Source organism: Rhizobium esperanzae, from assembly GCF_002204185.1.
GTDB classification, from domain to species: Bacteria; Pseudomonadota; Alphaproteobacteria; order Rhizobiales; family Rhizobiaceae; genus Rhizobium; species Rhizobium esperanzae.
Map to the genome: position 1 here is coordinate 57672 of NZ_MXPU01000009.1, position 115343 is coordinate 173014.

General features: G+C 61.7%; 105 protein-coding genes (2 of these 105 cut by a window edge). 47 read left to right on the forward strand and 58 right to left on the reverse strand.

Annotated features, from left to right (window positions below; translation table 11 throughout):
• On the reverse strand, positions 1–1153 hold the 5' portion of the coding sequence (locus B5E41_RS32580) for an amino acid ABC transporter permease/ATP-binding protein (RefSeq protein WP_088395104.1). Its footprint begins 389 nt before the window's first position; only the first 1153 of its 1542 coding nucleotides appear in the window; the start codon lies at positions 1151–1153; its stop codon lies beyond the left edge, outside the window.
• 77 nt (positions 1154–1230) lie between these two features.
• On the reverse strand, positions 1231–2058 hold the full coding sequence (locus tag B5E41_RS15100; RefSeq protein ID WP_088394835.1) for an ABC transporter substrate-binding protein: 828 nt from the start codon (positions 2056–2058) through the stop codon (positions 1231–1233).
• A gap of 180 nt (positions 2059–2238) precedes the next feature.
• Between B5E41_RS15100 and B5E41_RS15105 the strand changes: the two genes are divergently transcribed.
• Positions 2239–3333, forward strand: a complete 1095-nt coding sequence (locus tag B5E41_RS15105; RefSeq protein ID WP_088394837.1) for a LacI family DNA-binding transcriptional regulator — start codon at positions 2239–2241, stop codon at positions 3331–3333.
• Between the two features lie 3 nt (positions 3334–3336).
• Here the strand turns inward: B5E41_RS15105 and B5E41_RS15110 are convergent, their stop codons facing one another.
• From B5E41_RS15110 to B5E41_RS15130, 5 genes are all read right to left on the reverse strand, one after another.
• Positions 3337–3600 carry a hypothetical protein gene (locus B5E41_RS15110; RefSeq protein ID WP_064813197.1) on the reverse strand — a complete coding sequence of 88 codons (264 nt, stop codon included), beginning with the start codon at positions 3598–3600 and terminating at the stop codon, positions 3337–3339.
• Between the two features lie 100 nt (positions 3601–3700).
• Complete coding sequence (locus tag B5E41_RS15115; protein ID WP_064812620.1) at positions 3701–3931, reverse strand: hypothetical protein; 231 nt, start codon at positions 3929–3931, stop codon at positions 3701–3703.
• A 206-nt stretch (positions 3932–4137) separates the two neighbouring features.
• On the reverse strand, positions 4138–4386 hold the full coding sequence (locus B5E41_RS15120; protein WP_088394839.1) for a hypothetical protein: 249 nt from the start codon (positions 4384–4386) through the stop codon (positions 4138–4140).
• 66 nt (positions 4387–4452) lie between these two features.
• Complete coding sequence (locus B5E41_RS15125; RefSeq protein WP_088394841.1) at positions 4453–4860, reverse strand: hypothetical protein; 408 nt, start codon at positions 4858–4860, stop codon at positions 4453–4455.
• 15 nt (positions 4861–4875) lie between these two features.
• Positions 4876–5166, reverse strand: a complete 291-nt coding sequence (locus B5E41_RS15130) for a hypothetical protein (protein ID WP_088394843.1) — start codon at positions 5164–5166, stop codon at positions 4876–4878.
• Positions 5167–5450: 284 nt separating this feature from the next.
• Between B5E41_RS15130 and B5E41_RS31305 the strand changes: the two genes are divergently transcribed.
• Both B5E41_RS31305 and B5E41_RS31710 read left to right on the forward strand, forming a co-directional pair.
• A complete protein-coding gene (locus B5E41_RS31305) occupies positions 5451–5648 on the forward strand; it encodes a hypothetical protein (protein WP_141098769.1) in 198 nt (65 codons plus the stop codon).
• A gap of 99 nt (positions 5649–5747) precedes the next feature.
• Positions 5748–5939 carry a hypothetical protein gene (locus B5E41_RS31710; protein ID WP_176439399.1) on the forward strand — a complete coding sequence of 64 codons (192 nt, stop codon included), beginning with the start codon at positions 5748–5750 and terminating at the stop codon, positions 5937–5939.
• Positions 5940–6061: 122 nt separating this feature from the next.
• On the opposite strand, the gene B5E41_RS31715 is transcribed toward B5E41_RS31710, so the two are convergent.
• The 7 genes from B5E41_RS31715 to treZ all read right to left on the reverse strand — a co-directional run bounded on the left by B5E41_RS31715 (position 6062) and on the right by treZ (position 10925).
• Positions 6062–6223, reverse strand: a complete 162-nt coding sequence (locus B5E41_RS31715) for a hypothetical protein (RefSeq protein WP_164517833.1) — start codon at positions 6221–6223, stop codon at positions 6062–6064.
• A gap of 83 nt (positions 6224–6306) precedes the next feature.
• Complete coding sequence (locus tag B5E41_RS15145) at positions 6307–6495, reverse strand: hypothetical protein (RefSeq protein WP_088394847.1); 189 nt, start codon at positions 6493–6495, stop codon at positions 6307–6309.
• 9 nt (positions 6496–6504) lie between these two features.
• Positions 6505–6687, reverse strand: a complete 183-nt coding sequence (locus B5E41_RS15150) for a hypothetical protein (protein WP_088394849.1) — start codon at positions 6685–6687, stop codon at positions 6505–6507.
• A 10-nt stretch (positions 6688–6697) separates the two neighbouring features.
• Entirely contained in the window at positions 6698–6913 is a 216-nt protein-coding gene (locus B5E41_RS15155; protein WP_088394851.1) for a hypothetical protein, read from the reverse strand.
• Positions 6914–7016: 103 nt separating this feature from the next.
• Complete coding sequence (locus tag B5E41_RS15160; protein WP_088394853.1) at positions 7017–7217, reverse strand: hypothetical protein; 201 nt, start codon at positions 7215–7217, stop codon at positions 7017–7019.
• Positions 7214–9139 carry a 4-alpha-glucanotransferase gene (gene malQ, locus B5E41_RS15165; RefSeq protein WP_088394855.1) on the reverse strand — a complete coding sequence of 642 codons (1926 nt, stop codon included), beginning with the start codon at positions 9137–9139 and terminating at the stop codon, positions 7214–7216. Before malQ ends, B5E41_RS15160 begins: the two co-directional genes overlap by 4 nt.
• A 13-nt stretch (positions 9140–9152) precedes the next feature.
• Positions 9153–10925: a malto-oligosyltrehalose trehalohydrolase gene (gene treZ / locus B5E41_RS15170; RefSeq protein ID WP_088394857.1), complete on the reverse strand. Its 1773-nt coding sequence runs from the start codon at positions 10923–10925 to the stop codon at positions 9153–9155.
• Positions 10926–11180: 255 nt separating this feature from the next.
• On the opposite strand from treZ, the gene B5E41_RS31310 reads away from it, so the two are divergent.
• A complete protein-coding gene (locus B5E41_RS31310) occupies positions 11181–11654 on the forward strand; it encodes a hypothetical protein (protein WP_141098770.1) in 474 nt (157 codons plus the stop codon).
• 68 nt (positions 11655–11722) lie between these two features.
• Here the strand turns inward: B5E41_RS31310 and B5E41_RS15180 are convergent, their stop codons facing one another.
• Together B5E41_RS15180 and B5E41_RS15185 are read right to left on the reverse strand one after the other, a co-directional pair.
• A complete protein-coding gene (locus B5E41_RS15180) occupies positions 11723–13396 on the reverse strand; it encodes a response regulator (protein ID WP_064812638.1) in 1674 nt (557 codons plus the stop codon).
• A 10-nt stretch (positions 13397–13406) separates the two neighbouring features.
• A complete protein-coding gene (locus B5E41_RS15185; RefSeq protein WP_088394859.1) occupies positions 13407–19706 on the reverse strand; it encodes a HAMP domain-containing protein in 6300 nt (2099 codons plus the stop codon).
• Between the two features lie 168 nt (positions 19707–19874).
• Between B5E41_RS15185 and B5E41_RS15190 the strand changes: the two genes are divergently transcribed.
• The 6 genes from B5E41_RS15190 to B5E41_RS15215 all read left to right on the forward strand — a co-directional run bounded on the left by B5E41_RS15190 (position 19875) and on the right by B5E41_RS15215 (position 24467).
• The gene (locus tag B5E41_RS15190) at positions 19875–20327 is read left to right on the forward strand and encodes a hypothetical protein (protein WP_088394861.1); all 453 of its coding nucleotides are present in this window, start codon (positions 19875–19877) and stop codon (positions 20325–20327) included.
• 28 nt (positions 20328–20355) lie between these two features.
• A complete protein-coding gene (locus tag B5E41_RS15195) occupies positions 20356–20637 on the forward strand; it encodes a hypothetical protein (protein WP_011428574.1) in 282 nt (93 codons plus the stop codon).
• Between the two features lie 2 nt (positions 20638–20639).
• The gene (locus B5E41_RS15200; protein WP_088394863.1) at positions 20640–21503 is read left to right on the forward strand and encodes an alpha/beta fold hydrolase; all 864 of its coding nucleotides are present in this window, start codon (positions 20640–20642) and stop codon (positions 21501–21503) included.
• 143 nt (positions 21504–21646) lie between these two features.
• On the forward strand, positions 21647–22672 hold the full coding sequence (locus B5E41_RS15205) for an ABC transporter substrate-binding protein (protein WP_088394865.1): 1026 nt from the start codon (positions 21647–21649) through the stop codon (positions 22670–22672).
• On the forward strand, positions 22669–23709 hold the full coding sequence (locus B5E41_RS15210; RefSeq protein WP_088394867.1) for a FecCD family ABC transporter permease: 1041 nt from the start codon (positions 22669–22671) through the stop codon (positions 23707–23709). Before B5E41_RS15205 ends, B5E41_RS15210 begins: the two co-directional genes overlap by 4 nt.
• A complete protein-coding gene (locus B5E41_RS15215; RefSeq protein WP_088394869.1) occupies positions 23706–24467 on the forward strand; it encodes an ABC transporter ATP-binding protein in 762 nt (253 codons plus the stop codon). The genes B5E41_RS15210 and B5E41_RS15215 overlap by 4 nt, the downstream gene beginning before the upstream one ends.
• An 18-nt stretch (positions 24468–24485) precedes the next feature.
• On the opposite strand, the gene B5E41_RS15220 is transcribed toward B5E41_RS15215, so the two are convergent.
• A complete protein-coding gene (locus B5E41_RS15220) occupies positions 24486–24953 on the reverse strand; it encodes an Lrp/AsnC family transcriptional regulator (RefSeq protein ID WP_020919657.1) in 468 nt (155 codons plus the stop codon).
• Positions 24954–25106: 153 nt separating this feature from the next.
• Here B5E41_RS15220 and B5E41_RS15225 point away from each other — a divergent pair, with 153 nt between their 5' ends.
• Together B5E41_RS15225 and B5E41_RS15230 are read left to right on the forward strand one after the other, a co-directional pair.
• Positions 25107–26285 (forward strand): amino acid aminotransferase, encoded by a 1179-nt coding sequence (locus tag B5E41_RS15225; protein ID WP_088394871.1) that lies wholly within the window; start codon positions 25107–25109, stop codon positions 26283–26285.
• Between the two features lie 25 nt (positions 26286–26310).
• Entirely contained in the window at positions 26311–27936 is a 1626-nt protein-coding gene (locus tag B5E41_RS15230) for a thiamine pyrophosphate-dependent enzyme (RefSeq protein ID WP_088394873.1), read from the forward strand.
• A gap of 21 nt (positions 27937–27957) precedes the next feature.
• On the opposite strand, the gene glgB is transcribed toward B5E41_RS15230, so the two are convergent.
• Genes glgB through B5E41_RS15245 form a run of 3 tightly spaced genes read right to left on the reverse strand, consistent with a single transcriptional unit; the run spans position 27958 to position 36662 of the window.
• Positions 27958–30156: a 1,4-alpha-glucan branching protein GlgB gene (gene glgB, locus B5E41_RS15235; protein WP_088394875.1), complete on the reverse strand. Its 2199-nt coding sequence runs from the start codon at positions 30154–30156 to the stop codon at positions 27958–27960.
• Positions 30153–33434, reverse strand: a complete 3282-nt coding sequence (gene treS / locus B5E41_RS15240) for a maltose alpha-D-glucosyltransferase (protein ID WP_088394877.1) — start codon at positions 33432–33434, stop codon at positions 30153–30155. Before treS ends, glgB begins: the two co-directional genes overlap by 4 nt.
• Positions 33435–36662 carry an alpha-1,4-glucan--maltose-1-phosphate maltosyltransferase gene (locus B5E41_RS15245; RefSeq protein WP_088394879.1) on the reverse strand — a complete coding sequence of 1076 codons (3228 nt, stop codon included), beginning with the start codon at positions 36660–36662 and terminating at the stop codon, positions 33435–33437.
• Between the two features lie 259 nt (positions 36663–36921).
• On the opposite strand from B5E41_RS15245, the gene B5E41_RS15250 reads away from it, so the two are divergent.
• The 3 genes from B5E41_RS15250 (at position 36922) to B5E41_RS15260 (ending at position 39020) form a co-directional block, all read left to right on the forward strand.
• A complete protein-coding gene (locus B5E41_RS15250) occupies positions 36922–37284 on the forward strand; it encodes a hypothetical protein (protein WP_088394881.1) in 363 nt (120 codons plus the stop codon).
• Positions 37285–37354: 70 nt separating this feature from the next.
• A complete protein-coding gene (locus B5E41_RS15255) occupies positions 37355–38236 on the forward strand; it encodes an MBL fold metallo-hydrolase (RefSeq protein WP_088394883.1) in 882 nt (293 codons plus the stop codon).
• 10 nt (positions 38237–38246) lie between these two features.
• A complete protein-coding gene (locus B5E41_RS15260; protein ID WP_088394885.1) occupies positions 38247–39020 on the forward strand; it encodes a phosphotransferase in 774 nt (257 codons plus the stop codon).
• Here B5E41_RS15260 and B5E41_RS15265 read toward each other — a convergent pair whose 3' ends face one another.
• The 6 genes from B5E41_RS15265 to B5E41_RS15290 all read right to left on the reverse strand — a co-directional run bounded on the left by B5E41_RS15265 (position 39021) and on the right by B5E41_RS15290 (position 48578).
• Positions 39021–40064, reverse strand: a complete 1044-nt coding sequence (locus B5E41_RS15265) for a magnesium and cobalt transport protein CorA (protein ID WP_064807578.1) — start codon at positions 40062–40064, stop codon at positions 39021–39023.
• Between the two features lie 289 nt (positions 40065–40353).
• Positions 40354–41805 carry an NCS1 family nucleobase:cation symporter-1 gene (locus B5E41_RS15270; RefSeq protein ID WP_088394887.1) on the reverse strand — a complete coding sequence of 484 codons (1452 nt, stop codon included), beginning with the start codon at positions 41803–41805 and terminating at the stop codon, positions 40354–40356.
• 214 nt (positions 41806–42019) lie between these two features.
• Positions 42020–43171 carry an alpha/beta hydrolase gene (locus tag B5E41_RS15275; RefSeq protein WP_176439400.1) on the reverse strand — a complete coding sequence of 384 codons (1152 nt, stop codon included), beginning with the start codon at positions 43169–43171 and terminating at the stop codon, positions 42020–42022.
• A 183-nt stretch (positions 43172–43354) separates the two neighbouring features.
• Positions 43355–46426 carry an efflux RND transporter permease subunit gene (locus B5E41_RS15280; RefSeq protein ID WP_088394889.1) on the reverse strand — a complete coding sequence of 1024 codons (3072 nt, stop codon included), beginning with the start codon at positions 46424–46426 and terminating at the stop codon, positions 43355–43357.
• Positions 46423–47508 carry an efflux RND transporter periplasmic adaptor subunit gene (locus tag B5E41_RS15285; RefSeq protein ID WP_088394891.1) on the reverse strand — a complete coding sequence of 362 codons (1086 nt, stop codon included), beginning with the start codon at positions 47506–47508 and terminating at the stop codon, positions 46423–46425. Before B5E41_RS15285 ends, B5E41_RS15280 begins: the two co-directional genes overlap by 4 nt.
• Positions 47505–48578, reverse strand: a complete 1074-nt coding sequence (locus B5E41_RS15290) for an efflux RND transporter periplasmic adaptor subunit (protein ID WP_088394893.1) — start codon at positions 48576–48578, stop codon at positions 47505–47507. Before B5E41_RS15290 ends, B5E41_RS15285 begins: the two co-directional genes overlap by 4 nt.
• A 109-nt stretch (positions 48579–48687) precedes the next feature.
• Here B5E41_RS15290 and B5E41_RS15295 point away from each other — a divergent pair, with 109 nt between their 5' ends.
• On the forward strand, positions 48688–49320 hold the full coding sequence (locus tag B5E41_RS15295) for a TetR/AcrR family transcriptional regulator (RefSeq protein ID WP_088394895.1): 633 nt from the start codon (positions 48688–48690) through the stop codon (positions 49318–49320).
• Positions 49321–49432: 112 nt separating this feature from the next.
• The gene (locus tag B5E41_RS15300) at positions 49433–50470 is read left to right on the forward strand and encodes a LacI family DNA-binding transcriptional regulator (RefSeq protein ID WP_088394897.1); all 1038 of its coding nucleotides are present in this window, start codon (positions 49433–49435) and stop codon (positions 50468–50470) included.
• Between the two features lie 32 nt (positions 50471–50502).
• Here the strand turns inward: B5E41_RS15300 and B5E41_RS15305 are convergent, their stop codons facing one another.
• Entirely contained in the window at positions 50503–51534 is a 1032-nt protein-coding gene (locus B5E41_RS15305; protein ID WP_088394899.1) for a helix-turn-helix transcriptional regulator, read from the reverse strand.
• Between the two features lie 169 nt (positions 51535–51703).
• On the opposite strand from B5E41_RS15305, the gene B5E41_RS15310 reads away from it, so the two are divergent.
• Positions 51704–52855: an ROK family transcriptional regulator gene (locus tag B5E41_RS15310; RefSeq protein ID WP_088394901.1), complete on the forward strand. Its 1152-nt coding sequence runs from the start codon at positions 51704–51706 to the stop codon at positions 52853–52855.
• A 270-nt stretch (positions 52856–53125) separates the two neighbouring features.
• Here B5E41_RS15310 and B5E41_RS15315 read toward each other — a convergent pair whose 3' ends face one another.
• Genes B5E41_RS15315 through B5E41_RS15340 form a run of 6 tightly spaced genes read right to left on the reverse strand, consistent with a single transcriptional unit; the run spans position 53126 to position 61272 of the window.
• Positions 53126–54172 carry a carbohydrate ABC transporter permease gene (locus B5E41_RS15315; protein ID WP_176439406.1) on the reverse strand — a complete coding sequence of 349 codons (1047 nt, stop codon included), beginning with the start codon at positions 54170–54172 and terminating at the stop codon, positions 53126–53128.
• Between the two features lie 13 nt (positions 54173–54185).
• Positions 54186–55181, reverse strand: a complete 996-nt coding sequence (locus B5E41_RS15320; RefSeq protein WP_088394905.1) for a carbohydrate ABC transporter permease — start codon at positions 55179–55181, stop codon at positions 54186–54188.
• Between the two features lies 1 nt (position 55182).
• Entirely contained in the window at positions 55183–56289 is a 1107-nt protein-coding gene (locus B5E41_RS15325) for an ABC transporter ATP-binding protein (protein WP_088394907.1), read from the reverse strand.
• Positions 56277–57641 carry a polygalacturonase PglB gene (pglB, locus tag B5E41_RS15330; protein ID WP_088394909.1) on the reverse strand — a complete coding sequence of 455 codons (1365 nt, stop codon included), beginning with the start codon at positions 57639–57641 and terminating at the stop codon, positions 56277–56279. Before pglB ends, B5E41_RS15325 begins: the two co-directional genes overlap by 13 nt.
• A complete protein-coding gene (bglB, locus tag B5E41_RS15335; RefSeq protein WP_088394911.1) occupies positions 57638–58732 on the reverse strand; it encodes a beta-galactosidase BglB in 1095 nt (364 codons plus the stop codon). Before bglB ends, pglB begins: the two co-directional genes overlap by 4 nt.
• A gap of 17 nt (positions 58733–58749) precedes the next feature.
• On the reverse strand, positions 58750–61272 hold the full coding sequence (locus B5E41_RS15340; protein ID WP_088394913.1) for a hypothetical protein: 2523 nt from the start codon (positions 61270–61272) through the stop codon (positions 58750–58752).
• 190 nt (positions 61273–61462) lie between these two features.
• Between B5E41_RS15340 and B5E41_RS15345 the strand changes: the two genes are divergently transcribed.
• Positions 61463–62749 carry an ABC transporter substrate-binding protein gene (locus B5E41_RS15345; protein WP_088394915.1) on the forward strand — a complete coding sequence of 429 codons (1287 nt, stop codon included), beginning with the start codon at positions 61463–61465 and terminating at the stop codon, positions 62747–62749.
• 86 nt (positions 62750–62835) lie between these two features.
• Here B5E41_RS15345 and B5E41_RS31720 read toward each other — a convergent pair whose 3' ends face one another.
• A complete protein-coding gene (locus B5E41_RS31720) occupies positions 62836–63063 on the reverse strand; it encodes a hypothetical protein (RefSeq protein ID WP_176439401.1) in 228 nt (75 codons plus the stop codon).
• Between the two features lie 111 nt (positions 63064–63174).
• On the opposite strand from B5E41_RS31720, the gene B5E41_RS15350 reads away from it, so the two are divergent.
• A complete protein-coding gene (locus tag B5E41_RS15350) occupies positions 63175–64437 on the forward strand; it encodes a DUF3422 domain-containing protein (RefSeq protein WP_085861930.1) in 1263 nt (420 codons plus the stop codon).
• Positions 64438–64492: 55 nt separating this feature from the next.
• Here B5E41_RS15350 and B5E41_RS15355 read toward each other — a convergent pair whose 3' ends face one another.
• From B5E41_RS15355 to B5E41_RS15380, 6 genes are all read right to left on the reverse strand, one after another.
• Positions 64493–66637, reverse strand: a complete 2145-nt coding sequence (locus B5E41_RS15355; RefSeq protein ID WP_088395110.1) for a methyl-accepting chemotaxis protein — start codon at positions 66635–66637, stop codon at positions 64493–64495.
• 16 nt (positions 66638–66653) lie between these two features.
• Positions 66654–67583, reverse strand: a complete 930-nt coding sequence (locus B5E41_RS15360) for a substrate-binding domain-containing protein (protein WP_088394917.1) — start codon at positions 67581–67583, stop codon at positions 66654–66656.
• Positions 67584–67747: 164 nt separating this feature from the next.
• The gene (locus tag B5E41_RS15365; protein WP_088394919.1) at positions 67748–68632 is read right to left on the reverse strand and encodes a carbohydrate ABC transporter permease; all 885 of its coding nucleotides are present in this window, start codon (positions 68630–68632) and stop codon (positions 67748–67750) included.
• Positions 68622–69548, reverse strand: a complete 927-nt coding sequence (locus tag B5E41_RS15370) for a carbohydrate ABC transporter permease (RefSeq protein WP_088394921.1) — start codon at positions 69546–69548, stop codon at positions 68622–68624. Before B5E41_RS15370 ends, B5E41_RS15365 begins: the two co-directional genes overlap by 11 nt.
• A gap of 52 nt (positions 69549–69600) precedes the next feature.
• Positions 69601–70821 carry an ABC transporter substrate-binding protein gene (locus B5E41_RS15375; protein ID WP_088394923.1) on the reverse strand — a complete coding sequence of 407 codons (1221 nt, stop codon included), beginning with the start codon at positions 70819–70821 and terminating at the stop codon, positions 69601–69603.
• A 49-nt stretch (positions 70822–70870) separates the two neighbouring features.
• On the reverse strand, positions 70871–72190 hold the full coding sequence (locus B5E41_RS15380) for an alpha-L-fucosidase (protein WP_088394925.1): 1320 nt from the start codon (positions 72188–72190) through the stop codon (positions 70871–70873).
• A 207-nt stretch (positions 72191–72397) separates the two neighbouring features.
• Here B5E41_RS15380 and B5E41_RS15385 point away from each other — a divergent pair, with 207 nt between their 5' ends.
• Positions 72398–73405 (forward strand): LacI family DNA-binding transcriptional regulator, encoded by a 1008-nt coding sequence (locus B5E41_RS15385; RefSeq protein WP_088394927.1) that lies wholly within the window; start codon positions 72398–72400, stop codon positions 73403–73405.
• A gap of 3 nt (positions 73406–73408) precedes the next feature.
• On the opposite strand, the gene B5E41_RS15390 is transcribed toward B5E41_RS15385, so the two are convergent.
• Both B5E41_RS15390 and B5E41_RS15395 read right to left on the reverse strand, forming a co-directional pair.
• Complete coding sequence (locus B5E41_RS15390; RefSeq protein WP_088394929.1) at positions 73409–73687, reverse strand: type II toxin-antitoxin system RelE/ParE family toxin; 279 nt, start codon at positions 73685–73687, stop codon at positions 73409–73411.
• Positions 73687–73947, reverse strand: coding sequence for a CopG family ribbon-helix-helix protein (locus tag B5E41_RS15395; protein WP_088394931.1), 261 nt, complete (start codon positions 73945–73947; stop codon positions 73687–73689). The genes B5E41_RS15390 and B5E41_RS15395 overlap by 1 nt, the downstream gene beginning before the upstream one ends.
• Before the next feature lie 298 nt (positions 73948–74245).
• Between B5E41_RS15395 and B5E41_RS15400 the strand changes: the two genes are divergently transcribed.
• The 4 genes from B5E41_RS15400 to B5E41_RS15415 all read left to right on the forward strand — a co-directional run bounded on the left by B5E41_RS15400 (position 74246) and on the right by B5E41_RS15415 (position 78046).
• Positions 74246–74974 (forward strand): FadR/GntR family transcriptional regulator, encoded by a 729-nt coding sequence (locus tag B5E41_RS15400; RefSeq protein ID WP_088394933.1) that lies wholly within the window; start codon positions 74246–74248, stop codon positions 74972–74974.
• A 251-nt stretch (positions 74975–75225) separates the two neighbouring features.
• Positions 75226–76239 carry an ABC transporter substrate-binding protein gene (locus B5E41_RS15405; RefSeq protein ID WP_088395112.1) on the forward strand — a complete coding sequence of 338 codons (1014 nt, stop codon included), beginning with the start codon at positions 75226–75228 and terminating at the stop codon, positions 76237–76239.
• Between the two features lie 50 nt (positions 76240–76289).
• Positions 76290–77153, forward strand: coding sequence for an ABC transporter ATP-binding protein (locus B5E41_RS15410; protein ID WP_012490007.1), 864 nt, complete (start codon positions 76290–76292; stop codon positions 77151–77153).
• 11 nt (positions 77154–77164) lie between these two features.
• Positions 77165–78046 carry an ABC transporter permease gene (locus B5E41_RS15415; RefSeq protein ID WP_088394935.1) on the forward strand — a complete coding sequence of 294 codons (882 nt, stop codon included), beginning with the start codon at positions 77165–77167 and terminating at the stop codon, positions 78044–78046.
• Positions 78047–78315: 269 nt separating this feature from the next.
• Here the strand turns inward: B5E41_RS15415 and B5E41_RS15420 are convergent, their stop codons facing one another.
• Both B5E41_RS15420 and B5E41_RS15425 read right to left on the reverse strand, forming a co-directional pair.
• On the reverse strand, positions 78316–79716 hold the full coding sequence (locus B5E41_RS15420; protein ID WP_088394937.1) for a sensor histidine kinase: 1401 nt from the start codon (positions 79714–79716) through the stop codon (positions 78316–78318).
• Positions 79706–80374, reverse strand: a complete 669-nt coding sequence (locus tag B5E41_RS15425; RefSeq protein WP_088394939.1) for a response regulator — start codon at positions 80372–80374, stop codon at positions 79706–79708. Before B5E41_RS15425 ends, B5E41_RS15420 begins: the two co-directional genes overlap by 11 nt.
• A 194-nt stretch (positions 80375–80568) precedes the next feature.
• Between B5E41_RS15425 and B5E41_RS15430 the strand changes: the two genes are divergently transcribed.
• Entirely contained in the window at positions 80569–81135 is a 567-nt protein-coding gene (locus tag B5E41_RS15430) for an isochorismatase family protein (RefSeq protein WP_088394941.1), read from the forward strand.
• Complete coding sequence (locus B5E41_RS15435) at positions 81132–82142, forward strand: GlxA family transcriptional regulator (protein WP_088394943.1); 1011 nt, start codon at positions 81132–81134, stop codon at positions 82140–82142. Before B5E41_RS15430 ends, B5E41_RS15435 begins: the two co-directional genes overlap by 4 nt.
• Here the strand turns inward: B5E41_RS15435 and B5E41_RS15440 are convergent.
• Both B5E41_RS15440 and B5E41_RS15445 read right to left on the reverse strand, forming a co-directional pair.
• A complete protein-coding gene (locus B5E41_RS15440; RefSeq protein ID WP_088394945.1) occupies positions 82137–82985 on the reverse strand; it encodes a carbohydrate-binding protein in 849 nt (282 codons plus the stop codon). The two genes, B5E41_RS15435 and B5E41_RS15440, sit on opposite strands and share 6 nt — an antisense overlap.
• Positions 82986–83037: 52 nt before the next feature.
• On the reverse strand, positions 83038–84831 hold the full coding sequence (locus B5E41_RS15445; protein ID WP_088394947.1) for a heparinase II/III domain-containing protein: 1794 nt from the start codon (positions 84829–84831) through the stop codon (positions 83038–83040).
• 221 nt (positions 84832–85052) lie between these two features.
• Between B5E41_RS15445 and B5E41_RS15450 the strand changes: the two genes are divergently transcribed.
• The 9 genes from B5E41_RS15450 to B5E41_RS15490 all read left to right on the forward strand — a co-directional run bounded on the left by B5E41_RS15450 (position 85053) and on the right by B5E41_RS15490 (position 93962).
• Positions 85053–86009, forward strand: a complete 957-nt coding sequence (locus B5E41_RS15450) for a carbohydrate ABC transporter permease (protein ID WP_020919613.1) — start codon at positions 85053–85055, stop codon at positions 86007–86009.
• Positions 86006–86842, forward strand: coding sequence for a carbohydrate ABC transporter permease (locus B5E41_RS15455; RefSeq protein ID WP_088394949.1), 837 nt, complete (start codon positions 86006–86008; stop codon positions 86840–86842). Before B5E41_RS15450 ends, B5E41_RS15455 begins: the two co-directional genes overlap by 4 nt.
• 4 nt (positions 86843–86846) lie before the next feature.
• Positions 86847–88019 (forward strand): glycoside hydrolase family 88 protein, encoded by a 1173-nt coding sequence (locus B5E41_RS15460; protein WP_088394951.1) that lies wholly within the window; start codon positions 86847–86849, stop codon positions 88017–88019.
• 15 nt (positions 88020–88034) lie between these two features.
• Positions 88035–89144 carry an ABC transporter ATP-binding protein gene (locus B5E41_RS15465; protein ID WP_088394953.1) on the forward strand — a complete coding sequence of 370 codons (1110 nt, stop codon included), beginning with the start codon at positions 88035–88037 and terminating at the stop codon, positions 89142–89144.
• Positions 89145–89164: 20 nt separating this feature from the next.
• A complete protein-coding gene (locus B5E41_RS15470; protein WP_088394955.1) occupies positions 89165–89890 on the forward strand; it encodes a DUF624 domain-containing protein in 726 nt (241 codons plus the stop codon).
• A gap of 40 nt (positions 89891–89930) precedes the next feature.
• Complete coding sequence (locus tag B5E41_RS15475; RefSeq protein ID WP_088394957.1) at positions 89931–91205, forward strand: ABC transporter substrate-binding protein; 1275 nt, start codon at positions 89931–89933, stop codon at positions 91203–91205.
• Positions 91206–91279: 74 nt separating this feature from the next.
• The gene (locus B5E41_RS15480; protein ID WP_088394959.1) at positions 91280–93130 is read left to right on the forward strand and encodes a DUF2264 domain-containing protein; all 1851 of its coding nucleotides are present in this window, start codon (positions 91280–91282) and stop codon (positions 93128–93130) included.
• Between the two features lie 167 nt (positions 93131–93297).
• Positions 93298–93540 carry a type II toxin-antitoxin system Phd/YefM family antitoxin gene (locus B5E41_RS15485; protein ID WP_088394961.1) on the forward strand — a complete coding sequence of 81 codons (243 nt, stop codon included), beginning with the start codon at positions 93298–93300 and terminating at the stop codon, positions 93538–93540.
• A complete protein-coding gene (locus B5E41_RS15490) occupies positions 93540–93962 on the forward strand; it encodes a type II toxin-antitoxin system VapC family toxin (RefSeq protein ID WP_088394963.1) in 423 nt (140 codons plus the stop codon). Before B5E41_RS15485 ends, B5E41_RS15490 begins: the two co-directional genes overlap by 1 nt.
• Here the strand turns inward: B5E41_RS15490 and B5E41_RS15495 are convergent.
• The 6 genes from B5E41_RS15495 to B5E41_RS15525 all read right to left on the reverse strand — a co-directional run bounded on the left by B5E41_RS15495 (position 93959) and on the right by B5E41_RS15525 (position 98840).
• Complete coding sequence (locus B5E41_RS15495; protein WP_088394965.1) at positions 93959–94468, reverse strand: HIT family protein; 510 nt, start codon at positions 94466–94468, stop codon at positions 93959–93961. The genes B5E41_RS15490 and B5E41_RS15495 overlap by 4 nt on opposite strands.
• Positions 94469–94555: 87 nt before the next feature.
• Positions 94556–96892 carry a PAS-domain containing protein gene (locus B5E41_RS15500; RefSeq protein ID WP_245303097.1) on the reverse strand — a complete coding sequence of 779 codons (2337 nt, stop codon included), beginning with the start codon at positions 96890–96892 and terminating at the stop codon, positions 94556–94558.
• Between the two features lie 229 nt (positions 96893–97121).
• Positions 97122–97541, reverse strand: coding sequence for an HD domain-containing protein (locus B5E41_RS15505; RefSeq protein WP_088394969.1), 420 nt, complete (start codon positions 97539–97541; stop codon positions 97122–97124).
• A gap of 5 nt (positions 97542–97546) precedes the next feature.
• Positions 97547–97873, reverse strand: coding sequence for a DUF2934 domain-containing protein (locus B5E41_RS15510; RefSeq protein WP_088394971.1), 327 nt, complete (start codon positions 97871–97873; stop codon positions 97547–97549).
• Positions 97874–98096: 223 nt separating this feature from the next.
• On the reverse strand, positions 98097–98453 hold the full coding sequence (locus B5E41_RS15520) for a hypothetical protein (protein ID WP_088394973.1): 357 nt from the start codon (positions 98451–98453) through the stop codon (positions 98097–98099).
• Between the two features lie 105 nt (positions 98454–98558).
• Complete coding sequence (locus B5E41_RS15525; protein WP_088394975.1) at positions 98559–98840, reverse strand: hypothetical protein; 282 nt, start codon at positions 98838–98840, stop codon at positions 98559–98561.
• Positions 98841–99192: 352 nt separating this feature from the next.
• Here B5E41_RS15525 and groES point away from each other — a divergent pair, with 352 nt between their 5' ends.
• The 3 genes from groES (at position 99193) to B5E41_RS15540 (ending at position 101595) form a co-directional block, all read left to right on the forward strand.
• Positions 99193–99507 (forward strand): co-chaperone GroES, encoded by a 315-nt coding sequence (gene groES, locus B5E41_RS15530; RefSeq protein ID WP_088394977.1) that lies wholly within the window; start codon positions 99193–99195, stop codon positions 99505–99507.
• A 150-nt stretch (positions 99508–99657) separates the two neighbouring features.
• Positions 99658–101286: a chaperonin GroEL gene (gene groL / locus B5E41_RS15535; protein WP_088394979.1), complete on the forward strand. Its 1629-nt coding sequence runs from the start codon at positions 99658–99660 to the stop codon at positions 101284–101286.
• A 57-nt stretch (positions 101287–101343) separates the two neighbouring features.
• On the forward strand, positions 101344–101595 hold the full coding sequence (locus tag B5E41_RS15540) for a hypothetical protein (RefSeq protein WP_088395114.1): 252 nt from the start codon (positions 101344–101346) through the stop codon (positions 101593–101595).
• A gap of 145 nt (positions 101596–101740) precedes the next feature.
• Here the strand turns inward: B5E41_RS15540 and B5E41_RS15545 are convergent, their stop codons facing one another.
• Together B5E41_RS15545 and B5E41_RS15550 are read right to left on the reverse strand one after the other, a co-directional pair.
• The gene (locus B5E41_RS15545; RefSeq protein WP_088394981.1) at positions 101741–102871 is read right to left on the reverse strand and encodes an HPP family protein; all 1131 of its coding nucleotides are present in this window, start codon (positions 102869–102871) and stop codon (positions 101741–101743) included.
• 52 nt (positions 102872–102923) lie between these two features.
• Positions 102924–103829: a LysR substrate-binding domain-containing protein gene (locus B5E41_RS15550; protein WP_088394983.1), complete on the reverse strand. Its 906-nt coding sequence runs from the start codon at positions 103827–103829 to the stop codon at positions 102924–102926.
• 315 nt (positions 103830–104144) lie between these two features.
• Between B5E41_RS15550 and B5E41_RS15555 the strand changes: the two genes are divergently transcribed.
• Positions 104145–104456, forward strand: coding sequence for a hypothetical protein (locus tag B5E41_RS15555; protein ID WP_088395116.1), 312 nt, complete (start codon positions 104145–104147; stop codon positions 104454–104456).
• A gap of 161 nt (positions 104457–104617) precedes the next feature.
• Positions 104618–104818: a hypothetical protein gene (locus B5E41_RS15560; protein WP_088394985.1), complete on the forward strand. Its 201-nt coding sequence runs from the start codon at positions 104618–104620 to the stop codon at positions 104816–104818.
• A gap of 6 nt (positions 104819–104824) precedes the next feature.
• Here the strand turns inward: B5E41_RS15560 and B5E41_RS15565 are convergent, their stop codons facing one another.
• A complete protein-coding gene (locus tag B5E41_RS15565; RefSeq protein WP_088394987.1) occupies positions 104825–105727 on the reverse strand; it encodes a GNAT family N-acetyltransferase in 903 nt (300 codons plus the stop codon).
• A 262-nt stretch (positions 105728–105989) separates the two neighbouring features.
• Between B5E41_RS15565 and argE the strand changes: the two genes are divergently transcribed.
• The 6 genes from argE (at position 105990) to B5E41_RS15595 (ending at position 112645) form a co-directional block, all read left to right on the forward strand.
• Positions 105990–107114 (forward strand): acetylornithine deacetylase, encoded by a 1125-nt coding sequence (argE, locus tag B5E41_RS15570; RefSeq protein WP_088394989.1) that lies wholly within the window; start codon positions 105990–105992, stop codon positions 107112–107114.
• An 18-nt stretch (positions 107115–107132) separates the two neighbouring features.
• Positions 107133–108056, forward strand: coding sequence for a 2-hydroxyacid dehydrogenase (locus tag B5E41_RS15575; RefSeq protein ID WP_088394991.1), 924 nt, complete (start codon positions 107133–107135; stop codon positions 108054–108056).
• A gap of 37 nt (positions 108057–108093) precedes the next feature.
• Positions 108094–108447 carry a cupin domain-containing protein gene (locus B5E41_RS15580; protein ID WP_088394993.1) on the forward strand — a complete coding sequence of 118 codons (354 nt, stop codon included), beginning with the start codon at positions 108094–108096 and terminating at the stop codon, positions 108445–108447.
• A 149-nt stretch (positions 108448–108596) separates the two neighbouring features.
• The gene (locus B5E41_RS15585) at positions 108597–110060 is read left to right on the forward strand and encodes an aldehyde dehydrogenase family protein (protein ID WP_088394995.1); all 1464 of its coding nucleotides are present in this window, start codon (positions 108597–108599) and stop codon (positions 110058–110060) included.
• Between the two features lie 9 nt (positions 110061–110069).
• Complete coding sequence (locus tag B5E41_RS15590) at positions 110070–111113, forward strand: tartrate dehydrogenase (RefSeq protein ID WP_088394997.1); 1044 nt, start codon at positions 110070–110072, stop codon at positions 111111–111113.
• Between the two features lie 74 nt (positions 111114–111187).
• A complete protein-coding gene (locus B5E41_RS15595) occupies positions 111188–112645 on the forward strand; it encodes an NAD-dependent succinate-semialdehyde dehydrogenase (RefSeq protein ID WP_088395118.1) in 1458 nt (485 codons plus the stop codon).
• Positions 112646–112789: 144 nt separating this feature from the next.
• On the opposite strand, the gene B5E41_RS15600 is transcribed toward B5E41_RS15595, so the two are convergent.
• The 3 genes from B5E41_RS15600 to otnC all read right to left on the reverse strand — a co-directional run.
• Positions 112790–114064, reverse strand: coding sequence for an NAD(P)/FAD-dependent oxidoreductase (locus B5E41_RS15600; protein WP_088394999.1), 1275 nt, complete (start codon positions 114062–114064; stop codon positions 112790–112792).
• 13 nt (positions 114065–114077) lie between these two features.
• Positions 114078–114746, reverse strand: coding sequence for a haloacid dehalogenase type II (locus B5E41_RS15605; protein WP_064807688.1), 669 nt, complete (start codon positions 114744–114746; stop codon positions 114078–114080).
• A gap of 145 nt (positions 114747–114891) precedes the next feature.
• On the reverse strand, positions 114892–115343 hold the 3' portion of the coding sequence (gene otnC / locus B5E41_RS15610; protein WP_088395001.1) for a 3-oxo-tetronate 4-phosphate decarboxylase. It continues 217 nt past the right edge of the window; 452 of the gene's 669 nt are visible here — the last part of the coding sequence; the start codon falls outside the window, past its right edge; it ends in the stop codon at positions 114892–114894.

The window sequence follows — 115343 nt, forward strand, 5'->3', positions numbered from 1 at the left end:
CCTGCCTCGGCATCTTCTTGATCTTCGTCAGCGCAAGCATGACGTTTTCGAGAGCGGTGTGGTCGGGAAACAAGTTGAAGTGCTGGAATACCATGCCGACCCGGCGGCGGAGCTTTTCCGGCCTCATCGCCAAAATGCTCTCGCCGTCGAGCCGTATGTCGCCGCCCTTCGGCTCGACGAGCCTGTTCATGCAACGCAGCAGCGTCGATTTTCCCGAACCGGAAGGGCCAATGATGCAAGTGACGGTTCCGGCGGGGATATCGAGATCGACACCCTTGAGTACCTCGAGCTCGCCGTAGGCCATGCTTAAGTCCCGGATTTGCAGGGTTCCGCCCCTGAAATGCCGGTTATCACAGTTCGCGACGCCGGTGGTGGAGTGGGGGCCTGATGGCGCCGCCGCAAGCTCGCTCACCTCGACCAATCCGCTCGCCGGACCGGGTCCGCGCCCCTGCTTTCCCAATCGCAGCCTCGCGTCGATATGATTGACGAAGTGGGTCAGCGGCACGGTGATCACGAGGTAGAAAACACCTGCCAGAAGCAGCGGCGACAAATTGCCGGTCACGACCGCTTGGTCTTGCCCGACGCGGAAAATCTCCCGCTCGGAGGCGAGCAATCCGAGGAAATAAACAAGGCTCGAATCCTTGACGTTGCCGATGAACTGGTTGACCAGCGCCGGCAGCACGCGCCGCACTCCCTGCGGAATGACGATCAGGCGCATGCCTTGCCCGTAGCTCATGCTGAGCGCCCGGCAGGCCTCCATCTGGCCACGCTCGACGCTTTGGATGCCCGAGCGAAAGATTTCGCCGATATAGGCGCCGGCGATCAGGCTGAGCGCCAATATCCCGAGTGGGAATGGCGACGGGCCGAAAATATTCCGTCCGATCCGGGCAAAGCCCTGGCCGATGATCAGGATCGTGACGATCGCCGGCAGCCCGCGAAAGATATCGGTATAGATGCGCGCCGGCAGCCGCAGCCAGCGAGACTGGGAGATACCCATCACGGCAAGAACCATGCCGATGATGACGCCGAGCACGGTCGAGGCCGCGGCCAGGATCAACGTGTTTTTCAGGCCGATGCTGATCATGCTCGGCAGAACGTCCGCCATCGCGCTCCAATCGAAGAAGCTGCGGCGCAGATTGTCTATCCAGTTCATCGGGATCCCCATGAAACCCTTGCCGGGTACGCCAACCGCCGAGACTCGGCCGTCCGCCGTCGGCGGACGGCCTGGCCTCATTTCCTGGGGAGATATTGATCCGGCATCGGTGAGCCGGGGAACCACTTCTCATAGAGCGTCTTCCAGGTGCCGTCCTGCATCGCGTCATGAAGGGCGCCGTTCAGCGCCGTGCGGAAGGCATCGTTTCCCTGCCTAATCACGAAGCCCGCCGGCGCATCGACGGACGGAATGTTGACGGCGACCTTCAGCGCGGGATAGCGCTCGCCATACTGCTTGGCCGCTTCGTAGTCGAGGAAATGCGCGTCGATCGTGCCGTTGTTGAGTGCGGCGACGGCGGAATTGTTGTCGGGAAATTTCACGAGATCGGTCTCGCCAAAATTCTTGGCGGCGTAGACTTCCTGCAAGGTTCCCTGCACGACGCCGAGCCGCTTGCCCTTCAGCCCGGCCGCGTCCTTGATGGCCGCGTCGGGCGCCAGCACGGAGAGATAACCAGCGAGATAGCCGTCGGAGAAGTCGACGGTCTTCTTGCGGGCTTCGGTGGTTCCGATCGCGGCGACGGCAACGTCGAACCGCTCGTTTGCCACCGATGGCAGGAGGGCGGAAAATTCCTGGCCGGTGAACGTCACCTTGTCTTTCGCAAAGCCGAGCCGGGACACGACGTTGAGAAACAGTTCGATGTCGAAACCGGTGAACTGGCCGTCCGAGGTCGCAAATGTATAGGGCTTGGCATCGCCCATCGTGCCGACGCTGATGACGCCGGGCTCGATCAGATTGTAGGGATTGTCGGCCGCCGTCGCCAACCCGATTCCCATTGCCAGAAAGCAAGCCGCGAGGCCGGCTTGCAAAGGCGCAATGACTGCCGGAAGTAACTCAAAAAGCTTCATGTTCGTTCTCCGCTCTGAAAGGGATGCTCTTGTCGGCATTATCTGTTTACCCGCCTTGCCGCCCTTCCGCGACAACACGATCTGCACAGATACCGGTCTCTAACAAAAAGAGACCGGTCTCACGACATATTTGATAACTGTCAATTGACCGGGCGTCAACAACTCTTGTAGTCCTGCGGCATGGAAGATTCCGCTGCTCCCAAACGTTCAGTCACCGTCGCCGACGTCGCGAAGGCGGCACGAGTGTCGAAAGCGACGGCCGCCCGCGTGCTCGGCGGCTACGGCGTCGTCAGCGCCAAAATCAAGGATCAGGTCATGGCGGCGGCGGCCGCGCTCGAATACCGGCCGAACGAACTTGCGCGCAGCATGAGCACCGGCCGGTCCGGCATCATCGGGATCGTCGTCGGCGATATCGAAAATGCTTTCTTCAGTCTGGCGGTGCGTGGCATCAGCGATGCGGCGCGGCTCGCCGGCTTCAACGTGATCATTTCCAATTCGGGCGAGAAGCTCGACGCGGAAAAATCCGCCGTCGACCTCCTGATCGGCAAGCGTGTCGATGGCTTGATCGTGACGCCCGCCCGCTGCGACAGCATCGACCATCTCCGGCACGTCGGCCGCGCCGGCATGCCGCTGGTCCTCTTCGACAGAAGCATCCCGGAGCTCGATGTCGACGCCGTGACCGGCGATGACCGTGAGGCCGCCATCGCCGCCGCCCGGTTTATGGTCGAGGCAGGACATCGACATCTCGCTTATGTTTCGGCCATGGACGCCGAGGACGGCGGATTCACCGATGTCGCCCGAATATCGAATTCCGCCGTGCGTGAACGCGTGGAGGGCTTCGTGAGCGTCCTGACGGAGGCAGGCTTGCCCAACCCCCTTCACTATGTGCGGCTCGGCGCGACGGACCAACCGCAGACGGACGACGTGATCAAACGCCTGCTCTCGGATTCATCGCCGCCGACGGCGATCCTCGCATCAGATAGCCTGGTGGGGCTGCGCGTCTTCAAGTCGCTTCAATCACTCGGCCTCTCAATTCCCGACGATATCTCGATGATTTCCTTCCTGGATGCCGATTGGACAAGCGTCACCGTTCCGCCGATCACCGTCGTCGACCAGCGCGTTTACGAGATGGGCAAGCTCGCCGGCGAGCGGCTCGTCGCCCGCATCGAACAGATCCCCCTTGCCGTCGAGCGGCTGCGGGTCAGCACAAGCCTCGTGATACGCAGTTCGGTCGCAAGGATTGGTGGACTTGGCCCTAAGCGGGATGTGAATTGACGTCTAATCGAAAAGCTCACCGTGGCCAATCTGCTCCCGCTTGCCTGGCACATCGCTAATCGCAGGGTCGTCGGCAGGATCGGGATCCTTTTTATTGGCTTCGGTCAAAAACCGCGCCGCCTCAAGGAATGCAACCGAGATTTCCTCGGTTCCCCAACCGGCTTCATTGGCGGCTGCAATCAGCCGCTCCAAAGCGTCGCGTGCAGCAACGCTCGCTTCTTCGAAGCGCTGAGCGGGAGCCTCGGCTTTTGGCGGTGGAAAGGTCATCGGCGTTCCCTCCATGATCTGGCTATCAGGATGAACGCAGCTCTTCCGAAATGGATGCACGACGAAGACGATTTAGCGGCGGATGTGCCGGCTTTCTCGATCAGATCACCGTCTGCAACAAAAACGGGGAACGCTCCAGCGGGCGCTGAGCAAGGATTCTCAACATCGCCGGACCTTGTATGCCGGTTGTCGTGCGCGAGCGGCCGTCGTGATAAACGACCGTCATAACATGATTGCGAATATCATAGCGTATCTCAGCGATCGTCCGGGTGTGAACCGGAAATACAAATTCGTCGGGCTCAGATATTTGCCCGGATGTTTCCAAAGTCATCGCGATGCCCCAACGATAACAGCGCCCCTGTTCCTCGTCCCCCGTTCCATGCACTCGGCCGGAAATCACAAGCGCTAAGCGGCCCAATCAAGCATATATTGCTTCCATGGTCGCGTGACATCGGCGTGACATGCAGTTGCGCGCCAAAAAAGCAGTTACAAAACAGCTACTTATTGAGGAGACGAGCGTCTGCGAAAGCCACGCATTTAGTGCAACGTCGTCTGTAACGCATGGACACGAGCAGCCTGCGGCCAGCGTTCGCTCCTGCGCGCGAGCGACCGGACAGCCTCCTCGACCGCAAGAACCGCGTCCTTCAGCCGCTCGATCTCATTATGGAGTTCATATCTCTCGACCTCACCGAGATCATGCCTGTCAAGCAGCCCTCTCGCCGCTTCGATCAAGCGCTCCGCGCGCCGGACAATATCGAGAGCGCTTCGTATAAGGACGTCGAGCATGCATTTTCCCTCCTTGCCTGACAGAGAGTCGGGCAGAATCGGGATGCTGGCAATCCTAAAATCTTATCAGATCCGCCCGCGCATCCTGTCGTAGAAATCCCTGAGATCTCGCAAGGCCGACGGCTCACGGTGGCGCGGTGAGGAGAGCTGACGTGAGGCAAACACCAACAAACCCGCGACACCAGCCATGAGGGCAACCGTCGAGAGCGGATAATGTTTCACCAGAGCCTCGGTCTCGCGGACCGCTTTTCCCGCGCCGCTCTTCGCTGAACGCCCGGCACTGATGACCTGTTGCTGCAGCCTGTCAACCTGTTGCCTGAGAGCGCTCAATTCTGTGTGCAAATCGCCCTCGGCCTGGCGGGGGACCCCGACAGAGGCGGTGTTGATATCAACGATCGCTTTCGGAACAGGCTCGCCGATCTTGGCTCCCTCGGTGTCGAGCGTAGTCCCCACAGTGTTCTTGCGGCGCGGCATGATCAGGTTTCCTCTCTAGTCGTCATCGAACGAAAAAACCGGTCGGTAGTGGCGCTCGGCGATCAGCAAGCTCCGGTCGGGCCGGATGATGTAGATCTCCTCGACTTGCCGCCCCCATTGATCCGTAAAGGTGTGCGGGAAGGATGAACCGATCGGCGATCTCGTCAACTTTGTGCGCGGTTGCCCATGATAGGTAATGCTGCCTGGAATTGGGGCCAGCCCCGCCGACGAGTAGCTGCCTGCGCTGGTCGTGCAACCCGTCAGCGCGATGGCCAGAACCAGCCCAAGCCGCATGCTTGACCTCATCGAATCCTCCGGCTGCTTCGGCATTCGCCTGTCGCACAAATAACAAGGCGCGGCGGACATTGTTCCAGAATCCGGTGGCAATAGGCGGGAGTTCCTCTTCGAACAGGAACAACCGTGCCATGGCATCGTTCGACCGGCAAAGGAGATGCCACATAAACGACGAAGCACCGATCCGACCAAGGCTCCCCGCGGGGACCCGCCATGCGTTTGGTCACCCGGGCCGGCGCCGGACGTTCCGAGACCGAGGCAGGGCCGCCGCCCGAAAGACCATTCTGGATCATATCATGGCTGACGTCATCGAGGTCGATTTCCACCTGGTTTGGCAATATCCTGTTTTCATCCGCACCGCAGAGCGCGAGGAGAAACGCATAGAAGGTCCGGACGCGGCACTCGACGTGCTGAACCATCCATTGCTGCCGGTGTCCTTGCCTGAAGCAAGGGAAGCTCGGCACGCCGCTCGAAACAGCTGGTCCGTGCGCTAACGCACCAAGGAAACAGTGCCGCTTGGTCACAAACAGCGCGGGCATTATCTTCATCAAATGAAGGGCGACGATATTAAGCGGCAATCGTGGTGGGCGTTCATGGCGATTTTCTACAGACCGATACTACCGCAGGATTTCAGATGCCTGTCGAAGGCTGTGATGAGCTGGTATCGCCATTTCGGCGTCTCGGTGAGCGAACACGGCAGCCAGATCCTGTGCAGCGCCGCCATCCAGCTCTTCAATGACGGCAAGACCGATGTCGACGACCTCGCCGCACAGTCGATCCACTAACGTCTTTTCGAAAGCTGGAATCTCGCTTGCGCAAACGAGCCGACGGACTCGAGTGACACCGCAGCGGCCGAAGATGTCGGCATCCGAGCGTGAATGATCCTGGCCCGCCGTCAACCGGACAGCTAAAGCTCGTCGCTGCGACGCTTTACCGCGTGTTTTACAGCCAGCAAATGTCGCCGCCGTTCGATCATGTAGTCAGCATAACCGACGCAGATGTAAAGCAATGTCGGGCCGGCGTAGATGACGATGAGAGCCAGTGCAACAAGGATGAATGCGGTCGTCATGGTCTGTTTTCCGTCATGTTGATCATGTGAAGCGGTGGACCTCGTGCCTTGGGCTCATCAGGTTCCACCGCCAGGTCTGTCCCTCACTTCTCTCTTGCATCATTGGTGTGGTGGCGATCATGCTCACCGCCGCCGCCGGAAACCTTGCTTCGCGTACGTCTGTCCGGCTCGGCTGCCGGCTTCGGTATCTCAAGCGGCGCCTTGGCGTTTTCGTGGGATGCGCCTGGGCCGCCCTGGCGGATAGTCGATGGGCTCTTCTTCGAGGTAGACATCGATGCCTCCTACCTGTCCTGCTGGTAACCCTGATGGGTTGTGTTGACTTTGGTATTTCCTTGTTGACCTTTCTTTTCAGGGTTTTCGCTGCCGCCTGCCATCGCAGGATCCTCTGGCTCGGTCCGCGCCGGCTTGCCGGCTCCCTTGTTGCTGACGTTGTCGGCGGGCATGGGGGGTAATCTGCTGCTCATAACCTTGTCCTCATTTAGGATTCCGATTGGAGCTGTGATCCGAGTATTGCTCGGTCTGAACAGTCTTGCCGTCGAGGCCGCGCGCTTTGGAGTGCCGGGTCTTGTCACGGTTCGAAAGAACCGTGTTCTCGGGAAGTTTTTCCTCGTCGAGATTGGTCATCGCGCCGCTTCCGTCGCCCTTCCCCTTCGCGCCCGCGCCAATGTGCTTCCGGTCGGCATGTGCCATGGTTTTCTCCTTCCATTTATGGATTCAAACACGCCAGGCCCATGGAGGTTCCGGGATGTGAAACTCAAATCGCCTGACGCTCGAGCGGACAAGCCGAGACATCCTAAGGCTTGTCCAGGTGCCGCTGCAGTTCGTCCTTGGGAATGAAATTGTCGGTGCTACCCGGCTCATGATCGGGATGCGATACCTTCACGTCGAGATCGTCAGGAAGCGACAATCCCTGCTTGGCGTTCATGATGCCCAGCGGCACCCGTCCTTCCTCGGTTTCTGCGGCAACTTCGACAAGTGGTCTTCTGGCTTTCATCTCGGCGGTCCTCTATTCGAAATCCGCCTGCTCGCCGATCGTTCCCTTGCCGCGTGAATCCGTGGCCTTTCTTCCCGCATCGCCGCCGCAATGCAATGCAGCAGAGGGATCGACGCCAGCTCCTCCAACGACAGCGACAACTTCGGCCTCCAATTAGGGTAGCTGTCGCTCGTGCCAGGAATATTGGTGGGCCTTTTCTCGTCGGTCAGGTCGGCAAGCCGAACCGCGACGAGAAGCGACGGAGTACGGGCGATGAAGCGGTAGGCGCTGACGGTCAATTCTCTCAAGGTCTCCCGGCTTGCCCTTGCACTGAGACGAGCCGGCACGTCGATGCCGGCAGCGCGGAGCGCCGCCTTCAGATTTCGTCGCTCGCGCCGGCGGTGCTGGAGATGTTTTGCCGTGAGATCGGGCGGCACGATGCCGTGGTCGCGGCGATCCTGGATGTCGGCGCCACGCCACCAGCCGGCAAGCGTCTGATGGTCGTGCGTCGAAATGCAGGTCAGGCCGAAAACGGGATAGGCATCCGGCGGCTTGAAGCCTTTCTCGTCCTGTTCATAGGAGAGAATGCGATACGAAAGGATCTGCGCCGCCGCGAGCTCGTCAGGCAAATCCGGCGGGATCATTCCCAACGCTTCACCGATAACGAGGCATCGATGCTCGGTGGACGTCTCGGCCAGGATCTGCAGAAGCCGATGCTGGGGATAGCGGACATAGGCGCCGCCATCCGGCCTGCTGCCGAGCGGCACCAGAAAGAGGCGCCGGAGCGCCGGGGCGTGATCGATACGGATCGCACCGGCATAGCGCATGGCGGCGCTTACCATGCGCCGGTAAGGCGAGCCGTCTCCCGCAGCGATCGCGGAAGGCAAATATCCGGCAAGATGCCAGTCCTGCCCCTCTATGGCGAACGGATCGGGAGGGCTGCCGATGGTCGCTTTCGAAATATAGACATCCGGCTCGCTCCATGTCGCCGATCCGTCGACCGCCTCACCTACGGCGAGATCGAGATAAAGCCCGATCCGCAGGCCGGCTTCGCGCGCTCGGTCCGCTACCTGCAGCAACTGCCGGTGGGCGAGCCACTGCAGCCACATATGGAAGCAGACCTCGTCCGCATGCCCACGCTCGAATTCAGCGACGGCGGCGCTGTCAGAGCGCCGGAAATCTGCGGGCCATGCCTGCCAACCGGCGCCTGCCCCGCGTTCCGCTATAGAAAGCGAAAGACATTCAAAGAGCGCATGGCGCCGCAAGCTGTTACCGCCTCGCGTGACGAAGGCATCGAAATCAACCGGATCGTAGGTTTCATCGGTTGCACCTGCCTGCGGCCAGGCGCGCCAGAGGTCCCGCAGAGTTCCAAGCTTGGCCCTCGCAACTCCGGCATAATCGACGAGGTCGCTCTGACGAAGTCCCTCCAGTTGCCGTTCGAGTTCGACACTACTGACAAAACCTGGCAATCGATCGACCGCGATATAGAGCGGGTTGAGATGCTGACGGCTTGAAGGTTCATAGGGGCTGCAGCGATCGGGATCGGCAAGAAATGGTGCGTGAAGCGGATTGAGGCCGATGAAATCAGCGCCAAGCTTCCCCGCCAGGTCGGCCACATCGGACAGATCCCCGAAATCTCCGATGCCCCAGTTTCGTGCCGAACGCAGTTCGTAAAGCTGCAGGCTAATCCCCCAGATGCGTGTCTTGAAGAGGAAGTCCGGCAGAAACGACTTAGGGATCGTCTTATCCGCCCGCTCCGGCTGCTGCTCCCGTCGCGGTCCCTTCGTCTCGCGATCGGTGGGTGCCGACAGTTCAACTTCCAATGCCGAGAGTATCTTGCGTTTGGTGTCGGCGGAAATCGCCACCTCGCGATCGTCGGGACTGGGCCTGGTCGGGCTGATCCCGTATTGCCGGGCGAGCCTGTCGAGTTCGGCGGATTTCATCGTCCGATCGCCTTCATGTCAGGCCCTCACCTTTCGAGATGCTCCAGATCACCGTCCAGGGCGCCAGTCGGCCTCCGTCGCTGCCACCCAGGCGGAAGATCGTTTCGCCTTCGTCATGCCGCGAGAGAGGCGGCGCCGCCTCGCCGCCGAGATTGGCATGCAGATGAAGGCGCCGGTCGCCGGCCAGGGCCCAATCCACCGCGAGCGTTGCACCTGCCGAGCGATAGACCCCATTTCCGCCGCCGGCGCCTTTCAGCAGGGGTACGATCCGTCGATGCCGGAGGTCGAGAAGCATCCTGTAGAATTCAAGCATTTCCGATGAGGTACGTTTCGACCAGTCGAGCTTGGCGGCCGCAAAGGTCGACGGCGCCGTCGGATCTAGAAGCTCGTCAGAGTCGAAACCCGGCAGGCGCGAAAGCTCCTCGCGCCGGCCCTTCCTGACCTTCTCGTTCAGGCCCTCGTCGAAATCGCAGAAAAACGGAAAAGGCTCTCGCGCACCCCATTCCTCACCCATGAACAGCATCGGTATCTCAGGTGCCAGCAGGTAGATCGATGTGACAGCCTTGACGGCATCCGTCGGGCTCGAAGCCATAATCCGGTCCCCCAGCGCCCGGTTGCCGATCTGGTCATGATTCTGGATAAAGGACACGAAGGCGGTGGGCGGCAGATGGCCGCTCGGCCTGCCTCGGCTCCCACCGCGGTAGGGCATATGCTCGCCCTGAAACACGAAACCTTCCGCCAGCGCGCGGCCGAGCTTATCGGCATCACCGGCGTAGTCGGCATAATAGCCGAAGGTCTCTCCGGTCGCAGCGATATGCAGCACATGGTGCAGGTCGTCGTTCCACTGGGCGGTGAACAGCCGCGCCGCGCCGCTCTCATCGCGCTGCAGCAGGTCGCTGTCGTTCTCCTCGTTCTCAACGATCAGGTGAACTTGCCGGTCACCGGCCGCTGCCCTGACACGACGGGCGAGCGCATGCAGAAGATGCTCCCTGCTGTCGTCCTTGATCGCATGGACGGCATCGAAGCGAAAACCATCGAGTCGGAACTCGGTGATCCAATAGATGGCGTTCTCGATGATGAATTCGCGGATCATCTCGGAGCCGTCGCCGTCATAATTGACGCCGCGGCCCCAGGGCGTCTTGTGATGATCGGTAAAGAGCGGCGCGTAGGACGGGATATAATTTCCCTCCGGTCCGAAGTGATTGTAGACCGCGTCGAGGAAGACCGAGATGCCGCGCTCATGCGCCCCATCTACCAGCTCCATCAAATCTTCCGGCCGGCCGTAGCTGCTGTCGGGTGCATAGGGAAGCACGCCGTCATAGCCCCAGCTATAGCGGCCCGGGAATTCAGCGACCGGCATGATCTGCAGCGCCGTCACGCCCAGTTCCCGCAGATGGTCGAGACGCTCGATCACGGCCCTGAAAGTTCCCTGCGCTGTGAAGCAGCCGATATGCAGTTCGTAAATGATCATCTCCTCCCAGGGCCGGCCCCTCCAGGCAGTGGTCTTCCAGCGGTAGGCAGAAAGATCGACCACCTCGCTCGGGCCATGCACATCCTCAGGCTGGAACCGTGAGGCGGGATCGGGAACCCCGAGACCATCCGGCAGCACGAAACGGTAGCGCGTGCCGACGCCGGCTTCCGCGACCACGCAGCGATGCCAGCCATCGTCGTCCGCCTGCATCGGACGCAGGTCCGCGCCTTCGATCCTCAATAACACGCAGTCATGCAGAGGAGCCCAGATTCGGAACAGAATGCCGTCTTCGCTGAATGCGGGGCCAAACGTCATTTTGGTCAAGGGACAGCCTTTGATAACGAACGGGAACTGGGTAACTTGCACGGCAGCAAAAAGTTTCGTCTGCAAGCCGGATGAGGGAAGCGGCGAGTCACTCCGCCAGCGTGGGACTCGCGTCTGTCGAGCAGGGCCCGACGGTGCTCGCATGGATGATATCAGTTTTGATAACGTGACACAGGAAACTGACGGCGATCGTGACGGTCAATAGTCAAGAGCAGAAACGGGGCACAATGGAGCGAAGGTGATGCCGTGAAATATATTCTGGGCCTTACGTCTATTTTACTTTTCACCGGAATGCAGGCACCGAATTTACCTGAAGGTTTTTCGATACGGTCTCTAGGATCCATTGAAGGTGAATGTCCAGCCTTCGGCAAAAGCTCGCCGGATGCCGCACTGATATTTGAATGCGATGGGAGCAGGCGAACCTTAAGGATTGCAAAGACTCTTAAACTTGACGGCTCTTCATACATGAAAGATCCAGATCCCCATGCAAAGGAAATCTTGCTGGACATTGGCAAGATCATCAATGAAGAGTTGCATATCGAAAATCGCCTTCTAAAATTTTGCGATCCGTCGGTGGACAGTCTCGGCAGATGTAAGACTGTGTACACCTTGAGCGGTTCGACAAATTTCGAAGAGGCGGCTTTGGCGATAAACCCCAAAGATAATAAGATTGATAGCTTCTCGTACTTTCTCATCATCGCTTGGGAGCGAGGCAAATAAAAAGGCGGCCCCACCGCCGCTTCAGTCTCAGCCCAACGTTCGGCCGAGCCTGCCACTCGCTTCGTCCATCACGCTGCCGCGACCTTGTTCCTCAGCGCCTCGTCCATGGCCGCTTGCAGCTGCTCTTGCGTGAACGGCTTCGCCATCCTGAGCATCCGGCCGAGCCCCTGATCCTCGGCAAGCTCGACATAGCCTGAGGCGAGGATCACGGGCAGGTTGGGGAAGGCTGAACGAAGGTGGCGCGCGAGCTCGGCGCCGGTCATGCCCGGCATGGCATGATCGGTGATGACGAGATCACACTTCTGTCCGCCGGCGAGGAATTCCAGGGCCTGGGTAGCGGAAGCCGCCTCCCGCGGCAGGTGTCCGAGATCCTCCAGCATTGCCACGGTCCCAGTCCTGACGAGCGCATCGTCGTCGACGACGAGGATGGCAAGCGATCGCGAGACCGATTTCAGGGGTTCCACGGCCGCAGGCACGACCGCCGGCTGCGCCTTGGCAATGCTCTGCGCGACCGGCAGCCAGAGCGAGACGGTCGTGCCCTTACCTCTCGTGCTCGAAATCTGGATCGAACCGCCCGATTGCGCTGCCAGGCCGTGCACCATCGACAGGCCGAGCCCGGTGCCCTTGCCGATCCCCTTCGTGGTGAAGAATGGCTCGGCGGCGCGCAGAACCGTCGCTTCGTCCATCCCTTCGCCGTCATCCGAGACCGATATCTTGATGTAATTCCCGCCTGCAAGACCAGCCGGCCGGACCTCCTCCGCCGCAGCCGCGACGGTCACTGCACCGCCGCTTTCGAGCGCATCCCGCGCATTGACGAAGAGGTTGAGGAGCGCCAGTTCCAGCTGATTGCTGTCCACCAGCAGTGGCTCCAGATCCGCTGGGATGCGCTTGCGGATCTCGACCCGCGGTCCGACCGCCTTGGCGAGCAGATCCTCGACGTTTTCGAACAGCCGGAGAAAGTCGACCGCCTGCGGCTTCAGCTCCTGTCGGCGCGCGAAGGCAAGGAGGCGCTGGGTGAGCGCCGTACCGCGTTCGGCCGCCTGGATGGCGTTCGTCACCAGGCGTTCGCTTCGCTCATCCGCCGGAAGCCGCTTCTTCAGCAGACTGAGGCTGCCGAGCACCGCCATGAGAAGATTGTTGAAATCGTGCGCCACGCCGCCTGTCAGGTGGCCGATCGTATCGAGCTTCTGCGCCTCGAAGAGCTGCGCCAGCGCCTCCTCACGCTCGCGCGTCCTTTGGTCGATGCGGTGCTCGAGCTCCTCGTTCAGCTGGCGCAACTGCGCCGCCGACGCTTCGAGCTCGGCGGTGCGCTGGTGCACCCTCGCCTCCAGTTCGGCATTTAGACGTTCGAGTTCCCGCGTCTTCCGGTAGAGATCGGCAAAGACCCTGACCTTGGCCCTCAGCACTTCGGGCACGATCGGGACGGAGACGTAGTCGACGGCGCCGACCGCATAGCCGCGCAGCCGGTCAGGCTCGGCCAGCATAACGGCGGAGACGAAGATGATCGGCGTATTCTGATAGCGCGGGTGCTGCCGGATCATGCCGACGAGCTCAAATCCGTCCTGTTCCGGCATGCAGACGTCGACGAGGATCACGGCGATCTCGCTGCGCAGCAGGTGCTCGAAGGCTTCGCGGGCGGATTGAGCCTTGATGAGGTTTTCCTCGAGCTCTTCGAGAATGACTTCGTAGCTCAGGAGCTTCGCGGGCTGGTCGTCGACGAGGAGGATGTTGACGGGGTTCATGGCCGGATCCTCAGCGGTGCAACCACATGCGCAGAGCCGACAGGAGCTGCTCGGTGTTGACGGGCTTCGCCAGGTAATCCGACGCACCCGCCTCCAGGCATTTCTCCCTGTCACCCTTCATCGCCTTGGCCGTCAGTGCCAGGATCGGCAGCCGCCGGAAGCGGGGCTCAGAACGGATGACCTGCATCGTCTCATAGCCGTCCATCCCGGGCATCATGATGTCCATCAGCACGATCGCCACCGAGGGCTCTGTGTTGATGACGTCGATCGCCTCGCTGCCCGTCGTCGCGGTCAGCACCCTCATCCCCCGGCGTTCGAGAACGCTGCTCAGCGCAAAGATGTTGCGGGCATCATCGTCGACGAGCAGCACGGTCTCGCCGACAAGATCCTCGTCCGAGCTGTGCAATTCCTGCAGCGTCGCTTGCTTTGCGGCCGGCAGGTCGGCAACCACCCGATGCAGGAAAAGCGCCGTCTCGTCGAGCAGGCGTTCGGGCGACTCCACGCCCTTCACCACGACGCTGCGAGCCATGCTGTGCAGTGTCGCATCTTCCTCAGGCGAAAGCTCCCGGCCGGTGAAGACGACCACCGGCACTTCGGCGATCTCGGCGTCATCGCGGATCTGCTCCAGCACTTCGAAGCCCGACATGTCAGGGAGCGTGAGGTCGAGCACGACACAATCGGCAGAGCCTTGCCGGAGAACGGCGAGCGCCTCCGATCCGGAGCCGACGCTGGTTATGTCGATGTCGTCGTGGCCAAGAAGAGCGGTGACGCTCATGCGCTCGGCTTCGTTGTCTTCCACCAGCAGCAGCTGCTTGCGGCGCGGCTCAGCATAGGCCTTCAGCCGCGACAGCGCCCTGCCGAGTCCTTCCGGCGTCGTCGGCTTGCTCATGAAGGCAAAGGCGCCGCGGGTCAGCCCATGCTGGCGGTCCTCGTCGAGGCTGATGATCTGCACCGGAATGTGCCGCGTCTGCGGGTTCTGCTTGAGCTGGCTCAGCACCGTCCAGCCGAGCATGTCTGGCAGGAAAATATCGAGCGAAATCGCCGACGGCTTGTATTCCTGCGCCAGCGTCAGGGCATCGCTGCCGCGCATCGCCACCAGTACCTTGAAACCGTTGTCGCGGGCGAGATCGACGAGGACGCGGGCATAATGCGCATCGTCTTCGACGATGAGCAGCACGGAGTCGCCGGGCTCGATCCGGTGACGGTCGTCCGCGACATTTTCGACCGGTTTCTCAGCCCGACGGGCAGCCGCCTCGGCGAACTCGACGACGTTCGCCGCTGCCGGAGTGGACTTCGGCGCCACCGCGCCGGCGCCGACATAGGTGAGCGGCAGGTAAAGCACGAAGGTGCTGCCGACACCCGGCGCGCTGCGCAGCTGGATCTCGCCGCCGAGCAGGTTTGCCAGTTCGCGGCTGATCGCCAGCCCCAGGCCGGTGCCGCCATACTTGCGGCTGGTCGAGGCATCGGCCTGCTGGAACGCCTCGAAGATGATGCGCTGCTTTTCGGGCGGTATGCCGATGCCAGTATCGACCACTTCGAAGGCGATGACGGAGGGCGCGTGCCGCAGCGAAGGATGCTCCGGCGACCAGCCGCTTGTCACTGATGCAACGCGAAGCGTGACGCCGCCCTGCGCGGTGAACTTGAAAGCGTTAGAGAGCAGGTTCTTGAGGATCTGCTGCAGCCGCTTCGAGTCCGTGATGATACTCTTCGTGACGTCGGCGCCGACTTCGACTGCGAAGGAGAGGTTGCGGTTTTCAGCCTCGTGCCGGAACGGCCGCGCCATCACTTCAAGCAGGTTGCTGACGAAGATCTCCTCGGCATCGACCGAGACCGTGCCGGACTCGATCTTCGACAGATCGAGAATGTCGCTGATGAGATTGAGCAGATCAGTGCCGGCGCCGTGGATCGTCTTTGCGAACTCGACCTGCTTGGCCGACAGGTTGCCGTCCGGGTTTTCCCCGAGCTGCTGGCCGAGGATGAGGATCGAGTTCAAAGGCGTGCGCAGCTCGTGCGACATGTTGGCGAGGAACTCGGATTTGTATTTCGAGGTTAGCGCAAGCTCGGTGGCCTTTTCCTCGAGCGCGCGCCGCGCCTGCTCGATTTCCTGGTTCTTCGCCTCGACTTCGACGTTGCGTTCCTCGAGCTGCTGCGCCTTCTGGCCGAGCTGCTCGTTGGTCTGCTGCAGCTCGCGCTGCTGTGTCTGCAGTTCAGCGGCGAGCTGCTGCGATTGCTTGAGAAGGCCTTCGGTCTGCATCGTCGCTTCGATCGAGTTGAGCACGATACCGATCGACGTGGTCAGCTGGTCGAGGAAGGAGAGCTGCAACTCGGTGAATTCGCCGGCAGAGGCAAGCTCGATCACCGCCTTCACCTGGCCCTCGAAATGCACCGGCAGCACGATGGCACTTCTGGGCAGCGTGGTGAACACGCCGGAGCTGATCGGGACGACGTTCTCGGGCAGATCGGTGACCAGGATGCGGCGGGCATCGCTCGCGCACTGGCCGACGAGGCCCTGGCCGAAGTCGAGCCGCGGCGGATGCGCCGCCTGGACCCCTTGCGCATAGACGGAGAGCAGCGACAGGAATGGCTGGCTCTCGTCGGCATCGACCTGGTAGATCACGCCCTGATGTGCGCCGACCAGCGGCGCCAGCTCCGACAGCAGCATCTTGCCGACCAGCGTCAGATCGCGTTGGCCCTGCAGCATGTTGGTAAAGCGCGCCAGATTGGTCTTCAGCCAATCCTGCTCGGTGTTGCGCTCCGTCGTCAGGCGCAGGTTGTCGATCATCGTGTTGATGTTGTCCTTGAGCTCGGCCACTTCGCCGCGCGCATCGACCTTGATCGAGCGCGTCAGGTCGCCCTTGGTGACGGCGGTGGCGACCTCGGCGATGGCGCGCACCTGGGTCGTCAGGTTGGCGGCAAGCAGGTTGACGTTGCCGGTCAGGTCCTTCCACGTTCCCGCGGTACCGGGCACATTCGCCTGGCCGCCGAGGCGGCCCTCGACGCCGACCTCGCGCGCCACTGTGGTCACCTGGTCGGCGAAGGTCGCGAGCGTATTGGTCATGTTGTTGATGGTTTCGGCAAGGGCTGCCACCTCGCCCTTGGAGGCGACGGTGAGGTTCTGCTTGAGGTCGCCGTTCGCCACCGCCGTCACCACCTTGACGATACCGCGCACCTGTTCGGTCAAGTTGGCGGCCATGACGTTGACGGTGTCAGTCAGATCCTTCCAGGTGCCGGCGACACCGGGCACCTGCGCCTGGCCGCCCAGCTTGCCTTCGGTGCCGACTTCGCGAGCCACACGCGTCACCTCGCCGGCAAACGCGTTGAGCTGATCGACCATGGTGTTGATGGTGTTCTTCAGTTCAAGGATTTCGCCCTTCACGTCGACGGTGATCTTGCGCGAGAGGTCGCCACGCGCCACCGCCGTCGTCACTTCGGCGATATTGCGAACCTGGGTCGTGAGGTTGGCGGCGAGCAGGTTGACGTTGTCGGTCAGGTCCTTCCACGTGCCGGCGACACCGGGAACGACGGCCTGGCCGCCGAGCCGGCCGTCGGTACCGACTTCGCGCGCCACACGGGTTACTTCGCCGGCGAAGGAGCGAAGCTGGTCGACCATGGTGTTCAGCGTATCCTTCAGGAGCAGGATCTCGCCGCGCACGTCGACGGTGATCTTGCGCGACAGGTCGCCATTGGCGATCGCGGTCGCCACCTCGGCGATATTGCGCACCTGCGCCGTCAGATTGCCGGCCATGGAGTTGACACTGTCGGTCAGGTCCTTCCAGGTGCCGGCGACACCGGAAACCTGGGCCTGGCCGCCGAGCTTGCCTTCGGTGCCGACTTCGCGGGCAACGCGCGTCACTTCGCCGGCGAAGGCGTTGAGCTGGTCCACCATCGTGTTGATGGTGTTCTTCAGTTCGAGGATTTCGCCCTTCACGTCGACGGTGATCTTGCGCGAGAGGTCACCGCGCGCCACCGCGGTGGTGACTTCGGCGATGTTGCGCACCTGGCCTGTCAGGTTCGAGGCCATCGAGTTGACGTTTTCGGTGAGGTCCTTCCAGGTGCCGGCGACGCCCGGCACCTGCGCCTGACCACCGAGCTTGCCCTCGGTGCCGACTTCGCGGGCAACACGGGTGACTTCCGATGCGAAGCGGTTCAGCTGATCCACCATGGTGTTCAGCGTTTCCTTGAGCTCGAGGATTTCGCCCGAAACCGATACCGTGATCTTCTTCGACAGGTCGCCATTGGCGATCGCGGTCGAGACTTCGGCGATGTTGCGCACCTGCGCAGTCAGGTTGCCGGCCATGGAATTGACGCTGTCGGTCAGGTCCTTCCAGGTGCCGGCCACACCGAGCACGTTGGCCTGGCCGCCGAGCCGGCCTTCCGTGCCGACCTCGCGCGCCACGCGCGTCACTTCGCCGGCGAAGCCGTTCAATTGGTCGACCATCGTATTGATGGTTTCTTTGAGTTCGAGGATTTCGCCCGACACCGGCACGGTGATCTTCTTGGAAAGGTCGCCCTGGGCGACGGCAGTCGCGACTTCGGCGATGTTGCGCACCTGGCCGGTCAGGTTGGACGCCATGGAATTGACGCTGTCGGTCAAATCCTTCCAGGTGCCGGCGACGCCGCGCACGTTGGCCTGACCGCCGAGCCGGCCTTCCGTGCCGACCTCACGCGCCACACGCGTCACTTCCGAAGCGAAGGCGTTCAACTGGTCGACCATCGTATTGATAGTTTCCTTGAGTTCGAGAATTTCCCCCTTCACGTCGACGGTGATCTTCTTCGACAGGTCGCCATTGGCGATCGCAGTCGAAACCTCCGCGATGTTCCGCACCTGCGCCGTCAGGTTGCCGCCCATCGAGTTGACGTTTTCGGTCAGATCCTTCCAGGTGCCGGCGACGCCACGTACGTTCGCCTGACCGCCGAGCCGGCCTTCCGTGCCGACTTCGCGGGCCACACGCGTTACTTCCGAGGCGAAGGCGTTCAGCTGGTCGACCATCGTGTTGATGGTCTCCTTCAGCTCGAGGATTTCGCCCGACACCGTCACCGTGATCTTCTTCGACAGGTCGCCATTGGCGATGGCCGTGGAGACTTCGGCGATGTTGCGTACCTGTGCCGTCAGGTTCGACGCCATCGAATTGACGTTGTCGGTCAGGTCCTTCCAGGTGCCGGCCACACCTGGCACCTGCGCCTGGCCGCCGAGGCGGCCCTCGGTGCCGACTTCGCGCGCCACACGCGTCACTTCGCCGGCAAAGCCGTTCAACTGATCGACCATCGTATTGATGGTTTCCTTGAGTTCGAGGATTTCGCCCGAGACGTCGACAGTGATCTTGCGCGACAGGTCGCCGCGCGCAACCGCCGTCGTCACCTGCGCGATGTTGCGCACCTGCGCCGTGAGATTGCCGCACATGGCGTTGACGCTATCGGTCAGGTCTTTCCAGGTGCCGGCGACGCCGGGCACCAATGCCTGCCCGCCGAGCTTGCCTTCGGTGCCGACTTCGCGGGCGACGCGCGTCACTTCGGAGGCGAAGGAGCGCAACTGGTCGACCATGGTATTGATCGCCTCCTTCAGCTGCAGGATTTCGCCGCGCACGTCGACGGTGATCTTCTTGGAAAGGTCGCCGTTCGCAACCGCGATCGTCACTTCCGCGATATTGCGCACCTGCGCCGTCAGGTTCGACGCCATTGAGTTGACGCTTTCGGTCAGGTCCTTCCAGACGCCCGTCACCTCGGGCACCTGCGCCTGTCCGCCGAGCTTTCCGTCGGTCCCGACTTCGCGGGCGACGCGCGTCACCTCGGAGGTGAAGACGCTGAGCTGCTTGATCATCGTGTTGACGATGTCGGCCGAGCGCAGGAATTCGCCTTTGAGCGCCCGCCCGTCGACATCGAGCGGCACGGTCTGCAGCAGATCACCCTTGGCGACCGCGGTGATCGTGCGCGTCACCGCCGTCGTCGGCCAGAGGAGGTCGTCGATCAGGCCGTTGATCGAGCCTTCCATTTCCGACCATGAACCATCCGACAGGCCGAAGCGCACGCGCGTGCTCGTCCGCCCGTCCCGGCCGACGACCTGGCCGACATGTTCGAGCTGCTGGGCCATACGTTGATTGGCGGCGATGATGTCGTTCAGCGCATCGGCGACCTTGCCGGTAACCCCGGTCAGGTCGGAGCGCATGCGCACGGAAAAGTCGCCGCGTCTGACCGCAACCAGCACCTCTAAAAGGGCGCTGGCATCGTCGAACCCCATGCTTTTGTGGTCGTGCCCGTTGAGGCTCTCGGCCGCAGCGTCGTCGCGCGAAAATTCACCGGTTTGCGTGCTCACGGAATCCCCCCTGTTCGAACGAAAGTAATTAGTGCACGACTGGAAAAAGTGTATGGGTGTGCCGCTGGGTTGCAGCGCCGGTCTCGACCCACGTCGAGCCAGCAAACTTTGCCTGCGCTGGAACAGTTTCCGGCCGGCCGTCGTTTCCGTCCTGACAAGGAGAGCGACATGTCGAACGTCTCAAGAACAGGCAAAGACGAGATCAACAACGCGACCAGCGCCACCACCTTCGGAAGATCGGTCGAGAGCCAGGCGCAGATGCAGGATGCTGCAGCGGAGGCGGCGCCGGAAGCCGGCGGAGCAATGCTCAACATCTATCGGCTGGAGCCGATTGCCAAAATCGACGATCCGAGATGGGGTAATGCCCCGAACCACGGCACCGTCGTGGTTGCCGCCTTGACGCCGGGCGACGCCAGGATCGTCGCCGCCGCACGCGAACTCGATTTCATGGAGGTGGACGCGGCACCGGCCGAAGACGTCACGACGGCAAACGCCAGCGCCTTCCGCGACGATAAGCTCTATACTGTGATCGAGATCGACCGGAATAGGCGCGATCTCAAGCGCGGCATTCTTGACGGAACTGTATCAGTCGACACAATTCGGCCGGTCGAGCCGGACTAGGCATCCTTTCCTACCATTGGGGGTTCTCATGAATACTGCCAATCTGCAGCTCAAAGGCTTGATCATGGCGATGGCCTCGATTTGCGACGCAATCGTCGAGAAGGAATTGCTCACACGCGGGGAAATCGATGCCGCGCTCGCGAAGGCTCAAAAGGCGATCCAGGAAGATGACGACCATGAGTTGTCCGGCGCCAACCTCGCGGCGATCCTGTTTCCGATTCGCGTGCTGCAGCTTGCCGGCGAAGCCGGCAGGAAGGGCGAAGGGGCGACATTTTCGGACTATGCCAAGCTCGTTGGAAAGCTGAGCTAAGCGTGTTTGAAGGCTTTTCTCTCGAGGCGGTCGATGTCGGGCCGGGATCGCTTCGCGTCCGCCGCGGCGGCTCAGGACCCGCCGTTCTTCTGCTTCACGGCCACCCCAGGACACATATGACCTGGGGCAAGGTGGCGGACCTGCTTTCACCCGATCACACGGTCGTCTGCCCCGATCTCCCCGGCTTCGGCCGCTCCTATCAGCCCGGCGATGCTTCCGACAGCAGAAATTCTTCCAAGCGAGCTAAGGCCGAAGCGCTCATCGAGCTGATGCGGCGACTGGGTCACGAGAACTTCGCGGTGGTCGGCCATGACCGCGGGAGCCTCACTGCCTTCCGCATGGCAATGGACCATCCAGATCGCGTAAGGAAACTCGTCATTGTCGACGCCATTCCCGTCATCGAACATCTCGAACGTGCCGACTGGAAATTTGCGCGGGACTGGTACCACTGGTTCTTCTTCGCCCAGAAGGAAAGACCGGAGCGGGCGATCTCCGCCGATCCCCTCGCGTGGTACGACAAACTTTCGCCCGCGCTAATGGGCCCCCAAGCCTATGAAGATCTCATCGACGTCATCCACGATCCTCACGTCATCCACGGGATGATCGAGGATTACCGCGCCAGCCTCAGCATCGACCATCTGCACGACGGTGATGACCGCGCCGCCGGCCGCAAAATAATCTGCCCGATGCTCTGCCTCTGGTCGCTGCGCGACGATATGGAGCAGATCTATGGCGATCCAGTCGCGATCTGGCGCAACTGGGCTAGGGACGTGCGCGGCTTCGGCATAGACAGTGGACACCATGTGGCCGAGGAGAATCCGGCAGCACTCTCGCAGGCCATCCGGGAGTTTCTCGAAAACGGATAGGGTGAAGGCCCAAGCGCTCTCCATCGCGCTGGCAATGTCCCGTTCTGACGATTTCTGCGATAAGTTGATAAATTTGGTCTTGTTTCCGAGCCGATCCTATGGCTATAGGGCGACCGCAGATACTTACGCACCGGGATATTTACGTGACCAGCTTCAAATCACTTCTTGCCGCATGTGGCCTCTCCGCCCTGATCGGTCTTGCCGCACCCCCATGTTACGCGGGGTCGACGGCCTACCCATTGACCCTCGAGAACTGCGGCATACAGGTCACGTTCAAGAAGGCGCCCGAGCGGGCGATCGGGCTTGGCCAGAACAGTGCGGAAATCCTGCTGCTGCTCGGCCTTCAGGACAAGATGGTCGGCACGGCCTTCTGGCCGAGCAAGGTCCTGCCGCAGCTTGCCGAAGCCAATGCCAAGGTCAAGCTCCTGACTGTGGAGATGCCGACCTTTGAATCCATGCTCGCCGAAAATCCCGATTTCGTGGCGGTGGCTCTGCCGAGCCTCGTCGGCCCGAACAGCAAGATCGCCAAGCGCGAAGATTTCGACAAGGTTGGCGTTTCAACTTATCTCTCGCCGAGCACCTGCCTCAGCACCAAGGACGTCAAGGATCAGTATGGCAGCCGCGGCGAGCTGTGGAACATGGATCTCCTCTACAAGGAGATCGACGAACTATCTCAGATTTTCGATGTCGTCGATCGCGGCCAGGCGCTGATTGCCGATTTCAAGGCGCGTGAAGCCAAGCTACGCGGCAGCGTTGTCAAGGACGGCCAGAACCTGTCCTACGTCTTCTGGTTCTCCAGCCCCAGCCCGTCGGCCGACGCCTATGTCGGCGGCAAGAACAGCGCCTCCGGCTTCATCGCCGACCTGCTTGGCGGCCATAATGCGATCACCGCGGATGCGGAATGGCCGACCGTCGGCTGGGAAGGCATCATCGCCGCCAATCCCGACGTCATCGTCGTTGCCAGCCTCGACCGCAACCGCTGGGAGCTCGACAAGCCCGAGGCCAAGATCAACTTCCTGAACACCGATCCGGCCGTCAGCCAGATCCCGGCCGTCAAGAACAAGGCGCTCGTCGTAATGGACGGCCAGGCGATGAACCCGACCATCCGCACGATCTACGGCGCCGAGCAGGTTGCCGAGCAGCTGAAGGCCCTCGGTCTCCTGAAGTGACCGACGAAGGCCGTCTCTTCCGACAGCTGGGAGCGGTCACCGTACTGCTCCTGGTTTCCCTCTGCCTCATCGCTGTCGCCATCGGCGTCAGCGTCGGGATCGGCGACCTGCCGATCCCGCTTGCGACCACCTTCTCGGCCGTCACCAACCGGCTCGGCTGGACTGCGGTCGAGCTGAACCGCATCCATGAGACCGTCATCTGGGATTATCGGCTCAGCCGCGCGCTCGTCGCCGCCTTCTGCGGCGCGGGACTGGCGCTATCAGGCGCCATCATGCAGTCGCTGCTGCGCAATCCGCTCGCCGAACCCTATGTGCTCGGCATCTCGGCCGGCGCCTCCACCGGTGCCGTCACGATCGTCATCTTGGGCGTCGGTGCCGGCGCTGTATCGCTTTCCGCAGGGGCCTTTGCCGGCGCCTTTGCGGCCTTCTTCTTCGTGGCGCTGCTGTCGAACGGCACCCGTGGCGGCGCGGACCGCACCATCCTTGCCGGTGTCGCCGCATCGCAGCTCTTCAACGCCTCGACCTCCTATATCGTCACCACCTCGGCCAATGCGCAGCAGGCCCGCGATGTCATGTTCTGGCTGCTCGGCAGCTTCAGCGGCGTGCGCTGGCCGGAATTCGCGCTGGTCTCGATCGTCGTCGGCTTCGGCCTCGCCGCCTGTCTGCTTTACGCCCGCGTGCTCGACGCCTTCGCTTTCGGCGATGAGGCGGCATCCTCGCTCGGCGTCAATGTCGGCCGCGCCAGAATGGCGCTCTTTGCGCTGACCGCGATGATGACGGCGACGATCGTCAGCATGGTCGGCTCGATCGGCTTCGTCGGCCTGGTCGTGCCGCATGTCGCCCGTTTCGTCGTCGGGCCGCTTCATATCCGCCTGCTGCCGGCCTGCGCCATATCAGGAGCGATCTTCATGGTGCTCGCCGATATCGCCGCGCGCGCCCTCATTCCCAACCAGATCCTGCCGATCGGCGTCGTCACGGCGCTGGTGGGCGTGCCCTTCTTCTCGATCATTCTCTACCGGTTCCAGCGCGCGTCATGAGCATCAAGGCCGACAACCTCACCTGGAAAATTGGCAGGAAGACCATTCTGGACGGCGTTTCCATGGAGGCGCAGCCCGGCCGGATGCTCGGTCTGCTTGGGCCGAACGGCTCCGGCAAGACCTCGCTGCTGCGGCTTCTTGCCGGCCTGAAGCGGCCGCATTCCGGCCGCGTCACGCTCGACCGGAGCGATATCGGCACGATCAGCCGCCGCTCGATCGCCCGGCGCATCGCCTTCGTCGAGCAGCACGCGACGACGAACGCCAATCTCAAGGTCGTCGACGTCGTCAAGCTCGGGAGATTCCCGCACCGGTCTATGTTTTCGGGCTGGACGAGAGCCGACGAAGAGGCTGTCGAGGCCGCGCTCGCGCGCGCCGGCATGGCGGAAAAGCGCGACGAGCGCTGGCAGAGTCTGTCGGGCGGCGAAAAACAGCGCACCCACATCGCCAGGGCGCTTGCTCAGTCGCCGCAGGAATTGATCCTCGACGAACCGACAAATCATCTCGACATCCAGCACCAGATCGGCCTGATGCGGCTCGTCTCCGGCCTGCCGATCACCAGCATCGTCGCCCTGCACGATCTCAACCATGCCGCCATGTTCTGCGATCAACTCATCATTATGCAGCAGGGCAGGATCGTCGCCTCCGGCGCGCCTGAGGAGGTGTTGAGCGAGACGCTGCTGCGCGAGGTCTTTTCGGTCGAGGCCCGCATCGAAGCCTCCCCCTATCATTCGCGCCCGCACATCCACTATATCAAGTGAGAGCGGCTGGAGCTGCCCTCAGGTCACGATCTGCAGCGGCAAAGCGGTCGTCTTTTTGATCGTCTTGAGGACGATGCTCGATTTGACCGATGCCAGATTGTCGGTGACCCGGATCATTCTTTCGAGAAACTGGCTAAGATGGTCGAGGTCGCGCGTCATGACCTTCATCAGAAAGTCGGCGTCACCCGTCTGCGAATAACATTCCAGGATCTCCGGCGCAGTCTCGATGAAACGATGCAGCCTCTCGTTTCCGCCTTCCGTATGCGCTCGCAGGCTGACAAGCGTATGGGCAACGACGGTGAAGCCTAGCTTCACCGGATTGAGGATGGCGACGACGCTCTGAATATATTGCTCGTTGCGCAGCCTTTCCAAACGGCGGGCGCATTGAGTCGCCGAGAGATTGACCTTCTGAGAGAGTTCGCCCTGCGTCAGCTCGCTGTTCTGCTGGAGAGCGGCGAGCAGTTTGATATCAAATGGGTCAAGCATGATCATCGGCCCCGAATGCGGTGAGTTTCTGCGCATTATACCGATACCGGGCAGATTATCTGCACAATTGCGTCTAAACAGGAGAATAATCGCAGAAATTCGTCGCGATAGTTCCGCTAATCTTCGGCAACTGACGTGGAACTGGAGGTGACAGTGTTTGACCAACTGAACAGTCGGCCGGCCGATAGCCTGCTCGCACTCATCAAGGCCTTCCAGGCCGACGATCGTCCCGGAAAGATCGACCTCGGCGTCGGCGTCTATCGCGACGCCATGGGACGCACGCCCGTTATGCGGGCCGTCAAGGCGGCGGAGCAGTTTCTCCTGGAGACGCAGGACAGCAAGAAATATCTCGGCCCCGAGGGTGATCTGCAATTCGTGCGCCTGCTTGAGCCGATCATCTTCGGCAACTCGCCGAAATTCGCCCAACGGCTCGCCGGCATTCAAACGCCGGGCGGCAGCGGCGCGCTCCGTCTCGGCGCGGAACTCATCCAAACGGCAAACCCCTCGGCAAAGGTTCTCTTGGGAACGCCGAGCTGGCCTAATCATACGCCGATCTTCGCTTCGGCACGCTTGGACGTAAAGGAATATGCCTTCGTCGACCTGACGTCACAGCAGGTGACGTTCGAAAGCGTCGTCTCCGCTTTGTCATCCGCCAGGGAAGGCGACGTCGTGCTGCTTCATGGTTGCTGCCATAATCCGACCGGCATCGATTTCACCATGGAGCAGTGGCGAGAGATTACCGATCTCCTCGTTGCGCGCAGGCTCGTGCCCTTCATCGATCTTGCCTATCAGGGGCTGGGCGATGGTCTCGAACAGGATGCCGCGCCGACGCGCATGATCCTCGACGCGGTCGAGGAAGCGCTGATCGCCTATTCCTGCGACAAGAACTTCGGCCTCTATCGCGAACGCGTCGGCGCGCTCTATGTCATGGCCCGCAATGCCGATGACGTCAGAAAGGCGGAAAGCAACATGGCGGCGCTTGCCCGCGTCAACTGGTCCATGCCGCCGGATCATGGCGCCGCCGTTGTCAGAACCATTCTCGAAAGCCCCGAAATGACGGCGATGTGGCACGCTGAACTCGACGGGATGTGCGAACGTATCAACGGCAATCGCGCAGCGCTGGCAGCTGCATCGCCCGACCTTTCCTTCATCAGCCGGCAACGCGGCCTGTTCTCAAATCTCTCCATGCGCAATGAAACGGCGGTCGCGCTTAGGGCAAACCATGGCATCTACATGGCGGATTCCGGGCGCATGAATCTCGCCGGCATGCAGCCCGCCGATGCCGGTGTCATCGTCGCCGCGCTCCGGGCCGAAGGCTGCCTGAAATCATAACCGAACACATCGTTGGAGCCTCCGAATGAGCAGGAAAGAAACGACCGGCCAGGCGATCACCCGTTCGCTGGTCGCCCATGGGATCGACACGATCTTCGGCATCCCCGGCGCCCATATGTATGATTTCAACGACGCGCTTTATGACGCCGGCGATAAGATCCGGTTCATTCACACCCGGCATGAACAGGGCGCGGCCTACATGGCTTACGGCTATGCCAAGTCCACCGGCCGGATCGGCGCCTATACCGTCGTCCCCGGCCCGGGCGTCCTCAATTCGGGCGCGGCCCTCTGCACCGCTTACGGCGCCAACGCGCCAGTGCTCTGCATCACCGGCAACATCATGTCGCATCTGATCGGCCGAGGCAGAGGACAGCTGCACGAACTGCCGGATCAACTCGCGACAATGCGCGGGATTACCAAGATGGCCGAGCGCATTAACCACCAGTCCGAGGCCGGTTCCGTTATGGCCGGGGTCGTCGCCAAGATGCTCTCCGGCCGTCAGGGGCCGGGAGCGGTCGAAGCCCCTTGGGACGTGTTCGGACAGTCCGCCCCTGAAATCGACGTTCCCGTTGGCGCGAGAGCGCCTCATCCGGCAGTCAATCCCGATCAGATCGCTGCCGCGGCGGCGCTGATATCAGGCGCCAGCAATCCGATGATCATGGTCGGCGGCGGCGCGGCGGATGCCGGAGCGGAGATCGCCGGGCTTGCGGAACTGCTGCAGGCGCCGGTGACATCGCATCGCTCAGGCAAGGGCATCGTGCCTGACGACCATCCGAACTATTTGAATTTCGTAGCCGCCTATGAATATTGGAAGAAGGTCGACGTGCTGATCGGGATCGGCAGCCGGCTCGAATTGCAGTTCATGCGCTGGAAGTGGCTGCCCGAGGGGCTCAAGATCATTCGCATCGATATCGATCCAACCGAAATGGTCCGGCTCAAGCCTGATGTCGGCATCGTCTCGGACGCCAGGGATGGAACGCAGGCGCTGATCGATGCGCTGGGCGGTTCCAGCCGTGAGGATCGCGCGCGTGAATTTGCCGAACTCAATGAAGAGGCAAGGTCTCGTTTTTCGGCGGTGCAGCCACAGCTTGGCTATCTCAAAGCCATTCGCGAAGCCCTGCCGAGAGACGGCTTCTTCGTCGAGGAAATCAGTCAGATGGGCTTTACCGCCCGCTTTGCCTTCCCGACCTATGGCCCTCGCCAATACGTGACATGCGGCTACCAGGACAATCTCGGTTTCGGCTTCAATACGGCCTTGGGCGTGAAAGTCGCCCATCCCGATAAAGCTGTGGTCTCCGTTTCGGGCGATGGCGGCTTCATGTTCGGCGTCCAGGAACTTGCCACTGCCGTCCAGCACAAGATCGCCGTCGTCGCCATCGTCTTCAACAATTCCGCCTACGGCAATGTGCTGCGCGACCAGAAGCAGACCTACAAAGGCCGCACTCTCGGTTCGGATCTGACCAATCCCGATTTCGTCGCCCTCGGCGAGAGCTTCGGCATCCGATCTTTCAAGGCGACGAGCCCCGGGGAGTTGAGAGACATACTGGAGAAAGCGCTCTCACTCGATGAGCCCGTTCTGATCGAAGTTCAGGTCGAAAAGGGCTCGGAGGCAAGCCCCTGGCCTTTCATCCATCCGGCTCCGCACGAATGACCGGAACGACGTGAAGCCCTATCAAGGCGACTTGAGAAAAATCGTTGCCAGCGGCGGCAGCGTCAGCGAGAGCGAATGCGGCCTGCCGTGCGCGGGTACGGGTTCGCTCGACACTGCGCCATTGACGAGGCCGGAGCCGCCATATTCGCGCGCATCCGTCGTCATCCGCTCGATCCACACGCCGTCCTGCGGCACGCCGATCCGGTAGCCGTAACGCGGCACCGGCGTGAAATTCGAGACGGCGAGAACCGACGAGGCACGATTCTCCGCGTAACGCAGCATGCCGAGGACGGAATTGACGGCATCGTCCGCCGCCGCCCATTCGAAGCCTTCGGGATGGAAATCGCCGAACTGCAGGGCCGGCTCTTCGGCGTAAAAGCCGTTCAAATCCTTGACCAGCCGCTGAATCCCGGCATGGGCCGGCCGGTCCAGCACGTCCCAGGCGATTGACGCGTCATGGTTCCACTCGCCCGGCTGGGCGATCTCGCCTCCCATGAACATCAGCTTCTTTCCGGGATGGCCCCACATGAAGGCGAGGTAACTGCGCAGATTGGCGAATTTCTGCCACTCGTCGCCCGGCATCTTGCCGAGCAGCGAGCCTTTTCCATAAACGACCTCGTCGTGCGAAATCGGCAGGATGAAGCGCTCGGAATAGGCATAGATCATGCCGAAGGTCATCGTGCCGTGGTGATAGCTCCGGTAGACGGGATCTTTCTCGATATAGCTCAGGCTGTCATGCATCCACCCCATGTTCCACTTGATGTCGAAGCCGAGCCCGCCCTCTTCCGGCGGCTTGGTGACACCTGGCCAAGCCGTCGATTCCTCTGCGATCGTCATGGCATGCGGGCAGCGCTCGTGAACGATACTGTTCAGATGCTTGAAGAATTCCACCGCTTCCAGGTTCTCACGGCCGCCATATTGATTGGGAATCCATTCCCCCTCGTTGCGGCTGTAGTCGCGGTAGAGCATCGAGGCGACGGCATCGACGCGTAATCCATCGATATGGTAGCGTTCGAGCCATTCGAGCGCGCTGGCGATCAGGAAGCCTTTTACCTCGTTGCGGCCGAGATTGTAGATCAGCGTATTCCAGTCACGATGAAAGCCTTCACGCGGGTCCTCGTGTTCGTAGAGCGCGGTGCCGTCGAAGCGGGCGAGCCCCCAGACGTCGGTGGGAAAATGGGCCGGCACCCAATCGAGGATGACGCCGATCCCGGCGCCATGGCAGCGGTCGATGAAATAGGCGAGATCCTCAGGCGTGCCATAACGGCCGGTCGGGGCGAAGAGGCCGAGCGGCTGATAACCCCAGGAGCCGCCGAAGGGGTGCTCCATGATCGGCAGCAGCTCTATATGGGTGAATCCCATCTCGCGAACATAGGGAACGAGCCGCTGGCTGAGTTCGGCCCAGTCGAGCGACCGCCCGCCATTCTCCCGCAGCCAGGAACCGGCATGCACCTCATAGACGGAGATCGGCCCTTCCAGTCTTTGCTCTCGCGACCGGCCCTTCATCCAATTGTCATCCGTCCATCGAAACCGTGTCGAGGATGCGACGATCGAAGCCGTGGACGGGGCGGCTTCGCTGGCTCTCGCCACCGGATCCGCCTTCTGCGGCAAGCAATTTCCATGCGGATCGATGATCTCGAACTTGTATCTTTCGCCGGGCGCCAGCCGGGGCATGAAAAGCTCCCAGACGCCGGCGGACTGCCGCAGCCGCATCGGGTTTCGCCGCCCGTCCCAGGCGTTGAAATCGCCGACAACCGAAACGCGGCGGGCATTCGGAGCCCAGACGGCGAAGCGGACGCCCGCGACGTCGTCGACCGACATTTCAACGGCGCCAAGCGTCCGGCTCAGGCTGTAATGGGTGCCCTCGGAGATCAGGTGGAGATCGAGCTCCCCCAGCAGAAGCCCGAAGCTGTAGGGATCCTCGGTGATCTGCTCGCCATCCGGCCATGTGATCCGCAACCGGTAAGGCATCCTCGAACCCATCGCCGCCGCAAACAGGCCTGAGGGGTGAGCGATGCTGAAGGGTGTCACCACTCTGCCGCTCGCCGCTTCGATGAGATCGACGCCTTCGGCACCCGGCAGATAGACGCGCACTATCGTCATGCCGCCGCTTTCATGCGGACCAAGGATCGAGAACGGATCGCCGTGGCGTCCCTCGATCAGGGCCCAAAGGGCATCATGTCCGATGCCGGCGAGAAGTTCCGAGCGTTCAACATTCATGCCCTGACCCCCACTAAGCGCGATACGATTTCGGTAAGGCCGGCGAGCGGGATCGGCAGCCATTTCGGCCTGATGCGGGCCTCATAGGCGATTTCATAAGCGGCCTTTTCGAGAAGAAAGGCATCGAGAACCCTCCGTCGTTGTTCGGTCGGCATGGCGAGCGCCTTCGATGCGGAGACCGCTTGCCAATAGGCATCGAGAAAAGCCTGTTCGGCATTGCGCCCGAAGCGGGCGATGGCGTTACGGCGCACCTCGTTTTCATGTTCGGTGACCGCGTCATTGTCGAGTTGCGCGGTGGCGACGAGATAGCTCAGCGATCTCAAAAGTCCGGCGACGTCGCGGAGCGGAACGGTCTTGGCGCGGCGTTCGGCGAGGTTCTTCGCGGGTTCGCCCTCGAAATCGATGATGACGGCATCGCCCTCGCTGACCAGGATCTGGCCGAGATGGAAGTCGCCATGCGTGCGCGTCATCAGTGTGCCCCGAGCACTCTCCGCCAGGCGCGCGCCAAGTTCGACGAGTTCGGAGCGGCGTTCCAGAAGAGGGCGGGCGAGCAGATCGATCGCGGGATCGGCATTCTCGTCGCGTTCTGCCAGTTTCGACATGGCATAGGCGACCTCGCCCGCCACCGCCTTCTTGATTGCCTCGACCTCATCGTTACCGGCGACGACGGGACTGAAAGCCTCGTCGGCGTTTTCTCCGGAGAGGACGACATGCAATTCGCCGAGCCTGGTGCCGACCATGGCAACGAAGCTGATCAGCGGCCGGAAGACGTCGTCGCCAGGCTCGACTGCCGGATCGTTCAGCACGAGCTCGTCGGCCGCGCGGCGCAAATTGTTCAGCATCCAGTTCCAGGCGTCGCCCTGGTTACGGATCGCACCCTGGACTATGATCAAGGTCGAGCGGCGGCCGCTGGAATCGGTGTGCGCGATCTCGCCGAGCAACGGCGCGGTGTGATCATAACCCGCGCAGGTCAGAAACCGCGTCATTTCCACCTCCGGATGGACGCCCGGAAAAATGTGCCGGATCAGCTTGATCATGGCGACGTCGCCGACGATCAGCGAACTGTTCGATTGCTCGGCAGAGAGCCAATGAACCGGCATGTCGTCGGTAACCTGCAGGCGATCGAGCCGTTCGGTGCCGAGAAATTCGAGGGTGCCGGTACGTCCGGTAATGCGCGAGCGGTCGGCCAGCCCGCGCAGAATGCCGCGCGCCATCGGCTCGATCGCGAACCCATCCGTCAGGAAGCCGACCCGCCTGCCCTGACGAACCCGCCCAAGCGCGAGCTGCTGCGTCAGAGCGGAGGGTTGCGCATCATCCCAGGCGACAGCCAGCGGCAACTGATAGGATTCGCTGTGATCCGGCAGCTCCACCTCCAACTCGCCGAGAACGATCCCGTCGGCATAGGGGATTGGCGTTGCCGAGATCAGCCGAGCCGCCTGAAGCGGCTGGTCCTTCGCCCCGAACCAGCGCCGCTTGGCGAGATAAGCGGGCAGAATTTCGTTGCTAAGGACGCGCCCCAACCGCGGCTCATCGACGAGATCGAGCAGACCGCGGCGGATCACCATCGTAACGAGGTCGGGAAGCTGTTCCGGCGGCGCGGTGCGCCATGCCGGCGGATCGGCATCCGCTTCCAGCTGAAACCAGAAGAAGCCATAGGGCGGCAGCGTCAGGAGATAGGTCAGTTGCCCGATCGGCGGAAAAGGCGACATGCCCGTCAGTTCGATCGGCACGCGGCCCTCGAAGGCCGAGAGGTCGAGCTCGACCGCCTGGGGCAGTCGCGAGAGGTTTGCGACGCACATCAGCGTCTCGCCCTCATATTCCCTGAGATAGGCCAGGATCTTGCGGTTCTCAGGCGAAAGGAAACGCAGCGAACCGCGTCCGAAGGCCGGATGCCTGCCACGCAGCGCCAGCATCTTGCGCGTCCAATTGAGCAGCGAATGCGCATCGGTGCTCTGGGCTTCGACATTGACCGCTTCGAAACCGTAGAGCGGATCGGCGATCAGCGGCAGGACGAGGCGCGCCGGGTCCGTCCGAGAAAAGCCGCCGTTGCGGTCGGGAGACCATTGCATTGGCGTCCGCACCCCGTCGCGGTCGCCGAGATAGATGTTGTCGCCCATGCCGATCTCATCGCCGTAATAGATCACGGGCGTTCCCGGCATCGACAGAAGAAGCGCGTTCATCAGCTCGATGCGCCGGCGGTCGCGCTCCATCAGCGGCGCCAGGCGTCGCCTGATGCCGAGATTGATGCGGGCGCGCTTGTCGGAAGCATAGGTCTCCCAGAGATAGTCCCGCTCGGCGTCGGTGACCATCTCGAGCGTCAACTCGTCATGATTGCGCAGAAAGATCGCCCATTGGCAATTCTCCGGGATTTCAGGCGTCTGACGCAGGATGTCGGTGATCGGGAAGCGGTCTTCCTTGGCGATCGCCATATACATGCGCGGCATCAGCGGGAAGTGGAAAGCCATGTGGCATTCGTCGCCTTCGCCAAAATATTCGCGCGTGTCCTCGGGCCATTGATTGGCCTCGGCAAGCAACATCACGCCGGGATGAGTAGCGTCGAGAGCGGCACGGATGCGCTTGAGGATCGCATGGGTCTCGGGAAGGTTTTCGTTGATCGTCCCCTCGCGCTCGACGAGGTACGGGATCGCGTCGAGGCGGAAACCATCGATGCCCGTTTCCAGCCAGAAGCGCATCACCTTCAGCAGCTCCTCCATCACAAGCGGGCTATCGAAGTTGAGGTCCGGCTGGTGGGAATAGAAGCGGTGCCAGTAGTAAGCGCCGGCGACCGCATCCCATGTCCAGTTGGATTTCTCCGTGTCGAGGAAGATGATGCGCGTTTCCGGGAATTTCTGATCGCTGTCCGACCAGACATAGAAATCCCGTTCCGGCGATCCCGCCGGCGCCTGGCGTGCGCGTTGAAACCAGGGATGCTGGTCAGAAGTGTGATTGATGACGAGCTCGATGATGACGCGGATGTTGCGCTGATGGGCGGCGTCGACGAAAGCCCGGAAATCCTCCACGGTCCCGTAATCCGGGCTGACATTGCCGTAGTCGGCAATGTCGTAACCGTCGTCACGACGCGGTGAGGGAAAGAAAGGCAAAAGCCAGATGGCGTTGACGCCGAGTGCTGCGACGTGATCGAGCTTCTGGTGCAGGCCGGCAAAATCGCCGACGCCATCGCCATTGGCGTCATAGAATGACTTGATGTGCAACTGGTAGATGATCGCATCCTTGTACCAGAGCAGCGGGTCGACGCTACTGGGATTCATCGTGTCCATTCATGCCTCCGCTGCGCGAACGCGCCAGATCGCAAAGGGCAGGATCTGAGGATTGAAACCCACTCTCTGCCGCTTGCCGTTCCACCTGAACCGTTGCCCCGAGACCAAATCCTCGGCGTCGAGCGCGCCGCCATCATCCAACGACCACTTCCAAAGCGGCAGTTCGACATCGCTTTCCTGAAAATTATGGGGGTCAAGGCTGATCGCGATCAGCAAGACATTGTCGCGGGCGCGGCTCGCCTTCTCGAAGAACAGGATGTTGTCGTTCCAGGCGGTCAGCAGCGTCAGCCCGAGATGCGAATGCAGCGCGGTGTTTTCGTTCCGGATGCGGTTCAGCATCCGAATTTCGGCAATAATGTTGCCTGGCCGGTCGTAATCCCAGGCGCGGATCTCGTATTTTTCGCTATCGGCATATTCCTTGCGCTTGGCGTCGGGACGCCCCTCGCAAAGTTCGAAGCCGTTATAGACGCCCCACAGTCCGGAAAGCGTTGCGGCGAGTGCCGCGCGGATCAGGAAGGCCGGACGCGGCGCGTTCTGGAGAAAATCCGGATTGATGTCATGGGTGTTGACGAAGAAATGCGGGCGGAAGAATTCCTTCGGCGCCGTCTCGGTGAGCTCGCGCATATATTGCTCGAGCTCCCACTTGGTATTGCGCCAGGTGAAATAGGTATAGGACTGGGAGAAGCCGATCTTCGCCAACCGGTACATGACCTTCGGTCTGGTGAAGGCTTCCGACAGGAAGACGACCTCGGGATGGTGCGCCCTGATATCGCCGATCAGCCATTCCCAGAACGGAAAGGGCTTGGTGTGCGGGTTGTCGACCCGAAACAGCTTGACGCCCTGGTCGACCCAGAGCTGGACGATGTCCCGGAGTTCCACCCACAGAGAGGGCAGCGCGTCTTTCGTATAGAAATCGACATTGACGATGTCCTCGTATTTTTTCGGCGGGTTTTCGGCATATTTGATCGTCCCGTCGGGCCTCCAGTCGAACCAGCCAGGATGCTCCGTCAGCCAGGGATGATCCGGCGAAGCCTGGATCGCAAGATCGAGCGCGATCTCCAGCCCATGCCGGCCCGCCTCCTCGACCAGCCGGCCGAAATCCTCGAAATCGCCGAGCTCGGGATGAATGGCATCATGGCCGCCCTCCTCTGAGCCGATGGCATAGGGACTTCCGGGATCGCCGGGTGCTGCCTTCAGGCTGTTGTTGCGCCCCTTCCGGTTGGTCGTTCCAATCGGATGGATGGGCGGGAAGTAGAGCACGTCGAAGCCCATATCTCGGATATCCGCCAACCTCGGGATGACATCGTCGAAGGTGCCGTGCCGGTTCGGATCGCCGCTCTGGGAGCGCGGGAAAATCTGGTACCAGCTGGCAAAGGCTGCCGATTTGCGTTCGGCATCGACGGCGCTCGTCGTGGAGCGAAGACGGAAAGGCCGCCTGTCTGCCTTGTTCATCAACTCGGAGGTCTCGGGGTCGAGCAGGATTGCCGTGCGCCCGGAATCCGACGCGTGTTCAAGACTGTCGATGAGCACCTGCAAGTCGGCGCCGAGTGCCGGCGGCGCTTCGGCCTTCGCGGCGCGAACGAGGTTCAATCCCTCCTGAAGCTCCAGCTTCAGATCCAGCCTGGCATCGTTCTTCTTGGTCAGTTCGTAGCGGAAGATCGCGAACGGGTTCTTCCACGCTTCGACCGCGAACTCGTAGCGCCCGATGCGCTCCAGCAGGAATTCGGCGCGCCAGCGGTCGTTCTCGACCAGCTGCATCTCGGTCTCTTTCCACTCCGCCAAAGGGTCGTGCGGCCGCCAGAGCAGGACGGCCGCGATCGGGTCGTGGCCGTCGGCGAATATATCGGCCTCGACGGTGACGGTCTCGCCGACCACACGCTTGACAGGAAAGCGTCCGTCATCCACCCGCGGCATGATGTTTTCGATGGCAAGCCGCGGCGAAGCGATCGCCTGCTCGACGTCGAGGGCAGGCATGGATGCGATCGGCTCCGGCGCTTTGGCTTCGATGATCCGGGTCTCCCCTGCCCGCAGGCGCAGGACCGCGCCATCGGCCGCGACGGGAAGATAACCGGAGGCCGCCTCGCGAAGCGCCGTCATCGGCGCGGATGCGCTTCTCCGGAGGTCCCGATTAATCAGGACGAACCGTACATTCGATGCGCTGCGAAGATCCTGCTCCTCGGATTGCACAAGCGCCGAAACCGACCCGTTGGCGTTGCGGATCAGGCGGAGCGATGGAGCGCGCGCCTGGCCCGCCCTGCCGATCTCGGCATTGGCGACGCGTATCTCGGAGGAGATGTCGAAGGCGAGATCATGGCGCAGCTTCCGCAGCCCCGAATCATCGCCGTGGGTCGGATCGAGCGGCGTCGCCGCACCATATTCGAAACCGATCGGAACCATGAGGCCGCCGCCGAGCGAGGCGGCAAGCCGCAGCGCTCTGACGGCACGCCGCTCGAGGATTTCACGGCTCTCGGTCCCATGCGCAATCCGTCTGGCAAATGGCGGCTCGGGAAAGGCGACCTGCCAGCCGAGCGCCTCCTGGACGCGATGCTCCTCGACGAACCATCTCTCGTCGAGATCCCACCAGGCCATCGATGAAAAACATCCTGAAAAGCCCGCATCCGCGATCGCTCTTCTTACCGCAAAATCGGTGCCGGGCGTCCAGGCGAGGAATTGCGCGTCAGCCTTCTCGCGCACCGAAGCGATCAGCGATTTGAAAAGCGCCGGTGCGGCGCGATCGATCCCGAGCACCCGGTAGCCGGATAGGCCGAGCCCGGACAGCCGCCGCAGCCGTTCGGTCCACTCCCCCAACAAACGCAGTTGCCGCTCGGACCCGATCGTATTCATCGGCTCCGCCGGATCGAGCGGCGAGCGTCGAGGATCGACCGGACGAAAGCCCGCTTGCGCATCGCCGACTTTCCCGTCGAGCATCAGGTCCATCATCAGGCCGACGCCGCTCTTGTCAGCAGCCTCCGCCAAGCGCGATATCCCATCATCGACCGCGCTTCCGAGCTGCAGTTCAGGATCGAGTCGATCGAAATCCCGGGAGGTAAAGACGCTGCAGTCCCCGCCTCGGTCGAAGAGCGGCGCCGTCAGAACATAATCAAAGCCGGTATCCGCCGCATGGCCGAAAACCTCGCGCCATGCATCGATGCCTTGGAGAAGTAGCGGGTTGACATAATAGATCCGGGGTGGGGTGCTGAGCGCACCCTGCTTCGCAGAGAGTAACATCGGCCGCCGCCTCGTGTTGCTTTTCAGGCAAACTTCTTTTGACGGAGGTTGTTCCACTCAAGTCGTCAATTCACGGGTGCATGGGACATGGGAAGACGGGACGCGCCTGCGCGGCGAGATGGGACATCACATCTTCAGGCAGGTCGATCTCGCGCAACGAGAGAAGGAAGTCCTCACGATTTGCCGGTAGAGATATCGCCGCCACGCGCTAAAAGACCTCTGACTGTTTCCGATCCGGAACGAGCGGTTGAGCCCATCAATGCTTAGATCAATAGTCTTCATCACCGCCCTTACGGCTTGCATACCCTGCCTCGCCTCCTGGAGCCTCGAGACCGATCGCTCGACACCTGATAAGCACGGCCTGTTCGAAATCCGCGAGGAGGCCAGGCGTTTCATCGCACAGGAGAACGCCAAGGGGCACGAGCGCTGTGACGTGCTGGAACCGAACGCGAAGGTGCTGGTGCCTCGATGCGCCGTCCCGCTCCAGGCGCAATGGACGCCGAAGAGCCTCGGCCGCTCGAAGCCCAGTGTGATGGTGATCTGCGCGACCGCCGTGCCGAACGCCGTGATGGAACGGTGGGATGTGCCAGTGCCGGTGGAGCGGAAATCGGCGAGCCCTTAGAGAGCGAGCATCCAGACGAGATTTGATATAGTAGATAATATCACTGCAATTGCAACGAAGGCGGGCAGACTTGAACCCAGCGGTAGAATTGTGCTCCCATCCCGGACTTGACCAGCGCATCGTTATCCTCCGGGCGGGAGACGAGGTCGATGCCGTGTTTGTGCGGACCGATAGGTTCAATGTCCTGATCGATACGCTCGGCACGCCCGAACTGTGCCGGATGGCGCTGGATCTGCTTGGGGAAAGAGGCGAGGATTGCCCGCTGATCGTCGTCAATTCGCATATGGATTGGGATCACTTCTGGGGAAACTCTGCGGTTTCAGGGCGTGCTCCGATCATCGCGCATGCCGCAGCGCTCGACCGCCTGCGTGATGCCTCCACGCACCAGATCCTGAAGGACAAGGCGAGACGGGAATCGCGGTTTGTAGACGTCGAACTCATCGGCCCCGATATCACCTTCTCCGGCTCGATCGTCCTGAACGGCGGCGATCTGACGCTGGAACTCATTCATACGCCGGGACACACGCCTGACCATATCGCCATCTGGATTCCGGAACTCCGCATCTGCCTGGCCGCCGACGCGGTGGAATATCCCATTCCCGAAGTCTGGAGCAGGAGTGCCGATGATCTTCGCCAGATCCGCTCCTCGCTCAGGCGGATCCGTGACCTTGATGCGAAACTGGTCATTCCCGCGCACGGCAGAACATCTTCGCCTTCGGCGGTGGATGAAAATCTTGCTTATTTCGAAGCCCTAGCTGTTCGCGTCGGCGGCCTCAGTGAAAGCCAACTGGCCGATCCTGAACTCGGCAGTACAAGTGGTTTCCGGCTTGAAGACTTCGTCGCCATTCCCGGCGGGATGCCTTCGGACACGGCGGCGTTCTACCGGAACTGCCATGAAACGAACCTTGCCGCTACGGTTCAGGCCCATATCGAAAAACTGAAATCTGCGTAGGAGGCCATGCGTGAAATTATTGGAGGGCGGGCGAACCGGGCAGATATGGCGCGACGGCGATACCGTCATCAGACCATCAGGCGCATGGACGCCCACCACGCACCGGTTCTTGCGCCATCTCAGACGCAATGGCTTCCCGGCGGCTCCGCAGCCCATTCAAATTACCGGCGACGATCAGGAGCTCGTCAGCTACGTCGCCGGGCGCGTCTGCGAAGACCTCCGTGATCCCCTTGTCGGATCAGAGCGCATGCTGATTTCCGCGGCGAGACTTCTGCGCGATTTTCATACAGCATCTCAGGGCTTTCTGGAATCGGATGACGATGCTCAGATATGGATGCTGCCGGCGCAGGAGCCGCGTGAGATCGTCTGTCACGGAGACTTTGCGCCGTACAATGTCGCCACCGTCGATCAGGAGGCTGTCGGGATCATCGATTTCGACACTGCCCATCCCGCCCCGCGCCTCTGGGATCTCGCCTATGCGGTCTATCGCTGGGCACCCCTCTCCGATCCTGCCAATCCCTCCGTGGCATTCGGTCTGGACGACCAGCTGCGGCGGGCGAAAATCTTCTGCAACGCCTATGGCGCGACGATGGAAGAACGGCGCCGGCTTCCCGAGATGATCTGCAGCCGGCTTCAAGCCCTTGCCGATTTCATGTTGGCAAGGGCTGCGGCCGGCGACGAGACCTTCGCGGAAGACGTCGACGCAGGAGACGCCAGGCTCTACCTGAACGACATCGGCTACATCGGTATACATCGAAATCGGCTGTTGAAAGCGCTGTCCTGACTAAAGCCATTTTCGCCGGCGGAAGAAGCCGAAAAGGCTGAGGCACAGAACGGCGATGACGCCCAATACGACGAAATAGCCGTACTGAAATTTCAATTCCGGCATATCGCTGAAATTCATGCCGTAGATGCCGGCGATCGCGGTGGGAACGGCGAGGATCGCCGCCCAGGCGGCGAGCTTGCGGGCGATTGCCGTCTGTTCCGTCTGGCCGATCATCACGCTGGCTTCGAAGGCGAAGGCGAGTACCTCGCGCAATGCATCGATATCCTCCTGAACCCGGCGCACGTGATCGGTCACATCGCGAAACAGCGATTGCAGCGTCGGATCCATGCCCGGAAGATCGATATGCTCGTATCGCCGGCAGACGTCGACGAGCGGCACCACTGCGTTGCGCAGCCGCAGAAGCTTGCGCCGCAGCATGTAAAGCCGCTCGATGTCGGATTTTCCCAGCTGTTCGCGCAGCACGAGATCCTCGAGCATCTCGACCTCTTCCTGCACCACCTCGATGACAGGCATGTAGTTGTCGACGATGAAATCGAGGATGGAATAGAGAATGTAGTTCTCGCCATGGGCAAGGGCGGCGGGCGTGGCCTCGCAGCGCTGCCTGACCGCGAGATAAGAGGAGGATTCGCCGTGGCGAACGGAGACGACGTAACCGCGGCCGACAAAGAGATGCGTTTCGCCGAAGACGATTTCACCGTCCTTCATATGGGCGGTGCGGGCGACGATGAACATCGCCTCCCCGTAAATTTCCAGCTTCGGGCGCTGGTGGGGCTGCGCCGCATCCTCGATCGCCAGCGGATGCAGATTGAACTCGGCCTGGATCTGATGCAGCAGCACTTCATCCGGCTCATGCAGACCGATCCAGACAATGGCATTCTCCCGGTTTCGCCACTCGCCGGCTTCCTCTATTTTGATGTCGCGAATACGCTGCCCATGCTCGTAGACAGCTGCGGCCACGACGCCGCGCCGCTCGTAAGGAGGCGACGCCGACCCGTTGCCGACCCGCGCGGAAACACTGTCCAGATCCTTCAGCCGTTCCAAATCCTGCCGTCCTCCCCGTCCTGCGGATCACGTATCCGCACCAACGCCGGTCAGGCGTTGCGCCGATCATAATGCCATTTCGCAAAACATGCATCCGCTTCGGCACAAGCATAAAAGAGCCGATGCCAAACAGCCTCTGCGTCGCCCATCGCGTTTCCGTGGAGATATCGTCCCAATCCTGATCGATGTAGCGTCAGTCTGTTGAGCGTATAGTCGCCCGCTCCCGGGGCGGCAGCTTATGAAAACGGAACATGAAGGCGCCCGGCGATGGCCAGGCGCCTTTGTTTCGTCATGAGGCGAAGGCCGGATTGCGCCGCGCGCCCATTCTCAGCACGAAATAGATCGCCCCGCCGATGGCGACGCCGAAAAACCAGCCATAGGTGCCCCACCAGTCTGGCAGGATGGAGGTGAAGGTCGGCAGGATCGAGGAGAACAGCGCACCGACCGCAAAGGCGATGAAGGCATTGCCGTGCCAGCCGTTCTGGAACCGGAATTCGCCATTCTCCTGATAGAGCGCCTCTACGTTCAGCTGGCTCTTCCGAATGAGATAGTAGTCGACCATCATGATGCCGAAGATCGGCCCCATCGTCGAACCGATGAAGTTGACGAAGTGCGCCGCACCCGTCTCCCAGGGAGCAAACGGATAGAGCACGAGGGCAATCAGGGCGGCGATATATCCGCCGCGCTTGAAGTTGATCTGGCGTGGGAAGACATTGGCAAAGTCGAAGGCCGGCGAAACGAAATTCGCCACGACGTTGATGCCGAGCGTTGCCACCGCGAATGTCAGCGCCGCCAGCAACGCCAGGAACCAGCTGTCGAATTTCGCCGAGATCATTTCCGGATGCAGCAGGACCTCGCCGTATACGGTGAAGGCGGCCGTGGTCGTGACACCGGCGACGAGGCAGAATGCCAGGAGGTTGATCGGCAAGCCCCAGAGGTTGCCCTTCCGCAGCGCCTTTTCGCTCGTTGCGTAACGCGAGAAGTCGCAGAAGTTCAGGTAGAGCGCGGCGAAATAGGTAATCCAGGTGGCGGCCACAGCGGCAAGTGCGGCAATGGAGCCGGGCTCGCCCGGCACGCCGGCATCCTTGGTCTTTTCGATCAGCACGTCGCGCGGGATTTCGGAACCGAAGGAGAAGGTGCCGGATTTGGTGACGAGATAGACCGCGAGGATCAGCATCATGATCCAGACGGCAGGACCCGCCCAATCCTGGAACTTGCGGACCGTTTCCATGCCGCGCTGAATGATCAGCAGCTGCAGCGCCCAGACGATGATGTAGCAGATAAGCTCGAGGGTCGAATGGCCGAGCATGTGGCTGTTCTGATGGAAGGCGAGCAGGCTCTCGTTGCGGATCAGCAAAGCGACGATCGCGCCGGATGCAGCGGCGGTCTGCGCGCCGTACCAGAAGCAGGCGACGACCGCCCGGACGAGTGCGGGAACGTTGGCGCCGAAGGTGCCGAAGGAGGCGCGCGCCAGAACCGGAAAAGGGACACCGGTGCGCACGCCGGCATTTCCGACTAGGCTCATCAGGAAGAAGATGACGAGAGAGCCGATACCGATGGCGATGACGAAGTTCACGAAACTGCCGCAGAGCAGAAACAGGCTCGCCGCCAGATAATAGCCCCAGAGGCTATGGACGTCGGACGTCCAGACGTTGAAGATGCTGAACGCACCCCACTTACGCTCCTCCGCGGGCGCAAGATCCTCGTTGTACAACGAGGGAGACGGATTTTGAATGCTCATAATGCCCTCCCATATCCCCAGTGGCCGACTCGGCCACGATGGAAGTCTGCGCTTCATTTAGGCATCTGACAATTTAATAGTCAGATTGTACACAATCCTGATGATCAGAATGGACAGGCTCCCGACCTGGAGCAATTCCAGAAAAAGTGCGAGCGGTTTTCCCAGGCAGAGCGCGAAGCGCTTTTGCCGGGAATTGCGTAAATTCAAAACCGCTTTATTGGGAGCGAACGACATGTCCCGCCAGGCGAAACGAGCTTGCGACTGCAGCGCCTGCGGCATCGAAGACGAAGGCGCCGACGTCGCCGGCGGTCGACCGGCCGCCGCTCTCGAAGGAAGCAAGCTGGGCGCCGAACTTTGCGAGCGATGCGTAGCGGTCGTGGCCCAACCCATCGGAGGTCTTGACCGAGGTAATGTCGATGACCCGCAGCCTCGCCTGCAAGGCCGCCTCCTGGATGACAGGATCGTCGATATCGAGGCGGCCGACGCGCGCCCGTTCGCCGGCGATGAAGCTTGAGGCAACAAGCGCCCGGTCGTCCTTGGAAACCAAAAGGGAGATCGGGCTCGGCATTGGACCGATGTCCTTCAGCTGCGACCGGAAGACATCGACGTCGATGTCAGGAGCGGCGAGCACCACCGCCAGCTTGCCGATGACGGCGTCGCGATGCTGCAGCTTGAGTTCTCGCACCGTTTCCACCACCAGGAACCCGCCCATGCTGTGCCCGAACAGGATGATGCGCTTCACCTTGCCCGATGCCGAGAGCAATGTGACGAGGGAATCGAGTTCGCTGCGCGAGGAAAGCGCAGCGTCGCGATCGGCGACATATCCGGCGACGGATGCCGCCGAAGGCCAGGAAAACAGGATCGGAGCGCCCGAGATCTTCGCATCGGCGGCGATCTGGGCGATGCGGTAAAGCGCTTCCTGATAACTGTAGTTGTAGCCATGGACGAAGATGCCGACAGTGCCGTCGGGCTGCACGGCGGCGAGCACCTGCTGCACGAAAGCATCCTTCGGCAGCCGCCTGCGCTCGACGACGGCAAATTGCCGCTCCGGATCCGGCTTTGCCTTGGGATAGGTGATTGCGGTATCCTTCCTGCCGGGAGGAACGGAAAACGCATACTGCTCATAGGTCAGCTTCCCGGCCCATGTGCTGTCGAACCCGCCCCTCACGCGATCGGGCGTTCTGTTGGTCGCGACGAGCACACTCACCCTGTCTGGAGCCGTTTCCGAACGGGCCGGCTCGCTGAGATGAACAGGCGTCAAAACTTCAGGCGATGGCCGCGTGGCACAGCCCGCAAGCATCGCCAGGCCGATGGCGAAGATGATCGCCGGCATTGCCTTTGGCAGGCCTCGGAAACGTCGCTGCATTATCGATCCGTTTCCCTCAAGGCCAGACGCTCTCCGGCGTGTGGCTCTGCCCACGTCATCATTCGCCATGCCGTTCCCGCCCGGTGTGGGACGGCATCGCCCGCGCCATCCCACCCACTTCGTCGCGGCCCGTGTTGCGGCCGCCGCCGCGGCGGCCGTAGGCGGTGGCCGTCGAAGCTCACCTCATGCCTCCGCGGTGGCTTCGGCCCGAACAGCCTCATCCCTCGGGATTCTGAACCATGCGACGTAGAGGGCCGGCAGGAACAGCAGGGTGAGCGCGGTTCCGATAACGATGCCGCCCATCATGGCGTAGGCCATCGGCCCCCAGAAGATCTCGCGCGAGATCGGGATCAGCGCGAGGGTTGCCGCCGCCGCCGTCAGCATGATCGGCCGCATGCGGTGTTCGGTCGCCTCGATGACCGCGTGCCATGGCGCGACCCCTTCGGCGCGCAGATGCTCGATCTGCACGACCAGGATGACCGAGTTGCGGATCAGGATGCCGATCAGCGCCAGCACGCCGAGGATGGCGACGAAGCCCATGGGCGCATTGCTGAGCAAGAGCGCCGTGACCACGCCGATCAGGGCTGTCGGCGCCACCGCAAAGACCAGGAACAGGCGGCTGAAGCTCTGCAGCTGGATCATCAGGATCGTCGCCATCGTAAACAGCATCAGCGGAGCCACGGCCGCGATCGGTCCTTGCGCCTCGGCGCTGGATTCGACGGCGCCGCCGATTTCCACCTTGTATCCGACGGGAAGGTTCTTCTGGAATTCCTCGACCTTCGGCTTCAGCTGATCGACGATCGTGGCCGGCTGTGTCGAACCGATGACGGCTGCCTTGAGCGTGATCGTGGGCTGCCGGTCGCGACGCCAGATCGTCGGCTGCTCGAGCTCGTAACGGAAATTCGCGACGGCCGACAAAGGCACGACTTTGCCGTTGGAGGTGGAGAGCTGCAGATTCTGAAGGGTCTGGATGGAGTCGCGCTCTGATGCCCTGGCACGCCCGACGACGTTGACCAGGTAGATATCATCGCGAATCTGCGTTGCCGTCGAACCTTCGACGATGCCATTGAGCGCGGTTGCGATGTCCTCGGAGGAAACGCCGAGCTGGCGCGCCTTGTCCTGCAAGACGTCGACCTTCACAACGCGGGAGGGCTCGTTCCAGTCCAAGACCATGTTCGACAATAACGGATGGGTGCCGACAACGCCCGCAAATTGCTGGGAGATATCGCGTACCTTCTGAATATCCGGGCCGCTGATCCGGTACTGGACCGGTTTGCCCACCGGCGGGCCGATATCGAGAAGCTTCACGAAGGCGTCGGTGCCCGGGAAGGTCTTCGTCAGATAATCCTGCAGCTCCGCCCGCACCTTGTCGCGCACGTCGAGGCCTTTGGTGACGATGATGGTCTGTCCGAAGGTGACATCGGGCGTCTGCACATCGAAGGACAGGATGAAGCGCGGCGCGCCCTGGCCGACATAGGTCGTCCAGTGATCGATATCCTTATTATCGGCCAGCATCTCCTTTTCGAACTTGGCCATCTGCCTGTTGGTCTCGGCAATCGAGCTGTTGTGGGGCAGGTTCCAGTCGATCACGAGCTCGGTTCTGTCCGAGTTCGGAAAGAACTGCTGCTGCACCAGCCCCATGCCGCCGACCGAAAGAGCGAAGACGCCGACCGTCAGCACGATGGTGACCCAACGCCAGCGCATCGCCAGCCCCAAAAGCCAGGAGAACACGGAGGCGAACCGTCCCTTCTTCTCGTGATGCGACTTCATGGTCTTCGGCAGGATGGTGACGCCGAGAAGCGGCGTGAACAACACGGCGACGATCCAGGAAACAACCAGCGAAACCGCAATGACCACAAAAAGCGTAAAGGTGAATTCGCCGGCGGCGCTGCTGTTGAGGCCAACCGGAATGAAGCCCGCGACGGTGACGAGCGTCCCGGTCAACATCGGGAAAGCCGTCGATGTATAGACGTGGGTAGCGGCTTTTCTCAGGTCATCGCCCGCCTCCAGACGGGCGACCATCATCTCGACGGCGATCATGGCATCGTCGACGAGCAGGCCTAGCGCAATGATAAGCGCGCCGAGCGAGATACGCTGAAGCGAAATGCCGGAATATTCCATCACCACGAAGGTGATGGCGAGCACGAGAGGAATGGAGATCGCCACCACCATGCCGGCGCGGGCGCCGAGGCTGATGAAGCTGATGACCAGGACGATGACGATCGCTTCAAAGAGCGCGCGGGTAAAGCCCGAAACAGCTTCGTCGACGACGGCCGGCTGATCGGAAACGCGGTGGACATCCACGCCGATCGGAAGATCGGCGACGACCTGTTTCATCCGCGCGTCGAGCGCCTCGCCGAACTCCAGCAGGTTGGCGCCCTGCTTCATGCCGATGGCAAGCCCGATCGCGGGCTCGCCGTTGAAGCGGAACAGCGCCGAGGGCGGATCGACGTAACCGCGCTTGATCGTGGCGACATCGGTCAACGGGAAGAAGCGGTCGTTGATGCGAAGGTTGATCGAGCGAAGGCTTTCCTCGGAGGTGAACTGTCCGCTCACCCGCAGGGCGATGCGCTCCGGACCGGCATCGACGAAGCCGGACTGGGTGACTGCATTCTGAGCCTGCAGCGTCTGAATGACCGACTGCTGGTCGATGCCGAGCGCTGCGATCTGGCGCGTAGAGAATTCGAGATAGATTGCCTCGTCCTGGGCGCCGATCACATCGACCTTGCCGACATTCGGCACCGTCAGAACTTCGGAGCGGGCATTTTCAACGAGATCGCGAAGCTGGCGCTGGGTCAGCCCGTCGCTGGTGAAGGCGTAGATGTTGCCGAATACGTCGCCGAAGCGGTCATTGAAGAAGGGACCGACGACCCCGCTTGGGAAATCGCCCTTGATGTCGGCGATCATGTTGCGGATGCGCAGCCAGGTCGGCGCGACATCCTTAGCCTTGGTCGTCGGCAGCAGCTCGACGAAGACGGTGGTCTGGCCGGCGACGGTCTGGCTCTTGGTATAATCGAGCGATTCCAGTTCCTGGAGCTTCTTCTCGATCCTGTCGGTCACCTGCCGCGTCACTTCCTCGGCGGAGGCGCCGGGCCATTGCGCGGTGATCACCATGGTCTTGATGGTGAAGTTCGGATCTTCCTCGCGGCCGAGGTTCAGATAGGAGAAGGCGCCGGCGAGAATGAAGACGATCATGAAGTACCAGACGAGCGAACGGTGTTCGAGCGCCCAGTCGGAAAGATTGAAGGACTTCACTGGCTGATCTCCTGATCGATCCTGATGGCCTGGCCATCTTCAAGTTTATGCACGCCCGCCACGACGACTCGCTCTCCGGGAGCGAGCCCTTCGGTGACGCGGACGTTGCCGCCGTCGGTTAGTTCGCCGTCGATCTTGACGCGGCGAAGCGCCACCTTCTTGGCCGGTACGTCGACGATCCAGACGCTGGCGCCGTCGGTGCCGGCAAGAATCGCTGAGGAAGGCAGCACGATCTCGGGATCGGCAGCGATGGTTGCGGAGGCTGTGATGACCGCGCCGAGCCTGAAGGCTTCAGGCGGATCGGCGAGCGCGATCTTGGTCCTGCTCGTGCGGGTCGCGGTCTCGGCCTCCGGTGCGATCTCGCGCACGATGCCTGTCGTGCGGATCGAAGGTTCGAGCTGCAGCGTCACCTCGAAGGGCGCGCCGATCTTCAGTTTCTGTGCCGCGGCCTGGGGCACGTCGACCACCGCGTCGCGCTTGTCCGGCCGCGCTATCGTGACCACCGTCTGGCCGGCCGAGACGACCTGGCCGACCTCGGCCGAGGTCGCCGTCACGACGCCATCGAATTCCGCCTGAAGCTGCGCGTAACCGAGCTGCTCCCTGGCCTTGTCGAGATTGGCCTGCGCTTTGGCGACGGCGGCTGCGGCCGTCCGTCTCGCCTGTTCGGCCTCTTCGAGCGAGGCTTCCGTTCCGGAGCGCGATTCCACCAGCGCGCGCTGGCGCTGTTCCGTCGTCACCGCGTTTCGAAGCTGGGCGTCGCTGTTCTCGACATCGGACTGGGCGCTGCGCACGGCAAGCTCCAGCGCCAGCGGATCGATGGCGGCAACGACATCACCCTTCTTGACGACATCACCGACATTGACGTTGCGAGCGATCATCCGCCCGAGGATCCGGAAACCGAGATCGGTCTCGATCGTCGGCTGGATCGTGCCGGTCAGGCCGAGGCTGGTCGCGGGTGTCTGCTTGACCGTCATCGACAGCACGGGACGGGGCGCTTCACCAGTGCTTTCCTCCTGCTTCGTGCAGGAGGAGATCAGGGCCGTACCCATCATCAGTGCGATTATCTTGGGACGAATGCTCACTTGGATGCTTCCTTGACATAAGACACGATTTCGCCGGGCCTGAGGAATTTGGTGCCGTCGGTCACCACGACGTCCCCTGCCGACACGCCCGACTTGACGACGAAGCTGCCGGTCTCGTAGCCGGCGACGTCGATCGCCCTTACCGAAACCGCAGAGGATGCGGGATCGACGATCCAGACTGCCGGCTTCCCCCCCTTGGAGGTCATTGCCGACCAGGGCAGCTGGATGACGTCCTGCGGGACGTAACTGAACTTTCCGACGACGGGAGCGCCGAGTGGAATGGGAGCATCGCTCGACAACGCAACCTTGACCCTGATGGTGCCGGTGGAAGAATCGATCGTCGGCGAAATCTCGCGCACCTTCGCCGTGATCTTCTGCGAGGGGTCCGACAGAAGGGCCACTGTGCCGTCGCCGTCGATCGGACGGAGGAACGCGCTTTCGACCACTTCGAAGACGGCATCCCGGTCGCCATCATGGGCAAGGGTGAAGACGACCTGAGCCGCCTGCGCCACCTGCCCGACCTCGGCATTGCGGGCGGTGATCACCCCATCGGCATCGGCCTTCAGCTGGGTATAGGAGAGGGTGTCCTGCGCTGTTTCGAAGAGCGCCTGCGCCGACTTGGTCGATGCCTGCGCCGTCAGAAGCGCCTCCTGCGCCTGGTCGAGCGCGGCGCGCGTCGTCACCTGGGTCCGAAACAGGCTCTGCTGGCGGTCGAAGGCAAGCTGCGCCTGGGTCTGCTGCGCCTCGGCGGATTGGAGATTGGCGGCGGCCACATCCAGGTCGGCCTTCTGCTCTTCCGGATCGATGCGCGCCAGCAGCTGCCCCGCCTTTACGGACTGCCCGACCTCGACCAGCCGTTCGACGATCTTACCACTGACGCGGAAGGACAGATCGGTCTGAACACGGGCGCGGACCTCTCCCGTCAGCGAGCCGCCATCACTCAGCGGCTCAGACCTGGCGACGACGACGCCGACCTGCCGCGCGGCAGGTTCGCTCGGCCCGCCCGGCTCGCTGCAGGAGACGAGACCGATCGTGCATACGATCGCTGTGGCGACCAAAATGGTTCTCATAGTTGACCTCTTGCTCTCAACGGCAACTGCTATATAATTGACTGACGGATTAGTCAATGAAACTTTTGCCATAGGGGCGACGGTACAAAACAAGGGAGGCGAGACACGAATGGCGGCTCAGAAGAAACTCACGCGCGCGGAACAGAAGGCGTTGCGGCCCATCCAGATCCTGGATGCCGCCTTCGAGGAATTCGTCAGAAACGGATTCGCCGGCGCCCGAGTCGACGACATCGCAGACAGGGTCGGCGTCACCAAGGGCACGGTCTACGTCTACTTCGAGACGAAGGAAAAGCTCTTCGAAGCCATGATCAGTCACTTCTCGGTCCCCTTTCAGGAACTGCTTGAAATCACCGCTGGCCTCAGCGGCAGCGCCACCGACAGGCTGATGTCCATTCTCGGTCTACTTTACGACCAAATCGCGGAGGATCGCACAACTCGCGAATTGACGCGGCTGGTCATTTCGGAAGGACAGCGGTTCCCCGACCTGATCGATCGCCACCACGATGAATTCATAGCGCCGATTATCGCCAGGATCGACGCTCTCATCCTGGAAGGCGTTGCATCAGGGGAATTTCGCGAAATTCCCGTCGAATTCTCCGACATCGTGGTCGCGCCGATTCTGACGACGACGGTTCTGCGGTTGATCTTCGACGATCGCCGCGTGCCGACGCCTAGCAAGGACGCCTTCATGCGAGCCTATTTCGACCTGCTGTTCAACGGGCTGCTTGCCGAACGTCGCTGATTGCGGATGACGAAAATATCAACGCAAGCACATAGCTTTTCTAAAGTCTTTATGTGAAAACATCGAGTTAGCTTATGCTTCGAAGGTACGATCTGAATTCCTGGCGGAAAAAGTGGAACGTAAAGTCAATCTCAAAGATGTCGCACGCGATGCCGAAGTGTCGCTGAGCACGGCCTCGCACGCCCTGAACGGCACTGCGCCGCTGACGATCGAAGTGCGGGAACGAGTTCTGGATTCGGCAAAACGTCTCGGTTATCTCGACCGCCGGAGAAAGAAGGCGACGATCGCCGCCTTGCACGTTCTGCTTCTCGCCATTCCTGACGATGCCGCGCCGGAGAGCGATCTCAACCTGGTGAGCTGGACGATTCTCAATGGTCTTCGTAGGGAATGCGAGCGTCGCGGCATCCGCATCGTGCCCTACGTCAGCAGCGGCCGGCGCATCGACGGCGCCGAGGTCAGGCAGATCGCGATATCAGAACGCGCTGATGGCATCGTGGTGCTGAATGATGATCAGCCCGAACTCATCCGCAGCCTCGCCTCGGCGGATATGCCCGTCGTCATCGTCAACGGCGAGGATCCCGCCATGCTGGTCGATACGGTGACACCTGAAAACCGCTTCGGCGCACGGCTGGGAATCGAGCACCTCCTGGCGCTTGGCCACCGCCGGATCCTGCACCTGACGTGGAAGGGCCGCACGACCATCCAGCGCCGGTATGACGGTTTTTCCGATGCCTATTTCGCCGCACAGCTTCCCGTGCCGAAGGATATGATCATCGAGGCGGAGGGATACGAGCCCCGGCATGGCGAAGCGGCCATCAACGCGCTGCTCCATCGCGACCCCACGCTGAACGGCGCAACCGCCGTCTTCTGCGCGGCCGACAATCTGGCGCTCGGCTGCCTGAAGGCATTGGCCGATCGCGATATACGCGTTCCCGACGCAATATCCGTGCTCGGCTTCGACGACATCGTTCCCGGCGAGTTCAGCCGCCCGCCGCTGTCCACCGTGAGCGTGCCGACCGACCGTCTCGGCGCGGCAGCGCTCGCGCTCATCGAACAGCGGCTGATCGCCAATGATCCGCAGCGGCCGGCTCATCGCCTGGAACTCGGCTGTCATCTCGTCCTGCGCGGCAGCATCGCGCCGCCGCGCTGAACGGCCGGAAGAGCAGCTTCTCCAGGCTTACTTCAGCGCAGGCGCTCGGCCCGCAGCCGCGTATCGCGCGGGCTCTCTCCAAAGGTGCTGCGGTAGATGATGGAGAACCTCCCCGCGTGCGCAAAACCCCATATCGCACAGATTTCGCGGACGGATTGCTGGTTGGTCGGATCCCGCAGTTGCTCGCGGGCCGCCTGCAGCCGGATCGTGCGGAGATACCCTGCCGGCGACGTGCCCCTGAAGGCCCTGAAGCCCGTTTGCAATGCACGAAGGGAAACGCCGACACCGTCGGCCACCATCGTCATGGTGAGAGGTTCCGCGATATTGGCATGCATGTAGTCGATGGCCCGCCGGACGTGCCAGGGAGCAATCAGCGATACTTTCTGTTTTTCGAGATGATTGGAAAAACGATGCCGGCCAAATCGGATCACCAAGTGAGCGAGAGTTTCGCTCATCGCGGCTGCGGCAAGAGGCGAAGATAGCAGCGGACCGTCGCCGCGCAGGCCCTGCACGATCGTCTGAAGCAGATTGCCGATAAGCTGGCCTGACTGCGTCGTGCGATCAAGGATCGGGTCGAGGTCGAACGACTCCGAGAGGGGCTTTTCCACCAGCGAGGCGAGCACCCTTTTCACAACCTTCCAGTCCAGGAAGAGGACGTCCGAACGGTGCGGTCCGCCTTGGACCACACGATCGCCGGCTTCGTGGTTGTTGGCCATAAGCAGATGACCGGCGCCGCTTTCGACCGTTCTCTTTCCTATCGACAGTCGAAAAGATCCGGTGTGCGGCATGAAAAATGCGAGATGCTGCGGAGTCTCATCAAGCGTCCGGATTGTCCAGGAACTCTGATACACGGAGTGAAGCACCGTGAGCGCCTCGGTCCTTCTCAAATCCGCGGCCCAGGCGAATTTTCGGCCATTCTTCAATGGCTGTGCGGCGAAAACCCCATAACCGGCCGAAAAGGCCTGAACCATTGATTCGAAGCTGGCGCCTTCATGCGTGGGCTCAAAACCGTAACCCTCATGTTCGGCAATGCAGGCCAATTTCTCCGCTCTTAATGAATCCATGCCGCTCGCTTCTTTTCCCCTGCCGCTTGAGACGTCATCGCAACTGGTCTGGCCAATCTTGATGCGTTAAGCAGGACTGCAAAACCACGGATGACTTCGTTGCCCTGCAGAAGCAAAGCGCCCCATCCACCTGCTTCACACTTACAGTGTAAATCAATATGTTCGGAAAATGAAGTACGATCCGCGGGACCACGTCGCCCCACATTTTTTGCGAGACACGCAGCCCGCGAGGGTGGCCTCTCGCAACGAACGCGACCTCTTGCGATTGATCTGGAAGTCGCCCGGCATCGAGCGATCCGATCTCACGGAACCGCTCGATCTCACCCAGCAATCACTGCACAGGATCGTCCGGCGGCTTCACGATCGGGGGATGGTCGCCTTTTCCCAGTCGGAAAACCGGCGCGCCGGTCCGCCCAGCCCGGAGCTGACGCTTCGGAAGGAGTGGTGTCTGACGCTCGGCATCTCCGTCAATGTCGGCTCGATCGGCCTTTGCCTCATGGGCTTCGGCGAACCGTTGGACAATATGGAAATTCCCCAGGCCGGCGCTTCTTTGCCTCTGGAGATGGACCGGATCGAAGCGGCGGTCGAAGATATCCTCGCCCGCCGCGGAGCCAAGCGAAGCGATATCCTCGGCGTCGGCCTGGCAGTCGCCGGCCATCGGATGCTGGAGACAGCTTTCAATTGCCCCCTGCCGCTGGCCCATTGGTCGCTGATCGACCTGGCGCCCGAGCTGGGACAGCGACTTGGCCTGCCGGTCTGGGCTGACAACGTCGCCAGGACCGCCGCCTTGGCTGAAGCGATTTTCGGCGTCGGCCGTGACGTCGCCGATTTTGCCTATATCGCCCATCTTCATGGCTATGGCGGCGGCCTGATTTCCGGAGGCATGCCCTTTCGCGGCAGTTTCGGAAATGCCGGGGAATTCTCGGTTCTCTTCGGACGGCAGGATTACGACGATCGTCCCGCACTCAACCAATTGCTCGAACATCTTCGCGCCAAGGGGCGCGTGGGGCTGACGCTGAAGGACCTGAAGAACGAAAATCTGGTGGAGTGGGATGGTGTCGAGGAATGGATCGACCGCGTCACTCCGGCCCACAACAGAGCCATCAACGCGATCTGCGCGATCTTCGACCCGGCATTGATCGTGCTTGGCGGCGAGCTTCCACGTTCACTTGCGAGAATGCTGATCGAACGCACCGAATTCAACAATCTGCCTCGGCATGGCGCATTGCGCGACGTTCCGGGCTTGGCCGTGGCGAAGATCATCGACGCCCCCGGCGCGATCGGCGCGGCCTTGATCCCGCTATTCGAAACTGTTTTGTGATGACGGCTCAGGCGGCCAAGCCCTGCGCGACTTCCTATAGAGCGGCTCAGCTATTCATGGAAGCGCTGAACCGTTCTAAGTTTTTGTTTTTACGCAATTCAGGACGGAAAACCGCTTCACGCTTTTCCTGGAATTGCTCTGAAGGGACTGAAGCGCACCGCAGGACCAGATGCGGTGCGCTTCAGCCGGCGCGATGAGATGGGAAGGCATTCTTCAATGCTTGGGAGGTTTCCTCATCTCGACCCCAATCGGGGCTGCGCCAGGATTCGTTCACTTCATTCCCGTACCGGCAATGCCCGTGGTGATGTACTTCTGCAGGAACAGGAAGACGACGGTGACGGGCAACAGGCTGAGGAACGTCATCGCCAGGATATAGTGCCACTGCACCGAGAACTCTCCCTGGAAGGCGTTGAGACCGACCTGCAGGGTGAAATTCTCGCGGCTGTTGAGGACGATGAGCGGCCAGAGGAAATCGTTCCAGCGCCAGAGCACGGAAAAGATCGCCAGCACCGCAAGCGCCGGCGCCGTCAGCGGCAGGATGATCCGCCAGAAGATGCAGAATTCGCTCGCCGCATCGACACGCGCCGCCTCGATCAGCTCGTCGGGTATGGTGAGCATATATTGCCGCAGCAGGAAAACGGCCGTCGGCGAGGCGACGGTTGGCAGGATGACGCCCCAGAGATTATCGGCGAGCCCGACCCCCACAATGACGAGATAGGCCGGAACCATGACGACGGCCAGCGGGATCATCAAGGTCGAGATGATGATGACGAACACAGTCGTGTCGCCCCGAAATTTGTATTTCGACAACGCAAAGGCAGCCATGGCGTTGACAACAAGCGTCAGCAGCGTGGCAACCACGGTGACGAAGACCGAATTCTTCAGGAAGGTCAGGAAATTGAAGCGCGTCAGCGGATCGGTGTAGTTCTCGGTGGCAACGGTCAGATGCTGCACCGGCGTCATCCCCTTCACGTCGACACCGACCGGTTGCTCCGGATTTGCAGGATCGACCATCTGCGCCTTGAGACCGATGCGCCTGATCATGGCCATTTCACGCTGCTGGCCGTCAACCGTTACGTTCCAAAGGCTGAGCGGCTTGTCGAATCCGGGCACGGTCCGCTCCACGGCGGCCCGGGGAAGCAGCGACGGCGGAAAGCGGGTGATCTCGGCGGCCGGCTTCAGCGAGGAGAGGCCTGCCCAGACGACGGGAATGAGCACGGTGAACGTTCCGCCGATCAACCAGACCCATGACAAAATATCGGTGATATCGATGCGTCCGGCCCGACGTGTGCGTGTCATGAAGCGGATTGGGTTCATAGAGCTGTTCATCTCAGGACTCCATTCGCTTGCCGAGGCGCAGCTGTATGAGGGTGAGAACCAGAAGCACCAGACCCATGAGAACCGATGCGGCAGACGCAAGGCCGAAGAGGCGCAGATCGCTACCGAAGGCCATCTGGTAGATATATTGAACGATGAAGCTGTTGGCCGTGCCTGGGCCGCCGCCATTGGTCAGAACCCAGGCTTCGTCAAAGATCTGCACCGACTTGATCATCAGAAGGATGAACACGACAAGCAGGTTCGGGGCAAGAAGCGGAAGCGTGATCCTGAATAGCGTGCGGCGCGGTGAAGCGGCATCGATCGACGCGGCCTCGTAGAGATCTTTCGGGATCGCCTGGAGGCCGGCGAGCAGGATCAGGGTGTAGAAGCCCATATGGAACCAGACCGACACAACGACGACGAAGAAGCGCGACCAGCCGACATCGAGCAGGAAGATCTCCGGCGGCACGCCGAGCATCTGAAAGAAGGCGTTCAGCAGGCCGTTGCGATCGAGGAACCACTTCCAGATCAGGCCGATGACGACGGGCGACAGCAGAACCGGATAGAAGAACATCGCCCGGAAGAAGCCACGCGCGAAGATCGCCCGATTGAGGATCAACGCCGTGATCAGCGCCACCAGCAATGTGGCGACCACATTAAAGGCCACGAACCAAAGTGTGTTCCACACCGCCGTCCAGAACAGCGATTCCTGGCAGGTTCCGGGCTGAAGGTAATTGCCGCAGGACAGCAGGGTGCGGAAGTTGTCGAAACCGACGAATGGCCGGTCGGAGACGAAGAGATTGGTGCCGCCGGTGAAGGCGTAGCCGACGGCGATCGCGATGGGAAGGAAGGTGAAGATTCCAAACAGGATGAGGTTCGGCGCCAGGAACAGCCATGGCATCCGCTTGCGGCCGAACAGACGCTCGATCGCATTCATCGGCGCCTCGACCACCCTCATCGCCGTTTCGCCTGTCTGAGACAGCAATGTACCGGCCGTGAGCTCTGCCATGTCAGCGCCTCCCCTGCCCGGACCGTCTGCCAAAGGCAAGGCCACTTTCGGGATCGAACAGATGAACGCGGGCAGGATCGGCATCGATCAAGATCCGGTCGCCCGAAACCGGCGCGAAATGGCCGGCTTCATGGATGATGATCTGGTCATCTTGCCCGGCGAGATTGCCGTAGACATAGGTCTCGGTTCCGAGCCCCTCGTGATATTGCACGACGAATGGCAGGCCTCGCTCGCTGGAGCGGGTGAAATGCGCAGGCCGGATACCGGCAACAACCGACTGATCGACCGCAATGCCGGCGGAATCGACATTGCTGACGATCGTGCCGCCATTGCCGACATCGACGACGACGCCGTTTTCGCCGACGCCCGAGACCCTGCCCTTGATGATGTTCATGCGCGGCGAACCGAGGAATCCGGCGACGAAGAGATTGCGCGGATGATCGAATAGCTCCAGCGGTGCGCCGACCTGCTCGACCCGACCGGCACGCAAAACGACGATCTTGTCGGCCATGGTCATCGCCTCGACCTGATCGTGGGTAACGTAGATCATCGTCGTCTTGATGTCGCGGTGGAGCTTGGTGATCTCGGCCCGGGTCTGGACACGCAGCGCCGCATCGAGGTTCGACAGCGGCTCGTCGAAGAGGAAGATGTCGGGTTCGCGCACGATCGCCCGACCGATCGCCACGCGCTGGCGCTGGCCGCCCGAAAGCTGCTTCGGACGCCGGTCGAGATAGGGTTCGATCGCCAGCATTCTCGCGGCTTCGGCGATGCGCGCTTCGATTTCGGCGCGCTTGAACTTCAGATTTTCCAGACCGAAGGCTAGATTCTTGCGCACGCTCATATGCGGATAGAGCGCATAGGACTGGAAGACCATCGCGATTTTGCGCTCGGCCGGCGACAGCGCGCTGACGTCGCGTCCGCCGATCGCAATTGCGCCCGAGGTGACCTCCTCAAGGCCCGCAATAACGCGCAGCAGGGTCGACTTGCCGCAGCCAGACGGACCGACAAAGACGACGAACTCGCCGTCCTTGATGTCGAGTTCGACGTCATGCAGGATTTTGACGGCGCCATACGACTTGTTGACGGTGGAAAGTTTCAGTTCTGCCATGCCCCACTCCCATCAGATGCCGTCGTTTCCATGACGACGTCGATTGCGTTCCAGCCTTGCGGCAGCGGTGCAGGCCTCGTGATCCGCACCTCGTTCATCAATATCCCGGCGACATCGGCCACATAGACCGCCGGCATTCCGCCGGGATAGTCCTGCAGGCCGATCACCCGCCCGTCCGAACCCCGAGTCCAGGCATTGGCACGCCCGCCGCCATCGGCCTTCGGCGCGAGGTCGGCATTCGTCGGGCGCAGATCGTAGGTCCGCCCCGTGCCGAGTTCTCCGGGCTGCTGGTCGACGGCGATACGGGCCAACGACACGTTCCGGATGCCTGACGGCGCGGCGGCAATGATGGTGATCGCGCCTTCCATCCGGCCCGTCACATCCTCGACGATGAGATTTTCGATGGCGCCCGCAGGGCGTTCGGCGATACGGTCGACGACATTGACGGTCAGCGCCTCCCCCGAGCCCCAGAAGCCATCCGGCGTTTCACGGCACTCTACCGAAATTCTGGAAAACCTCACATTCGAGATCCGGCCGCCGTCGCGGGAGAATATGCCGAGCGCCCTGCTGGAAGACGAGACGCTGCAATCCTCGAACAGGATATTGGTAACGTCGCCATGCGTTTCCGTGCCGATCTTCAACGCACAGCTCAAGCTCTGAACGAAACAGCGGCGCACGAGAATGTTCTCGCACCGGCCGATGGCGACTCCCTCAGGACCGATGCTCGTCTTCAGGCATATGCCGTCGTCGGCCGTCGATATCGCGCAATCCTCAATGACAGCGCCGCGGCAGGCGTCGAGCACGATGCCGTCCGTATTGGGAAGGCGGCGATCGTTTTCGATGGTGACGCTGCGGACCGCGACATCGGTGCAGTTGACGAAATGCAGCGTCCACATCGGCGAGCGGCTGATGGTGACGGAACTGATCTCGACCTCGTCGCAGCCTTCGAGGACGACGACACGGGGACGGAATTCGGCCGGGATAAAGGTTCCCACTGTCTCGTCGTCTCCTGTGATAAAGCTTTCGCAGCCGGCTTCGATGCGTCCTTTTCCCGTCAGGCTGATGCGCCGCGCATCCCGCGCGACGATCATGCCGCGATCCGACTTCTCGGCGATCACCGAAACCGTCGTATGCGCGTAAGCGGCATAGTCTGGCAGGGGACGTAGCACCGCGCCGGCGGCAAGGTGCAGATCGACACCGGAACGCAGCCGGAGGCCCCGGCAGATGTGGATGCCCGCCAGGAGCTCCAGGCGTCCGCCGCCGGAAGCAGAAAGGCCGTCGATCGCCGCCTGCAGACGGTCGGTATTGTCGCTGTCGAGCGCCTCAATCGCGACAAGGGAGGGAGCGCTCATTGGCGGTGGCCGTTCTCAATCAGAACTTCGGTCAGCAGCAGCATGGTCAGCGCCTGGCCGTAAGGCGTCGGCAGGTTCGGGATGCGCCGGTAGAAATCGAGGTCATGGCCCATCGGCGTGCCGTCCGAAACGCCGTGGACGACGCCCTCCTCGTCGATCTGGGCGAGTACGGCCTTGAGCGCGCGCTCCGCATGGACCTTGTCGCTCTCGCCGAGAATGCCGGCGTCGATGGCGCGCAGAATGCCATAGGCGATGCCTGCGGTGGCCGATGTTTCCAGCGGCGAAGAGGGATCGTCGATCAGAGTCGTGAACATGCCGTCCGACCGCTGATGTGCTTTCAGGGAACGCACCTGGCTGACGAGGACGTTCGACAGGAACCGCCGGTCCTTCTCGCCGAGCGTCGGCACGAGATCGAAGAGCTCGGGAATGGCGACGGTGATCCAGGCGTTGCCGCGGGCCCAAAAGGCATTTGCGAAATTGTGCCGGCCGTTGAAGGTCCAGCCGTGATACCAGAGCCCGGTCACGGGATCGGAGAGATAGCGGGTGTGGATGACGAACTGATAGACGGCCTCATCGATCCAGTCATTGCGCTCGCAGAGCACGCCGGCGCGCGCGAGGAACAGGCAGGCCATGAACAGCGTGTCGTCCCACAATTCGCCGTCGTTGAGGCGTTCCTTGACGACGTGCTGGAAGCCGCCCTCCTCGGTCTTTGGCAATTCCTTGACGAGCCATTCGGCCCAGTCCTGGACGAGGGCGCGAAAGTCAGGACGATCGACATGCTCGACGAGGATCGCCAGCGGCAGCATCGGCGCCGTGCTGTTGATCTGGCGCGGCGGCAGGCCGCGTTCGATCTGGCCGCTGTACCAGGTGACGAGCTCCTGCAGCGCTTTCTGATCATTGGTGGAAATCGCGCGCCGGAGGAATCCGTAGAGGCCGACGCCGACTTCCCAGTCCCACTCATCGAACTGGATCCCGGAGGTGGCGCTTCCACTGACGAGGCCCTCCTTGATGCCTCGAAGCCGGCTGAAAGCCGTTGCCACGCGATCGATCGTCGTCAGGAGAGCGGCGTTGTCGACAGATGCTGTGTTCATGCTGAAATCCTATATTCTCAGGAGTAAAACGGCCCGTCAGCGGCGGCTTGGGACGCGGCGCTGTCGTGGGTGAGGATCGGATGCGGCTGTTCATGCGTGAACGGCCGGGGATTGCCGGCGATCGAAAGACCGTCGGCATAGGAAAGAGAGATCGCCGGGGCACCCGGCGGCGTCAGGGAAAGGCGCCGAAGCGTCGGATCGAAGGACACCGCCGTCTGGCACAGGCGCTCGATGAAGGCTTTGAAAGCATCGTCATTGCCGGATGCTACGATGGCCGCCCAACCGCAGAGCGATCCATGCGAGCGCGCCTCGCGACCGGCGGTCGGGCCGGCCGTGATCAGCTCCAGGCCATTCGAGCCCCAGAGAGCGGCAAATCCCCTGCCCGATCGGGCGATCAGCCATTTGTCTTCGACGATCAGATCGTCGAGCCCGTCTCGGCCGATATAGGCATGCGTCCAGGCATGCCGTGCATCGCCCGTGTCCTCGATCAAAAGGGCGACGTCGCGATGCTGGGCGACACGCGGCAGGATGCCGTTGCCGGCCCAATAGGACGGCCGTTGATTGCCCCACGGATCGTCTTCGCCGGGATGGTTGACCCAGAGCCTCGCCATCGGATGGCCGGCGAGCCGGATATCGAGAACGTGCTGCTGATGCCCCTTCCGGCCGGTCTTGTGATCGACCACCGTCGAAAGCTGGGCGGCCTCGTTCTTGAAGAGCACGAGCTTTCCGCTCTCCAGCCCCTGACTGTAGCGGGCCTCGACGCTTCTTCCCCGCGAAAGCGAAGCAAGCTCGGCGAGGTCGGCCGGCGGCTCATAGTCACCGGCGCAGAACATGGTCAGAGCCGCCACGCCATTGTTGAGCCAGCCGGTGCCAAAGGCGACCTGGGCGAAGGGCGCAAGTTCGGTCAGCGGCCCGGCGCGCAGTTCCTTGTCGTAGGCGCGCCCCTGCGACCCCGCCGGAACGCCAGCAAGCGTATGGAGCGCGATCATTCGGAAGATGAGATCGATCTGGCGCCGGGCACGATCGGCGATCCCGCTCTCCGCCCAGCGCTCCAGCGCCAGCAGGCCGATGAAATCGATCGGGTAATAGGCGGCCGAATTCCACTCCGCCAGGCCATGGGCCTCAACGCTGTCGAACCAGCGCCCGAGCCGCTGGACGGCGAGTTCCGCCTGCTGCCGTCCGGTGCGGCCCGAGGCCGAGAACACCTCGTCGGGCAGGAGAAGCCCGGCCAAAAGTTGGCTGGTATGGAAGCAGAGCACATGGTTCTCGCTCCAGAACCACATCGCGTCATTGCCCGGCTCGTCGACCCAGTAGCGGTAGGAGAGAACGGAATTGCGGATGCGCTCGACCGTGGCCTTCGGCATACGGTCGCCATAGGCGCCGAGCAGCCACAAGAGCGGCACCATGATGAAATCCGAGCAATCCTCGCGCTGATCGATGGAAGCGAGCGTCGCATCGACGATGCGGTCGAAGCTCTCCTGGTCGTCGTAGCCAGTTTCCATCATGGCGATCAGGCGGCCGGCGCGGTTGGCGCCGAAGCGAGCGCTGTATTCCAACGCCTGCCGCTTGCGGGCGCCAAGCGATGCCTCTGCCGGCAATGGCGAGATGCTGCTCATGAAGGCGGCGTCGATGACGCGGGTGACCGAGCCCGGCCCGGAGCCGATCGTCATGTGGATGCCGTGATAACCGTCCGCAATGGCGCAGACATCGTCGGCCGTCAGCCGGTTCTGACCGGCGTGCAGGGTCAGTTTCGCATGGGCAAGAACCGGGCGTTCGTGACCGTGGCCGACCACGTTGAGCTCCACCGGCAGGTCGCGCTCCGGCGCCGTATCGAAGATGATCTCCAGCGGCTCTGTGACGAAGACGTCGCGCGCCGGGCGCACGCCTCGCGAAAGCGCTTCCAGCTCCCGCACCTCATCCTGATCGAGCGATACCGGCAGCAGCACGCAGAGCGGCTCCTCGTCCAGCATTTCGAGTTCGAAGAACCAGGTCGTGTCGCGCTCGGCAAGATCCTCGGTATGGACGAGAATTTCGTTATCGCCTGCTTCGAGCGGCAAACTTATCTCGGTTGCGCTCTCGACGTTGCGCTTGAAGGGCTCGAAGCGAACCGCCTCCTGGCCGTTGACCCATATGCGAACACCGCCGCAAGTCTTGAGCGCGAGGTTGAGCGTGCGCGGGGCTTCCGTTCTGAAGGTGCCCTTCAGCCATCGCCTGACATGCGTCGGCACATGCCAGAAGCTGGTGAACTCGACGCGGCGGTTCGAACCCGGAAGATAGAGGCTTTCGCTCGTCCAGGCTTTATCGGGGATGAGCTCGCGCCCGACCATGGTCGACCAGAAGGCCTTGCGGCAGGGTAGGTCGCCGACGTCGACGAAGCCGTTGATGAACCGATAGTTGACGCGGTCTTCGGCAGGCGCCGGCTCGCCGGGAAAATAGCTGGCAATGAGGCCGGAAACCGCCCATGCGGTGATCGTCTGGCCTCGGGCCACGCTGTAGGCGGGCGCCGTGCCGTCCGGTTGCTTGATGCATTCCGCGTTCACAGACTGCCTCCTCCGCAATCGTATGAAAATATTTTCATCAGGTTCTGATGAGCGCTATTTTCGAAAAATGCTCAAAAACATCTCTATTGCCTCAGGAAATAGCTTGACGAGACGAATGTCAAGTATATGAAATTAGCTTATCGATGGCCAAGGCCGCGATTGATGAAAATATTTTCATGGGAGGATGAAAATGAAAACGTATCTATCAGGGGCTTTCGCACTGGCGTTGGCCACTGTTTCCCTCGCCTGGTCCAGCACAGCCATGGCAGAAACCAAGACGATCACCTTCTTGTTCACCGATGACGATCAGGCTTACGTCGAGCGGATGGAAGCGCTGAGCAAGGAATTCGAAACGGCGCATCCGGACGTCAAGGTCAACTTCGTCTCTTCGGGCTATGATGCGGTCGCCAAGCAGCTGCCGGTACAGCTTGCCGTCGGCGAGGGTCCCGATATTGCCAAGATCACCGATTGGCAGCTTGCGCCCTATTATCTCGACATGCGCCCGTACATGAAGGATCCGGACGGCTTCGCCAAGCTGCACGGCGACAGCCTGAACACGCTTCGCTTCCCCGGCGTCAACGATCCGAACTCGATCAACGGCTATGTCGCCTCGCAGACCTTCAATCTGCCCTTCGTCAACAAGACGCTCTTCGAACAGGCAAACGAACCGCTTCCGAAGCCGACCGCCACGCTGAAGGAGATCGTCGAAGCCTCCGCCCGCGTCGCCAAGGCGACCGGCGCCCAGATCCCCTTCACGATGGACCGCTCGGGCCACCGCTTCTCGGGTGCTGCCTTCTCTTACGGCGCGAACTACGTCAAGGACGGCAAGTTCTTCTTCCCCGACGATGCAGCCAAGCGCTACATCACCGATCTCTACAACTGGACAAAGGACGGCTCTTTTCCGAAGGAAATGTGGGGTGCGGCTGGCGGAACCCAGTACAAGAACATGGGCGACGAGTTCGTCAACGGCAATGTCGTGACCTATCTCGCCGGCAACTGGATGGTCAATCCGTTCCAGAAGAAGATCGCCGACGCATTCGACTGGACCGCCATCAGCGCGCCCTGCGGCGATGCCGGCTGCTATGCGATGCCGGGCGGCACCGCGATCGTCGGCTTCAAGCGCACCAAGTATCCTGAGGCCGTGGCCGCCTTCATCGAGTTCCTCGGCTCTGAAAAAATCCAGCGTGAAATCGCCGAAAACTACGTCATCCTGACCGGCGCCGACATCAAGGACCCGCAATACAAGCTCGAGAGCAAGAACGCCAAGGACGCCATGGCCGTCTTCCTCGCGGCCCGCAACAGCGCGCCGAAGGCAGCCCGCGACCTCGAACGCCTCAGGGGCTCGTCCGCCATCTATCAGCTCATCGTCCAGCGGATGAGCCAGTTGATCGTCGGCGAACTCTCCCTCGAAGACACCTTCAAGGCGATGAGTGCCGACGTCGACAAGGTCAACGTGGCGCTCGCCGCCAACAAGTAACCGGCCGCGCCTGTCTCCCACAGATTGCGCGCTGCATCAGCCACGACCTCGCAACAGGCCGTGGCTGATCGTTTCTTAGCCCCCGTCTACGCCGCCTTAATCCGCAGCGCGATGGTCGGAACGGCCGCCACACCATATGGGATGTACGGCTGGGGATCCTGGACGACGAAACAGCCCTTCTTGTCGCAATGTCGGCCGGCGGCATGGTGCAACTGCTCGGCAACCTCCTCGCCTGGCGCTTGGTCGGACGATCCGGCTAGCCGCCGCGGCAGATCGGCGCGGATGGAACGGATGGTTCTTTGGCGTCGTGACACGGACTTCGCGAGAGGCTATAGGCGTGTGGGCCTGCGCGGCGCGCCGGCGTCAGGCTCAACTTACTGAAGCCGGCAAACCGGCGGCAGTCCAGCCCATTGAGGTGCATCTCCATGCCACTCGGCTCCGAGCATCCGCTGCGAAGGGAACTTCACAACGAGCTCCATGCGCGCCCGTCTCTTTATTTCGATGGCGACACCGATGTCTGGCACGTCGCCATCGTCGGCGAGAATGGCCCTCCTTCGCTGCCCGGTTCCCTGCCGGGATTGGAAGATGTCACCACGACCGGCGAGGGCAACCACGGCATCGGCCGCGTCGGCGACGGCCGGCTGAAATGGGAAGCCCATACCGAGTTCCTCACCCTCACCTTCGTCGTGCCGGCATCGGCCGAACCCGGCAGCAACCCGCCGGAAGCCTTCCGGGCCTGTTGCAGCCAGATTGGCGGAAAGGTCATAGCCGCCGTACGCGTGCTGGTGCGCGACGAAAAGGATGGGCGCATTCTGGAAAAGCCCAAGCTCGATTATGTCGCTTCGCGGGTCGGCGGCGGCGACGCGGAGGTGCATTCGAACTTTCGACTGACCGATAGCGGCTTCCTCGAGTTCCTGTTCTTCAACCGCAACCTCAACGCCTATCGCACCGGCCGCATGGTCCGGCGTTTCCTGGAAATCGAGACATACCGGATGATGGCGCTGCTGGCGTTGCCGATGGCGCGCGAGACGGTGTCGAAGCTTTCGGCTTTTGACCAGCGTCTCGATCTGCTGATCGTCCATATGCAGAGCGCCGTCAAAGTCGACAAGGCGCTGCTGTCGGAGGTGACGAGGCTCTCCTCCGACGTGCTCAACTTCTCGGCACTCGCCCGCCACCGCTTCGGCGCGACCAAAGCCTATGCCGAAATCGTGGCGAGCAGGCTGTCGGAGCTTCGAGAAGAGCGGGTCGAGCAAAGACAAAGGCTCGGCACCTTCATCGACCGCCGCTTCCAACCGGCTGTCCGCTCGGTTTACGCGGCAGAGCGGCGCCTTGACGAATTGGCCGAACGCGTCAGCCTCGCCGGAGACCTGCTCAGAACCACGGTGCAGGTTCAGCTTGAGGATCAGAACGCCTCACTGCTGACCTCAATGGAGGAGCGGGCGCGCATCCAGGTGCATATCCAGCAGGCGGTCGAAGGCTTCTCCGTCATCGCCATCACTTACTACACCATCGGTCTGGCGAAGATCTGCCTCGAAAGCATCTCCGCACTGGGTGTCGATCCGCATATGACGAAGCTCGCCGTTCTCGGTGCCATCCCGTTGGTCCTCTTCGCCGTCTGGACGGCGGTCCGCCACGTTCGCCGAAGCATCGCCGGCGCGCCGCACAGTCCGGCGGCCGGAGGCCATTGACGCGACCGCCGCCCTTTGAAGGCGGCGGCGTTCTCTTGGCTGCGTTAGCAGGACGTTACGACGCCATCGCGTAGTGGCGGTGGTCCGATGCCCGGCCGTTGCCCGTCTTGAAGCGCCGCAGCAGCTCGGCGAGGCTTTCGGTTTCCTGCGTTAGGCTCTGGGCCGCGGCCGTGGTTTCCTCGACCATCGCCGCGTTCTGCTGCGTCACCTTGTCCATCTGGTCGCCGGCGGCCGAGACTTCGCGCAGGCTGGTCGCCTGTTCGCGGGCGGCGACCGCAATCTCGGCGACGGTCGCATTCATCGCCGTGACCTGCTCGACGATCTGTTCGAGGGAGACGCCGGATTCGCCAACCAGCTCAACGCCGGTCTTGACCTGCATCGAGGAGGTGGAGATCAGCTCCTTGATCTCCCTTGCCGCATTGGCCGACCGCTGGGCGAGCTCACGGACTTCCTGGGCGACGACGGCGAAGCCCTTGCCGGCTTCACCGGCGCGCGCAGCCTCGACGCCGGCGTTCAGCGCCAGCAGGTTGGTCTGGAAGGCGATTTCGTCAATGACGCTGATGATGTTGCCGATCTTCGACGAGGAATTCTGGATCTCCGTCATCGCGGCGATGGCGCGGGAGACGATCTCGCCGCCCTTTTCCGCATTGGTGCGGGCCGTAGCCACCACGGCCTGGGCGCGGCTGGCGCCCTCCGCCGTTCCGTTGACGCCGCGGGTGACGTCACCGAGTGCTGCGACGGTTTCCTCAAGCGAAGCTGCCTGCTGCTCTGTGCGGCGGGCGAGATCGTTGGAGGCGGTGGAGATTTCCGCAAGGCCGGAGCGGATCGTCGTGACCGCGCGGATGACGGAGTCGATCGCTTCTTCGAGGCTTGCGACCGAGCTGTTGAAGTGATCGCGGATCCTGACATAGCGATGATCGACTTCGCCGACGCGCACGGAGAGGTCTCCCTTCGAGAGCGCGTCGAGACCAAGCGAAATCTGTCGGAAGGCATGTTCCATCACCTGCGCGTCGGAAAGCCGCTCGGCCTCCTGGCGCAGCCGCTCTTCTTCGGCGGCCAGGCGGGCGCGCTCGGCATTGGCCTCGGCGATCAGCTTGGCGCGACCCGTTTCCTGGAACACCTTCAGCGAACGCGCCATGGCGCCCAATTCATGGTGGTGCTCGACGCCGGTGATGACGATAGCGTCGTCGCCGCGAGCGAGCTGTTCCATGGATTGCGCCATGCCCCGGACAGCCGAGGAAATCAGCCGGCCGACGAAATAGGAGAGCACGAGGCCGATGACGATCAGCAGGCCGCTGATGACGAGTGTCGTGCTGGTCGCCGAGGCAACCGTTGCTTCGACCGAGCCATCAAGGTTCTTCTGCGCGCCGGTCACCGTCGCCTGCAGATCCTTGAATTCGCCTGCGATCTTTGGCGCCAGCACATTGAGCTGCGTCTGGCGGATGTCGCCGGATGCCTGCAGCACCTCCTTCATGTCTCCGAGGCGGGCGGTATAGTTCTGCATGAGCTGGCCGGCGCCCATCAGGCGCTTCTTCTGCAGCTCGATCTTTGCAGCCTTGGCGGCGGCATCGTTGAGCGCGACAGCCTCGGCCAGCGCTGCTTGCGCCGTATCATAGGCGGCAAAATCGTCGGAATGGACGAAACGTTCGGAGAAATAGAGACTCCGGTTCAGTGCCTCCAACGTCGCCCCGGTCATGTGCAGCAGCGCGACATCGTCCTGGCGCCAGGCGCTGCGCATGACGTCGTTGAGCGCGATGCTGGTCCAGGGCCCGAATTCGGTAACCTTTGAGATCAGCATGTCACGTCGGACCTGCAGCGAGACGATCTGCTCGAAGGCCTTGCCGTAAGCGGCGATGTCCTGACGGATCGTCGCAAGGCCGGATTGGAGATCCTTGTTATCGGCGAAACGCGGGTCGTCGGCCTCGAAAGCCTTCACGCCGGCGCGAAAACTGTCGACGACAGCCTGCGTGGGCGTGGAGCGGAAAGCTTCCGCCGACATCTGGATCTGGTGCAGCTGGTCGCTGTAGTCCGATATGGCGAGGCTCTGCCCCGCGGTGGCGCGATAGGAGGCGAAAATGGCGGCAAGGCCGTTCATCCCCGAGATCGCGCTGACGGTCAGCAGGCTCATCAGTAGGATCAGCGGCACGAAACCTGCTGTGATCTGCGCGCGAATGCCGAATTTATTCCAGAAATGCAACATCATAGGCCTCTTATGCTCACTGGCTCTTCGGCAGGTATTTGGAGATGTTCTCAGGCGTGACGAGTTCGAAGGGAACGTTGTTTTCGCGCGGCACCTTCTCCTTGTTGACGAGCTTGACAGCGGCGTCGACCGCCACGGCACCCTGTCCGACAGCGCTCTGGAGAATGGTCACATCGAGATCGCCGGCCACCATCGCGGCTAGCGCATCGTCGGTCGCGTCGACGCCGGCGACGACGACATCCTTCATCGGCATGCCGGCCTTCTTCATGGCGCGGATCGCGCCGAGCGCCATCTCGTCATTGTTGGCGATAACGGCGTCGAACTTGACGCCGGCCGCAAGCCACTCCTGCATCTGCTGGTCGGCATAATCGCGCGACCAGTAGGCGGCCTGCCGCTCGACGATCTCCAGGCCCTTGCAGTCGGGCGTGGCGATGACATCCGAGATATCCTGCGTGCGGGCACGAGCCGCGGCGTGGAAAGGCTCGCCCATCAACACGACGACGCGGCCCTTGCCCTTGAGCAGCGCGCAAACCTGCTTCGTCTCCAGCGTTCCGGATTCCTTTTCGTTGGAGGCGACCACGACCTGATTTTCGGGAAGATCAAGCAGGTTGGAAGGAACGTTGTTGATGTAAACCAGCGGGATGCCGGCATCCGCCGCCATCTTGGTCATCTGCGGCCCGAGATCGCCATCGGAGACCGCCAGGATGATGGCGTCGACCTTATCGGCGATAAGCTTCTGAACTTGCTTCTTCTGAAGCTCGTTGTCGCCCTTGGCGTTCTCGGTAACCAGCTTGAGGCCGGAGACCGTCTGCCCGTGGGCGACGACGCCATTGAGAAGCGCCGTCCTGAATTTGTCGAGATCGGACATCGAAACGCCGATCGTCTGAGCATTGGCGACAGAGACCGACATCGCCAAGGCGATGGATGCAAGCGTGGCCGTTTTCATGAATTCCCCTGCGCAATTCGGATGGAAGCGCGTTATTTCAAATTTTGGTTAAATTTTACTTTTCGCGCCGGAAGCGAGAAGTAAGCGGGGAGGCCGCCAAGCGGCCGCATTTGGATTGGATCAAGTCGATTCGATGCAAAGTCATCAAATCATCCTTTTCAATATTACCGCCCGCCGAAGCCGGAGCCGACGCTGATGCCTTTGTAGATCACCCTCTGCAGCACGATGGCGAGGATGACCCCCGGCACCATGGAAATAGTGGCGCCCGCCATGATGTAGTTCCAGGCGGTGCCCTGCTGCGTCTGAAACAGGGTGAGCCCGAGCGGCAGCGTGGCCTTTTCGAGCCCGCTGGTGGCGATCAGCGGCCACAGGAAGCTTTTCCACTGCGCGATGAAAGTAAAGAGCGACAGCAGGCCGATCGCCGGCATGGCGAGCGGAACGATGACCCTGGCCAGGATGCGCAGGCGCGAGGCCCCGTCCATCATCGCCGCCTCGTCGAGGTCCTTGGGAATGCCGAGGATGAACTGCCGCAGCAGGAAGGTACCGAAGGAGGAGAAGGCGACCGGCAGGATCATGCCGTGATAGGTGTTGATCCAACCGAGCTTGCTGACCAGAAGGAAGAGCGGAATGACGAGCATCACCTGCGGGATCATCAGCGTGCTGAGATAGGTGAGCAGCAGCCCCTCGCGGCCGGGGAACCTCAGACGGGCGAAAGCATAGGCCGACAGGCAGGAGACCACGATGACGATCGCGGTCACGCCGCAGGCGACGACGAAGGAGTTCAGCAGGAAGGTGCCGAAGGGCAGCGACACCAGTGCCTCGACGAAATTGCCCCACTGATATTCCTCGGGCAGGATACGGACCGGCACGGCCAGCACTTCGGTATTGGAGCGCACCGCATTCGACACCATCCAGAAGAAGGGAAAGACGAAGAGCAGCGCGATCAGCGACAGTCCGGCGTAGCTGACGAAGGTGCCGATCAGTCGCAGGATGCGATGCCGGTTCCGGGACTGGGAATGCGGATGCCGTGAGGCCGGGTCAGTCGTCATAATGCACCCATTTGCGCTGCATGTGGAACTGCAGGATGGTGAGCGCCATGATCATGACGAACATTACCCAGGCGAGCGCCGACGCGTAACCCATCTGGAAATTGGTGAAGCCCTTCTGATAGATGGCGAAGCCGAGGGTCGCCGTCGCCGAGCCGGGACCGCCGCGCGTCATGGCGAAGATCTCGTCGAAGACCTGCAGCGAGGTAATGGCCGTCATGACCGTAGCGAAGAAGACCGTCGGTGAGATGAGCGGCAGGCGGATGCGCCAGAAGCGCCGCCAGGGACCGGCGCCGTCGATCATCGCCGCTTCGAGATAGTGCTTCGGCACCAGGTCGAGCGCGGCGTTGAACATCACGACGTTGTAGCCGACATTGGCCCAAAGCGTGACGAGCACGACCGCCTGCATGGCCCAGCTCGAACTCAGCAGGAAATTCGGCAGGCCGAGGCCGAGCGAACGGATGACGCTGTCGGCGAGCCCGTCCGGCGTGAAGATCAGCAGCCACACCACGGAGGCTGCAATCGTCGGGGTAAAGGTCGGCAGGAAGAAGATCACCCGAAAGATCGCCTTGCCGCGCTTCAGGCTCGATATCCACACCGCGAGCGTCAGCGAAACGATGATATTTACAGCCAGATACTCGACGGCGAAGAACAGCGTATTGCGCAATATGGTGTAGAAGGCCGGATCGACGGTGAAGAGCTTGATGTAATTCTGAAAGCCGACGAAGGATGGCGTCGAGATCAGCTGCCAGTTGGTGAAGGAGAGCGCCAGCGACGCAACGATCGGCAGGGCCATGAAGATCATGAAGCCGAGGAAACTCGGCAGCAGGAACAGCATGGCCGTCTGCGTCTCGGGCTTCAGGAAGCGCCTGGGCTGACCGGGCTGCAGGGCAATTTCGGCAACGGCGCTTTCCGACATCTCTTCCTCCATGCGCGGCAGCTCATGCCGCCGCGCTCTAGCACGGCAAACTCTATTGCTGCGCGAGGCTCTGGATGGACTCCATCGTCTGCTTGGCGTCGGCGCTGCCGCCGAAGGCGGGCGGGAAATACTGGTTGAAGAGATTTTCCACCGCCGCCCAGTTGTTGGTGATGACATAGGGCACGGAATGCGCCAGCGAATAATCCAGCGCCTCGCCGCCATTCGTGATGTCCTTGGCCGCCACCTTGTACCAGGAGGATTGCGAGGCCGTACGCGCCGGCAGCGCCCGGCCTTGTTCGGCGAGGTACTGCAGCGCCTCAGGGCTGGTCAGCACCTGGATCGCCTTCCAGGCCGCGTCCTTGTTCTTGCTCGTCGTGGCAATGCCGAAACCGGAGCCCGCCGTAACGGCGGTAAGCTCTCCCTCTGCGCGCGGCAGGGTGGCGGAACCAACTTTGAACTTGACCTTGTCCTTCATGCCGATGATCGACCATGGACCGTCGACATACATGGCGACATTGCCTGAATAGAAGCGGCCCTGGATGACCGTGCCGGCATCGGCGCTCGACGGCACCAGCGGCGCGACCTTGTCCTTGGCGGCAAAGCCGATCACCCTCTCGGCAGCGGCAATGGCGCTCGGATTGGTAAGATCGAGATCGCCGGAATCGTTGACATATTTGTCGCCCCAGGCCAAGGCCAGGACCGAATAGTTCTGCGGGGTGATGCCGAAGCCGTACTTTCCGTCCTTCGTCAGCTTCTTGGCGGCATCGGTAAACTCGGCGAGCGTCCAGCCCGGCTCCGGTAAGGGAATACCGGCGGCTTGAAGCGCGTCCTGGTTATAGTAGATAACCCAGGGACCGACGTCATAGGGCAGGCCGTAGAGTTGCTTGTCGACGGACATGCCGCCGATGATCGAGGGCGTGAAGGCCCCAATGTCGAACTTGTCGGCCGCGATCCGGTCATTCAGCGGCTCGAGCAGCGAATAGAAATTCGGCATGCGCAGCGACTGCATCGACACGATGTCGGCGAGCTGGCCCGACGCCGCCAGCACCGGCAGGCGGGTCCAGTAATCGACCCAGCCGGTCGTCGTCAGCGTCACCTTGATATCGGGGTATTTGGCGCTCACCATGTCGGCCAGGTGCTGCCAGCCCTTGGTATCGGCATCGGAACCGGTCCACATCTGCCAGGTCAGATTGACCTGCTCGGCCGAGGCGGATGTGGCAAAGAGGCTGCCGCCGATTGCGGCAAGCAAAAGCGTTTTCTTCAGAACCTTCATGGGTTTCTCCTCCCTCCATGACGCAATGAACACGCGAGTGCGACCGAGTTCACGCCTTGAGGACGATCTCGATCACCGGCACGGTAACGTCAGGTCGCCGGACCGGCAGTTCGAGCGTGATCATGCCCTCCGGCACCATCACGCCGATATTGGAATCCACATCCCTGGTGTGGCTGAGCCAGCGCACTTCGCTGGCATCGTGCAGGAACTGCGCATAGGCGATCCTGTCGGCGAGGCCCTCGATATGGATGTGGCGGTAAGGCCAGTTGTAGACATGCAGATAGAGACGGTTGCCACGTTGGGTGTAGCGGCAGCCGGCCGGCACGGGAAATTCGGACGGACCGGCGCCATAGATCGAGCGCCCATTGACCTCCGTCCAGTTCCGGTAGACATCGAGCGCGGCGATGGCGCGGGCGTCGAAGGTGCCGCGGCCGGTGGGGCCGACATTCATCAGGAGGTTACCGCCGAGCGCGACGGAATCGATCAGCAGCTGGATGATCTGCTCCGGGCTCTTCCAGCTGTCCTCGTCGCGGTGATAGCCCCATGAGCCGCTGAAGGTGTGGCAGGCTTCCCAAAGCACACCCTGACTGGCGATGGCGGGCGCCACCCGCGGCGTATACTGCTCCGGCGTCGTCACGTCGGGCAGCTTGCCCGGCGGCAGGTCGAGGCGGTTGTTGACGATGATTTCGGGCTGCAGCTGGCGAACAAGTTCGAGCAGCCGCTCGCTTTCCCAATCGGCGCGGCCCTTGCCTGGCAGGCCGCGATACTCGCGACCGGGATAGCTGAAATCGAACCAGATGATGTCGATGCGGCCGAAGCCGGTCAGAAGCTCGCGCACCTGCTCGCGCATATAGGCGGCATAATTGGCGATGTTGCGACCGGCGTTCAGCGCCTCGGCTTGCGGATGATTGCGCAAGGGATGGTGGACGTCGATCGGGAAATCGGGATGGTGCCAGTCGAGCAGCGAATAGTAGAAGCCGATCTTCAGCCCCTCGGCGCGGAACGCTTCGACCAGCGGCGTCAGCAGGTCTCTGCCGCAGGGCGTGTTCGGCGCCTTGTAGTCGGTGACCTTGCTGTCCCAGAGGCAGAAGCCTTCGTGATGCTTGGTCGTCACCACGACATATTTCATGCCGGCCAGACGCGCGCGGCGCGCCCAGTCCTTCGGATCGTAAAGATCGGGATCGAAATTGTCGAAATAACGCTGGTAATGGTCGTCGCTCAGCTCTTCGCGGTTTTTCAACCACTCATGCCGCGCTCCGAGCGCATACAGGCCCCAATGGATGAACATGCCAAGACGATCATGACTGAACCAGGCGTGCTTACCCGCTCCCGGCACCGAATTTTCCGGCTGGCGCTCCGAATTCGTCACAGGTTTCTCCTCCCTGTTTTTCGGTTCCACTTCATGTCGAACCGGTTCGGCGATTGAACATCGTCCTTGACCCGGCACCTGTCAAGCCGAAATTCGTGAATTGCATAACCGTGAGGTAAACGCACCATAATTGAGCAATCAAGCGCGATATGTTGCAACAGCAAACAAAATCTGACAGAAGAAAGCTTTAGAACCGGTTCGACAGATATGACCACCATACGCGATGTCGCGCGCCTTGCGGGAGTTTCGATCTCGACCGTCTCGCTCGCGCTCAACAGCCCGAAACGGGTCGGCGCCGAGACGCTCGACCGCATCCGGCAGGCGATACAGTCGACCGGCTACCGCATCGATCCGGTGGCCCAGACGCTGGCGCGCGGGCGCAGCTCGCTGATCGGTTTCGTGTCCGCCAATCTCGGCAACATGTTCTTCGGCGACATCCGCCGCGAGATCGAGCACCAGGCGCTCGACCACGGCTATTTCGTGCTGATCGCCGACTCCTCTGGCAGGGCCGATCTCGAACGGGCGCTGCTGGAGCGGCTGCAGGCGCAGAAGATCGCAGGCATTGCTCTGGCGGCCAACGGACGCGGCGAGGAATACGCAACCTTCCTGCGCGAGTTCAAGACGCCGATCGTCATGTTCGACCAGAAGGTGGATGGCGCCGCGCGCGATTTCGTCGGCTCGGACAATCCGCTGACGACGACCATCTTGACAGAACACCTGCTGCAACTCGGCCATCGGCGCATCGCCTTCATCTCCGGCCCGAGCGGCCTGCACACTGCCGACGAGCGCCTGAAAGGTTTTATGGACACGATGGCAGGCGCCGGCGCCGACGTCGATCCGTCACTGGTGGTCGAGGGCGGCTATACCAGGAGCGGCGGCCACACACAGGCGATGCGCCTGCTCACCCGCCGCGACCGCCCGACCGCCATCATCGGCGCCAACAACATGATGGGGCTGGCAACCCTGCAGGTGATGCAGGAAATGGGCTTCCGCTGTCCCGACGACGTCTCGCTGGCAATGGTCGATGACGTGCCCTGGAGCAACGTCATCACACCGCGCATCACCATGGTCGTGCAGGATGCGCAGAAGCTCGGTGAATTGGCCGCCCAGCGCCTGCTGGCCAGGATCGCAAGCCCCGAGGCCGCCGCCGAGCCGCCGCAGGATTTCATCCTGACGCCGAGATTCGTGCGTGGAGAGTCGACAAGGCGGCTATAAGGATTACGACCGATCCTCGCGCGTATGCCAAAGCCGCAATCCATAGATTGTCGACTGCTGGATTTCATAACGCATCTCATAACGGCCAACGAGAATGCGGCGGACCTCCCGAGGATCGAACTCTTCGAGCCGCTCGCCGAGACGTGGCTGCTCAATTAGACGAGCGGGGGCTGCCGCCAGCGCCTGCACGGTTCGGACCGCAGCCCGCCGGTCGACCGGGGAGAGAAAGTCGTATAAGCGGGCGATGTCGGAGACCGCTTTGCTCGTCCACTTGATTTCCATCACCGGGGCAACGAAATCGGCTCGTCACCGTCAAGACTATCGGCCCAGGCTTGAACAGACTGGTGATCGACAACATTGCCGCTTTCCACATCGGCTAACGCCTCAAGCGTCAAACGCCGACGCTCCTCTTCCTGGTCGATCCATGCAGTCAGGGCTTGCTTGACGATCCAGCCGCGCGAACGCTCAAGGCGCGATGCAAGCTGATCGACCTTCTGCGCAAGCGGCAATGGAACATGAGCCGTGAGAACTTTGGTCTCCATCGAAAACTCCTCAACATCAATCAATCATAATCATACCGATTAATCTTGATTAACCCAGCGCCTATACGTCATGAAGCCCGACTGAGACTTCCCAGAAAGGTGACGCAGCATCGAGAGTTGTGAAGCATAATGTCGGGTTTTTCATCGGCCGGTGAAGCAGCCAAAGGAAAAGCGTCGATCCTTCATCCATTGAAAGACCGCAAGATTTGTCATACATGTGTGATGAATCATAATTTCGGAGTGCCGCTGGTTCGAACGGCGTCCGGATCGAAGCCGATGCGGGGGTCGAGGCGTGGCTATGCAAGGGAAGGATCGCAGCAGGGGCTCGGGGTCGCTGGTCGCACAGGTCGGCGAAAGCCTCCGGCAGGCGATCCTCAGCGGCCAGTACGCCGCCGGCGATAAGCTTCCGAGCGAGCACGAACTGACGGAAACGCACAGCGTCAGCCGGACTGTGGTGCGCGAGGCGGTGGCTGCCCTTCGCTCCGACGGGCTGGTCGAGGTGCGTCAGGGCGCGGGCATTTTCGTGCTTGGCGCCGATCCCTCTCTCTCCGGGCGAAAAGTCGACAAGGCCCGCGTCGCCTCCGATCTGGAAGTGCTGGAAATCCGCACCCCAGTCGAAATCGAGGCGGCGGGACTTGCCGCGCTCCGCCGTTCACCGGCGCAGGAGGAAGCGATCTTCGAATGTCACCGGAAAATTCTCCAATGCATCGAGACCGATCGGTCCATCCGTGAGGCGGATCTCGAACTCCATGTCGCGATCGCCGAGGCGACGAACAATCCGCTGTTCAAGCACTTCCTGGAATCCCAGGGCGCGGCGATCATTCCGCAGTCGAGACTCGTGCCGGAAACCAGAACGGCCGAGCAGACCGCCTACCGAAAGCTGATCCACAGGGAACATGAAGCGATCGTCGTCGCCATTTCCGACCGGGACGATCAGGCCGCCCGCCATGCCATGCGCGAGCATCTGGTCGGCAGCCAGGCGAGATATCGCAACCTGCTCAAGAATCTGCGAAGCTTTACCAGCTGATATCCACTCCCGAGCGTCCGAACGCCTTGGCAAGAGACAAAGCCGGCAAAAAGCTCGGCCCGTTGTAAGCTGCCGCTACCAGGCTCGGGCGTCGGCGCATCATTTCCCCGCCGGTTCACGCGACAGGTTAATCGTTTGCGGCTGAAAGCTAGTTGAAAGCTTCGACGTCTTAGGAAAAGGCTGCATCGTGGAGGAGACACGGTCAAGGTGACGAGACGACGATGCAGGCAAACCATCAGGAGGAGATTTCCATGCGTTCTTCACGCAGCCTTTTTCACACCGTCGCTTTTTCCGCGCTTCTCGCCGCAGCCACATTCACGTCAGGCGCCGCCCACGCGGCCGACAAGATCACCATCATGGTCGGCGGCTATGAGAAGCAGATCTATCTGCCCGCCAAGCTCGCCGAATCCCTCGGTTACTTCAAAGACGAAGGTCTCGACGTCGAACTGCTGAATGAAGCTGCCGGCGTCGACGCCGAAAACCAGCTGCTGGCAGGCGCCGTCCAAGGCGTCGTCGGCTTCTATGACCACTGTGTGGACCTGCAGGCCAAGGGCAAGTTCGTCGAATCCATCGTCCAGTTCAGCCAGGCGCCGGGCGAGGTCGAGATGGTTTCGAGCAAACATCCCGAGATCAAGTCGCCGGCCGATTTCAAGGGCAAGAGCCTCGGCGTCACCGGTCTCGGCTCCTCCACCAACTTCCTCACCCTCTTCATGGCCTCCAAGGCCGACCTCAAGCCCGGCGACGTCGTCACCATTCCGGTCGGCGCCGGCGGCACGTTCATTGCCGCGATGCAGCAGGATCAGATCCAGGCCGGCATGACGACGGAGCCGACGATCTCGCGCCTGATCAAGACGGGCGAAGCGAGCGTTCTCGTCGACATGCGCACGGTCGAAGCGACCCGCAAGGCGCTTGGCGGCACCTATCCGGCCGCCTCGCTCTATATGGAAACTTCCTGGGTCGAGGAACATAAGGACGAGGCACAGAAGCTCGCCAATGCCTTCGTCAAGACGCTGAAATACATCAATACGCATTCCGCCGCCGAGATCGCGGACAAGATGCCGAAGGACTTCTACGTCGGCGACAAGGATGGCTACGTCAAGGCTCTCGACGAGGGCAAGGGCATGTTCACGCCCGATGGCGTGATGCCGGAGGACGGCCCGAAGACCGTGCTTGCCGTGCTCGCGGAGTTCTCCAAGAACGTCAAGGGCAAACAGATCGACCTTTCCAAGACCTACACGACCGAGTTCGTCAAGAACGTCAAGTGAGGCCGTCGCGCCGCTTCCAGCTCCTGAGCGGAAGCGGCGTCCGTTCGATCATGGGCATTGCGTGCGCGCCCTTAAGCACGCCTTCAGGTATCACCATGCAACAGGACACCAAACAGATCCCCGCGATCGAGCTGATCAACGTCAGCCGACGTTTCGTCTCGCCGACCGGAAAGTCGCTGACTGCGCTGCGCGATTTCAACATGACGGTCGCCCGCGGCGAATTCGTCGCCGTCGTCGGCCCGACCGGCTGCGGCAAGTCGACGACGCTCAATCTCGTGACGGGCCTCGCACGCCCGAGCGCCGGCGAAGTCCGCCTGATGGGCGGGCCGATCACCGGCATCGACCCGCGGGTCGGCTTTGCATTCCAGACCGACGCGCTCTTTCCCTGGAAGAACGTGATCGAAAACGTCATGGCCGGCCCGCTGTTCCGCGGCAAGTCCCGCGCCGAGGCGGAACAGAGCGCCCGCGATTGGCTGGCGCGCGTCGGCCTGTCGAAATTTCTGCACCATTATCCCCATCAGCTTTCCGGCGGCATGCGCAAGCGCGTCTCGCTGGCGCAGACCTTCATCAACGAACCTGAAATCCTGCTGATGGACGAGCCCTTCTCGGCGCTCGACGTGCAGACCCGCACGGTCATGCACGAAGAACTTCTGAAGCTCTGGGCCGAGCGCAAAGCCTCGGTGGTGTTCGTCACCCACGATCTCGAAGAGGCCGTAGCACTTGCCGACAAGGTCTATGTTCTGACCGCCGGCCCCGCCACGGTGAAATCGGTCTACCCGATCGACCTTCCCCGCCCCCGCGTCGTGTCGGAGATCCGCTACGAGCAGAGCTTCATCGACTACTGCAAGACGATCTGGGAGGATCTCCGCGAAGAGGTCGAGACCAGCTACCGCCGCGCAAGCGAAGCGGCCTGACGGAGGATATCATGGCCCACATCACATTCGAGGCCGGTTCGGCCACCCTGTTTCGCCCGGGCACATCAGATGCCGAGATCGAAGCCTCCGCGCTGAAGGCAATACGCCGGCGCAACACGCTGGTGCGCTTCTGGCAGATCGCCATCCTGGTCTTCGTGATCGGCATGTGGGAGCTCTCCTCCAACATGAACTGGATCGACCCGTTCTTCTATTCGAGCCCGAGCGGCGTCATTGAGCGGCTTTACGAATGGGCGACCGAAGGCACCACGGAAGGGTCGCTCTGGTACAATCTCTGGGTGACGATGGAGGAGGCGCTGATAGGCTTCTTCGCAGGTTCGATCACCGGCGTCTTCGTCGGCATCGGGCTTGGCCGCAACCGCTTCCTCTCCGACATTTTCTCCGTCTACATCAAGGCGATCAACTCGATCCCGCGCGTCGTCTTGGCCCCGATCTTCATCATGATCATGGGTCTCGGCCTGCCGTCCAAGGTGGCGCTCGCCTTCATCATGGTGTTCTTCGTCGTCTTCGCCAACGCCTTCCAGGGTGTGCGCGAAGCCGACCGCAACATGATCGCCAATGCCCGCATTCTCGGCGCTTCCGACTGGCAGGTGACGCGGACGGTGGTCATTCCCTCGGCAATGAGCTGGATTTTCGCCAGCCTGCACGTCTCCTTCGGCTTTGCGATCATCGGCGCGATCGTCGGCGAATTCGTCGGCGCCCGCTTCGGCATCGGCCAGCTGATCTCGATCGCGAAGGGCACGTTCGATGCGGCCGGCATGTTCGCGGCCATCCTCCTCGTCATGGTCGTCACGCTTGTTGCCGAATACATCATGACGCTGATCGAGAACCGCCTGGCGAAATGGCGCCCGCAGCAGCACCTCGATACGCAGTAATAAATCGGCTTCCTCCCAAGGCAGATCGAAGCAAAAGGCCGGGCGTAACGCCCGGCCTTTCGTTTGATGGCAAAAATCGTTTTGTGCCCCCGCGTCATCCGGCACTTGCCCCTCATCTGGCTGCCGGACCTCCCGCGGCGAAGGGACCATGCCGCACCCTCTCTGTTCCCCGCTCATCCACCCCTCGCAGGGCACGTCCCCTCTCCCCGCTTTTACGGACAGCCTCACGGTCGGAACCGGACAGAATGAGCAAGCCGAAGCATGACGATTCAGGCAAGCGGAAGCCGAACGATCACGACGAGACCGCCGCCTTCAGCATCACCGAGCGAAACCGAACCTCCAGCCCCTTCGACGACCTCGCGGACAATCGCAAGCCCGAGTCCGCTCCCTTCGCTTTCGGTTCCCATGATCCGATAGAACCGCTCGAAAACCTGCTCGCGCTCCCCTTCGGGAATGCCCGGCCCGTTATCCTCAACGGTGACGACGGCGTGGCCGTCCGCCTGCCCGACGGCGACCGTCACCCGTCCATCGGCTTTGCTATAACGGATCGCGTTGTCGATGAGGTTGACCAGCATCTCGCGCAGCATCGTCCCGTCGCCCTCGACGACAACAGGCCGGTCCGCCTCCAGGCCCACGTCGATGTTGCGCTTGAGCGCCTCTTCGGCATAGGCCTCCAGGATCTCGCGGGCCGCCTTGCTGAGATCGGTCGCGTCGCTGCGCGGGCGGCGGCTGCCGGGCTCGGCCCGCGATAAGGTCAGCAACTGGCTGGCGAGACGCGAAATCTGCCGGGTGCTGGTGCGCAGCGCAGCAAGCGCCTCGTCGCGGCGGGTGGCATCGTCTTCGCGGGAGGCCACGCTCGCCTGCGTCGAAATCAGCGCAAGCGGCGTCCTCAACTGATGCGCCGCGTTCGATACGAACCGCCGCTGTGCGGCCATCTGGTCCTGGACGCGCTCCATGTAATCGTTCAGCGCATGGACGAGCGGACGCAATTCGCTCTGCACCATCTCGGGTGACAGCGGATCAAGACGGTTGCGCCCACGCCGGCGCACGGCGTCCCGCAGCCTCAGAGTCGGCGCGAGGCCGCGTTGAAGCCCAAGGATCGTCACCAGGCTTGCGACAAAGACGAGCACGAACTGCTTGGAAAAATCCGAAAGCCACAACTGCCTTCGCATCGCATACTGGCTGTTATGCGTCACGGCGACGGTCACCGAGATCGTGCCGTCATTGGGAAGACCGACGACCGGATGATCGAGCATCAAGACGCGCACGTCGGCGCCATGGAAGGCGCGATCCTCGCCGACGCGCTGGACGGTCGGCCGCGGCAGATCGGGAAAGCCGCTCACCAGATTGCCCCAGGCGGTGATGACCTGGTAGGACACACGGTCGCCAAAGCCCGTATCGAACATCTCGAGTGCGGCCGGCGGAACGTCCACCTGAACATTGCCGCCCTCATCGACGCGCACCGCCTCGGCGATGACCCGGGCGGATGCGAGAAGCGTTCGGTCTGTCACCAGCTTTGCCGTCGCGTCGGCCGACCAGAAGCTGTCGTAAAGATTGAAGGCGATGGCGCCGAAGAGCGTCAGCAGCACCCAGCAGAGCAGTTGCACCCTCAGGCTCTGGCTGAGCCGCGTGATCGTTCCGCCCGCCTTTGTCACGACGCTATTGGACATGTCTGAGGAGATAGCCGAGCCCGCGTAGCGTCGCGATCTGAACCGAACTGTTTTCGAGCTTCTTGCGGAGCCTGTGGACGTAAATTTCGATGGCGCTCGGATCGGCCTCGTCGTCGAAACCGAAGACGCTTTCGGACAGGACGGCTTTCGAGACAGTGGTGCCGAGCTTCATAACGAGCTGTTCGAGAACGGCATATTCCCGCGGCGTCAATTGCAGCGGTTCGTCTGCCACGAAAAATTGCCGCGTGCCTCCGGAAAAACGCAGGTTCCCGACGGTGATCTCGGAGGATGCCCGGTCCTGCCCGCGGCGCACCACGGCACGGATTCTCGCCTCGAGTTCGGCGATTTCGAAAGGCTTGGCGAGATAGTCGTCGGCACCGCTGTCGAGTCCGGCCACGCGGCCGTCCAGACTTGCATTCGCGGTCAGGATGATGACCGGCAACTTGTTTCCTGACTGCCTCAGCCGCTTCAAAAGCGTCAATCCGTCAAGCTTGGGCAGCGAAAGGTCGAGAATCATCGCCGAATATTCTGCCACCTTGAGCAGATGCTCGGCGTCCTCGCCATCATAGGCAATATCGATAGTGTACTGCGCCTGCCGCAGGGCTTTGCCCAGCCAGGCCGCCAGATCCTTGTTGTCCTCCACCACAAGCAGTCTCATCCGTCCCCCTTAGCACGGGCAGAGGGCCTGGCGGAAGCGTGCCTAAGGCGTTGTATCTCGCCTGCCGCTCCCGGCGCGACGCCGCCCTCGGCAATCATTGGCGCGAATTGTCCGCTATTTGTCCGGTGCGGGCATTTTCCTTTGGCTTTAGGCGGCAGAATATGGCTTCATGATCAACCACCACGGAGCAGAGAATGTCCGGCCACGAAACCATTCTTCTCGTCATAGACGCCCAGGAGTCCTTCCGGCAGCGCGATTATTGGGATGAAGGCCTCGCACCCGCCTATATCGAACGCCAGCAGGCTCTTATCGACGGCACAGAAGCCCGCGGAATACCCGTCATCCAGATCTTTCATGTTGACGGAAACGGGCCGTTTTCGGAACGCTCGGGCTTCGTCAGAACGCTCGCCCCGCTCAGGATCGCTCCCGCAGCGATCTTCAGAAAGAACCGCCATAGTGCACTCGTCGGTTCGGGCCTCGACGTGTGGCTGACCAGGAATGGCGTTCGCCGCATCATCGTCTCCGGCATCCGCACCGAACAGTGCTGCGAGACCACGACCCGTCACGCCTCCGATCTCGGCTATCAAGTCGACTATGTCGGCGAAGCGACCCTGACCTTCCCGATGACGGACGCATCGGGACGCGCATGGAGCGCCGAGGAAATCCGCGCCCGGACGGAGCTGGTCCTGTCGGGCCGTTTCGCCCGGATCGCAACCGTCGAACAGGCGCTGGCGGGGAGCGGAAAGCAACTCGCGGCATGACTGATACAGCGCAGCCCTGCGATATCCCCGTCTACGTCGTCGTGCCGCCGCGCGTACTGCTGCTCGATGTCGCCGGCCCGATCGAAGTGCTGCGCAAGGCGAACCTCGAACAGAAGACGGTGCGCTTCAGCGCCACCTATATCGGCCCGTCGGCTACGGTCGGCAGCTCGATCGGCCTTGCCGTGACGGGTGTCGCCGCCTTGCCGGAGCGCTTGCCCGATCAGGCGCTTGTCGTCATCGCCGGCAGCGCCGACGCGCCGATGGAGAACAACCGTCCGTGGGACGAAGAGGAGCGCGCCGCCCAGGCCGCGATCGTCACCTGGCTGAAGCGGGCCATTCGCCCGGGGGTTCGGCTGGCCTCGATCTGCTCGGGCGCCTTGCTCGCGGCCGAGGCCGGAATGCTTGACGGCCGCGAATGCACCACCCATCACGGCTGCATGGAGGACCTGTCAAGGCTCGCGCCCACCGCGCGCATCCGGGACAATCGACTCTACGTCGAGGATGGGGAGCGCCTCACGAGCGCCGGCATCACCGCCGGCATCGACCTCATGCTGCACATCGTTGCCGAAGCGGCGGGGCATGCCTGCGCGCTTGCGGTGGCGCGATATCTCGTCGTCTATCTCAGGCGCGGCGGCTCGGATCCGCAGCTTTCGCCCTGGCTCGAAGGCCGCAACCATATCCACCCGGCCATCCATCGCGTACAGGATGCAGTCGCCGCCGATCCTTCCCGCGACTGGTCGGTCGCCTCGCTCGCGCGCCTCAGCGGCGCCAGCCCGCGAAACCTCTCACGGCTGTTCAACGAACACACCGGCATGAGCGTTACGGATTTCGTCAACCGCATGCGCGTGGCGCTCGCCCGCGACATGCTCGCCGGCTCAAGGCTGGATATGGAGGCCGTGGCAATGCGCGCCGGCTTCGGCTCGGCCCGGCAACTGCGCCGCGCCTGGAACCGCCTGCATGACAGCCCGCCGAGCGCGGCCCGGACGAAACCGGCCGTGGTCTCATAGAGTAAGAGGAAGGGGGGCGCCCCCGACCTCATTTTCGACGCCGGGGGTTGCAGCGCCGGCTACATCCGTACCCCAGATCTCGATCTGCGTCAGCGCCGGAAAGGGTGAGATGTCCTCAGCCTTGATGAGGCCGTGCAGCTCGATCCATTCGATGACGCAGGGCTCGATGGAAAAGCCCTGGGCGGCACCGGATTTGACCAGCGGGAAACGAGAGGTCTTGCCGCTCGAGAAGGTGACGCTCACCTCTTCCCACCAGGAATCATGCGGGAAATCCGCGCGAAGGTAGAAGACAATTTCGTCGACGCGAACCGGTCTGCCGAACTCCACCGTCAGCGCCGCTTGCGGATCGCGATTGATGCCCCAGCTCGTATAGGGCCAGAAGCCATGATCGTCATTGGCCTTTTCGCCATCGATGGCGTTTCTGGCGGCAAAGACCGCTTCGCCTCGGGTTTCGACGTTGGCGCGCGCATGCGGAAATAGAGCCCGATTGGCGTGATCGTCCCAGGGGTTGAGCGCAAGATTGCGCCGATGGGCGATCTCCTCGGGGCGCGCGCAGCGCACGGACAGCCGGTGGATATCGCCACTGAACGCATTCGGGGAATAGGATTTGCGCTTGTCGCCGAAAGGCACCGCAAGCGCGTAGGAACATTGCCTCATATAGACCAGGCTTGGCTGGATCGCACTATCCAGCGCGACAAAGACATGTCCGGGCCTGGAGACTTCCACAATCACCTGCTCGCCCTCGCGATAGCTTTGACGATAGACCAGGAACGTCTCATCCTGCCCGGTGGCGCTTGCCAATACGGAGCCATCGGCATCCACGATCTTCAGCGTCAATTCCATGTTCGTCCTCCTCAGAGCCTGAAGATTTCTGACAGCATCAGGCTCTAACTCTCTAATTTATCCGTAATTTCAGGAGCTTCCCGGCAAGCGGAATGCGCAGGCGATAGAGCTTCTCTGGCCAGGCCGATCTCAGCCTGAGATCATTCACCTCGATCTCGTCGATTTGGATCGGCCCGGCTCCGTCGACGAAAATACTGCCGAGATCGGCAAGATCGATCCTGTCCCGGGTGATCGTCGGCGGCAGGCATGTCATCAGCGACAGAACCGCCGCTTTGTCGCCGTCATAGCTATCGACGATCTCGACATGGCGTCCGCGGACCAAGGAGACGGCACGCCGATAGCTGCGCAGTTGCGCTTCCACCGGATAGGCGCCAGCGATGTCGAGAGATATGCGCGCCAGGTTCTCACCGAATTCCGTTTCGACGTCCTGCGCGCCGAAAGCTTCACCGGCGGACTGCATGACGCCGTCGAATGTCGGCAGGTTGTGACAGGCCGACTGCATTGTCCAGATCTCGTAGCGCCGCGGCGAAAAGGTCTTCGCCGTGTAGGTCTCGACGCCGACATCGATCAGGAATGGGCGCCCATCCTTGTAGAGGGTCACGCTGCCGACGTCGTTGTGATTATGGCCCTCGCCATTGTTGCCGCCCTTGACCGCAAGCGAGAACCGATCGTCGCGAGCGACAAACAGGCCGATGCCGGGATAAAAAATGTCCCGGCGCGACAGCGCACGCGGCTCGATGATCGGGATCTGCGGGCCGGCCAGCAGTTCCTGCACGCGATACCAGAGGTTCCATTCCTCGGGCAAATGCGGATGTTCGACGGCAGCCCTGTCGGCTGCGGCGAAGTCCGCCAGCATCTGCGAAGCAACCGCTTTGCCGAACAAATATTCCCGTGCGCTGCAGGGCTCGACGACGGCGGAGGAATCCGCGAAGTTGAAATAGTAGCGGCCGGCCACATGCATGTTGGCGATATATTCGGCCATATTGCGGACCTTCGGCTGCTGCCAGACTCCGGCAAAAAGGCCCGGCGCCGCGGCGTCCAGAACCGTCAAGGCGCCATGAAGGCAGAGGGCGGCGTGACGATAGTAGAGTACGCCCTCCTCACAGGCTCCATCCTCGGCATAGTCCTTGAGGAAAGCGTCGAGGCTACCGAGCGCCTTCTCGACAACCGCCCGGCGCGTCGCCTGATCGGTGTTCAGCGAGAAGGTCGCCAGCAGGACGTTCTGGGTAATCCAGGCTGTCCAGTTGTTCATCCTCTCATTGCCACGGCCCATCCACCAGAAATGCCGACCGAGATAGGGCAGGAGAATGCGACCCTCGATCTCGCGCGCCACCCGTTTGGTGATCTCAGGGCTGACGCCGTCGAGCGCCTCGCTCAGCAGGGCGACGATCGTTGCGAGCAGAGCTGCCGTTTCGGCGGCGAAGAGGTCGATAACGGGCTGCGAATTATCGGGAAGCGGCAGTCGTGGGCCACCACGTTCATAGGCATTGTGCGCCGGCAGCTGCCAACCGCTCTCCTCCACGACCAGGAAGATGCCGTCAATGATCTTCGGCAGGAATCGTCCGCCCCCTTCGACGAGCTCGCCGAGCACGACATCATTGAGCATCCGCCGCCGGGTGAAATAAAGCTCCTCAAAACGCGAGCGATTGCCGCTCGTCGTGTATTCGCGGTAATCCGAAGCGGTGATCAGAGGCCAGACCCGCGCAAGTGTGGCTTCGGCATCGCGAATAACCACGTCGCGCATCGCCTGCGGCACCGCGCTCCATCTCTCGCGATCGGAAGAAACCGCTCCGGGCGTGAAGTCGCCCAAGCTGTCCGGCAGATCTCCTGAAATCTCGCTGAACATGTTCCTCACTACGCTGAAAATGCCGCCACGAGCGTGTGGCCCTTCATGCTAACCTATCATATGTTTCCAGCGTCAGCTATTAAATTTGTATGATCTATTCAGAACTTGTTTGACCAGTGCGAGATATGTGTTATGCCGTTGGTCGGGGGAGATTGGCGGCGGCCGGCAGAGGAATCCACAAGCCGTCAGCCGCAGAAGATCCGCGCAGGAGGAAGGCATCGGTGTCCATATCGAATTCGATCATCGCAACGGATGGCGCCCCGGCAACTCCTGACCGGAAGGTGGCGGTCCTGTCCAAACGGCAGCGCAAGATCCGCAGCGCGCTCGTCGCTTACTCTTTCATCGCGCCGAATTTCCTCGGCTTCGCCGTCTTCACGCTCGGACCGATCCTCTTCGCTTTCGCGCTTGCTTTCATGCATTGGGACGGCTCGAACGCGATCACCTTCGCGGGGCTCGACAATTTCTGGCGGCTCTTCGAGGACAAGGCTTTCATCGCAGCCTTCTGGAATACGATCATCTACACGCTCGCCTCGGTGCCGGCGACATTGCTCTGCGCGCTCGGCCTCGCCGTTCTCCTCAACCAGAAGATCGTAGGCCGCGATTTCTTCCGCACCGCGATGTTCTTTCCCTACGTCGCCTCGCTGGTCGCCGTCGCGGTCGTGTGGAACATGATCTTCAACCCCGAGATGGGGCCGGTGAACATGATCCTCTATACGCTCGGCCTCGATCCGAAAAACATGCCGGGATGGGCGGCCGACCGTCATTGGGCGATGGTCACTGTGATCCTCTTCGGCATCTGGAAGAACATGGGCTATTACATGGTCATCTATCTGGCCGGGCTGCAGGGGATCAATGCCGAACTCTATGAGGCAGCCGATCTCGACGGCGCCAATTCCTGGCAGAAGTTCATCCATGTCACCGTGCCGCAGCTCGGGCCGACGACCTTCTTCGTGACCGTCATGCTGACGATCCAGTCCTTCAAGGTGTTCGACCAGATCTACATGATCACCCAGGGCGGCCCCGGCACCTCGACGCTGGTTCTCGTCTATCACATCTATAACGAGGCCTTCATTTCCTGGGATCTCGGCTATTCCAGCATGGTGGCACTCGTTCTGTTCTTCCTCGTGCTCGCCGTCACGGTCTTCCAGTTCCGACGCCAGCGGGAGGACGAGGCATGAGGATCGCGGGACGCAAGGTGACCGCCAAAACGGTCTTGCTCTATGCCATCATTGTCACGGTGACGATTGTCATGCTGATGCCCTTCGCCTGGATGCTTTCGGCATCCCTGAAGCTCAGCCGCGACGTCTTCGCCTTCCCGATCGAGTGGATACCGTCACAGCCGCAATGGCAGAACTACGTGGATATCTGGACGAAGATCCCGCTTGCGCTCTTCATCTACAACACCTCGAAGCTGACGATCATCGTCACGCTGCTGCAGCTTCTGACTTCAAGCTTTGCGGCCTACGCCTTCGCCAAGCTGAACTTCCCCTACAAGAACACGCTGTTCCTCGGCTATATCGCCACCATCGCCATGCCCTGGCAGGTCTATATGGTGCCGCAGTTCCTGCTGATGCGCGAGTTCGGCCTCAACAACACGCATCTGGCGCTGATCTGCCTGCAGGCCTTCACCGCCTTCGGCGTCTTCCTGATGCGGCAGTTCTACATGTCGATCCCGACCGAACTCTGCGAGGCAGCCCGTATCGACGGCATGAACGAATATCAGATCTGGGCACGCATCATGCTGCCGCTGTCGAAGCCCGCCCTCTCGACGCTGACGATCTTCACCTTCGTCAGCACCTGGAACGATTTCCTTGGACCAATGATCTATCTCACCAAGACCGAGCTGAAGACTGTCCAGATCGGCCTGCGCATGTTCATCTCGCAATATTCGGCAGAATACGGGCTGATCATGGCGGCCTCCGTCGTCGCGCTCATTCCCGTTCTTGTCGTCTTCCTCTCTCTCCAGCGCTTCTTCGTCGAAGGCATCGCCTCGACGGGACTGAAGGGTTAAATCCATGAACGCCGTTTCATCCGTCGCCCCGCAGCCGATCACCGATAAGCAAGTGAATGCCGCGCTCGATCTTGCCGTCGAGCAGGTTCGGCGCAATCTTCCCACATTCACCTACGCCGCGCAGAACCATTCGGGCATCAACAACTTCTATCCCGCCGTCGCCAATGACCAATGGACCGCCGGCTTCTGGCCGGGCGAGCTGTGGCTCGCCTTCGAGCATAGCGGCGATCCTGTGTTCCGGCATGCCGCGCAGATCCAGGTCCAGTCCTTCCTGCATCGGATCGTCAACCGCATCGAGACCGATCATCACGACATGGGCTTTCTCTATTCGCCCTCCTGCATCGCCGCCTGGAAGCTCGTCGGGGACGAGGACGGCCGCAAGGCCGCGATCCTGGCCGCCGACCAGCTGATCGAGCGCTTCCAGCCGATCGGCCAGTTCATCCAGGCCTGGGGCCGCAAGGGCAGGCCGGAGGAATACCGCTACATCATCGACTGCCTGTTGAACCTGCCGCTTCTCTACTGGGCCAGCAGCGAGACGGGCGATCCGAAATACCGTGAGATCGCGCTCACCCATGCTCGCACCACGCTCGCCAACTCGGTGCGTCCTGACGATTCCACCTATCACACCTTCTACATGGACCCGGTCACCGGCGCGCCGGTGCGCGGCGCCACCAAGCAGGGCTACCGGGACGACAGCGCCTGGGCGCGCGGGCAGGCCTGGGGTATCGCTGGCATGGCGATCTCCTACCGCTACGAGCGGATCGAGGAATATCGCCAGACCTTCGACCGGCTGCTCGCCTTCTATCTCAACCGGTTGCCGGCCGACATGGTGCCCTATTGGGATCTCGTCTTTTCCGACGGCGACGGCGAGCCGCGCGACAGTTCCTCGGCTTCGATCACCGCCTGCGGCCTGCTCGAGATGGCCGATCTCGTCGAGGCCGAAGCCGCCGAACGCTACCGTGTGCTGGCGCAGCGCATGGTGAAGAGCCTTGCCGATCACTATGCGGTCAAGGACCCGGCAGTCTCCAACGGCTTGGTGCTGCACGCCACCTATTCGAAGAAATCGCCCTTCAACACCTGCCGTGGCGAAGGCGTCGATGAGTGCGTCTCCTGGGGAGATTATTATTACATGGAAGCTTTGACGCGTCTTTCGCGCCGCTGGTCTTCCTATTGGTGAGGTCAGGAGAACCCGATGGCCAGCATTTCGCTTAAAGAGCTGAACAAATCCTACGGCGCGCTCACCGTCGTCCACGACATCGATCTGGAAATTGCCGACAAGGAATTCATCATCCTGGTCGGCCCCTCGGGCTGCGGCAAATCCACGACGCTCAGAATGATCGCCGGTCTCGAGGAGATTTCCGGCGGCGAACTCCGGATCGGCGGCGACGTCATGAACGATGTCCCTTCCAAGGACCGCGACATCGCCATGGTCTTCCAGAATTATGCGCTCTACCCGCATATGACCGTCTACAAGAACATGGCCTTCGGCCTGCAGCTGCGCAAAGTGTCGCGCGATTTCATCGACAAGCAGGTGCAGGACGCCGCCAAGATCCTCGACATCACCCATCTCCTGAACCGCAAGCCGAAAGCGCTTTCAGGCGGGCAGCGCCAGCGCGTCGCACTCGGCCGCGCCATGGTGCGCAATCCTGCCGTCTTCCTTCTCGACGAGCCGCTTTCCAATCTCGACGCCAAGCTGCGCGGCACGATGCGCTCGGAAATCACCAAGCTGCACAAGCGCCTCAACGCCACCTTCATCTACGTCACCCACGACCAGGTGGAAGCCATGACGATGGCCGACCGGATCGTCGTCATGAAGGACGGCCACATCCAGCAAGTCGACACGCCGCAGAACCTCTACGACCGCCCCGTCAACATGTTCGTCGCCGGCTTCATCGGCGCGCCGCAGATGAACATGCTGCCCTCGACCATTCAGCGCCGGGGCGACGGCTTCATCGCCGTCTTCGACGGACGGGAACTGCCGCTGCCCGATCATTTCGACAAGGGCAGGATCGCCCCTTACGAGGGCCGCGAGCTGGTGCTCGGTATCCGTCCGGAGAACTTCCACGAACTGCCGCCGGCCGACATTCCGCCCGAGAACCTGGCACCGCTCAAGGCGGTGGTGGAATTGGCCGAACCGATGGGCTCGGAAGTGCATCTGAACATGGTCGCCGGCGGGCGCAATCTCATCGCTCGCGTATCGCCGCGCTTCCGGCCTGCGATCGGCGACGCGGCGACGCTGGTGGTGGATATGAGCAATGCCCAGCTGTTCGACAAGGAAACCGAACGCTCGATTCTTTACTGAGGCGCCAGCGGGAGACGGCGATGCACTGGCTGCGGGACATGTGGACGAAGGAGGGGCCGGGCATTCCGAAGGATGCGCCTGCGAAGACCGGCCTTGCCCTGTTCATCGAGACCCTCGTCCGCGAATGGTGGGAGATGGTCAAGCTCAACATCCTGTTCCTCCTGGCCTCGCTCCTCGTCGTGACGCTGCCGGCGGCACTCGCCGCCATGGCGCGGGTTTCGGTGGCTTTGGTGGAGGATCGCAACACCTATCTCCTCAGAGATTTCACGGAAGCCTTCCTGCATTATTTCTGGCGCGCCACCGCCTGGGGTCTGGCGCTGGCCGCGGCCTTTGCGATCTGCATTTATGTGATCCTCACCTATGGCGTCGGAGCGCGGGACAACTTGATTCTTGCCGCCCCGCTCGCCGTGACACTTGTCGCCACCGCCTTCCTTGCGGTCACTGCCTGCCATCTCATCGTGCTGATGGTGATGCGCGACCTGCCGGCTCTGCGGCTCCTTCGTCTCGCCGCGCTCGCTTCCGTCATCCGTCCGCTTCCGGCGATCGTGGCACTGGCCTTCAACGCTGCCCTGTGGCTGGCGCATATCCTCTTCTATCCGGTTTCCGTGTTCATGCCGGCGATCTTCAATTTTTCACTCGGAATATTCGCCGTCGCATTCGGCGTCCATCGGGCGGCGGTGATGGTTCTGGACCAGCCGGAGACACTGCAGCCGCACCGTAAACCGCATGCACCAAACGCATCATAAAATAGTCGATCCAGAGACGATCCAGGGAAGGAGAACAGAAATGTATTTGGATAAATTCGGGAGGACGGTGAAACTCGCAGTAGCGGGTTTCACCTTGACCGCAACAACGGCCGGCGCCGCACTTGCACAAGACGCCGTAACGCTGAAATGGGCTTTGTGGGACTGGGACAAGACAGCCTATTACAAGCCGCTGATCGAGGCCTATCAGGCCAAGCACCCCAATGTGAAGTTCGAGCCGATGGACCTCGGCTCGCAGGACTACCAGCAGATGATTTCGACGCAGTTGACCGGCGGCTCGAAGGACATCGACATCGTCACCGTCAAGGACGTGCCCGGCTACACCAACCTGGTGCGCGCCGGCAACATCGCCGATCTCAGCGGCTTCATGAAGGATCAGAAGATCGATCCGGCGCCCTATGGCGGCCTGATCGAGGAACTGACGATAGACGGCAAGATCTATTCCATTCCGTTCCGATCGGACTTCTGGATCGTCTATTACAACAAGGACATCTTCGATAAGGCCGGCGTTCCCTACCCCACCAATGACATGACCTGGGCGCAGTTCGATGCAACGGCCGAGAAGCTTGCCGGCGGCATGGGCACCAACAAGACCTATGGCGCGCTGCTGCATACCTGGCGCTCCACCGTCCAGTTGCCCGGCATCCTCGACGGAAAACACACGCTCGTCGATGGCGATTACGCTTTCCTGAAGCCGTGGTACGAGCGAGCGCTCACCCTGCAAAAGGACGGCGCCATTCCCTCCTACGCCTTCCTGAAGACGTCGAACACGCATTATTCGGCGCTCTTCTTCAACGGCACGATCGGTATGCTGCCGATGGGAACCTGGTTCGTCGGCACCCAGATCACCAAGGTGAAATCCGGTGAATCGAAGAGCAAGAACTGGGGCATCGTGAAGTTCCCGCATCCGGACGGCGTGGCCGCCGGCACGACGGCTGCGCAGATCTCAGGTCTGGCGGTCAACGCCAATTCCACCCACAAAGAAGCCGCGCTCGACTTCATCAAGTTCGTCACCGGCTCGGAAGGGGCGGCCGTTATCGCCTCGACAGGCACCTTCCCGGCGCTCAAGACCGCTGACGTCAGTGCAAAGATCGCGGCGACGCCTGGTTTCCCTGAGGACGCGGCCAGCAAGGAAGCGCTGATACCGTCGAAGACCTACCTGGAGATGGCGGTCAACCCGAACGCCGCCAAAATTGAGGTAGTCCTGAACCGCGCCCATGACGCGATCATGACCGATAACACCTCGGTCGACGACGGCTTGAAAGAAATGTCTGAAGGCGTAAAGGCCATCAAGTAAGCGCCATACGACATCGCGGCCGCAGGTGAGCATTTCGCCTGCGGCCGGTTCTGTTTTAAAAATTCGGACTGACGATGATCTACGATCCCACCAAGGCCAATCCGCTTTCCGGCAACCCGCTGAAGACACGCGACGATCTGGCCAAGGCCGTCATCGATCTCTTCAGGCCGCTGCTGCCCTATTTCTCCGAAGGCAGCGCCCGTGTGCGCCTTAGCGCTACCGGCGCGATTTTCGACCGGGCGGCGGCGGATCTCGAAGGATTTGCACGCCCTCTCTGGGGCATCGTTCCGCTCGCTGCGGGCGGCGGCCACTTCCCGCATTGGAACCTCTATCGACGCGGACTGGCGAATGGGACCAATCCTGCGCACACCGAATATTGGGGCGATCTGGCCGACCGTAATCAGCGGCTGGTCGAGCTCGCCGCCGTCGGCTTTGCGCTGGCGCTGGTGCCCGAACACATCTGGGAACCGCTGAGCGATAGCGAGAAAAGAACCGTCGCCGCCTATCTTCTTGCCGCGCGCGAACTGGAGTTCATCGACAACAACTGGAAATTCTTCCGCATCCTGATCGACCTCGGGCTGCAGCGCGTGGGTGTCGCTTTCGACATGGCGAAAACCGCCGCCTATCTCGATGAACTGGAAGCTTTCGACATCGGCGAAGGATGGTATCGCGACGGCCCGGTGCGGCGGGTCGACCATTACATCCCCTTTGCCATGCATTTCTATGGCCTGATCTACACGGTACTGGTGCGCGGCGACGAGGCGCGAAAGAACCGGTTCCGCAATCGCGCCGAGATCTTCGCCAGGGATATCCGCCACTGGTTCGGCCCTGATGGCGCAGCACTCGCCTTCGGCCGCAGCCAGACCTACCGCTTCGCGGCCGGCGGCTTCTGGGGCGCGCTCGCCTTCGCCGGAGTGGAAGCGCTGCCTTGGGCGGAGATCAAGGGCTATTATATGCGCCATATCCGCTGGTGGTCGGCGATGCCGATCGCCGATCGCGACGGCGTGCTCTCCATCGGCTACGGCTATCCGAACCTGCTGATGAGCGAGAGCTACAATTCGCCTGGCTCGCCCTATTGGGCGCTGAAATTCTTCCTGCCGCTCGCCCTTCCCCAGGATCATCCGTTCTGGACCGCCGAAGAGGCGCAGCAGCCGGATTTCCCCAAGCCGGTGGCGTTGAAGTCGGCCGGCATGGTCGCCATGCACACGCCGGGAAATGTGGTCGTGCTCTCTTCCGGCCAGCAGCACGACAAAATGCGCGGCGCAAACGAGAAATATTCGAAATTCGTCTATTCCACCCGCTACGCCTTCAACATCGAAGCCGACGACCGGAATTTTTCGGCCGCGAGCTTCGACGGCATGCTCGGCCTATCCGATGATGGCGTCCATTTCCGTATGCGCGAAACTATGGAGGAGGCGCTGATCGCAGGCGACCGGCTCTATTCGCGCTGGCGTCCCTGGAACGACGTCAACATCGAAACCTGGCTACTTCCCGCCAATCCCTGGCATATCCGCATTCACCACATCGCCACGCCGCGCGCGCTGAGCACCATCGAGGGTGGCTTTGCGATCGAACGCGCCGATTTCAACGCCGACCGATCCGAACAGGCAGAAGGCCGCGCCGTCTGGTACGGCCAGACAGACGTCAGCGCCATTGTCGACCTCTCGCTTCATCCGAGAACCGGCCATGCGATGAGCCCGATCCCGAACACCAACCTCATCCACGCCAAGACCCTGCTGCCGCAACTGCGCGGCGAAATCGGCCCGGGAACCACCCTGCTGGTCACCGCGGTACTGGCTCTGCCGGTTCAGGAGAATTGGGTACAGGCGCTGGAGAACCCGCCGGCCGGCCCGGATCTTGATGAGTTGGAGCGATACTTTCGCGAGAAGGGCGTTCCGGTGCCGGCATTCGCTCTGCAGCAGTAGCTTCAAAGCCTACCTCCGCCGTCTCGCACTGCGGGCCTGAGGCTGTCACGCGGCAGGTTGGTTTGCGGTTGACCAAGTTGCAATTCGAAGCCTATCATGGCTCAAGATATCCGCAGGCCGCTGTGGCGCCGGCTCGATAATAAACGCAACAGCAGGGGGAAGCCGTCATGGCGGTCACAGTCAAAGTCGCTGAAGCAAAGACCCATCTGTCAGAGCTTCTCGCCAAGGTCGAGGCCGGCGAAGAGGTAATCATCTCCCGCGGCAACAAGCCGATTGCTCGGCTTTCGCGCATTCGCCGCGAAAACGATATCGCTGCACTGATCGCCGAGATCAAAGCTCAACGTGCCAGCCGTCAATTCACCACGCAGGAAGAAATCCGCGAGTGGCGTGACGAAGGCCGACGTTACTGATGACCTTTGTCCTTGACGCCTCAATCGCCGCAGCGTGGTTTCTCCCTGATGAGCAGCACGATGCGGCCGACCGGCTTATGTCCGATCTCCACACGATGGTTGGATTAGTACCGACCTTGTTCTGGTTCGAAACCCGTAATCTATTTCTGATGGCGGAGCGACGTGGACGGCTGCGATCCGGCGAAGCGGTGCTGCTGATGACGCAATTGCGGGGCCTGTCCTTGGAAGACGCCGGATCAGGAGGAGACGGAATGATACTTTATCTGGCAAACCGCTATGCACTCACGGCATATGACGCGAGTTATGTCGCCCTTGCGAAAGCGGATGGCCTGCCTCTGGCCACAGCCGATCGAAAGATGGCGGACGCGGCGCGCAACGAAGGCATCACCATACTCGGGCCACTCGGACGCCGTGAGGTCTAATAACGATTAGTCCCCTCTGCGTGATATGCTTCAGCGATCCGCCGGGCCATCTCTACCATCTCATCGTCCGGTATCTGCAGAACGCCATGCTCTGCCATCAACGCGTGGTATTGCTGCTTCTCAAGAGGCACGCCTGCAGGCAAAGGAACGACATGAAAATGTAAGTGGCTGTTGGCCTGCTGGCTACCGAGCGAAAGCACGTAAATTCGCTCGGCGTCGAAGACGCTTTTCAGCGCCCGAGACAAAAGGTGCACATTCTCCTGCAGTCGAAGATACTCATCTGTCGACATGTCTTGCGCCAAATCCTCCCGATGCTCCCTCGGGCACACAAGGCAATAACCGGGCAGTGTCGGATATTTGCTCAGGAAGATAATCGTCTCATCGTCTTCAAAAATACGATGATGAAAACAAGCCGGATCATTCTCGATCAAGCCGCAGATAAAGCATGGCCTCGTCGCAGTGTCGCGCACATAGGCCTTGAGATCGAAGGGTTGGCGATCGATCATTTTGAACCTCCACCTCCCAGCGGCGAGCGCGCTCAACAATGCGACCAACAGCGAAGGCAGCCACCGCTCGGAGAAGATGCCGCCTGCCTATCCGGCAGCGACACGCAACTGGTCTGGCAGCTCCGCGCCGATCGGAATCCGAAGCGTAAACGTCGTACCGCTTCCGCGGCGGCTCGTCACCTCAATCGTGCCTCCGTGAAGCTCGATAATCTGCTTGACGAGATTAAGGCCGATGCCAGTGCCGGCAATGCCTGTTGAACTTCTGGCGCGGAAATAACGCTGGAACATCTTCGGGAGGTCATCAGCGTCAATGCCGATACCCTCGTCGCGCACCGTGATGCAGACGCTTGTCCCGTCCTGCCATCCAGTCACGTGGACGTTCGGGGCATCAGGCGCGTATTTCACGGCGTTCGAGAAGAGATTGCTGAAGACCTGGTCGAGCGCAGGATGATCGCCGAAGATCGTCGGGGGAAGCCGGTCGAGGTCGAGTAAAAAGCGATGCGACCGGCGGATGCTTTCCTGGCGCGCGCTGCAGATTCCGATGATCTCGGCAATCGAGCACGGCTTGTGCACGATGGTGATCCGGCCATGATCCAGCCGCCCGGCGGCAAGAATGCTTTCCATCAGTTCAAGCATGCGCGAAACCGAACTTCGTATCTGATCGGCTTTTTCGCAAAGAAACTCCGGCGTCGCTGCCTCTTTGCGCCGAATGAGCCGTTGCGCCGCGCCGTCGATTACCGCAAGCGGGGTGCGGAATTCATGTGATGCCATCGAGACGAACTGCCGCTGCAACTCGTTGATCTGCTTTTCCTGTTCGAGCATCCGTTCGAGCTCTTCTGTCTGCCGCGCCAGTTCGACCGTGCGGGAGCGCACCATCTCTTCAAGCGTGTCACGGTGCTGCAGCAATGCCTTTTCGGCGCGCTTGGCCTCGGTGACGTCGACGACAGCCATCAGCGATGCCGCCTTGCCCTTGTAGTTCAAGCAGGTGGAATAGACGGTGACCTCGATGGCCGTGCCATCTCCCTTGAGATGCCTGGAAGAGCGGGACGAAGCAGTATCCTCGACATCGAAATCGACGGCCTGCGGCGGATTGGTTTCCTGCGCCTCGACGTCGGATAGTCGCATCGTCAGGAATTGCTCCAGACGATAACCGTAGTGATCGATGGCGGCTTGGTTTACATGGAGAAATCTCAACGTTTCATGATCGTAAACCCACATCGGCATCGGGTTGCCTTCGAACAGCAGCCTGAACGACGCCTCCTGCATCTTGAGGTCGGTAATGTCGACACGTATGCCGACGCTACCGCCTTCGGAGATCTGGCGTTCTTCGATCCGTATCCAGCGGTTTCCGGGTAGGCGCTGCTCATGTTTGCTGGTGGGTTTCGCATGATGGGCCAGCCTCTCCGCCAGCCATTCCTCTTCGCGCCCGACCGCTTCCGGATATTGGCCGCGTTCGAGGCCAGCACGCAGGCGGTCTTCGAAGCGCATGCCTTTCACGAGCATATCGCCACTTTCGGCGTAAAGCTGCTCATATCTCTGGTTCCACAGGACGAAGCGGTCTTCCTCGTCGAACAAGACGAGACCTTCCGGGACGACTTCGAAAGCCGCCAGAAGACGCGCGTGCGCCGCGCGCGCCTCCTGCTCGGCGCGTTCTGCCTGGACATGCGCCTTCGCAAGGGCCTTTTCGGCCTGCCAGGCCTGCGTGATATCCTCGTGGGTCGATACCCAGCCGCCGTCCGACGTACGCTGATGATAGCCGCGGATGATCTGGCCCGACTTGAGTTCTTTGATCCACTCCCGAGGCGTATCGCCCCTATTGGTCGCTTCGGCCCAGGCGAGATATTCCGAGTTCGAGGTGGCGGGAACGGCGCCGACCCTTTGTCTCAGGTTGAGGATGTCTTCGAGTGACTGTCCCGGATGGATGACGGAGGGATCAAGTCCGTAGACCTCGGCATAACGATCATTTGAAAGCAGCAGCCGACCGGCCTCGTCGAACAGGCAGACGCCTTGTCCCATGCTGGCAAGCGCCGTATCGAGTTGCTCGTTGCGCCGCTGCAGGCGCGCGTGGACTGCGCCGAGCTCGATATGTCGCTTAATGCGGGCGACGAGCTCGGCGGCGGAGACAAGGTTGGAAACGCAATCCACCGCACCCGCGGCAAGCCCTTCGATCCGGCTCTCCTCGTCCTCCGGCGAGACCAGGATCATTATCGGAATATCACGCGTTACGGGGTTTGCTTTGAGACGCCGGCAGTCTTCGAGACCATCTTCCTCCCGCGACAGGGCGTCCAGCAGAATAAGCTCCGGCTGCGGTCGCTTGGCGGCCCATTCGTGAAGCTCAGCTCGGTCGCAGTGAAGGCGCAGCACGATACCATGTCGCTCAAGGTCATCGCCGACACCATGCGGGCATTCTAACGTGCCATCCATAGCAAAGATTGTGTGCAGTTCGCCGGACACGACCGTTCCCCCGTTCATCCACATCGACGCGACTATAAGTCGTACGGGTTAACACGCCCCTTATCTCAGGTCGGCATCAGGGTGCTCCGCGTTCCATGGTTGAAGAATGGTTGCAGGCGATGCGGAAAAATATCAGGTGATGCATGAGGACGCGCGGCAGGACATTCTTCGAGATTTCGCTGGCGCCGCCCGAACAGACCTAGCGTTCGTTCCGGATGTTGTGCAGGAGATCCAGACCGCGCTGGTATTTTTCGGTTTTCTTGCCGGCTTGTTCGGCTTGTCGGAGATTGTCTTCAAGGTCGGCCTGTTTGACTGACAGGGCCAGCGGATTCGCTGTGGCGCGTCTGACGAATTCGTCATCAGACTCCTCGGGCCGCCGCGTCAATGCATCCACCGCGGAGATGATCGCCGACGGGAAGCCTTCCTCCCTTAATCTGTCGAGCGTCCAGCCACTGCCTTTTTCAGCGACGTCGTGAAGATAGGCGACCGTTCGCGCCTCATCGCCCGACACGAGAAGCGCGACCCGCTGGCAATGCTCGAAGAATGGCCGGCCGGTCTTGTCCACCTGCCCTTCATGCGCCTCTAAGGCGATTTGCATGGCATGGTCGAGATGCTGCATGGCGGTTACGGTCCTTCGGTCCTTCTGATTTTTCGCCTGGAAGGCTTCTCCCCCGTTGTTATCTCGATATCGGGCGTCGTCACGCCGCCAACTTGACCAAGGTCGGCTCCCGGCGGGTCGAGGTCACCGCTTTCCCCGGCTCCTTGAAGCAAGGCCGCATCATCTCTGTCGTCTTGATCAAGCAGGTCTTGCAGCGTCTCATTCTCGTCTTCGCCAGCCAGCTCGTCGCAAGCTTGCATCCAATGACGCAGGTCCGCACCTTCAGGGCGGCCCTCGGCTTCCCAGATTTCGTAGGCGCGCCGCCGTATCTGCTCGTGTTTGTCTATGGCCATGATCTTCTCCAGTTTCGACGCAGGCGATCATCAACCTGAAATGCGCGGGTTCAGTACGTTTTCTACCTGCATCGAGGCAGTGGTTCATGGCCGTGCGAAGACAAGCGCCGTAGCAACGCAGGCAATTGTCGATGCATTGCTGCATTGCCGGATTGATCTCACGCATTCTCCTGCTTCGGAGCGTTCGAACACATCGTGCGAGAACGAGCCAAGCGGCTGCCTTTCAAGGCGAGTTGATGGTGGGAAGAAAATCTTCCACCTGCTTGCGCTCATTCTCTGAAAGCGTTTCCACCCGCTCTTTCCAGAAGCGTTCGGCCTCCGGCGGATCCTTCTCCCATTGGCGAACTTTCGTAATGTTGTCGTCGATCTTGGACCGGCGGCGCCCACCCAGGCTCAGATACTCCTTCGCCAGTTTCAGGCTTGGAGTCTCAGTGCCCCCATCGCGATCCAACGTCGAACGCGCGTTGCGTCGGGCGGCTTCCAATGCTGCCTGGCGATCGGCCTCGGCTTGCCGCGTATCGAAGGAGCGCGCATCGTCGGTTCCGCTCTCGGGTGACATGTTGATTGGGGAAATGGTCATGGATCACCTTTCGATGCTGTGATCCAATAACCACCACCAGCCGCGAGAGTTCCATGCAGGCAATTGATTCGAGCGGGCGTTCGAGCCAAACCGTTCTGCTGGCAATCAGTGAACGGCCATGCTCACCATGCGATAGGGGTGCACTGCCTCGAATTGCGAGATCGCCTGGAGCAACACGCGCTCGGCATTCTCGGGATCGTCCCGGGCGAGTTCGTCGGCATTGACGCGAATTGCTTCGGCCATGTTGTTTGAGAGCAGGGCGAAGTGCGTATTGCCCTCGACAAGAGCCTCACGCGCCGTATCCTCGAGCGTGCGCGCGATATCGACGAAGATCTCCTCGCGTTCCTCGATACTGAGGTCTTTGATTATATTGGTCTTCTCTTCCATGTCACTCACTCCTAAAGACGTGCGACGGTGATCGAGCTCATCGAGCCTCGATCGCCCGAGAGCTAGGAACGCCGACATCCGGATTCAAGCCATGTGCAGTTTGAACTCGCCTTCGAGACGAGGGGGACGACCATCGTCATTATGTCGAACGCAGGAGCGGGCCTTCTGTTCCCGGGCGAGTTGCTAGCAGTCGCTCACAGAGAGTGCCAATTTTTCTCCTGCGCCTCTTGAAATCGAAAAACGCTCGAACCAGATCATTCGCGCAGGCGCGCGACTTGCACCCGGCCGGATCTCGTCAATCCGGTTCAGCCAGCGCCAACAACGTTGTCATTGTTTGTCTATGGAGGAAGACATGTCGTTCCGACCTCTTCATGACCGCATTCTCGTCCGCCGCGTCGATTCCGAAGAAAAGACCAAGGGCGGCATCATCATTCCCGACACCGCCAAGGAAAAGCCGCAGGAAGGCGAGGTCATTGCCGTCGGCCCCGGTGCCCGCAACGATGCCGGCCAGATCCAGGCGCTCGACGTCAAGGTCGGCGATCGCATCTTGTTCGGCAAGTGGTCCGGCACGGAGATCAAGATCAACGGGGAGGACCTGCTGATCATGAAGGAAAGCGACGTGATGGGTATCATCGAAGCTCAGAGCGAGCGGAGAGAGGCCGCCTGAGGACATCAAGTCGGAAGTCAACGCTAAAGCGCGTTGCGATCTCTGAGATTCGCTCCTCGCGCTTTGGATCTTAATTTCTACGCATGTCGTTCTCGCAAAACCGCTGTACACTTGGCGACATGCGCTAGCTGCCGATGAAGGAGTGAGGACATGGCTGCTAAAGAAGTCAAATTCAGCGTCGAAGCCCGCGAAAAAATGCTGCGCGGTGTCGACATCCTGGCCAACGCCGTGAAGGTGACGCTGGGTCCGAAAGGCCGTAACGTCGTGATCGACAAGTCCTTCGGCGCGCCGCGCATCACCAAGGACGGCGTCTCGGTCGCCAAGGAAATCGAGCTCGAAGACAAGTTCGAGAACATGGGCGCGCAGATGGTCCGCGAAGTCGCTTCGAAGACCAGCGACATCGCCGGCGACGGCACCACGACCGCAACGGTTCTTGCCCAGGCGATCGTCAAGGAGGGCGCCAAGGCCGTGACATCAGGCATGAACCCGATGGACCTGAAGCGCGGCATCGACCTCGCCGTCAGCGCTATCGTCGAAGAACTGAAGGCCAACGCCCGCAAGATATCCAACAATGCCGAAATTGCCCAGGTCGGAACGATCTCCGCCAACGGCGATGCCGAAATCGGCCGCTTCCTGGCGGAGGCTGTGCAAAAGGTCGGCAATGACGGTGTCATCACCGTTGAAGAAGCCAAGACCGCCGAAACCGAACTCGAGGTCGTCGAAGGCATGCAGTTCGACCGCGGCTATTTGAGCCCCTATTTCGTCACCAACGCCGACAAGATGCGGGTCGAATTCGAGGACCCCTATATCCTCATTCACGAGAAGAAGCTGTCGAACCTGCAGTCGATGCTGCCGATCCTCGAAGCCGTCGTTCAGTCCGGCAAGCCGCTCCTCATTATCGCCGAAGACGTCGAAGGCGAAGCCCTTGCCACGCTCGTCGTCAACAAGCTGCGCGGCGGCCTGAAGATCGCTGCCGTCAAGGCGCCCGGCTTCGGCGACCGCCGCAAGGCCATGCTTGAAGACATCGCCATCCTCACCGCCGGCACCGTCATCTCCGAAGATCTCGGCATCAAGCTTGAGAATGTGACGCTCAATATGCTCGGCCGGGCAAAGAAGATCACGGTCGAGAAGGAAAACACCACCATTATTGACGGCGTGGGCTCGAAGGAGGAGATTTCGGGCCGCATCGCCCAGATCAAGGCCCAGATCGAAGAAACCACCTCCGACTATGATCGCGAGAAGCTGCAGGAGCGTCTTGCCAAGCTCGCCGGCGGTGTGGCCGTCATCCGCGTCGGCGGCTCGACGGAAGTCGAGGTGAAGGAAAAGAAGGACCGCGTCGACGACGCGCTGCATGCAACAAGAGCAGCGGTCGAGGAAGGCATCCTGCCCGGTGGCGGCGTGGCGCTGCTGCGCGCGGTCAAGGCGCTCGACAATATCAAGACCGCCAATGACGACCAGCGCGTCGGCGTCGAAATCGTCCGCCGTGCGCTCGAGGCCCCGGCTCGCCAGATCGCCGAAAACGCCGGCGCGGAAGGCTCGGTCGTTGTCGGCAAGCTGCGCGAGAAGAGCGAATTTTCCTATGGCTGGAACGCTCAGACCGGCGAGTTCGGCGATCTCTACGCGCAGGGCGTCATCGATCCGGCCAAGGTCGTTCGCACCGCGCTGCAGGACGCATCCTCCATCGCCGGCCTGCTGGTGACGACGGAAGCGATGATCGCCGAGAAGCCGAAGAAGGATGCTCCTCCGGCAATGCCGGCCGGCGCCGGTATGGACTTTTAAGACAGGGTCGCAGGCTCGCCTGGGCACTCCGGGCGGGCCTTTTCCGAGGGAATGAAGATGGTTCAAACGATCCTAAGCCGATCGCAGGTGCCGCTGGACTCCCGCGATCTCGAAACCTGCCAACACGTCTTCGACAAGCTCAGCGCCGATTACGCAGTGGCAAGAGACAGCGACGAAGCCGAACGAATGGCGAGCATCATCATCGAGCTCTACCGACAGGGCGTGCGCGATCCCAATCATCTGCAGTCGATGGTCCAGGCGGCCCGCGGCCTGTTTGAGACGGACGGAGGCCCACCCGTTGCTCAGTGACGGCGCCGGCACGAAATCGATGACGAGCGCGTCCTGCATCCGTTTAAGATCATAGCCGAGATCATATCGGAAGGGCTGACGACGAAGGCATGTCGTCTTCGGCGGCCGTGGCGGGCCAGCGGCAATCCCAGCCACTCCGCACATTTCACGCCACGGCAGCGATCGTGTCGCCGTCGTTCGGCAGCAGCCGCGCCACGGCGCTCAAAAGGTCGGTCTGCGATATCAGGCCGAGGATCCGGTGGTCGTCGTCGACAATGATGACGGCATGGGTGCGCCCGTCCGTCAGAACCGGCAGCAGCGACAGGGCAGCATCTGAAGCTCTCGCCACTGCCGGTTTTGAGATCGCGTGGGCAATCGTATCGCCGCCCCCAAACAATTCACGCAAGCCGACAGTGCCGACCAGGCGGCCTTCCGGATCCTTCACCGGCAGGGTGCGGATATTATGCTTCAAAAGAAGATGTCGCGCGGCGTCCGGCTCGGAGGTCTCGCTGATGGCGATCACGTCACGCGACATGATATCGGCGCAGCTGATCTTGTCGTTTGATCGGATGGCTGCCTGCAGTTCGACCTGCTGCAGCAATCTTCCGAGGTCTGCCCGATCGATATCGAAAGTTTCGTCGAGCGCCTCGAGGGCGGCATCGACATCCTCCTCGCGAAAGCCCACCCGCGCGGCGGACGGCGGATCGATCGTCTGGTGGGTGTTCTCCGCCGGCTTCGGAACGACGTGCGGATAGTTCCGTCTGGAAAGCTTGTGGAACAGCAGCCCGAGCCCGACGAGAATGCAGGAGTTCAAAGCGACCGGCACGAAGGGAAAGAGGAACCCCCAACCGGCGACGACAGGACCGCCGAGCACCGCGGTCAGTGCCGCAGCCCCTCCCGGCGGGTGAAGGCATCGCGTGAACGACATTGCGCCGATGGCCAGCGAAACGCCGACGCCCGTGGCGATGATCGGATCACGAATGAAATAGGCGGCAATGATGCCCATCAGGGCGGAAATTGTGTTGCCGCCGATGATCGCCCACGGCTGCGCCAGCGGACTTGCCGGCACCGCGAAAAGCAGCACCGCCGATGCCCCCATCGGCGCAACGATCAGCGGAAGATGCGGCCCCTGGCCGAACAGATAGCCGCTGATGACACCGGTGAGACCGATGCCCAGCAACGCGCCGAAACAGGCGATCAATCGTTCTCTTAACGTCGCGCCGGCCAGGATCGGCGAAAACAGGCGAAAGCGGCCGATACGGCTCGGCCCCACTTTCGGTGAAACGGGAAACTGCATGCGAAGACCAATGATGAGGATAATCTGAGGGGTGAAGGAGGAGAGGCAGGAGCTAGTTCGCCGCCAGCCTGACATCTCTGCCTTTGGTTGCGCCAAGCACCTCATGGAAGGCACTGAAGGCGTTGGGGCAATCGTCCTTGCGGTAAACCAGCAGCGTTTCGACCGGCCCGAGCTGATGGGTCTGAACGGCAGTCGGCCAGTGCATGAGATCGAGAACGGACCTTGGCATCACGCCCGCCGTATTCCCGGCCGCAACGCTCGCCAGGATCGCATGGTACGAGCCGAGCTCGCTCGTCGGCAGGTCGCTCGATTTTCGCGCCCAGTTTTCGGCAATCCGGCGATAGGTGCAGCCAGGTTCCAAAGCTGCCAGGGATCCGACACGCAGGTCGGCCGCGGATTTGATGGCGGGATGGCCGGATGGCAGCACGATCAACAAATCTTCGACGAAGACCGTCTCCATCTCCAGCGCCTTGAGTTCGGCATCGAAATCCAGATCCTCCTCGCGCATCGTCTTTGGTGGGCGGGCAATCAGCGCGCAATCCAGCGCATCGGCCAGAACGTCGCGGGCGAGATCGCGAGACGCGCCCATCGTCAGATGCAGCGACACATCGGGCCACATCTGCTTGAATTGCGTCAACGCCGCCGGCAGCCGGCTTGCCGCCGTGCTCTCCATTGTGCCGACCCGCAATGTTCCCGATGGGGCGAGAGGCCGCACGGCCTGACGCGCTTCGAGCGCCAGCGCCATCAGCCGGTTGGCGTAGGCGAGAAAGGTTTCGCCCTCCCGTGTCAGAGTCATCTTCTTGCCGTCACGGCTGAACAGGCAAGCGCCAAGGTCCTCCTCCAGTTGCTGGATGCGCGTCGTCACGTTCGACGGCACCCGCCCGACTGCCTTTGCGGCCTTGGTAACGCTGCGATCGCTGGCAACGGCGAGGAATATCTCGATTGACGAAAGGTCCAATGAAAAATCTCTTTTCCGGAATTAAAGCGAGTCATTGTTCTCTATATAAAAATCATCACCCGAGCTCAAGCGGGTTTAGACATAGGCGAAGAACCGGAATCAGAGCCGTGCGTGAAGGCTCCCGGGTTCGACCTTCTCATTAAAAATGTCGGCGCCATCCGCAGGCCCGACAACCAAGTGATTGCCGAAAAAAAGATCGAGACGCCGCCTAAATAGCCACGCAAACCGCTGCATCATCCCGGCTACCGGGCGTTTTGCGGCTGGCATGGGGATTGCGTCTCTATGCTGATCTGTAGAACGACCGGCGCCGACCATATGCTGCACCTAGTCTTGACCTGCCTTCTTCTGAGCGTCGCTTCAGGCCTCAGCATGCGGCGTTTTCTTCTGCCGTATTTTTCCGGCGGCGATCTCGCCGAGAAATCCGCTCCAGCGACGGTCGTCGCAAGCGCCGTCTTTCTGGCGACAGTCGCCTTCACCATCTCCGACCAAAATCTCTGGGCCAAATCAGTCGTGCTGATGCTCTGCCTTATGCTGGCGGCAATGTTCGACGACGCTCGCCCCAGGCTAACCATCGCGCTTTCTGCCGTTAGCCTGGCCGCCTATCTCGGGCTACGCTCGATTGGCTGAGTATCCGGCCGTCTTGTGCGCGCCAGCGGCGGTGAGACGATTGGCTGAGCAACCTCACGAGGCGCCAAAAACGATCTTCGTGACAGAATAGTTTCGTAATATAATTCTCTCCGGCTGAATATTTTTCGAAGCGGATCGCTTCAAGAATGGGGAGAGGGGCGATGAATATCGAGCAGCGAGAGAGGATCTGGTCGGAGTGGTATGCCTGGCATCCTGTCCTGCCGATCGATGACACGGTGTTCTGGCTCGAGACCGTATACCGGCGGGAAACGGCAGAAGGCCTGTGGCAATATCGTTCCTTCCGACCCGAAGCCGAACGTATCAAGGCTGCGGCCGCCATGCACATTTATCCCGGCGCTTAATTCCCGTCAGCCGAGCGCCTGGCTGACGAGCGCATAGGTTTTCGCCCGATGCCCCACCTGACCTCCCGGACTTGGAAGCCAAGGGTCGCCCAGCGACATGGTTGTCACGAAGTCAAAGACAGCAAGGCCACAGCGGGAGAGAAAATCGGCAAATATCCCGACTTTCTCGCGCGTATCGAGGCGCAGGAATGACCCCGCATGCTCAAGCGCATGCGGATGGACGACGGCAATTGCGTCTGCGTCACTGACCGCCACCACCGGGCCGACGACATGGCCGCGCCCGAACCTTCGGCAAAGCGAGAAGGCCTCGATCCGGCCGCCGCGGACCAGCAGGACGCCCTTCGAATTTGTCATGAGCCGAGCCAGAAGTGGCGTGCGGTCCGTGCCGAAGGCCACGCGATCCAGTTCCGCGATCGCCTCCAGATCTTCAGCTTCCACGGGCCGTATTGCGGCACCGGCCGGCAACTCCACATCCGGTGGCGCTATCGCTTCGCCCTGGCATTGAAAGACAGGCGCCTCACGAACAAAATTCAAGGACAGATAAAGGCGTCGCGCCGCCCGCGTCGCGTTCAGCCCAAGATTTCGTCCGGCGACCTGGTCGAGCGCGTGGCCCATCAACCACTGCCCGGCGCCATTGGCCTGCAGGCGCGGCGAGGTGATGACCATACCGATCGTGGCGAACCGGTCATCATAGGGAAACCACATCGCGGAGCCGAGGATGCGCCCGATTTCATCGATGGCCGCAATGCCCTGGCCGAATTCGCGCAGGAATTGCCAGTCTTCACGGCGATGCGGCCAGGCGACGGACATCGAAAGCGTATGCAGTTTGTCGAGGTCGACACTGTCGATCCCGGTTATGCGCGTCTCGAAACTATCGACCAACCTGGATTCGGATGTCAGTGCACTCACTCCCGCCCTCCTGCGGTGTTGTCCGGCCACCCCATAGGGAAAGCTGCGCCCGGAAGTTCCTTCGTCGAGATTAGGACGGATCGCGCGATACAATTCACTGGCGAAGCCCGTGCAAACACAACAATCGTCCAAATCCGATGCAGTTTCGGCAAATAAAGCCTGGGCGGGCCCCTACAGTCATTGACCAGATCCCGACCGCCGCCCGTACCGCTGACCGCGAGTGGGCCGGTGCAATTCTATATCCCGCGATGCGAGGACGCTCATGCAGGCAATTGAAATCCTCGAAAGGTTGGTCGGCTTTCCCTCGGTCGTCGGCACGCCGAACGGCGAAATCGTTGGGTGGATCAGGCATTACCTGCAAAGGCAAGGGATTGTCGCCACGGAGATTGCCGGCCCCGAGGGCGACCGGTCGAACCTCTTCGTAACGATCGGTCCAAGGGAGACGCCGGGCTACATCCTTTCCGGCCATATGGACGTCGTTCCCGCCACGGAAGGCGGTTGGAGCAGCGATCCGTTCCGTCTCCGCGCCGAAACGGACCGCCTCTACGGTCGCGGAACCACCGACATGAAGGGCTTTCTCGCCGTCGTGCTTGCCGCCGTCCCGGCACTCGCGGCGGCACAACTCCGCCGACCCATCCACTTCGCTTTTTCCTACGATGAGGAGGCAGGCTGCCGCGGGGTCCCGCACATGATCGCCCGCTTGCCTGAGCTCTGTGCACCTCCGCTCGGCGCGATTATCGGCGAGCCGAGCGGCATGCGGGCGATCCGCGCCCACAGGGGGAAGGCGGCCGCCCGGCTGACGGTCAGAGGCCGATCCGGCCACTCCTCGCGCCCGGACCAGGGGCTGAATGCAATCCATGCCATGACCGACGTCTTGGCTTGCGCCAGCGCCGAAGCCGAGCGGCTGACGCAGGGTCCGTTCGATCGTGTGTTCGAACCGCCCTATTCCTCGCTCCAGGTCGGCACGCTGAAGGGCGGCCAGGCGGTCAACATCATTCCCGAGAGCTGCGAGGCCGAGTTCGAGGCCAGGGCTATTTCCGGAATCGACCCGGCCACGCTGCTGGCGCCGCTGCGAACGATGGCCGACGCGCTGCCGCAACGCGGCTTTCAGTCGGAATGGCGCGAACTTAGCGCCTATCCTGCGCTGTCGCTTGCCGCCGATGCGCCACTTGCGCACTTGCTTGAAGAACTCACAGGTATCGAGCCGCTCGCCGCCGTCAGCTACGGCACCGAGGCCGGCCTTTTCCAGCGCGCCGGCATCGATGCGATCATCTGCGGCCCAGGCGATATCGCCCGTGCTCACAGGCCGGACGAATTCATCCTCGCGAGCGAACTCCTGGCCTGCCAGGGCATGATCGAGGCACTCGCCCGACGTTGCACCGCCTGACAATCAAGGAGCGTTGCCATGACCTTTCTCTTCAATTCCGATGCGAAGCGCGGCGCCATATTCGCCGAGGCCTTCGCACGCGAACTGCCCGACATAGCCTTCGCCATGGATCCGGCATCGGTCGAACCGGAGGCTGTGCGCTACCTCATCACCTGGACCGTGCCGGATGATCTCGCTCGTTTCCGCAATCTCGAAATCCTGTTTTCGATCGGCGCCGGCATCGATCAGTTCCGCATCGATGCCGTGCCCGCTCACGTCAAGGTGGTGCGAATGGTCGAGCACGGCATCGTCAGAATGATGCAGGAATATGTGACGCTCGCCGTGCTCGCTCTCCATCGAGATCTGCCGGCCTATCTCGGCCAGCAGCGGCGCGGGATCTGGCAGCCGCTCGCACCCGTTCAGGCGGCGGAACGCCGCGTCGGCGTGCTTGGGCTCGGCATGCTGGGAAGCGCGGTGCTTGAGAGTTTGCACCCCTTCGGTTTTCCGCTGTCCGGCTGGAGCCGCACTCCGCGCACGATCGACGGCGTTCGATGCCTCAGCGGTGGCGAGGGCCTCGAGACCCTGCTTGCCACCACCGATATTCTCGTCTGCATGCTGCCGCTGACCGAGGAGACGCGCGGCTTCCTGAATGCTGAGCTCTTTGGCAGGCTTCCCGCTGGGGCCGCACTCGTTCATGTCGGTCGCGGCGCTCAGCTCGATCATCAGGCGCTCGTCGGTGCGCTCGACGCCGGCCATCTCTCCGGCGCTGTCGTCGATGTCACCGATCCCGAGCCGCTGCCATCGGGCCACGCCTTCTGGAATCATCCGAAAATCCTGCTGACGCCGCATATTGCCAGCGTCACCCAAGCCGAAACCGCGGCGGCGGCGGTGATCGGCAACATCAAACGGCACCAGGCGGGCCTCGACCCGATCGGACTGGTCGATCGCAGCCGCGGCTACTGAGCCTCTCTGCCACCATCTGCACCTCGAAAGGAAAACCATGTCCCTGCTTAAGACAATCGATACCAACCCATCCCATCCGCCGCGCGAGTCCGGCCCCCTCCCCGAGCGTCTGATCGCGGGTAATCCCATCTTCAAGACCTGGGCGCAGGATGTCGCTCGCGCAGAGACCGTCCATACCGGCGTATGGGAGGCAACGCCCGGTGAGACGCGTTCGATCAAGGGCGAGACATTCGAGTTCTGCCATATTCTTGCCGGCCTGGTCGAACTTACACCGGACGGCGGAGAACCGGTGGTCTACAAGGCCGGCGACAGCTTCGTCATGAAGCCCGGCTTCGTCGGCGTCTGGAAGACGATCGAGACGGTTCGCAAGATCTACGTGACCGTGACGTGACGGCGAGCGGCCCGGCGCGATCAGCGGCCGTAGATTTGACTGGCGGCGGCGCGGAAAACGCAATTTTCATCCGCTGCAGCAATTCCGGTCGATGCATGCTGCTCGGTTTCCCAAGCTAGGCTTAAGCAAGCTCATGCCGAGGACACGCAATGACACTCAGCTTCGATCCAAACTCGATTTCCCTGCCCATGGGACATTTCATCGGCGGCCGGCTGGTTCCGGCCGAAGCCGTCATCGATATGCATCGGCCGTCCGACGGCAAACCCTATGCCGGCTGTCCGCTTGCCGACGCAGCCCTTGTCGATCAGGCCGTGGAGACGGCAAGGGGGGCGTTAGATAGAAGCAATTGGGGTGGTGTGCGGCCGCGCGATCGCACCAAGGCGCTGCAGCGCTGGGCGGATCTGATCGAAGCCGAGGCGGAGACTCTCGCCAGGCTTGAGGCTCTCTCCTCAACCCGCCCCGTCGGCCATCTCGTCGCCGGCGATATCGCCGTCACCGCCGAGCAGATCCGCTTCTTTGCCGAATTCGCCGACAAGGAAGGCGGCGATCTCGTCCCGACCGACGACGCGAATTTCGGCATGATCGTGACGGAACCCTATGGCGTCGTCGGCGCCATCACGCCCTGGAATTTTCCCCTGTCGATGGCAGGCTGGAAGCTTGCCCCGGCGCTTGCGGCGGGCAATGCGGTGGTGCTGAAGCCATCGGAGATGACGCCGTTTTCGACACTCTATCTCGCCGAGCTTTCGGTGCGGGCCGGCCTGCCCGCCGGCCTCGTCAATGTCGTCCTTGGCGACGGTCCGATCACCGGAACCGCCATCACCGGCCATCCCGGGATTTCCAAGGTCAGCTTCACCGGCTCGACCACGGCCGGTGCAGCCATCATGGCCAATATTGCCCGCACCGGCGTCAAGCCGATGACGTTGGAGCTCGGCGGCAAGAGCCCTCAGCTGGTCTTCGCGGATGCCGATCTCGACCTTGCGGCAGGCGCCATCGCCACCAGCATTTTGTCCAACGCCGGCCAGGCCTGCATATGCGGATCCCGCCTCATCGTCGAGGCGAAGGTGGCGGACGCGCTCGTAGCGGCCCTCGTCGCCAGACTGGCGGTAATCCGCCCGGGGCCGACCTGGGAGGAAACGACCGATTATTCGCCCGTCATCTCCGAACGCCAGATCGCCCGCATGGACGGCATTATCCGCGCCGCCATCGACAACGGGGCCGAATGCCTTACGGGTGGCGGCCGGCTCGATCGCGAGGGTTATTTCTACGCGCCGACGCTGATTTCGGGCGTGACCGCAACATCGCCCGCCGTTCTCGAGGAAATCTTTGGACCGGTCCTGACCATCCAGACCTTCGAGGATGAGGAGGAGGCGCTAGTGCTAGCCGACCATCCCTCCTACGGCTTGGCCGCCGGCCTCTTCACCCGCGATCTTTCGCGTGCCATCCGCCTCACCCGCCGCCTGCAGGCCGGCACCGTCTGGGTCAACCGTTACGGCCGATCGCGCGACCATATCCTGCCGACCGGCGGCTACAAGCAGTCCGGCATCGGCAAGGATCTCGGCCGCGAGGCCTATCACGCCAACCGCAAGAGCAAGAGCGTGCTCATCAGCCTTTAAGGAGCTCGGATGAAGACCTACAAGATTGCCCTTCTGCCCGGAGACGGTATCGGTCGCGACGTGACCGAAGCCGCCTGGTCCGTGCTCGAAAAGACAGCCGGATCAGGCGGACTTTCTCTTGAAGCAACCCGCTTCCCCTGGTCTTGCGACTACTATCTCGAAAACGGCAGCATGATGCCCGCCGACGGGATCGAGACGCTGAGGTCTTTCGACGCCATCTTGCTCGGCGCTGTCGGATGGCCTCGCAAGGTGCCGGATTCCGTGTCGCTGCATGGGTTGCTGCTGCCCATCCGCAAGGCTTTCGTTCAGTATGCCAATATCCGCCCGCACAGGCTGCTGCCGGGCGTGCAGGGGCCGCTGCGGTCCGAGGGCTTCGATATCCTGTGCATCCGCGAAAATACCGAGGGCGAATATTCCGGCGCCGGCGGCCGCGTTCACCCGGGCACGGACAGCGAGGTGGCAGTCGAAACTTCCATCTTCACCCGCAAGGGGGTCGAACGCATCCTGCGTTTCGGTTTCGAGCAAGCACGGGCGCGGCGCGGCAAACTCGCCTCGGTGACGAAGTCCAACGCGCAGAAATATTCGATGGTCTTCTGGGACGAGATTACCCGCAAGCTCTCGGCGGAATATCCCGATGTCGAGGTGACCAGCTACCATATCGACGCCATGGCCGCCCGCATGGTCATGGCGCCTGATAGCCTCGATGTCGTGGTCGCCTCCAACCTGTTCGGCGACATTCTGACCGACCTTGGCGCTGCCATCCAGGGTGGGCTCGGCTTTGCGGCATCCGCCAACATCAATCCTGACCGCTCAGCGCCGTCCATGTTCGAACCGGTCCACGGCTCCGCGCCCGATATCGCTCATCTGGGAATTGCCAATCCGATCGCCGCCATCTGGTCGGGCGCAATGATGCTGGAGCATCTCGGAGAAGCGGCTGCCGCCGCAAGGATAATGGCCGCGATCGAGACGACGACCGCGCGCGGCATCGGCGCCACTCCCGGCAAGGACAAGACGGAGGCGATCACGGCATCGGTGCTTTCGGCACTCGACTAGAGCACGTCGCACAAATTGCACCGCGGTTTCGCGCCCGGAATTGTGGAGAGGACGCTTTGATGAAAGAGGACAAGATGAACGGATTGAGGGATGGAAACCTGCTGCGCCAGAAGGGGCTCATCGACGGAGAATGGTGCGGGGGCGCGGCCGGGCGCACGATCGAGGTAATCGATCCGGCGACGCAGCACGTGCTGGGCAGCGTGCCCGACATGGACGGAGCCGACACGCGGGCCGCGATCATGGCGGCAGAAAAAGCTTTTGGTCCATGGCGGGCCAAGACCCATGCCGAGCGCGCCGCCCTGCTCGAGACCTGGCACGATCTGATGCTCGACAATATCGAGGACCTGGCGCTGATCCTGACCACGGAACAGGGCAAGCCGCTGACGGAAGCCCGGGGCGAAATCCGCTACGGCGCCTCATTCATCAAATGGTTTTCCGAGGAAGCGCGCCGCATCGGTGGAACGACCATTCCCTCGCCCACCGCGGATCGGAGGATCGTCGTTTTGAAGGAGCCCGTCGGAGTATCGGCGATCATCACGCCCTGGAATTTTCCCAATGCGATGATCACCCGCAAGGTGGGGCCGGCGCTTGCGGCGGGTTGCACGGTTGTCATCAAGCCATCCGACCTGACCCCGTTTTCGGCGCTGGCGCTCGCCGTTCTGGCGGAACGCGCCGGCATCCCCAAGGGCGTGATCAACATCGTCACCGGCATGCCGACCGCAATCGGCGACGAATTGATGGCGAACCAGACCGTCCGCAAGATCTCTTTCACCGGCTCGACCCGCGTCGGTTCGCTGTTGATGCGGGGGGCCGCCGACAGCGTCAAGCGGCTCAGCCTCGAACTCGGCGGCAACGCGCCTTTCATCGTTTTCGACGATGCCGATCTCGACCTTGCCGTCGAAGGCGCCATCGCATCGAAATTCCGCAACGGCGGACAGACTTGCGTCTGCGCCAACCGTCTTCTCGTCCAGTCTGGCGTCTACGATGCCTTTGCCGCCAAACTCAGCGCGCGGGTCTCGGCCATGAAGGTCGGGGCAGGCACCGAGGCCGGCACGGATATCGGACCGATGATCAACAAAGCTGCGATCGAGAAGATCAACCGGCACGTGGAGGATGCGGTAAACAAGGGAGCAAAGATCCTCGCTACTGCAGATTCCGTGCCGGCAGGCGATCAATATGCCACTCCGATGGTGCTTGGCGGCGCGACCACCGACATGCAGCTTGCCGTCGAAGAGACATTCGGACCTGTTGCCCCGCTGTTCCGGTTCGACACCGAGGAGGAGGCGATCCGCATCGCAAATTCCACCCCCTTCGGCCTTGCGGCCTATTTCTACACCGAGAGCCTGAAGCGGTCCTGGCGGGTCGGTGAGGCGCTTGAATTCGGCATGATCGGCCTGAACACCGGCGCCATTTCCACCGAGGTCGCTCCGTTCGGCGGCGTCAAGCAATCCGGCCTCGGGCGTGAGGGCGCCCAATGCGGCATTGAGGAATATCTGGAAATGAAGAGCTTCCACATCGGCGGACTCTCCTGATCGACAAGAAAACAAAGGGCGCCGGAAAGTCATTCCGGCGCCCTTCCTAAATAATATCGCAAGCTTCGGATCCTGTCTCGCACCGCTACAATGTTTTGCGACGCACGCCAGGGAACGGCTGAACCGCTCTCGTCACGCCGCGGCTTACATGAAGCGATCGAGTGTCTTGTAATAGAGCCCGACGACCGGCAGGAACCACGGCTTGCCGAAATGGCCGGGGACGGCTGGCCATTCGAGGCCTTTTACCGGATTGCGATCCGCCTTGCCCATGATGGCATCGGCGATGATCATACCGAGATGGGTAGAGAGCTGGGCGCCGTGGCCGGAATAGCCCATGGCGTACCAGACGCCGTCGACATAGCCCGCGCGGGGATAGCGGTCCTTCGTCATATCGACGAGCCCGCCCCAGCAGTAGTCGATCTCGACGCCGGCAAGTTGCGGGAAGATTTCAGCCAGACCGGCGCGCAGAATATCGCCGCTCTTTGCATCCGACCGCTGATCCGAGGTGGCGGAAAAGCGTGCGCGGCCGCCGAAGATCAGCCGGTTGTCCGGCGACAGCCGGAAATAATTGCCGATGTTCAGCGAGGTGACACAGGTCCGGTTCCCCGGCATCGTCGCTGCGATTTCGGCGTCGCTCAGCGGACGGGTGGCGAGCAGAAAGCTGCCGACGGAAACGATCCGGCGGCGGAAATAGCCGAAGAGCGACGGCGTGTAGGCGCCTGTCGCGACGAGCACGTGATCGGCGGTGACGGTGCCCCGCCCGGTCTCCAGGCTGTGGCGGCCGTTGCCTTGCCTGTGGCCGGTCACGGCAGCCTTTTCGAAAATGACCGCGCCGTGGCGGACGGCCGCGGCGGCGAGCCCGGCGACATAGCGGCCCATATGCATCATCGCGCTCTTCTTCGAGAGCATGGCGCCATGGAAGGGCGAGCCGACCTCACTCTTCAAGTCATCCGCCGAAAGAAGCGCCGTCTCCGGATCGACCTCCCTATGCACAGCCTCGAAGTTGCGGACAATGGCATCGAAATGCTGCGGCTTGGAGGCAAGCTTCAGCTTTCCGGCGCGACGGAAATTGCAGTCGATCCCCTCCTCGGCAATGATCGCCTCGATCGTGTCGATGGACTCGTCGAATGCCCGGTAAAGTGCGATAGCTCTCTCCGCGCCGAGCGCTGACTTGGCGGACAGGAAGCTGTGGGCCAGTCCGTTGTTGAGGTGACCACCATTGCGTCCCGATGCCCCCCAGCCCACGCGTTCGGCCTCCAGCACGACGACCTTGACGCCGGCTTTCGCAAGCTGACGCGCTGCCGCAAGCCCGGTGAAACCGGCGCCTATGACGCCGACGTCATAATGTCCTTCGACAGGACCTTGCGCCGCATCGGCAAAAGCACGCGCTGTGTCGTGCCAGTAGGACTGGAACTGCATCCGCTTGTCTCCGTCAGAGGCCAACGACGCCAGGCAAACCCGATATATCGGGGATTTCGACATAGCCGTAATAGGGATTGGCCGGCTCGTGACCGCGATTGACCCAGACCTTGTTCTTGATGCCGAGATCGTGGGCCGACATCAGATCGTAGCGGAAGGAGGACGAGCAATGCAGCACGTCCTGCGGTCCGCAGCCGAGCATGTCGAACATATATTCGAAGGCCTGGAAACGCGGCTTATAGGCATTTGCCTGTTGCGCGGTATAGACCGCGTGGAAGGGCGCGCCGAGCTTTTCGACATTCGACATGATCTGCGCGTCCATGGCATTGGACAGGATCACCAGCGGAATTTCCCGGGCAACCCTGGCAAGACCCTCGGGTACGTCGCGATGCGGCCCCCATGTCGGAACACGTGCGTAGACCATCTGAGCGGCTTCATCGCGAAACGTCACGCCGTTGCGCTTGCATGTCCGCTCGAGCGAGTTGTGCACCACCTCCGCGTAGGGCTTCCAGGCGCCCATGATCTCGTCGAGACGATAGGCGGCGAAATTCTTGACGAACTCCGCCATGCGCGGTTCGTCGAGTTGGTCGCCGTAGAGATCGCGTGCCGCTTCCGCCATCTGGAAGTTGGTGAGCGTGCCGTAGCAGTCGAAGGTGATGTATTTCGGGCGGAACGTCGTCATCTGCGTATCCTTGAATGATTGGAACCGGGATGTTTCACAATCATAGGCATCGCTTTATCCGCGGCTTACCTGAATTGGGCGGCATCGGAAGCAGAATCTATCGTATGGAAAGCGGCGTTTGGCAGAAGGTTGCGTGCTCTCGGGTTCAATCGTGATCGTGGTCATGATGCGACGGAAGATCGAGGCCGAAGGTATTGACGAGATCGGCCACCTGAGCCGGGCTGAGGAACCGGGGATTGAGGTTGCGCAACAGCAGATAGAGCTTCGCCGTTTCCTCTAGTTCCTCGGTCGCGAAGACCGCCGCCTCCAGGCTGTCACCGGCGACAACAGGTCCATGATTGGCGAGAAGCACCGATGAATATTTGCCGGCCAGCCCCCGGATTGCATCGGCCACCGCGGGATCCCCGGGGCGATAATACGGCACCAAAGCGGTCTCGCCGGCGCGCATGAGATAATATGGTGTCATCGGCGGCAGGGCCGCGCGCGGATCGATCTCCGGCAGCATGGTGAGCGCCACCGCATGGGTGGAGTGAAGATGAACGATGGCGCGAGCGCTGCCGCGTGTGTCGTAGAGGGCGGTGTGAAGCGGGATTTCCT

Bases quoted from the DNA above. Each gene is read 5' to 3' on its own strand.
- B5E41_RS15250 (WP_088394881.1), top strand. From the start codon at position 36,922: ATGCTTAGATCAATAGTCTTCATCACCGCCCTTACGGCTTGCATACCC.
- B5E41_RS15270 (WP_088394887.1), bottom strand. From the start codon at position 41,805: ATGAGCATTCAAAATCCGTCTCCCTCGTTGTACAACGAGGATCTTGCG.
- B5E41_RS15495 (WP_088394965.1), bottom strand. From the start codon at position 94,468: ATGATCGATCGCCAACCCTTCGATCTCAAGGCCTATGTGCGCGACACT.
- B5E41_RS15360 (WP_088394917.1), bottom strand. From the start codon at position 67,583: ATGAAAACGGCCACGCTTGCATCCATCGCCTTGGCGATGTCGGTCTCT.
- B5E41_RS15145 (WP_088394847.1), bottom strand. From the start codon at position 6,495: ATGTCTACCTCGAAGAAGAGCCCATCGACTATCCGCCAGGGCGGCCCA.
- B5E41_RS15150 (WP_088394849.1), bottom strand. From the start codon at position 6,687: ATGAGCAGCAGATTACCCCCCATGCCCGCCGACAACGTCAGCAACAAG.
- glgB (WP_088394875.1), bottom strand. From the start codon at position 30,156: ATGAATGTTGAACGCTCGGAACTTCTCGCCGGCATCGGACATGATGCC.
- B5E41_RS15445 (WP_088394947.1), bottom strand. From the start codon at position 84,831: ATGTTCAGCGAGATTTCAGGAGATCTGCCGGACAGCTTGGGCGACTTC.
- B5E41_RS15470 (WP_088394955.1), top strand. From the start codon at position 89,165: ATGCACTGGCTGCGGGACATGTGGACGAAGGAGGGGCCGGGCATTCCG.
- B5E41_RS15525 (WP_088394975.1), bottom strand. From the start codon at position 98,840: ATGGAAGAGAAGACCAATATAATCAAAGACCTCAGTATCGAGGAACGC.
- B5E41_RS15130 (WP_088394843.1), bottom strand. From the start codon at position 5,166: ATGAGGTCAAGCATGCGGCTTGGGCTGGTTCTGGCCATCGCGCTGACG.
- groES (WP_088394977.1), top strand. From the start codon at position 99,193: ATGTCGTTCCGACCTCTTCATGACCGCATTCTCGTCCGCCGCGTCGAT.
- B5E41_RS15325 (WP_088394907.1), bottom strand. From the start codon at position 56,289: ATGGCAGAACTGAAACTTTCCACCGTCAACAAGTCGTATGGCGCCGTC.
- B5E41_RS15500 (WP_245303097.1), bottom strand. From the start codon at position 96,892: ATGGATGGCACGTTAGAATGCCCGCATGGTGTCGGCGATGACCTTGAG.
- malQ (WP_088394855.1), bottom strand. From the start codon at position 9,139: ATGAAATCCGCCGAACTCGACAGGCTCGCCCGGCAATACGGGATCAGC.
- B5E41_RS15310 (WP_088394901.1), top strand. From the start codon at position 51,704: ATGAAGTACGATCCGCGGGACCACGTCGCCCCACATTTTTTGCGAGAC.
- B5E41_RS15385 (WP_088394927.1), top strand. From the start codon at position 72,398: ATGACCACCATACGCGATGTCGCGCGCCTTGCGGGAGTTTCGATCTCG.
- B5E41_RS15390 (WP_088394929.1), bottom strand. From the start codon at position 73,687: ATGGAAATCAAGTGGACGAGCAAAGCGGTCTCCGACATCGCCCGCTTA.
- B5E41_RS15350 (WP_085861930.1), top strand. From the start codon at position 63,175: ATGCCACTCGGCTCCGAGCATCCGCTGCGAAGGGAACTTCACAACGAG.
- B5E41_RS15290 (WP_088394893.1), bottom strand. From the start codon at position 48,578: ATGAGAACCATTTTGGTCGCCACAGCGATCGTATGCACGATCGGTCTC.
- pglB (WP_088394909.1), bottom strand. From the start codon at position 57,641: ATGAGCGCTCCCTCCCTTGTCGCGATTGAGGCGCTCGACAGCGACAAT.
- B5E41_RS15305 (WP_088394899.1), bottom strand. From the start codon at position 51,534: ATGGATTCATTAAGAGCGGAGAAATTGGCCTGCATTGCCGAACATGAG.
- B5E41_RS15560 (WP_088394985.1), top strand. From the start codon at position 104,618: ATGAATATCGAGCAGCGAGAGAGGATCTGGTCGGAGTGGTATGCCTGG.
- B5E41_RS15435 (WP_088394943.1), top strand. From the start codon at position 81,132: ATGACTGATACAGCGCAGCCCTGCGATATCCCCGTCTACGTCGTCGTG.
- B5E41_RS15275 (WP_176439400.1), bottom strand. From the start codon at position 43,171: ATGCAGCGACGTTTCCGAGGCCTGCCAAAGGCAATGCCGGCGATCATC.
- B5E41_RS15575 (WP_088394991.1), top strand. From the start codon at position 107,133: ATGACCTTTCTCTTCAATTCCGATGCGAAGCGCGGCGCCATATTCGCC.
- B5E41_RS15320 (WP_088394905.1), bottom strand. From the start codon at position 55,181: ATGGCAGAGCTCACGGCCGGTACATTGCTGTCTCAGACAGGCGAAACG.
- B5E41_RS15430 (WP_088394941.1), top strand. From the start codon at position 80,569: ATGTCCGGCCACGAAACCATTCTTCTCGTCATAGACGCCCAGGAGTCC.
- B5E41_RS15355 (WP_088395110.1), bottom strand. From the start codon at position 66,637: ATGTTGCATTTCTGGAATAAATTCGGCATTCGCGCGCAGATCACAGCA.
- B5E41_RS15190 (WP_088394861.1), top strand. From the start codon at position 19,875: ATGTCGAACGTCTCAAGAACAGGCAAAGACGAGATCAACAACGCGACC.
- B5E41_RS15410 (WP_012490007.1), top strand. From the start codon at position 76,290: ATGGGCATTGCGTGCGCGCCCTTAAGCACGCCTTCAGGTATCACCATG.
- B5E41_RS15180 (WP_064812638.1), bottom strand. From the start codon at position 13,396: ATGAACCCCGTCAACATCCTCCTCGTCGACGACCAGCCCGCGAAGCTC.
- B5E41_RS15400 (WP_088394933.1), top strand. From the start codon at position 74,246: ATGCAAGGGAAGGATCGCAGCAGGGGCTCGGGGTCGCTGGTCGCACAG.
- B5E41_RS15195 (WP_011428574.1), top strand. From the start codon at position 20,356: ATGAATACTGCCAATCTGCAGCTCAAAGGCTTGATCATGGCGATGGCC.
- B5E41_RS31715 (WP_164517833.1), bottom strand. From the start codon at position 6,223: ATGACGACCGCATTCATCCTTGTTGCACTGGCTCTCATCGTCATCTAC.
- B5E41_RS15415 (WP_088394935.1), top strand. From the start codon at position 77,165: ATGGCCCACATCACATTCGAGGCCGGTTCGGCCACCCTGTTTCGCCCG.
- B5E41_RS31305 (WP_141098769.1), top strand. From the start codon at position 5,451: ATGGCTGACGTCATCGAGGTCGATTTCCACCTGGTTTGGCAATATCCT.
- B5E41_RS15585 (WP_088394995.1), top strand. From the start codon at position 108,597: ATGACACTCAGCTTCGATCCAAACTCGATTTCCCTGCCCATGGGACAT.
- B5E41_RS15215 (WP_088394869.1), top strand. From the start codon at position 23,706: ATGAGCATCAAGGCCGACAACCTCACCTGGAAAATTGGCAGGAAGACC.
- B5E41_RS15295 (WP_088394895.1), top strand. From the start codon at position 48,688: ATGGCGGCTCAGAAGAAACTCACGCGCGCGGAACAGAAGGCGTTGCGG.
- B5E41_RS15580 (WP_088394993.1), top strand. From the start codon at position 108,094: ATGTCCCTGCTTAAGACAATCGATACCAACCCATCCCATCCGCCGCGC.
- B5E41_RS15465 (WP_088394953.1), top strand. From the start codon at position 88,035: ATGGCCAGCATTTCGCTTAAAGAGCTGAACAAATCCTACGGCGCGCTC.
- B5E41_RS15540 (WP_088395114.1), top strand. From the start codon at position 101,344: ATGGTTCAAACGATCCTAAGCCGATCGCAGGTGCCGCTGGACTCCCGC.
- argE (WP_088394989.1), top strand. From the start codon at position 105,990: ATGCAGGCAATTGAAATCCTCGAAAGGTTGGTCGGCTTTCCCTCGGTC.
- B5E41_RS15590 (WP_088394997.1), top strand. From the start codon at position 110,070: ATGAAGACCTACAAGATTGCCCTTCTGCCCGGAGACGGTATCGGTCGC.
- B5E41_RS15505 (WP_088394969.1), bottom strand. From the start codon at position 97,541: ATGCAGCATCTCGACCATGCCATGCAAATCGCCTTAGAGGCGCATGAA.
- B5E41_RS15345 (WP_088394915.1), top strand. From the start codon at position 61,463: ATGAAAACGTATCTATCAGGGGCTTTCGCACTGGCGTTGGCCACTGTT.
- B5E41_RS31710 (WP_176439399.1), top strand. From the start codon at position 5,748: ATGGCGATTTTCTACAGACCGATACTACCGCAGGATTTCAGATGCCTG.
- B5E41_RS15510 (WP_088394971.1), bottom strand. From the start codon at position 97,873: ATGGCCATAGACAAACACGAGCAGATACGGCGGCGCGCCTACGAAATC.
- B5E41_RS15440 (WP_088394945.1), bottom strand. From the start codon at position 82,985: ATGGAATTGACGCTGAAGATCGTGGATGCCGATGGCTCCGTATTGGCA.
- B5E41_RS15490 (WP_088394963.1), top strand. From the start codon at position 93,540: ATGACCTTTGTCCTTGACGCCTCAATCGCCGCAGCGTGGTTTCTCCCT.
- B5E41_RS15455 (WP_088394949.1), top strand. From the start codon at position 86,006: ATGAGGATCGCGGGACGCAAGGTGACCGCCAAAACGGTCTTGCTCTAT.
- B5E41_RS15230 (WP_088394873.1), top strand. From the start codon at position 26,311: ATGAGCAGGAAAGAAACGACCGGCCAGGCGATCACCCGTTCGCTGGTC.
- B5E41_RS15125 (WP_088394841.1), bottom strand. From the start codon at position 4,860: ATGCCGCGCCGCAAGAACACTGTGGGGACTACGCTCGACACCGAGGGA.
- B5E41_RS15475 (WP_088394957.1), top strand. From the start codon at position 89,931: ATGTATTTGGATAAATTCGGGAGGACGGTGAAACTCGCAGTAGCGGGT.
- treZ (WP_088394857.1), bottom strand. From the start codon at position 10,925: ATGACGTTTGGCCCCGCATTCAGCGAAGACGGCATTCTGTTCCGAATC.
- B5E41_RS15375 (WP_088394923.1), bottom strand. From the start codon at position 70,821: ATGAAGGTTCTGAAGAAAACGCTTTTGCTTGCCGCAATCGGCGGCAGC.
- B5E41_RS15220 (WP_020919657.1), bottom strand. From the start codon at position 24,953: ATGCTTGACCCATTTGATATCAAACTGCTCGCCGCTCTCCAGCAGAAC.
- B5E41_RS15155 (WP_088394851.1), bottom strand. From the start codon at position 6,913: ATGGCACATGCCGACCGGAAGCACATTGGCGCGGGCGCGAAGGGGAAG.
- B5E41_RS15600 (WP_088394999.1), bottom strand. From the start codon at position 114,064: ATGCAGTTCCAGTCCTACTGGCACGACACAGCGCGTGCTTTTGCCGAT.
- bglB (WP_088394911.1), bottom strand. From the start codon at position 58,732: ATGAACACAGCATCTGTCGACAACGCCGCTCTCCTGACGACGATCGAT.
- B5E41_RS15245 (WP_088394879.1), bottom strand. From the start codon at position 36,662: ATGTTACTCTCTGCGAAGCAGGGTGCGCTCAGCACCCCACCCCGGATC.
- B5E41_RS15105 (WP_088394837.1), top strand. From the start codon at position 2,239: ATGGAAGATTCCGCTGCTCCCAAACGTTCAGTCACCGTCGCCGACGTC.
- B5E41_RS15365 (WP_088394919.1), bottom strand. From the start codon at position 68,632: ATGACGACTGACCCGGCCTCACGGCATCCGCATTCCCAGTCCCGGAAC.
- B5E41_RS15395 (WP_088394931.1), bottom strand. From the start codon at position 73,947: ATGGAGACCAAAGTTCTCACGGCTCATGTTCCATTGCCGCTTGCGCAG.
- B5E41_RS15100 (WP_088394835.1), bottom strand. From the start codon at position 2,058: ATGAAGCTTTTTGAGTTACTTCCGGCAGTCATTGCGCCTTTGCAAGCC.
- B5E41_RS15545 (WP_088394981.1), bottom strand. From the start codon at position 102,871: ATGCAGTTTCCCGTTTCACCGAAAGTGGGGCCGAGCCGTATCGGCCGC.
- B5E41_RS15110 (WP_064813197.1), bottom strand. From the start codon at position 3,600: ATGACCTTTCCACCGCCAAAAGCCGAGGCTCCCGCTCAGCGCTTCGAA.
- B5E41_RS15405 (WP_088395112.1), top strand. From the start codon at position 75,226: ATGCGTTCTTCACGCAGCCTTTTTCACACCGTCGCTTTTTCCGCGCTT.
- treS (WP_088394877.1), bottom strand. From the start codon at position 33,434: ATGGACACGATGAATCCCAGTAGCGTCGACCCGCTGCTCTGGTACAAG.
- B5E41_RS15605 (WP_064807688.1), bottom strand. From the start codon at position 114,746: ATGACGACGTTCCGCCCGAAATACATCACCTTCGACTGCTACGGCACG.
- B5E41_RS15520 (WP_088394973.1), bottom strand. From the start codon at position 98,453: ATGACCATTTCCCCAATCAACATGTCACCCGAGAGCGGAACCGACGAT.
- groL (WP_088394979.1), top strand. From the start codon at position 99,658: ATGGCTGCTAAAGAAGTCAAATTCAGCGTCGAAGCCCGCGAAAAAATG.
- B5E41_RS15425 (WP_088394939.1), bottom strand. From the start codon at position 80,374: ATGAGACTGCTTGTGGTGGAGGACAACAAGGATCTGGCGGCCTGGCTG.
- B5E41_RS15555 (WP_088395116.1), top strand. From the start codon at position 104,145: ATGCTGCACCTAGTCTTGACCTGCCTTCTTCTGAGCGTCGCTTCAGGC.
- B5E41_RS15595 (WP_088395118.1), top strand. From the start codon at position 111,188: ATGAACGGATTGAGGGATGGAAACCTGCTGCGCCAGAAGGGGCTCATC.
- B5E41_RS15460 (WP_088394951.1), top strand. From the start codon at position 86,847: ATGAACGCCGTTTCATCCGTCGCCCCGCAGCCGATCACCGATAAGCAA.
- B5E41_RS15115 (WP_064812620.1), bottom strand. From the start codon at position 3,931: ATGACTTTGGAAACATCCGGGCAAATATCTGAGCCCGACGAATTTGTA.
- B5E41_RS15420 (WP_088394937.1), bottom strand. From the start codon at position 79,716: ATGTCCAATAGCGTCGTGACAAAGGCGGGCGGAACGATCACGCGGCTC.
- B5E41_RS15120 (WP_088394839.1), bottom strand. From the start codon at position 4,386: ATGCTCGACGTCCTTATACGAAGCGCTCTCGATATTGTCCGGCGCGCG.
- B5E41_RS15370 (WP_088394921.1), bottom strand. From the start codon at position 69,548: ATGTCGGAAAGCGCCGTTGCCGAAATTGCCCTGCAGCCCGGTCAGCCC.
- B5E41_RS15315 (WP_176439406.1), bottom strand. From the start codon at position 54,172: ATGAACCCAATCCGCTTCATGACACGCACACGTCGGGCCGGACGCATC.
- B5E41_RS15485 (WP_088394961.1), top strand. From the start codon at position 93,298: ATGGCGGTCACAGTCAAAGTCGCTGAAGCAAAGACCCATCTGTCAGAG.
- B5E41_RS15480 (WP_088394959.1), top strand. From the start codon at position 91,280: ATGATCTACGATCCCACCAAGGCCAATCCGCTTTCCGGCAACCCGCTG.
- B5E41_RS15160 (WP_088394853.1), bottom strand. From the start codon at position 7,217: ATGAAAGCCAGAAGACCACTTGTCGAAGTTGCCGCAGAAACCGAGGAA.